Here is a 115,343-nt window from a genome sequence, read left to right as displayed (position 1 = left end):
TATTCGCAAAAATGTTTGATTGTGCAGTAAGCATCATGACACAAAAACATATCCTCAGCAGTTTTAACATAAACGGGGACTCAATAATTAGCTTATTAATACGGCAAAAGCAAGCTATTTGTTTCGTAACAATAAAGCTAAACATTAAACGCGAATATTAATTTATAAAGTATGACTGATTGGTACATTGGATGTTCGGGGTTTTCATACAAACATTGGATAGGTGGATTTTATCCCGAAGGCCTTCCGCAAAGCAAGTGGTTTAATTTTTACGGCGAGCATTTTAAAACGCTCGAACTTAACGTTACATTCTATCGTTTCCCGCTGCTTAAAACATTGCAGGGCTGGTATCAAAAAAGCGATACCGACTTTCGTTTTTCGGTAAAGGCCTATCGTACCATTACGCATTTCAAACAGTTTCATGACGCATACGATCTCGTAAATCAGTTCTACGATGTGGTCAACAATGGTTTACAGGAAAAATTAGGGCCGGTATTATTTCAGATGCCGCCGCGTTTCAGTTACAGCGAAGAACGTTTGGAAAGGATCATCAATAGTTTAAACCCTTCGTTTAAGAATGTGGTAGAAATGCGGCATCCAACCTGGTGGCGGCAGGATGTTTACAAAATACTGGGTGAGCATCATATTACCTTTTGCGGCATGAGCCATCCTACCCTGCCGGATGACATGATCCAAAACACGCCAATTGTTTATTACCGCTTTCATGGCGTGCCCGAACTTTATAAATCACCTTATACAACAGATTTTTTACAAAAGAAAGTTGATGAAGTAAAGCATCATCATAAAACCAAAGAGGCTTGGTTTTACTTTAATAATGATGTAATTGTTGCTGCGATTGATAACGCAAAAGAAACTATTGCAATAGCCAAGCAATAATTACAGCTAATACTTATAAAAACATCTATAAAATGGAATACAGAAAATTAGGAAGAACAGATCTTGAAGTATCAGTGATAACTTTTGGTGCATGGGCAGCCGGTGGCTGGATGTGGGGTGGAAATGATGATAATGATGCCATAGGTGCTATGCATGCGGCCTATGACCTGGGAATTACTTCTATTGACACTGCACCAATTTACGGGCAGGGCAAAAGTGAGGAATTAGTTGGGCAGGCCATTAAAGATTTCCCGCGTGATAAGGTGCAGATCCTTACCAAATATGGTATGCGCTGGGACGATAATAAAGGCCAGCTGGCTTTTAAAAGCAAAGACAACAGCGGAAAACCGATTGACATTTATAAATATGCCGGTCGTGATAGTGTGATCATGGAATGCGAGAACAGCCTTAAACGCCTGGGTACAGACTATATCGACCTTTACCAAATTCACTGGCCTGATGTAACTACGCCAATTGACGAGACCATGGAAGCTGTTCTAATGCTGAAAGAGCAAGGTAAGATCCGCGAAGCAGGTGTATGTAATTATGATGCACAGCAAATGCAGGAGGCTGAAAAAACAATAAGCCTGGCATCAAACCAGGTCCCTTTTAGCATGGTTAACCGCGGTATACAAAATGAACTCATTCCACATTGTATAGAACATAACAAGTCGATATTGGCTTACAGTCCTTTGGAAAGAGGCTTGTTAACCGGCAAAATGAAACCGGGGCAGGAATTTGGTGAAGGCGACCACCGTGCGGGCGTTAAATATTTTAAAGATGAGAACATTAAACGCACCAACGATTTTTTGCAAAAGATCAAACATATTGCCGATGACAAAAATGCCACATTAGGCCAGTTGGTATTGCGCTGGACAGTTGAGCATCCGGGCATTACTATTGCGTTGGTAGGTGCACGCAATGCCGATCAGGCTAAACAAAATGCCAAGGCTATAGAGGTAAAACTTACCGCCGAGGAAATTGATTTTATCAATCAGCAATTAGATCAGCTACAAATAATTGACTAACACCTGTAATAAAAAGGAGAGACACAATATTTGTATCTCTCCTTTTTCGTATCTATATATAATCTGGCCTCTTGCTTCTGATTTCTGGTCTCTGACCTCTCGCCTCTGGGTTACCTTCTATGCCTGTGTTTCTTTTTCTTCTCGGTTTTATGAGAAGTTTTCTTTTTGGAGGATGATGATTTCTTTTCAGATATTTTGGCAGTTTCTTTCTGCTCTACTTTAGGCTGGCTGATTACCACGCCATCCTTAGCGGTATTTACAGTAGAATCTTTACTTACCTGCTTCACAGAAAATTCGTTGCTGTGCAGGCTATATTCCAGTAAACGTTTTTGTCCGTTTGGCTTTGCTGTAGCACCGCTGCCATCATAAACAGGGAATTCGCGCATCAGCTTATCATCTTTAATAAACAAACGGTCGCCGCCGCGATAGCCTTTTCTTTGCGAAACGGTAAGCCTTGGCCAATCTATTTTTTGTGCGCGCTGGTCGCGGTATTCGTACACATAAACGTTGGTATAGCGGTTGGTGTCTATGGAATTAGCCTGGATGATAATTTCAGGGTTACCGTCTGTATCTAAATCGCTGTTAAGCACATCTTTAATTGGCCCGTCTATATCGCCTTCGGTGGTATTGTATTTCTGCTCTGTAGAATCAGACCGCAGTATCAGATATTTGGCACCCACTTTAGTGCCTCTTCCCCAGCTTAACACATCATAATACTGGCCGGGGGAAACCTCTATCATTTTATGAAATTTAAACGGCTCGCCGGGGCCTTGCTGTTTGGGGGCAACTGGTGCTGTAGTAACTGCTTTATTATCCTGCTGACTGCATGATGCTAAACCCACGCAAGCCGATAAAAGCAGCATCAAAGATCTGGAGCTCATTTTATTATGGTTTAATCGATAGTTTTTAGTTAAAAAGGAAATCTGATGTTAAGTCCATTTTTATTTTGCCCGGCTGTGTCCAGTACACCTGCAACGTGCCCGACGAGCCTTTGTCAAAATACCTTACCCGGAAACGATGATAGCCTCTTTGGAGCAACACTTCTCCCCCTTTTTCAAAAAGGCTGTGCTTGCCATCATTATCAACCACCAACTGGTCATCTATCATCAGTACCGATCCGTCGTAAGATTTTGTAGAGAAAATGTACTTACCATCATTATCAATACGTATATAGCCGTCGTATATTATACCGAAACCGTTTCGATTGGCTTTTTTGAAATCCGTAGTATAAAAACCCTTTACCAAGCCTGTGTCAGTTACCGCCGAAAGATTGATCTGATCGGTGTTCTTAAAACTACCCGCCACCAACTGATATTTTAAACCTTGCTTTGTAGGCTGATAGTTAACAGCAGGCAATGCCGCATAATTATAAATGGTACCTTTTGTAGTTACACTGCGGTGCCCGGCAGGTGTTATAACTATGGTTTGCAGCTGGCGGTAATTACCAACCGGTACATTCAGGGTAAAAGGATGCTCATAAAGCAGATCGGTTTCTCGCGGTGTGTAATCGTCAATAGTGTAATAAACTTTTGCGCCTGCAACCGGGCTTTTCATATTAACGTTAAGCGCGGTACCCACCATAATACTATCAGGTGCGCCGATAGCCGTAGGCACCCTGTAATTAGTGCCGCTTTTATCTATCGCCGCCAAATGTTTTGGCAAACGTGTTGCAGAAAAATCAGTAAAGTTTTTGTTTGCCAACGGCGACCACGCAACCTCTGCAAGTGCAAGCATCCTTGGTAGTAACATATATTCCAGCTTACTGTCGGTTGCTATGTATTCGGTCCACATGTTGGCCTGCACACCGATAATATATTTCTGTTCGTCTGCACTTAATGCGGCAGGTGTTGGGTTATAGCTGTAAGTTTTTGATAATGGCGCATAGTTGCCGATACCAACAGGCTCTTTATCAGATTTACCTTGCGCATGATCAAAATATAAGCCACCGCTGCCCGGTGTCATAATTACATTGTGATGCTGCTTTGCGGCCTCTATGCCGCCAGCTTCTCCACGCCAGCTCATCACTGTGGCATTCGGCGCTAAGCCGCCTTCTAAAATCTCATCCCATCCTATAATGTTGCGGCCTTTTGAGTTTACAAACTTTTCTATGCGCTGTATAAAATAGCTTTGCAGGCCATGCTCATTTTTAAGATGCAGGCGTTTAATGAGGCTTTGGCAAAAAGCAGATTTTTGCCATGCATCTTTAGGCACTTCGTCGCCACCTATGTGAATAAATTTTGAAGGAAAAAGCTCCATCACTTCGGTAAGCACATCTTCTAAAAACGCAAACGTTTTATCAGTAGGGCAATAAATATCTTTAAAAACGCCCCAGGTTTGCGCTACCTGGTATTGTTTATCAGGATCACAACTATATTCCGGGTACGCAGCTAATGCGGCTGTAGCATGGCCCGGCATTTCAATTTCAGGTACGATGGTAATATATCTTTCTGCTGCATAACGAACCACATCGCGTACCTCATCCTGCGTATAAAAGCCACCGTGCGGCGTATTGTCATATTGCTGCGGAACACGGTCGTGGAAATTACCGATCACCGTTTGCGCACGCTGACTACCCACCTGCGTAAGTTTAGGATACTTCTTAATCTCGATTCTCCAACCCTGGTCGTCGGTTAAGTGCCAGTGAAAAGTATTCAGCTTGTAAGCAGCCATCAGGTCGATGTACTTCTTCACCATTTCCACAGAGAAAAAATGGCGTGATACATCGAGGTGCATACCACGGTAACCAAAACGCGGATAATCTTCAATTGTTAAACAAGGCAGGTTTACACTGCCAGCCTTCTCAAGTGGAAGCAGTTGCATCAGCGTTTGTATACCATAAAATAAGCCTGCCCCTTTACCTGCTACAATTACCTGTTGCGGGGTAATGGTTAAACGGTAACCTTCTGCTGGTAAGCCCTCGGTACCGGTTGAAGTAAGCACAATGATGTTTGCACCAGTTGTACCCGTATTAAGGCTTAGCTGGTTTTGCAGGTTCCATTTATTTTTAAGCAAATCTGTGAAGAAAACCACCGCTTTGTTATTTAGCGTATCGGCTAAAATTCTGGTTTGCTGGCTAAGCACAAAACTACCCGCACTTTTAGTAAGCTTAACTGGTGCAGGTATAATGCTTGCATATGGATCTGCCTCCTGAGCCATAGACACAGACGTTAAAGTTGTTAAAATAGTAATTACTAAAAGAACGATGTATAAAGGTCTCTTCATTATTTAATCTAAGTATTAACCGGGTGATTAATTTAAAAACCGTGAATTTAACAGATTTTTGCGCGTAATGAGAAATATAGGTGTTGATTTTCAAATTTAAGGGATGTAAATTTATTGTGATATAACGCCACTATTAATCAAATACCATCAATCATGAAACCTGTATTTGCGCCTGTGCTTACCATTCCGGATGGTACAATCAATATTGACTTCTACATAAACGGGCTCGGCGCTACCGAAGTAATGCGAATCACTAATGATGATGGCAGCCTGCATGTGGTAGAGCTTTCGCTTGAGGGTACACTTTTTCATCTGCATCAGGAAGGCAGAGGCAAATTTGATCCGAAAACATTGAAAGGCGTGAGCTGTGAAATAGGCTTATTTGTTGATGATGTACACGCCTTTACAGACAGAGCCATAGCACACGGCGCTACGCTTGTTTCTCCCGTACAGGATTTTGATTACGGCTATCGCCAGGGCGAATTTGATGATCCCTTTGGCCATCGCTGGCAAATACAGAAAAGGATATAAAACACAAAAGCCACTTTATAGGTGGCTTTTGATTATGAATTGAATGCTGATTAAGCTTCCATTGCAGCAGCTTCTTTAGCTGCCAAATAACGTTCGGCATCAAGCGCTGCCATACAACCTGTACCTGCAGCAGTTATAGCCTGGCGATAGATATTGTCCTGAGCATCACCACAGCAGAAAACACCTTCTACGTTAGTCTCTGTACTGCCCGGTTTTGTAATGATATAACCGGTTTCGTCCATATCAATTACCCCTCTGAAAATATCTGTATTTGGGTGGTGACCGATAGCCACAAAGAAACCTGTTACATCAAGTATAGATTCTTCGTTAGTTTTGTTATTATGTACCCTTACACCGGTTACATTTTGGCCATCGCCTACAATCTCTTTTGTTTCGGTGTTATAAATTATTTCAATATTAGGGGTATTCATTACGCGGGTTGCCATAGCTTTTGAAGCACGGAACTCATCGCGGCGAACCAGCATATAAACCTTACGGCAAAGTTTGGCAAGGTAAGTAGCTTCTTCGGCAGCAGTATCACCAGCGCCTACAATGGCTACGTCCTGTCCGCGGAAAAAGAAACCATCGCATACGGCACAGGCAGAAACACCAAAGCCGTTATATTTTTGCTCAGACTCCAGGCCCAACCATTTTGCAGATGCACCTGTAGAAATAATTACGGTATCAGCTAAAATGGTAACAGTTTCGTCAACCACCACTTTATGCGGCAGGCTGCTGAAATCAACAGAACTTACATAGCCAAAACGGATATCAGTACCAAAACGCTCAGCCTGTTTGCGGAAATCTTCCATCATTTCGGGGCCCATAATTCCATTAGGGTAGCCTGGAAAATTTTCTACATCTGTAGTTTGTGTAAGCTGTCCACCGGCAAGCATACCAGTGTATAATACAGGCTTAAGATCAGCGCGGGCGGCATATATGGCAGCAGTGTATCCGGCAGGACCCGATCCGATGATCAGGCATTGTACGTGTTCAAGTTCTTGAGACATGTTATGTGAAATATGATGCGAATTTACGCTTTTAACGTACAATATTCAAGCCGCTTTGGGTCAAAGCAGTGTAGTTTGTTTTGGGTAAGATTTGTGGCTCATAGATCATGGATGATAGGTAAAGATTAATGGTTATTAGTTATTAGGATATATAATTAATGACAAATGACTTCACAATTGACTAATGACCAATGACTATTATATCAATGACTAATGGCACTAATGACTAATGAACCAATAAACTAATGACTAACACCCTTCCTGTTTGCCTGCCATACCCGGATAAAATTATGCCCTAATATTTTGTCTATGTCAGACGGGCTGTAATTCAATTTGGCAAGCTCGTCTGTAATTTTCGGATAATCTGCTACGCTATCCATACCTAAAGGGTATGATTCCGCGCCATCAAAATCAGAACCGATACCTACGTGATCGGCGCCGATGAGCTTCACCATATAATCAATGTGCTTTATCAGCAAGCTAAGCGGTGGCCTTAAGGCATCTGATTCCTGCTTGTGAATTTTATTAAGCCTGATAACTGCCAGGTCGAAATCGTTGTAAACCTTTATCAGCGAATCTAATTCTGCCTGATGTGCTTTTAAGAACACTTGCTGCTTCGGTATGTAAGTGCTGTCTAAGAATCCGCTGTAAAAATTCACAAATACCACTCCCCCATTTTTGGCAATCGCTTTAAGCTGATCATCTTTTAAATTACGCTGGTGCGGGCAAAGTGCATACACACAACTGTGCGAAGCAATTACCGGCTTTGTTGAAGCAGCAATAGCATCATAAAATGTTTGCTCGCCCACATGCGACACATCCACCATTACACCCACTTCATTCAGGCGTTTAACTACCTGCCTGCCAAAACCGGTAAGGCCTTTATGTGGCAGCGAGTCGGCCTTAAAGGTTTCATCCTTAGCAGAAGTCGCCCAACTGGTACTATTGTTCCAGGTAAGCGTAAGATAACACATACCGCGGCTGGCAAGGCTGTCTATATAATCCAGCCGGTCTTCTATCATATGTCCGCCTTCAACACCAATCATGGCACCCAACTGCCCGTTGCGCTGTGCAATTGCAAGGTCAACAGGTTTGTTTATCATTCTTATCTTGCGCGGGTAACGCTTTATCAAAGCGTATAGCGAATCTATTTCGCGGGTAGCAAATCTAAAAGCAGTCCCATTACCATATTGCGAACCACACCAAACAGAGAAAACCTGCACGTCCAGGCCGCCTTCTTTTGCCCTTACCAAATCAAGGTTACCGTCCTGCTGCAATTTGCCTAAATCAACTTTGGTTATCAACTGGTTAGATAAAGCATCATTGTGCGTATCCACTAATACAGCCCTACGGTGAATGGTATTGTTTTGAGCATAAGTTTTAAAGGAACAAAGGAGCAGAACCGATATGAACAGCTTTTTCATGATTGATAAGTGGGCTTTATATTATAAAGAAAGCTGTTGGCAAACCGGAAAAGCGTTTATAACAACTTTTTTACAAAAGTTTAAACCAGGTTAATTAAATTTCGTTTTAATGTGTATCTTGAGAAAAAATATATGCTGATCATCACGTTTATATATTTGTGCAAAAGATTTAAGCTTGCAGAACGCATCCAAAGAAGGATAGTGATTACAAAGGTGCGTGTAGCAGGCGTTATTTAGCCTTTGCTCAGCAATTCAATGATCTTGTTCTTATCTTCTATCTGGCTTTCAAGCAGTTTTATTTGCTTTAGTAATATCTCCCTGTCATTGCCATAAGCCGCCTGTGGTTCTGCCGCTATGTGATAGTTTGATAAATGTTTTTTGGTGTATGAGCGTATACCTTTTGTTGGAAGAATGAATTCCTCAAAAAAACTTTCGATAGGCTGATGTAGTACTTCAGACAACTTTTTTAAAGTTTTAACCTTAATACTTTCAGACGATAACATCTTATAAAAACCTGCTTCAGTCATGCCAATAGCTGATGCAAGCTCAGATAATGTAATTTTCTGATACCGTGCATGCTGCCTGATGTTAGATTCTATAATATTAAATAATTTATCGTGTTGGTTTTCAGCCATGTACAATAAAAACTATAAAAAAGTTGAAAATTATTTTGCCTTTGCTTAACTTTATTATAGTTTAGTGAGGCAAATGTTTGCCTAAACATAGAAAATTTTTACCAAAGCCGATGCACAAAACAGTTTTTAAGTACCGGATAAACGAGCTGCTTAACAAGTTTTCCGTTTCGGAGTACAAAAAAGTTATGCTTTTAATACCCCAACTGCTAAGTGTCAGTCAGAAGACACTTAACAATTATAGAAATATAAAGATCGACGATTTACAGGATATACCCCATGAGAAGGTTGTAATACTTGAGAAATTATTCGGACTTGAACCCGGTGATTTACAAAACTTTATTTATGTAATTGAACCCTTGCATACCATGAATTTTGAAAATCAATTGCAACCTTTAAGAGTAAAAGCCAGTAAAAATAAACATGCACCCAAATGAAAACACCATCCTGCAACTGATGCAGGAGCAACAGCAAGTTAAACAGGAACTTGACTGGCAAATAAGGCTTGACCTGTTAAGTGTAAACATTGGGGAAGAACATTACAATCATATCAAAACCCTTGCTGCAAGGATCATTCAGATTGAAGGTATTGTAAGCGAATGGATTAATCAGATCAACGTTGGCGAACTCTATACAGAGTTATAACATGGATTGTATATAGAAACATCTTAAAAGGCATGATTTTCAGATAGGGAAATGGTTTCGTATATTGTGCCATTCTTTTTCTGCTACCTTTATGAGATTCAAATTTACGCTGCTTTGCTGTGCCACTGCTTTATTATTTACAAATTACGTAAATGCTCAAAGCCGTAAAAATCGCACAAGAGATACAATAACCACTAACTACAACCCTGCTGCTCTTTTTGCTCCGCTTTTTTACCAACAAAGAGGTAACGAATATCATTCGGCCAATGGCAATCCTGGTGCTAAATATTGGCAAAACCGTGCCGATTATGTTTTAAAAGCTACTTTAGATACTACTGCTAAAACCATTACGGCCACTGAAAACATTACATACACTAACAACAGTCCCGACGCTTTGCCGTACCTATGGCTACAGCTTGACCAAAATACATACCGCTCTGGTGCGCGGTCAAACTTTTACACCGGCAATTTGCCAACGCAGCATACAAGCGGTTACAATCTGCAATCTGTTGAGATCAGCCAAAACGGTAAAACCGAAAAAGCCGACTACATTGTAAACGACACCCGCATGCAGATCAGGCTGAATAAAGCTTTGGCTGCCGGTGGCAAAATCAACCTTTTAATTTCATACAAATACACCATACCCGGCGATTTTGGCGGCCGTACAGACTATACAGATACTAAAAACGGCAAAATATATGAAGTAGCGCAATGGTACCCACGCATGTGCGTATATGATGATTCACAAGGCTGGGATACTTTACCATTTTTAGGCAGCGGTGAATTTTATTTAGACTATGGTGATGTGGATTACCAGGTTACTGTGCCGTGGAACGTGATTGTAGCTGGCTCCGGAGAACTTGTTAACCCTACCGAGGTATTGACACCAACCCAGATCAGCCGATTAACGGCAGCGCGTAACAGCGACAAAACAGTGATGATACGTACCGCTGAGGAAGTGACAAAAGCAAGCTCTCGCCCGGTACAAAAAGGTACGCTTACCTGGCATTTTAAAATGCAGAATACACGCGATGTTGCCTTTGGTGCTTCTTCTGCCTATATATGGGATGCGGCGAGGGTTAATCTTCCCGGCGGGAAGAAGTCGCTGGCCATGTCTGTTTACCCTGTTGAAAGTGCAGGTAACGATGCATGGGGACGCGCCACCGAATATCTAAAAGGTTCTATAGAATATTTTTCGCAAAAATGGTTTGTGTATCCTTACCCTGTTGCCATTAACGAGGCAGGCATTGCCGGAGGAATGGAATATCCAGGCATTGTTTTCGATGGTATTAACGATAAAGGAAAAGAACTTTTCTGGGTTACGGCTCATGAAATTGGGCACAACTGGTTCCCGATGATCGTCGGGTCAGACGAGCGCCGTTATGGCTGGATGGATGAAGGGTTTAACACTTTTATAGATGTGTATGCTTCTGATATATTTAACCACGGTGAATATGCCCCTAAACGCGACAGTGAATATGCTCCGGGCGGCGGTAACCCTGCCGATGAAATCATCCCGATAATTGCAGATCCCAATGCGCCGGTTATATTAACAACGGCTGATGCTACGCCGGAGAAATACCGCCACCCTATTACTTACTTTAAGCCTGCATTAGGTTTAATTCTTTTGCGTGAGCAAATATTAGGTAAAGACAGGTTTGATTATGCGTTTAAAAACTACATCCACCAGTGGGCTTATAAACACCCGCAGCCCGAAGATTTTTTCCGCTCAATGGAAAATGGCGCAGGCGAAGACCTTGCCTGGTTTTGGCGCGGCTGGTATCAAAACAACTATCAGTTTGATGTAGCCTTAATAGATGCACATTACACCGAGGTGAACAAAAACAAAATGCTGCAGATTACTATAGCCAATAAAGAAGCAATGGCCTTCCCAGTTACTGTAAAAGTGATTTACAAAGATGGCGGCGAACTGCGCACACAACTACCTGTAGAAACCTGGATACAAAATAAATCTGCAACATTTAACGTACCGGGCAGGCGTGAAGTTTCGCAGGTAATACTCGACCCGGATTCGGCACTGCCTGATATTAACAGGAAAAATAATTCGATCAGAGTAAAATAATTATGGAAGGCGGTTTTGACCGCCTTTTGTTGTAGAAGGTAATTAGGAAATCAGCCTTACCAATTGCTGATAGAGTTTTTCAGTAGGTAAACCTACCACATTGGTATAAGAGCCACTGATCTTTTCAATACCGGTTAAGCCTATCCATTCCTGTATACCGTAAGCACCTGCTTTATCAAAAGGTTTATATAGCTTAACATAGGTTTTAATCTCTTCATCGGTTAGCTTTCTGAAGAAAACCTCTGACACATCAAAAAACTTATTGTATTGAGATTTATATAAAATACAAACACCTGTTACCACGCGGTGTACCCTGCCCGATAACATTTGCAGCATTTCTACAGCATGTTCTGCAGACTCTGGTTTACCTAATATCTTGTCATCAATACAAACAATGGTATCAGCGGTAAGCACTATTTCATTGCCTATGGTATCATCGTAAGCTTTGGCTTTTTTTTCGGCAATGTAAACAGCTACTTCTTCAGGACTTAAGTCATCAGGATATGACTCGTCCACTTCTTTCAGCACAATCTCAAAATCAACATCAAGCAAACGTAACAACTCCTGCCTACGCGGCGATTTTGAAGCAAGAATGATCTTAGGAAGTTTGTGAATGCTTTTCATTTATTGATCACTTGTCATTGGTTCATTGGTCAATAGTTCATTGGTCATTAGTTTATTAAGTATTATACAAATACCTCGCATAAACTATGAACTATCATCTACAAACTAAACGTATCTCTACCAGCTATACGCCTGCTCTCCCATCCATTTTTTCTGGATTTTGAGTACTTTTTCAATTACATCGCGTACGCAACCTTTACCACCTGCAAACGGCGAAATATAGGCGCTTACAGCTTTAATTTCTTCGGCTGCATCTGATGGGCATACGGCCAAACCTACAAGTTTCATTACTTCCAGGTCAGGTATATCATCGCCCATGTACATTACGTTTTGCGGGTTGATACTTTTCTCTTCGATATAGGCTTTGAAGTTAAGCGTTTTAGTATGTGCACCTATATGCACATCCTTAACCCCAAGGCTGTTTAAACGGTGAAGCGCTATTTTGGAGCGGCTGCCAGATATGGCACAAACATTATAACCGCATTTTACGGCAAGCTGTACGGCATAACCATCCTTAATGTTGAATTGACGAAACTGCTCACCATTGTCCATTACGTAAACAGAACCATCGGTTAGTACACCGTCAACATCAAAAATAAAGGTGGTTATATCTTTAAGTTTCTCGAGCATTTTATCGGGCAAATATTATTGGTTATCGCGCCATTCGTAAACCCATGCGCTTTGTATCTGCTCCAGGTGGCCTTCGTTGCTTTCTTCGCGTGTGCCTGCAAAATTAGGAAGTGTTAAAACCCACTCTAAAAGATCGGTAAAGCGGATACGGTAAATCTTTGATTCATCAAAATCATCGCCGAATTTTTCATACAAGCCCATGGCTATGTCTTCGTAATCATTCCAATGAATGGGGAGGGCAAATTTATCGTGCATAATATATCTTACGTTTTACGTATGTAATATACGTTAATTAGTGTCCTAAAAACTGTGACTGATCTGGTATGGTAACTTCAATGTCGCCATCAATAACAACACACTGACAACCCAGGCGTGAGTTGATACGCGGATTAACTGCACGGTCGATAAAGTCTTCTTCCTTATCAGAAATCTCCTGCAGGCTATCCATACCCTTATTTACATAAATGTGGCAGGTACTGCAACCGCACACACCACCGCAATTGTGCTGTAACTCAATTCCGTTTTCGAGGCAAACATCCAATACAGATTCACCTTCGGCTATAGGCAACACAACTGGCTCGTGGCCCTTTTCCTCAAAATTTATTTTAATGTTGTAAACATCCATCGTGGCAAAAGTAACAAAATTACGGTGCCTTAGGTTCAGTTTTTCTCCATTTTCATGATGCCTTCACTCATTAAAAGGTAAAGATTTTGTAAAAAAGGATTGTTGTCCAACAAGTTGATATGCGCCTGCATGGTTTGCTCATCATTCCTGATAGCTGGCCCGGTTTGTACATCAACCGGCAAGGCACTTTGTATTTTATCTGCCGTTTCGTTAATCAATGGCTTCAACAAGTCGAAATCAAGCTGATGCTGTGCCAGCAACTGCTGCGACACATGATACAGATAATTAGGAAAGTTACAGGCAAATACTGCCGCCAGGTGCAATATCTTACGCTGGTCACTACTTACCCTGTAAACATTATTACTGATGGTATGTGCCAGCTCGAAAAGCTGTTGTGTGATTTCCTCTGAAGCACCTTCTATACATAAAGGCACTGACCAAAAACTGACTTTCTTTTGCTTGCTAAAGGTTTGCAGCGGATAAAAAACGCCTGCATTTTGCGTATGTACACTCAAAGTATTTAAAGATGTAGCTCCAGAAGTATGTACAATTAACTTGTTAAAGGCTGACAGGTGCTGCACAACTGTTTCGATGGCATCGTCCTTTACAGAGACGATATACAGGTCTGCCTCAGCATTCATATCCTTCATATCACTTATCGCCTCTGCTCCAACATGGTAAGCCAGCATAGCAGCGTTGTGCATATTAGGGCTGTAAACCTGCAAAATACTGTGACCGGCATTTTTTAACGCAGCTGCCATATGCGTAGCCACGTTGCCCGATCCTATAAATGTGATGCGCATGCTGCAAAATTAATTAAATCACAAGAGAGAGAGATGGCTGTAAACAAAAACTGCCTCATTATGTGAGGCAGTTAATTTGTTATGCTTTTTCAAGTTGCTTTTCGCGTTGGGCTTTCGGTGATTTGTCTGCCCTGGATAATTCGTTATTCCTACGGAAAATTGCCATCAGGAAGCCGATAACCATAATAATAGTACCAGACCAGAAGAAGTTGATGAACGGGAAGTTAATGGCACGCATTACGATGTAAGGCTTTTTGCTTTCTGGTTGTTGAAACACCATCAGCTCCACTTTATCCTGCTGAGGCAAAATCTTAGAGAAACGTACCTTTAAACCTGCATCGTCAACCTTGCGGGCAAAATCAAAAACATTACCATCTTTAATCATGTAGATAGGTTCGGTGCGGTAAGTTTTACCGTGCGATACTACATCAAGCACTGCCCCCACTGCAACATCATTTCCTTTCAGCGGAATGTTTTGTACTTTGGTTTCTTTAGTTAAGCCACGCAATACCATATACCCTTCGCGGAAACGCACCGTATCACCTGTTGAAACCATGTGCGATATCGGCGCGTCATAGTTTTTATTATCCTCTTCTTCCGTGTGGTTATCGTTATCAGGGTTCAGATCATCTTTGATCGGTGCCATGGTAACGTGTGTATACAAATCATGGAAAAGGTAATGTTTAGTATCAGGTGATGATACCAAACCCATTTTTTGATTAGCCTGAGAGTTTGGCTTCAGCGTAAAGTCTTCGGTTACTTTCCCAGCCGCATCATACTTTTTGTAGTTAACCTTAAAGTAGTGGTTAGGCGCAACAATAGAATCGCCGGTATAGGTTACTGTATAATCGCCCATTTTAATAGGCTGATTTTTATACAGCATAATGTTTTCTTTAGGATTACTTGCTTTGGCAAACTCGTCGCCAAAACCAATGCCGCTATTATTTTGAGATACAACTGTGCTGGTACCAGCAGCTATCAAAGCACCTACCAGTATCAAACCAAAACCGATGTGCGCCACAGCCGATCCTGCCAGTTTAAATTTGCCTTTAAATGCATCAGCCAAAACCTTGGCATTAGCCATGATCGAATAAATGGCCCCGATCATTACCAGCGAGAACACAAAATGTAGTTTGTAAACACCGGTGGTGTAAACAATCAGTCCGCCTAAAGCAGCTGAGAACGCCAGGTAAACAAGCGTAGTAATAAAAAAGCGGGTTACATCGGTATTTTTATATTTCAGGAATTGTGTGAAACCTGTAAGCAAGGTAATTACTACAGCAAATGATGCCTGTATTACATTATAATGTTTCACCGGCTCTGCTGGTGGTGCAAGCTTGGTACCAAATATCCAGTTCCAAACCGGTATTGATGTTACCAATACCAAATGGAAGCATGAAAGCGCCAAAAATATGGAACCTACAAACAGCCAAAATTCGCGTGAGTATGTTTCTTCGTCTTTTTTAGATATCGGAAGATCTTTCCAGCGTGCAATGATTAAACCGGCAGACAACCCCAGGAAAAGCAATACATCTATTAATAGATGCCATTTTAAACCGGCATCTGTAAATGAATGTACAGAGGTTTCTCCCAGGATACCGCTACGGCTCAGGAATGAGGCATACAGAACCAATACAAAGCTGATCAGTACCAGGAAAGTAGCAGTAAAGTATGAATGACCTGTATTTTTATAAACTATAAGAACGTGTACTGCAGCTATGAGCGTAACCCACGGAATCATGGAAGCATTCTCTACCGGGTCCCATGCCCAAAAACCACCAAAGTTCAGTGATTCATAAGCCCAGAAAGAACCCATAATAATACCTGTACCCAAGATCATGGTTGCAAAAAGCGAGTAAGGCATAGCAGCCTGTACCCAGTCTTTATATCTTCTTTGCCAAAGGCCTGCAATAGCATAAGCAAACGGAACCACCATTGATGCAAACCCTAAGAACAGAGTTGGCGGGTGAATTACCATCCAGTAGTTTTGCAGCAGCGGGTTAAGCCCGTTACCATCTTTTATGAAAGTCATGTAATCCGGGCGGCTGAATATCGGCCCCTGAATTGCCTCACGCAATAAGATAAATGGCGAGCTACCAACACGTGTACCAAAAATCTCCACCCCCAGTAACATCGTAGCCAGCAATGTTTGCGAAAGGCCGACTATGGTCATTACCGGTTTTTCCCAGCTCTTAGCTTTCCAGATCAGGATGTTACCTAAAACGGCCTGCCAAAAAGCAAACAGCCAGAAGCTGCCTTCCTGTCCTTCCCAAAAACAGGAAATGACGTAATATACAGGTAGTGTGCGCGATGAATGCGCCCATGCATAATGGTATTCAAATAAATGATTGAAGATGATATAGAAAAGGCAGACAGCAATACTTACTACCGCTAAAGTGTTTACATAGAAGCTGTAACGCCCCATCAAAAACCATGATTTGTCCTGCTGGTTTTTATTGGTAGTTGCAAAGTAATAGCTAATGGTTGACAGCAGTGCCGAGCCAAATGCCAATATAACAAAGAACTGGCCTAACTGGCCGGGTAAAAGGTGTTCGCCTTTAAAAGCTGTCTCCATCAAATCCGATTATAAGTTCGCCGATTGGGCTTTAGTTTCTGTGATCTCTACTTTATCCTGAGTGTATTTAGAAGGGCATTTCATCAGGATTTTTGATGCATGAAATTCGTTACCTGCCATTTGGCCGGTTAATACAATTTGCTCAGAACGCTCAAAATCCTGCGGTTTGGTGCCTGTAAAAACCACTTTACATTCCTGGCCTTTATTATCAGTCATGTAGAAAGAGAAATAGTTGGCATCTTTATGCGCATCGTAGTACAGCTCTTTATTCTTTACCAAATGGCCAACAACCTGTAATGATGTCTGCGTTTTTTTTGCATCATTAAAAGTGCCGTAAGTACTTGAGCTTGAATATGTGCTGATGATTACCGCAATAGCAATTGCTATTACAATAATGCCGATAATTGAACTTTTTTTCATGCTTGTATTTTGGTTCCTGCAAACGGATTTGCAAAAATACAAAACGTGGGGCTAATAATGTTTATTACAACACATATATATTATTTAGAATCATTCTTTGCATAGAGATAAGAGTCCAGAAACAAAATACAAGGTTGACTTGCCAACGTTGTTAATGTCGCAATCCATACTTATAACAATTCGTCATTGCGATGAGTGAAACGAAGAAGCAATCCCCCACCTTAAATGATACTTGTATAGTTCGCGATTGCCGCGCTACGCTCGCAATGACAAAAGGAAGAAATGTTTAAAATTCATTACAGTACGTCTTGTAGTTTTAGTAAATGTGTCATTGCGAGCGTAGCGTGGCAATCTCACCTAAACTATTTATACCAGTCTTCACTAAGATCTTTCCAGCAGGGATCTCATTTAATATTAAGTCTATTTTCTTTTGCCTTGGCCCTGCTTTTAATTTCTTTTCACGTTTAATAGCGTCCTGTATCCATTGATAATTCTCAAAATACACAAGCTTATCGCAATTATACTTCAATGTAAAACCTTTAAATACTTTTGTTTTATGTTCCCAGATACGAGTAGTGAGATTGCTTGTTACACCGATATATAAAACAGAATTTGTTTTATTAGTAAGTATGTATAGGTAATATTGATGAATACCAATCATCATGAGCAAGGTTTAATAAAGCAATATATCATTTAATTGAATAGATAGATTGCCACGCTACGCTCGCAATGACACGTTATTAAATTAACCCCTACCCAACCCTCCCGAGGGAGGGAGCTGTAATGGCAATCTATTTATTTTAAGCCCTCTCCTTCGGAGAGGGTTGGGTGAGGCTAAAATAACAAGTCCAGCTTTTAACAAAAAAGCCGCTCTGCAATTGCAAAGCGGCTTTGTCTTGTATCTTGATTCTAAACGATCACGGCCAAACACCAAGGTTTTGGTAAGAAACCGCAATTTTATTGATAGCGCCCACAAATGCAGCAGTACGCAGGGTATCAATTTTAGGGTTGTTCTTATAAGTCTCGCGGATCTCGTGGTATGAGCGGATCATGGTATCTTCTAAACCAGAGTTAACCAATTCCAGCTCTGATGCGCCTTTAACAATGGTAGCACGTTGAACTGGAGTTAAAGAAACGCCTGTGATACCTTCAACCATGTTAACCAGGTTAAGGTTGGTATTTTCTTCAAATCTGCGGTTCATACGGCCAAATGCCACATGCGAAAGGTTTTTCAACCATTCGAAATAAGATACAGTTACGCCACCCGCGTTGGCGTACATATCCGGGATGATGATGCCGCCTGCTTCATAAAAAGCTGCTTCTGCTTCAGGACTGGTTGGACCGTTAGCGCCTTCGGCAATAATTTTCGCCTTGATGCGGCCAACGTTTGCTAAAGTGATCTGGTTTTCCAAAGCTGCCGGTACAAGAATATCGCAAGGCTGCTCTAAACCTTCGCCAGAGTCTTTAAACTCCTGAGTAGCTTTTGCAAAACCTAATATCGAGCCGGTATTTTTACGGTGGTTAAATACCTCATCAATATCTAAACCATCTGCATTATAAATCGCACCTTCAAACTCACAAAGGCCAACAATAATGGCACCGTACTCTACCAAAAACTTAGCAGAATGGTAACCCACGTTACCTAAGCCCTGTACAATAACTTTTTTACCGGTAAGGCCTGCGGTAAGGCCAATTTTCTCCATGTCTTCGGCAACACTAACACACTCGCGCACAGCAATAGCCACACCACGGCCCGTAGCTTCACGGCGGCCTGCAATGCCATGCAAGGCAATAGGTTTACCTGTTACGCAACCCAAGGCATCCAGCTGGCCTGGGTTCATCGTAGCATAAGTATCGGCAATCCAGCTCATTTCGCGCTCGCCCGATCCATAATCCGGAGCAGGTACGTCAATGCTTGGGCCAATAAAGTTTTTCTTAGCTAATTCAACCGTGTAACGGCGGGTGATGTTTTCAAGTTCCTGTACGGTATAATTTTTAGGATTGATCCTGATACCACCTTTGGCACCGCCAAATGGCACGTTCACAATAGCACATTTATAGGTCATCAGTGCGGCAAGCGCCATCACTTCATCCTCGTTTACCATATCACTGTAACGGATACCACCTTTGGTTGGCGACTGGTGATGAGAGTGTTCAACGCGCCATGCATCAATTACCTCGAAACCATTACCCTTACGTATCGGAAAACGAAAACGGTAAACACTATTACATGATTTGATCTGATCTAATAAACCGGCATCATGCGTAGTAAACTGAGCTGCATAATCGAAGTTTTTACATACATCGGCATAAAAGGTTGTATCTCCGTAAACAGCATTTTTGTTAATAGCCATAATTAAAGTATTGAGTATATAATTGGTTCAAACAAGGAATATCACTTATCGTTTTCGAGTTTTCGGAGCCTTCGGTCCATCGAAAACAAATAAATAGCAAGACCTGTAAAAATGATGGCAATAACGGCTATTACCACATATATTTTACCAGAGCTTCTGAATGCATCTGCCATTTCAACCTGGTTGGCAGGCTGGGCAAAAGCGGTTATAAAGCTGAACAGCATTACAAATATGAGGGGTAGTTTTTTCATTATATTAGTCAATAGCGTTTCTTTTGTGTTCAATTAAACGGATACGGTAACGAAGCGTAGCTATCCATAAGCCGATAAAGCTCCAGCCAAGCATGGCCGGATAAAACGCTATTTTCATACCATTGTCCAGATCATATCTGCCAAAGGCCGGGTTACCACCGCTGCCAGGGTGCAGAGAGTCGGTCATACGGGGCAGTACAAATATGAGCACCACCATCACCGGAAAAGCAAAAATATTGTATATGGCAGAAATTTTGGCACGTTTCTGTTCTTCATCTATCGAGTTGCGCAGCACGATATAGGCGCAGTACAGCAGAAAGGCAATAGCCGCACTGTTTTGCTTAGGGTCGCCGCTCCAAAATTCGCCCCAGGTATATTTAGCCCACATCATACCGGTAATTAAACCCAGTACATAAAACATTAGGCCTGTATTTACACACTCCACAGCGGCCAGGTCGTCTTCTTCCCTGCCGTTTCGCAGGTATTTTATACTGAAATAAACAGATACCACAAGTACGGTTAACATACCCATCCACATAGGGACGTGAAAATAAAGGTTCCGTATAGTCTCGTGCAGTACGGGCAGTTTTGGGACTTTAAATAAGAGGCCGGTAAACAGTGTAGAAAACACCAATAATACGGCAATTACTTTCCACCAGGTTTGATAGATAAACTTCATGCGTTTTTAAAACGCAGCAAAGTTAAACTAAATAACATTGTTTTACTATGCTTGCATAGAAGATTTATAATGTTGATACACTAAGGCGGTTAAAAAATGAAGAGTTGATAAATTAAATTATCACAGTTGAAAATTGCTTAACCAGCTAATGGTTTTGATATTTTTTTGTAAACCTCAGTTTCTGCATATTACTACCTACAGACCCGCTTTCTGCTCATACAGCGCAGGCTTTAAGCACAGGCCGTATCCGCTGCAATCAGGTTTATTAATTATTGGCTTTGGCGTCTTCGGGCGAGTAGTCTACCGGTAACAATTCAGCTGCCTTTGAAAGTGTCCATGAACCTTCATATAACGTGCTTCCGTTTGAGATTACGGTACCATTGCTATCAAATAGCGCATAAGGCTTATATAGTGTAATCACGCTGGTTTCAAAGTTTTCCATATCCAGCGGACGGTACAAATCTTTAAAGTCAAATGTTTCATGCCTTTTAGTATAGATCACGTATAAGCATTCGGGGAATGTAAGTGCATAAACACCGCTCACATCTGTACGGCGGGCCACCTGCTCGGCGCGTATGGGTGTGCGTATCAGTTTCTCATCATACTTAGGCAGATTTTCCATATCAGCCCAATACTTTAACGAGTCGCGGTTCATAACCTGGTATTGAAACCTGTCCAGTTTTTTCTGGATCAGTTCTTCAGAGGGGCGGTTTAAGTTTGGCCTGCGTTGCAGGATCATCAGTTTGTAGCCATCATCATCCAACCTGTCGCTCATTAAGGATCGATAAAAGTGCATGCTCGATCCATAATATACCTCCCGGCGGCGATCTTCCCATTTTTTCTTTTGTTCGGCATTACCGTTCATTTCCTGGAAAAGCACTTTACCCTGCCACGAAATAATACGGTTTAGCGCATCGCTTTTAAACTCTTTTAAAAGTATGCGCACCTTATATCCCAGGGCATAATTATCCATATCAATAAAATCATATGAATAGCCCTCGAGGTAACGCTTGGTTTTATGGTTAATCAGGTTGATATCCTTGGGATTAAGGATTTTGCATTTCTTTGCATCGGCAGAAGTGCCTAAAAAATCACGAAGAAAGTTTTCATAGTTCTTTTTCCAGTTGCCGCCGCTGGTAATTATCACCTCGCGCAATTCGGTAACCTTTTGCGACATTTCGGCATTGATCTTTAGCGGTTCTTTGCCCACCATAATGGTTTGCACATAGTCTTCGTACCCTACCATGCTTATTACCAGTTCATATTGCCCTGGCTTCACCCCTCTCAACGTAAATGATCCGTCCTGGGCACTTGCCGTACCAAATGACGAATTGCTTAAAAAGATACTTGCGTTTGATAATGGCGCATGGCTGCTTTTTGATACTACTGTACCTGAAACGGTACCTTGCGCAAAGCTTATAATGGTAAATAAAAGGCCCGCTAAAAAAAGCAGCAGTGCTCGCATATTAATCAGGATATATCTACAAGGATAAAAAATCTTAATGAAGACCTGGTGAAATAAAGATAAAATAAATATTTAATCCTGCCACAGGTACGGGAATAAAATTAGTGAAGCGCCTATCACAATTACATTTATAGCTGCCAAAATCCCAATATTACCATAAGCAGCGCTGCGTTCCAGGCCGTCCATAGCTACTTTGCTGGTACGAATAAGCAATAAAATGACAGGTATTACTACCGGAAAACTAAGAATAGCCATCAAAGTACCGCCATTGCCGGCCTTAGCCGCAATAGCTGATATCATGGTGAATACGGTTGCAAAACTGATGCTGCCCAGTAATACGGTTAAAAAATAATAAAGCGGATCGCCGAGTGTATTATTAAAAAACAGCATATACATCACCAATGCCAGTATGCTTAACAATGACATCAGCAAAGCGTTATAAATAATTTTGGAAAGAATAATAGCTTGCGGACTGGCAATGGAATAGTAATAAAGTAACCGGCTTTTGCTTTCCTGCAAAAAGCTTTTTGACATGGCATTTACTGCGGCAAACAACATAATGATCCAGAACAGCACGTTCCAAACAATTGGATATGATTTGGTTTGCGAAAATCCGGCGCTTAAATTGAATGAGATGTAGCATACAAACACAGTTGATGCAATATAAAGCAGCACACCATTAAAGGCATACTTGGAGCGCCACTCCAGAAGTATCTCTTTTTTTAATAAATCACGTGTTTGGCTCAATACCGACATACCACGGCAAAGGTATTAAATAGATGCAAGACCCCGGCATCTGTAAACACACTTAGCTTTAAACTTTCATACGTAGTAATTTGCTCATTTTATCATGCAGCTGATACGGCTGAAAAGGCTTCGCCAGTACCTCGTTCATACCTGACTGAAGCGCTTCTTCCTGCTCATGGTCAAACGAAGCAGCGGATAGGGATATGATGGGAATGCTGCTTTTAGGCTCGTCAAATTTATGCCTTATTAAACGCGCGGCTGTGTAGCCGTCCATTTCGGGCATGTGGGTATCCATCAGTATAAGGTCGAAGTCCTCTTCTTCCAGTTTATTAAGGGCCTTCTGCCCATTGTCAACCATTTCAATCGTTACATGCCAGTCTTTTAATATTTTAGAAAGCATAAACTGATTAACCAGGTTATCTTCGGCAACCAGTACCCTTACATTTTCAAATGGCGCTAATGATTTCACACTTGGTTTTGGGCGGCTGTCTTTAATTTGTTCGGCTTCTGCATACCAGTTGGTAAAACAGAACAAACTACCTTTACCGGGTTTACTGCTTACTTTAAGTTCTCCGCCCTTTAGTTCAATTAACTTTTTAACAATGGCCAGGCCAAGGCCAGTACCACCATATTTTGCAGCAGTATCATCGTCTGCCTGCTCAAACGAGTCAAATATCCTGTCGATGCGATCCTGTGCAATGCCTATCCCGGTGTCTTCTATACAAAATTCGATCTTTGATTTATCCTGGTGACTTTCCAATACCTTAACGCTTAATTTCACCCACCCTTTTTCTGTGAATTTAATGGCGTTGCTCAGTAGGTTCATCAAAATCTGGTTCAGCCTCAGCGAGTCGACCATAATGTACTCGGGTACACCCTGATCAATATGTAGTTCGAGATTAATGTCCTTTCCGTCTGCTTTATACTTTAAAAGATCAACAACTGATTGTATGATGCTGCGCGTGTTACCGGGCGTACGTACGATCCTGAACTTCCCTTCCTCTATCTTAGATATATCAAGTACATCGTTGATAACGCCTAACAAAGACTGTGAAGTGGTGCCAAGCAGGTTTACCATGTTTTGCTGTTGTGCATTAAGGTCAGATTTGCTCAGCATATCTGTAATACCCATAATACCGTTTACAGGGGTACGTAACTCATGGCTCATATTAGCCAGAAAGCGTTCTTTTACTTTGCGGGCATATTCGGCGATTTCTTTAGAGCGTATTAAGTCTGACTGAAAATTTTTCTGATTGGTAATATCGCTTATGTTAATGAACAGGGTGCCATTACGATAGGCAACGCGGCATTCAATCCATTTAACTTCGTGGCTAAGCGTTTCAAACTTACACTCAAAACAGCCAAATGCAGTACGGTCTGTTACCACGGCACGCAGATGCTTCTCAAATAAATCTGTTTCTTCCTGCTGGGCAAGCATGCTGATACTTTTCCCTAATAAGGATGCGGGCTTATATCCCGTTATTTTTTCTACCGCCGGATTGATTGTAAGTATCCGCAGCGTTTCGGCATTGACAGTACAGATGATATCAGCAGAGTTTTTTACCACAATGGCATAATTCTGCAATTCCTCATTTTTTTGTTTAAGATCCAGTTGCGTACGGGCTAACTGTATAAAAGAGTCGACCTTGGCAGAGGTTACATAGGGATCAAGTGGTTTAAACAGATAATCAACAGCACCTGTACCCAGGCCCTTAACAGCATACTTTGTTTCTTTTGAAATAGCCGTAACAAAAAGCACCAGGATATCGCGCGTACGTGGATTAGATTTCAAAACCTCTACCAGCTCAAAGCCATCCATCTCGGGCATCTGTACATCAACCAATGCGATAGAAATAGAATTGTCCCACGCTATTTTAAGCGCCTCGTTTGGCGAAGTTGTTGTAAACAAGTTAATATCATCGCGATTTAAAAGAGCTTCAAGCGCAATGATGTTTTCTTCGCGGTCATCTACAATTAATATATTGATGGGGGACATTATGATATGGGGTCTGCTGATTTATGGTTGAATGTAAACGCAAGGGAATCTAAATAATTACTCCCTTCTTCTTTATTAAGAGCGTAATTTAATCGGAAATCCCTATTCATATACGAAAGCTTCATTTACATGGTTTCACTAAACGCAAAAAATTAAATTAAACGCCAACTTTTTGATAGATATTTTCCTTTTTATTGATCACCTTGAATTTTTTTGAAAAAGTGTCTGACCTGATGGCTTCTTTACTGCCCAGACACAAAAATCCAAGCGGACAAAGGCTGCGGTAAAATAAGTCGAGTATCCTTTCCTGCAATTGTGATTCAAAGTAAATAAAAACATTACGGCAAGTTATTACCTGAAACTCGTTAAATACCTGGTCTGATATAAGGTTATGTACCGAAAAAAGGGTTTGCTGCTTATATACCTGCTGTATGGTTGCGGCTTCATACATCAGCGTAAAATGATCTGTTAATGAACCGCCCAGGCCCGTTGCCAGATAGTTTTCGGCATATTGCTTAACCTTGCGCAAATTATAAATACCCTTACGGGCATCACTGATCACCTGTGTATTTACATCTGTGCCATAAATAAATGATTTGCTTAACAGGTTATTCATTTGCAGCAGGATGGCCAAAGAGTAAACCTCTTCTCCTGTAGAGCAGCCTGCACTCCATATCTTGATGTTTTGGTAAGAAGATATATAAGGCAACACATGCTCATTCATCGCCTTAAAAAATTGCGGATCACGGAACATCTCCGTTACGTTTACCGTAATTTCCTTCAGAAATTCGTTAAAAAATGCTTCATCATTAATCAGCCGGTGCTTTAAATCATAAAACCGAAGCCTTTTAAGCTGCATTACACGAATAACCCTACGCTTAAACGAAGCCTTTGAATACTGCGAAAAATCAAATCCATGAACCTGTTTTACAAGCTGCACAAGTTCTGCTAACTCATCTGGTTCGATATTATATAAGCTTAAAGCTAACTCATCATCCATAACACGCTCAGTTTTGTAACCAAAGCTGCATTAACGCCACCAGTTGATCCATATCAACTGGTTTGGTAATGTAATCATTTGCACCGGCAGCGATACACTTTTCACGATCATCTTTCATTGCCTTAGCCGTTAATGCAATTACGGGTAGTTTAGCCCATTTGTTTTGCTTTCGGATCTGCCTTGTAGCTTCATAGCCATCCATTTTAGGCATCATAATATCCATCAGCACAATATCAACTCCGGGCGTATTTTCCAGCTTTGTTAATGCCTCTTCACCATCATTTGCTATTTCTACTTCCAGATCAAACGATTGCAATGCGCTGCTTAGTGCAAATATGTTGCGCATATCATCATCTACAAGCAGCACTTTCTTACCTTTTAGTGCACCAACTGAGCCTGCCACTGCTTTTGACTTCGCTTTTGCAGGTGCTGCAGGTGTTACGGGTACTGTATTTAATTTGTGCAGAAACAAGTTCACTTCATCTATCAGCCGGTCTGATGATTTACTTGTTTTAACCACCATGGCATTGGCGTACTGCATTAACCGGGTCACCGAATTTTTGTCGAGTTCCATTGCCGTGTTAATAATTACCGGCAAAGCGCTAAAGCGTTTGTCTCCCTTAATTTTATCTAACAGGTCAAGTCCTGAAATATCGGGCAGGTTCAGATCAAGCACCACACACTGGTACTCGTTATGTTGTAGTTTGTCTAAAGCAGATTGTCCGTTAAAGGCTTGGTCAACCTCAATGTTCTGCTTTTGCATCAACTCTTTTAAAGCATCGCTTTGTGCTTCCTGGTCTTCTATCAGCAAAATATGTTTAAGCGGGGCGCCATGCTGATGGCTTATATCACCGAATAGCTTGTCAAGCGCTTCTGTGTCCACCGGCTTTTTCATAAAGCTGATAGCGCCCTCACGTTTTACGCGATTCTCGGCCGCCTCCCCTGCCGACATCAAATGAACCGGAATATTTTTGGTTTCGGGTCTATCTTTCAGCTCCTTTAAAATCTGCCACCCGTCTTTTCCGGGCAGCATAATATCCAAAATTACAGCATCGGGTTTTTGTCCGGCAATAACATCAACGGCCGTGCTGCCTGTATGCACTAAAACTGCTTTGTAACCATGCTGACCTGCATAATCTTTTAATATGTCCGCAAAATTGCGGTCGTCTTCAACAATAACGACCAACGGTTCATGATCGCTCGCAATGCTTTCTGCAGGAGCCAGGTTGATTTGTTGCGGCGAAATAAAAGTTTCGACATCGGGCACATGGTCTGCCTTTGGTGATTGAACAGCAGGCGTAAGCGGAATAGTAATGCAAAACTCGCTTCCCTGCCCCGGCTCGCTTTTTATCGTAATCTGACCGCCCAAAAGCGTTGCCAGTTCGCGACTGATGGACAAGCCTAAACCTGTACCGCCGTATTTGCGGCTGGTAGAACCATCTGCTTGCTGAAATGCCTCAAAAATAAGCTTCTGTTTATCTGCCGGTATACCAATGCCGGAATCTTTTACACGGAAAGAAACCGTATCCTCAACAGCACCTTTAGTAACATCTAACTCGATATGCCCGCCCACAGGAGTAAACTTAAACGCGTTTGACAACAGGTTTTTAATCACCTGCTCCAGGCGTATGCGGTCTGTAATAAGGCTGCCAAAATCAGCGCTCACATTGGCAGTGAAGTTGATCTGTTTATTTTCAGCAATCTCTGCAAACAGCATTTGCATGTTTTGTACAATCTCATCTGCAGAGGTGGTATCATTTTGTAATTCAACCTTACCCGACTCAATTTTTGCAAGGTCGAGTATATCATTAATCAGCGTCAGTAAATCATTACCAGCATTAAAAATTACGCTGGCATATTTGATCTGCTCGTCAGAAAGGTTTGCGTGTTTATTATCTTTCAGGATACGTGCAAGTACCAGAATACTATTAAGCGGCGTACGCAATTCATGACTCATGTTAGCCAAAAACTCCGATTTATACCTGCCCGTAGTTTCCAGTTCTTCCACCTTTTCGGTAATGGCGGCTCGTGCCCTTTCGATATCATGATTCTTTTCTTCGAGCAGGCTGGCCTTTTCTTCAAGCTCGGCATTTATGGTGCGCAGCTCCTCCTGCTGTACTTTTAGCTCTTCTTCAGATGCCTGCAGTGCCTCTGTTTTCGTCAGCAATTCCTCGTTGGTAACACGCATTTCCTCCTGCTGTGCTTCCAGTTCTTCGGCCTGTTGCTGGGTTTCTTCAAACAGATCCTGCATAATACGGCGCGCCCTTGCCGTGTTAATAGCTACCCCAATGGTATCAGCAACGGCAATGATATAATCCTTGACAGATTTTGCCATAGTTTGCTGAAAGGCAACTTCCATTACGGCGATCAGCTTTTTATCAAAAAATACCGGAACAATAAATATTTCGGCTAACTCCTGGCTGATGATAGATGTTTCCAGCTCGAGTTTCTGGTTAAGGTTGCCTGTAATGGTTGCTGCTTTTTTATCCTTTGCAACCTGCCCCATCCAGCTTTCTGAAAGCTTTATTTTTTGCTTAATTAAGCTAAGATCATGGTAAGCGTACCATGCGTTCAGTTCAAGTACCTCTTCTTTATCATCGTATAAATAAAACGTACCGGTAATAGCGCCGGCATAACGGCAAACCTCTGCCAGTACATTTGAGGTAAGCTCTTTCTCGGTTTGCTGGCCCTGCATTTTACTGTTTAAGTCGCCCGCACCGGTAAGCAGCCAGTTCTTTTCTTCATTCTCTTTCAATACACCCTCAAGCTGGGTATTGGCGTCTTTAATCTGCTCTTCTATCTGCTTTTGCTTTCTGAAAGTGCTTTGGATATAATAAAGCATGAAAACAATGATCACTAAAAAAATACCCGACCCACCGATAATGGTTCTTACAGTAAATACCGTTGCATCATCTGATACGGCCTTTCGGTTAGAAAGTTCAGCGCTTTCAAGCTTATCAATACGGCTGATCACACTGCGAATGCTGTCCATGTTCTGCTTGCCGTTGAGCAGCATGTTATGCGCAACCATTTGTTCAAGGCCTATTTTATCCCGGCTTTCGATATTAACTTTCAGCATCTCCAATTGCCGGGATACCAGATCGCTTAGCAAAAGAATATTAGCCTGTTGTTCTTTGTCTGTTGCGCCAAAACTTTTAAGCTTGGCCAGGTCATCATTTAAACGGGTAAGCGAAGTTTTGTACGGATCTAAAAACACAGGCTTATTGGTAGCTGCATATCCCCTAACGCCTGTTTCTCCATCAGTAAGCAGCTGCAAAACATGATTAGAGACTTCAATGACATCCTGGCTAAACTGTATTTCCTGTTCATCTTCTTGTAGCTGTTTAATACTACGATAAGAGAAAAAACCAACAAGTAGTACTAAAACAATTGAAAACGCAAAGCCAAGCAAAACCTGGTTGCGGAAGGATAATTTAAGCATGTATCAATATTTGATGTGAAGCTGCGATGCAATAAATATAGTAATCTGTTTAAGAAAACGGTTACTGCTCCTCATACGTAATTTTAGCACTTGCGGTTGTAAAAAGCATAAAAAAAGCGAAGCTTTTATAAAGGCTTCGCTTTAAAATAAATTAATGTCGTTTATTTAATCTCTTTACTTTCTTCTGCTTGATATTGCGGCCCCCAAACCTTTTGCTTAGCGCCAAGGGTACTGATCACCGAAATTATAGCACCTGCAAACAATACATACCAGCCCCATTTATATTTAATCATGTGGCTTAAGCCAGCAGATATTTTTTTAAATGGAATAAAACTGAAACTGGTATTTACCTTCATTATGGCAGCTATGTAAAGTAAAATGATAAGTACTAACGATAACAGCGCACTCACCTTAGCCAATTTAACCTGCCCGGCAATAGCGCTTGCCAGGCCAGCTATGGCAACCACAAATACGGCAATGCCATAAGGTTTGTTTAACCCGTAAATATCCCAGCTAAACAACCCGAACGGGCGCAGCAGCGGACAATAAGTGCCTATTATAATCAGTAAAAAACCAATAAAAGCTAAAAGGGTACGCGGTCGCATATGTTATTTAACAATTTCCATTTTTTCTGCAAAGTGTGCGCAGTAGTCGCGCAAATCTTCTACAATGTTTGTTTCGCCTGTAGCACGTAAAAAGCTGTCGCCCATGGTCATTAATGTTTCATAGAAGAAACGTTTCATTTCGTCAACAGGCATATCTTTAGTCCACAGATCAATGCGCAGGGTGTTTTTGTAGTTATTGTCCCACAGTGCCAGCATCATCGATTTAACAGGCAATGCCTCTTTATTTTGCGAGTCGGTTGATTCCCACATAATATTCTCAGGCACGTTGTTATCATCCAGATCTATGGTAAGTTTAATTTCGGCAGTCTTCATGTAAATTATTTGATCAATAAAAATATAATTGCGGTCAAAGTTATAAAGCTTAGCTCCACAATCCATACGTTTTTAAGCTTAGGGAAGAAATTACGGAAGATTAGATCAAGAAATGACACTACAATAGCGAAGAGCACGAAGATCCAGGCAATGGTATTGGTTAAGTGCGTATATATACCACCACCTGTTACCCTTACACCACCGGTGATCCAGATATAAGCCGACAATAACAGGAAACCTGCTGTACAAAAATTTAAAGGAGTAACCTTTAGCTTCATTTTATCTTTTCTTTTTAGGCTTAAAGTATTTGCGTTTAGCGTTATCTTCTAATTGTTTTTTGTAACGCTTTTTGGCTTCTGCGCCCTCTTTGGTATTAGCCAGTTTCTTTTCGTGGAAAGCCCCCTTAAAGTCAGGGTTTTCCTTGCGCTTCTGCATATCAATTTCTCGAGCCTGAGCCTGGCGTTCTTCGTATTCGGGCTTCTCTACAAAAACATCGTCAGGCAGTGGCAGTACATCAATAGTTTGGCGGATAAGCTTCTGTATTTTATTGATGTAATATTCCTCGGCAGGGTTACAAAAGGTAATCGCCTCGCCATGTTGGAAAGCCCGGCCTGTACGACCTATCCTGTGTACATAATCTTCAATAACAACAGGGACATCGAAATTAATTACGTGGCTTACATTGCTTACGTCAATACCACGGGCAGCAACATCTGTAGCCACCAATATACGTACTTCTTCAGTTTTGAAGGAGTTAATAGAGTTGATACGTGTGTTTTGCCCTTTGTTGGCGTGCAATACTTTTACTTCGTTTTCACTAAACTTACGAACCAGGAACTTATATACATCCTCTGCCGCTGTACGGGTTTTGCAGAATACAATAAGTTTGTCGACCTCATTATGATCAAGGATATATTTAAGCAGGTTGATCTTGGTTTTAACTCCCGGCACTTTATATAATACCTGTGTAACGGTTTGCGCAGGTGTTGCCTGTGGCGTAACTTCAATTAGCGTCGGAAATTCAAGAAAGTTACCTGCAAGGTTATGTACCTTATCTGACATGGTAGCCGAAAAAAGCAGGTTCTGCCTTTTGCGCGGCACCACTTCCAATATGCGGTTGATCTGTGGCATAAAGCCCATGTCCATCATCTTATCCGCTTCGTCTAAAACCAAAACTTGTAAAGGCTTGGTTTGGATATGCCCGGCAAGATAAAGGTCCATAAAACGACCGGGAGTTGCCACAATAAGATCGACACCTTTCTTCAAAGTTTCAATTTGCTGTTTAGGGCCAAGGCCACCATAAAGGGTAACCACCCGCAGATCGGTATATGTTGCAAACATACGGATGTGTTCTTCGATCTGCATAGCCAGCTCGCGGGTTGGCGCAATAATCAACGCACGGGCATGTTCGCCCTGTGCATATTTCAGCTTCATGATGAGTGGCAGCACATAGGCGGCAGTTTTACCTGTGCCGGTTTGCGCAATGCCCATTACATCCTGCCCGTTAAGTATCGGCGGAATAGCTTTTTGCTGTATCGGCGTAGCTTCGGTATACCCGGCATCAGCCACTGCATTCAATATCTGCCGGTTAAAATTAAAATCTTCAAAAACTACAGCCATTCGACAAAGATAAGGATTGATTGAGTCAAAAGTAGAAAGTCAAAAGTAGAAAGTCACTTAAGCCTCTCCTTTTGAGTGCTCTCATTACATATTATTAACTTTAAACTTTTCACTGATAACTTTTAACTTAAATTTGCAGTATGTCTTCCATTCTCATTAAATCCGCGACAATAGTTAACGAAAATAAGCAGTTCAACAGTGATGTACTGATTAATAACGGCCATATTGAACGTATTGACAGCCATATTGATACTACTGCTGATAAAGAAATTAATGCTGAAGGGCTATACCTGTTGCCCGGCTTTATTGATGACCAGGTGCATTTCCGTGAGCCGGGATTAACGCATAAAGGTAATATCTATACAGAATCGCGGGCGGCTGTTGCCGGTGGTATAACCAGCTTTATGGAAATGCCTAACACTGTGCCTAACGCATTAACGCAAGAGTTGTTAGAAGACAAATACCGCATTGCATCGCAAAATTCGCTGGCGAACTATTCGTTCTTTATGGGTGCCTCGAATGACAACCTTGATGAGGTATTGAAAACAAACGCTAAAAACGTATGCGGCGTTAAAGTTTTTATGGGTTCATCAACCGGCAATATGCTGGTAGATAATCCGAACACTTTAGACAAATTATTTAGCCAGTCGCCTATGCTGATTGCTACCCATTGCGAGGATGAGGCAACCATTAAAGCCAACATGGCACATTATAAAGAACTGCTTGGCGATAACATTACCATCGAATACCACCCTATTATTCGCAGTGAAGAGGCTTGTTACCTGTCATCGTCAATGGCCGTGGAGCTTGCTAAAAAACACGGTACAAGGCTGCATATCCTGCATATTTCTACCGCAAAAGAAACTTCGTTGTTCGATAATACTATCCCATTAAGCCAGAAAAAGATTACTGCCGAAGCTTGCATACACCACCTTTGGTTTAGCGATGCCGATTACAAAACAAAAGGCAACTACATCAAATGGAATCCTGCCGTAAAAACTGCTGAAGACCGCACCGGAATATTACAGGCGGTACTTGATGGCCATATTGATGTTATTGCTACCGACCATGCACCGCATACTATAGAGGAAAAATCGCAGCCATACTTACAGGCACCATCGGGTGGGCCGCTTGTTCAGCATGCGCTTACCGCCTTACTCGAGCTATACCACCATGGCAAGATGACTTTAGAACAGATTGTAGAAAAAACAGCGCACAATGTGGCTACCTGTTTCCAGATTGAAAAACGTGGTTTTATTCGCGAAGGTTACTGGGCAGACTTAGTATTGGTTGATCTGCACAAACCGTGGACCGTGGACAAAAACAACCTCTTATATAAATGTAAATGGAGCCCGTTCGAGGGGCAAACCTTCGGTTCTGCTGTTACTCATACTATTATATCAGGTACTTTGGCTTACGAAAACGGCAAGCTGATTGAGCAAAAATCAGGCGAGCGCATGACCTTTGATCGTCCGTAAGCATTTTTCATTAAGCATTCGTCTTAAATACGCGATTATGCTTATTTTGGACGCATGTTCAACCGTCGTAAATTCATTAAACTTTCTGCTGCCGGGGCATCGGTAGCCGCTTTATCGCGTACTGGTTTTGCCGCTGCAAAACCTTTGGCCGGGCAATCATCATTACCTGTTGTGATCTCCACCTGGGACTTTGGCGTTCCGGCGAATAAAGCTGCATGGGAAATTTTAAAAAAGGGCGGCCGTGCTATTGATGCTGTTGAAGCCGGCGCACGTATACCAGAGGCAGACCTGAACAACCACAGCGTTGGACGTGCTGGATACCCCGACCGCGACGGGCATGTTACCCTTGATGCCTGCATTATGGACGAATCCGGTAACTGTGGCGCAGTAGCAGCAATGGAAGACATTGACCACCCTATCTCTGTAGCGCGTTTGGTGATGGAAAAAACACCGCATGTTTTATTAGTCGGCGATGGTGCCCGCCAGTTTGCTGTTGAACATGGGTTTAAGGCACAAAAGCTATTAACGCCCGAGTCTGAAAAGGCATGGAAAGAGTGGTTGAAAACTGCTAAATATGAACCGGTGATCAACATTGAAAATAAAAGCTATAAGCGCGGAAGCGAATACAACCATGATACCATAGGTATGCTGGCGCTTGATGCTAAAGGCAATATCAGTGGTGCATGTACTACCAGCGGTATGGCATGGAAACTGCATGGCCGTGTAGGCGACAGCCCGATTATTGGTGCAGGCTTGTATGTAGACAATGAGGTTGGCGGCGCTACTTCTACTGGTGTAGGCGAAGAAGTAATCCGCAACGTGGGCAGCTTTTTGGTGGTTGAGTTAATGCGCCAGGGCCGTTCGCCGCAGGAAGCCTGCGAAGAAGCCGTACACCGCATCATTAAAAAGAAGCCTGAAACTGCCAAACAAATACAGGTAGGCTTTTTAGCCATTAATAAAAAAGGAGAATACGGTGCTTATGCTATCCAAACCGGGTTTACATATGCCGTTTGCGATTCAGAAAAACAAGACAAACTATTTAAGGGCGAAAGCTTTTACAAATAAACATTAGCTTTTAAACCTCCACATGACGAAAACTGTATCGCTCGAAGTTTGTGCTAACTCATTAGCTTCGGCACTTGCTGCACAACAAGGCGGCGCCATCCGTGTAGAGCTTTGCGAAAACCTGAGCGAAGCGGGCACCACCCCGTCATTCGGGCAAATTGCAGTGGCTCGTAAACTGCTTCACATCAAATTATATGTGCTGATCCGTCCGCGTGCGGGGGATTTCCTGTTCAATGAAAATGAAATGGATATCATCCTTACCGACATTGAAAACTGCGGCAAAATTGGCTGCGACGGTGTAGTTATCGGTGCATTGCAACCAGACGGCAGCATAGACAAAGTAAACACCGCAAAAATGGTGGAAGTTGCTCACCGTTACAACATGGGCGTAACCTTTCACCGTGCCTTTGATATTTGTGCCGACTATTCGCAGGCGCTTGAAGATATTATTGAATTGGGATGTGAGAGGATACTAACCTCCGGTGGCAAAACAACGGCTATAGAGGGTGCGGCAACCATAGCTCACTTAGTTGAACAGGCCGCAGGACGTATCGTTATAATGGCCGGCAGCGGTGTAAACGAACAGAATGTAAAAGACCTTGTGCATTTTACGGGGGTTACCGAGGTGCATACATCTGCCAAGGTGCGTAATACCAGCCGCATGCAATATCATAACGATCATATTATGATGGGCAATGCGTTCCATGACCTTTATACTTTTGAAAGTACCGACCCCGAAAAGGTAAAGCTCATAATCGAAAGGGCAAACGCATTAGAATAAAGTAAGCGGCACAACCAGCTCGAAACGGTTGCTGCCGTGCGTTCCCAGATCCTGGTCTAAAAGGCGGGTGTACCTTAAACCAAATGTTAACGGTAATTGGTTAAACCATTGCGTGTCAAAAAACAGCTCCCCGCCTGTTGAACGAAAATTACCGTTAAAGGCTAAGCCGTTGGTATAAAAGTCTTTCGCACGTGTGTAATCAAAAAAGGCATTACCGCGAAGCCGCTTTATGTAAATCAGGTTGGCAAATCCGGCATCGGGATAAGCAATGGGAAAATGATAGTTTAGTGCTACCTTATCCATTTTGTAAAGATTGTAAACGGTATAACCTCTTGAAAAAGGGAAACTGTTAGAGAAATCGATCACCGTGTTTTGGCTTCGCTGCTGATGGGCTAAACCAATTACCAGATTATGGTTAACAAACAAGCCCGGGAAATAAAAATTACCTGTAGCCAGCAACTGATAGTTATACTGGTTAATTATCCCCTTTTTATAGTTAAAATAAATGCTTTGAGCAAAATGCGGATAAATGTTTTGTACGGGCTGTGAAATGCTGTTACTAAAGCTGATATAGTTATTTAAGTACGTATAGTTTTGATCCTGAAATCTGCTGCGATAAGCCTGCTGAAAATTTACCGAATTGTAATAAGCATCGCTACCGAAAGTAAAGAACGTGCTATGCGTGTTACGGCTTAAGTTCAATGGTATTTGCACGCCACCATGAACTGCGGTTTCGTTCCAGTAGATGCTTTCTCCCCTATAATAACCCTGCCTGTCAAAAGTATGGCTTACGCCGGCATCTATGTAAGGAAAAAGCGCTCCGTAAACGGCGTTAAAACCAATTTGCTTGTAACCTTCGTTGCGGTTATAAGTGCCGTATAAGGATGATTGAAAAGTATTCAGTACGTTTTCGCCCGCTATGGATAGCGTATAATCGGGATCTTCAAAGTCGGGCAGTAAGCTGTGAAAATTAAACAGGTTGTGCCACTTGCTGTACCTGCTTACTTTTAAAGGCTGTGTTTGCACACGGTCGAGCAAATCGGCAGATGTATCCTTAGTTAAAGGCGCAATATTGTAGTTATAAAGCCCGCCCGGCGACTGTTTATTTTCAATAGGCTGCCATTTTACATCTTGCAGATCGGAATGGTGTATCTGGTAGCCATAATTAGTAAAACTTACCCATGCTAACTGCTTGCCTGCAACCGATGGTTCATAGTTGCCTATAGCGTTTTGTAAAGTATCGTTTCGTAACTGATACAGCTTTTTGTCGTTAAGCGATAAGGCATACAGGCGGTCGTTTAAACCGGTGGTGGCTGTAAAGTAAACCGTATCTTTCTGCACATTTAAAAATCCAACCGGCACATTATTATAAGCCATTAAAGATGCAGCCTCTCCAGTTTTGGTATCTACGGTGGCAAGGGTCATTTTCCCCCTTTGGTTACGCACACCTGCAACTATTTTATCGCCAGCATAAAAACGCGGATAAGTGTAATACAACTTACCCGGGTTAGGTATCGTGTTTAAAACAATTCCGTTAACTGCATCTATTATTACCAGGTTATTTTTCCCTGACGGTTCGGTTTCTACTGCTATGATCTGCTTACCATCTTCACTAAATGAGGGCGAAAAGTATTTGGTGTGATGCGTTATCCTAGTCTGTTTACCTGTAGCTACATCAACTATAATCAGTTCGTTATAGTTGCGGTAACCCCACCGCAGATCAGGCCGGTATGATGCATAAACTATCTTGCCTTTACGATAGTTAAAGTGCTTATCCAACGATAAATACTGCACTGCTAAAACTCGTTGCTTTGACCCGCTTTTAACCACAAGCATTGGCCGCTTTTTGTAACTGCTTTTTACATAAATAATAGTGCTGTCATTTACAATGGCAGGGTATTCTGCATCGGCAATAAAGTGCTCATTATCTTTAACCTTAGGAACCAAGGCCTTATCCATCGGTAAAGCAATTTGCTGTTTAAAATAATTTAAAGCTTCGGTTCTGAATTTCGGATAGCTGATACCGGCATATTTTTTAACCCCATGCTGAAACGGATAGATCAACGGCTTAAAGGATGCGGCATCATGCGTCACATTTCGCCAAAACATAGGCCCATATTTCTCGCGCCCGTAAGCGGTCATCATATAACCTAAGGGATACCAGTCGGGCACGTAATCCCTGTAAGAACCGTTCCGCAGCTTCATCCAGCTGTAGTTTTTCCCGGCTTCCCAAACCCCTCTAAAGCCATTAAAAAAAAAAGGCAATCGTCCCCTGCCCTGGTCGCTTACCAGTGTTTCGTTAAAAACGGCGTCACCCTCGTAAAACCAATCGGGTATGGCAGCCGAATTACCAAGCAGCTGCCCGCTTTCTCCGAAAAGAATATGAAGCGCCTTTGATAAGCCTACATTAAAATTATTGTATTGCTGTACATGCCTGAACTCGTGAATAGCAAGCTGCTCATCCCAAGGCAAAGTCCCCAGTTCAAAACTATTCTGCGATGGGGTTAAGTAAAACTCACTGCGAAATGGCGCTAACTGCACAAACCCGTTAGAAATAATGGTCTGATTCTGCAAAACGATATTTACCTGCTTCTGCTTTACACCAATAGTTGGCTTTATCCGATTATTCATTTCCTGAATAATACTGGCCACCCGCAAACCAACCGAATCAAGCCCGTAGGGAAATATCACCCTTGCAGCCGGTGTATTGATTTGCTGCCATTTAACAGAGGGCGGGTTTCCGCCAAATTGCTGGCCATAGCTATAGGAACATATGAACAGCAAGGCAACAAGCAGTAACTTTTTAGGGGGCTTCAACATTGGCTATGAAAATAATTACTTGTACGCATTAATACAAGCAAAGGCAATATACACTACCATGACAGACCATACAACAAAACTCCATACATTTGCCACTTGTTAAATACACGTTATGGCTATAGTTTCAATTAACCTGGCAACAGGTTCACTGCAGCAGGAAGATATTATTGTAGGCATCGACCTTGGTACCACAAACTCGCTGGTTGCTTTTATTAACCCGGATAAACAACCGCAGGTTATTAATGATGCAGGCAAAGGTGTACTGGTGCCATCAGTAATACATTTTGGTGCAACAGGTGATATTACTGTGGGCAACGATGCTAAAACCTATTTAACAACCGACCCGCAGAACACCATATTTTCGGTTAAGCGTTTGCTTGGACGGTCATATAAAGACATTGAAAACTATCAAAGCTTTTTCTCATACAAAGTAATTGACGATGATACCGAAAGCCTGGTAAAGATCAAGGTTGGTGATAAGTTTTATACACCTATCGAACTTTCGGGCCTGATATTAAAGGAACTTAAAGAACGTGCCGAACACGCATTAAAAACTCCGGTTAACCGGGCGGTAATCACTGTACCTGCTTATTTTAACGATTCGCAGCGCCAGGCTACCCGCGATGCAGGTAAACTTGCAGGTTTAGATGTATTGCGGATTGTTAACGAACCTACCGCAGCCAGCCTTGCTTATGGCATTGGCTTAAACCCTGAAGAAACAAAGACAGTTGCCGTTTATGACTTAGGCGGTGGTACTTTTGATGTTTCTATCCTGCAGATCCAAAACGGCATTTTCGAAGTATTATCAACCAATGGTAATACATTTTTAGGTGGCGATGATTTTGACCGTGCCATTGCCGATTACTGGATAGAACAGAACAAACTGGATAAAGCAGAACTGGCCAATAATAATGAGCTTACACAGCAGATCCGTTTAAAAGCAGAAGAAGCTAAAAAAGCATTTGCGCATCAAAGCATCTTTAATGAGAAGCTTGGCGATATCTGGCTCACCATTGACCGCAATACCTTTGAGCAACTGATACAGCCTAAAGTAAATGAAACCATTGAAAGCTGTAAAAACGCGTTGAAGGATGCCGGCTTAAAAGTAACCGACATTGACGAAGTGATTATGGTGGGTGGCTCAACCCGTACCGCGTTGGTTAAAAATAAAGTTGCTGAATTCTTCGGCCGCCCGGTACATGATGATGTAAACCCGGACGAGGTAGTTGCCCTTGGTGCTGCTTTACAAGCTGATATTTTGGCCGGTAACCGTAAAGATATTTTATTGCTGGACGTTACCCCGCTTTCTTTAGGTATTGAAACGATGGGTGGCTTAATGGATGTTATTATTCCGCGTAATTCAAAAGTACCTACCAAGGCCGGTCGCCAGTATACCACATCTGTTGACGGGCAGGTAAACATGAAAGTAACCGTTTATCAGGGCGAACGTGATTTGGTAAAAGAAAACCGCAAACTGGCCGAGTTTGATTTAAAAGGTATCCCGGCAATGCCTGCTGGCTTGCCTAAAGTTGATATTAACTTTTTGCTGAATGCCGATGGTATTTTGAAAGTGCAGGCTATTGAACTGCGTTCGGGCGTTAAGCAGGAAGTTGAAGTAAAACCAACTTACGGTATTACTGACGATCAGGTGGAGCAGATGCTGATGGATAGCATTACTCACGCTAAAGACGATGTGACCCAGCGTATGCTGATTGAAGCCCGCACGGAAGGCGAGCAGATGGTTTATACCGCACAGCGCTTCATGGAAAAGAACCGCGAATATCTTTCTATTGAAGAACTTGCACAAACACAGGCCTATGTAAAGGCATTACAAGATGCACTTACCGGTGGCGATAAAGACGCGATACTGAAAAAGATTGATGAACTGAACGAGTATACCCGCCCTTTTGCCGAACGTGTAATGGATATGGCTATCAGCCATGCTATGAAGGGTAAGAGCATTGATGGTGCGGGTGAATAACGAAACTTACGCATCAATTAAAACTCCTGAAATTAAAATGCGTTATTTGTAGCAATCTATAAATAACGCACTTGAAAAACATTCTTAAACTTACCATAGCAATCTGCTTCGCTGCATATTCTTTTAAGTCAACAGCGCAAACAATACAACCCGATAGCACTTTAAAGCCTGCTAACCTCGATACTGCCCGTTATGATTCGTTGATGCTACATCTGGTCCACGGTGACACAACCGGTAAGTGGCCGGTGAAGAATGCACCTTATCCAAAACCGGGTGCAATTCTGCCGTTTTATAGGGTGGTTGCATACTATGGCAATATGTATTCCAAAAACATGGGGGTGCTTGGTCAGTATGAACCATCAGTAATGCGGGAAAAACTTAGGGCTGAAGTAAAAAACTGGGAGGCTGCAGATCCGGAAGTACCGGTTAAACCGGCGCTTCATTATATCTGTGTAACTGCACAAGCCGATGCCGGCGCTAATGGCCTCCACAATCTGCGTATGCCTTTTAGCCAGATTGATAAAGTAATTGAAATGGCTAAACCGATTAATGCCCTGGTATTTTTGGATATACAGGTAGGCTACAGCACTGTTCAAAAAGAACTTCCCCTGTTAGAGAAATACTTGAAAATGCCTAACGTGCATTTCGGTATTGATCCCGAATTTTCGATGAAAGAAGGCAGCGTGCCGGGCAAACGTATAGGAACATTTGATGCAGATGATATAAACTTTGTAATCAAATACCTAAGCTCACTTTGTGATAAATACAATCTGCCGCCTAAAATATTTGTGGTACATCGTTTCACTAAGCGCATGGTGACCAACTATAAAAACATTAAGTTAGACCCTAACATTCAATTTGTGATGGATATGGATGGCTGGGGCGGACCGGAATTAAAAAAACGCACCTATAAATACTTCGTCGCTGGGGAACCTGTTGAATTCACGGGATTTAAGCTTTTTTATAAGAACGATATAAAAAAAGTGCCCAACCGCATGATGACACCCAAGGAAGTGCTGAGTTTAACACCTGCTCCCATTTACATACAGTATCAATAGCATTAAACAATAAAAGCCAGGCAAATGCCTGGCTTTTATTGTTTTTATCTTAAATGAAGAAGATTACCTGTTGCTAATAGCTTCCTGCTCTTTCAAAGCAGAGATATTATTTTTGTTACTGAACTCATTGGTTTGTTCAGCAAAGCTGTCAAGTATTGAGCTTATGTTGTCAAGGTTATCAGCAATACGCTGGTGCATATCAGGAAGATCTTTTTCCAAACGTTTATCACCTAATTCGATATTGTCCACCTCAATTTTAGAAAGCTTTTGAACACATGCCTGCTGGCTGTTTCTTAAATCCTCCAACTCACGGACGATCTTCTCCATCAATTCAAATTTCCTAATCTTATCCATTTGTTTTAAATATTGATTCAATTAGTTAACATCTTTTTTCAAAAAGTGTTTGACATATCAATATCAACTAATAACTTAGTTAAAAATAACAACCTATGAAATTTTGCCTCAGCCTTGTTCTGTTGCTAATGTGTGCGGCAACATTTGCTCAAAACAGTACTACAAAAACCGACTCAACTTTGATTGAACTTTACCAGACACAAAAATTTGGTGAAGCTGCCGATCTGCTTAAAAAGACCTATCCTGAACCCCTAAACAATAAGGTACTTGCGCAGCTGGCCTATGCCTCAAACCAGGCAGGCCGGTTGCCCGATGCCGAAGCTTATTATCAACGCCTGTACAGTATTGATTCCACCAATCTTTCGGTATTGTTCAGCATGGCCAGCATCCAAATGCGGCGGGGTAATAATGCAAAATCACTCGCCTATTACAAACGCATCCTTAAAATCGACAGTACAAACTTTAGCGTTTACAGGCAGTTAGCTACTCTTAGCAAAAACACGGGTGATATCGTTGCTAACTTGGTTTACCTGCAAAAAGCTAACAAAATCAACCCCGAGAATGGTGACGTAGCCTATGATCTTTCTACGGCAATGATCGGTTTTAAACAGTTTGAGCAGGCAGAAAAAATAATTGATGTGGCATTACATGCTGATACATCGAACATTTTACTGTTGACGGGTAAAATGCAGGTAGATTTCAATTTGAAGAAGTATCCGGAAATGATAGACATCTGCACCAGGCTGATCAATAACCAGGCACAATCCACGCAGGTAATCAACTACAAGGGTATAGCAGAGTTCAGGCTTAAAAAATATAAGGAGTGCATTAAAACCCTGCACATGCTCGACAGTACCGATACCCAAACTGAAACTTCTTATTACTATTTAGGCCTAAGCCATAAGGCTTTAAAAGACAACGCTAAAGCGATTTATTATCTGCAAAAAGCCATTAACGAAGGTATATCCCCAGCTACAAACAGCTATTACAGCGAGATCGGCGATTGCTACGATCAAATGCATTTGCCTAAAAAGGCGATAGCGGCTTATCAGCGCGGACTAACATTCGGCGAGAAACCGATGGCACTTTATGCTATGGCTGCTATTTATGATGTCTCACTGAAAGACACTTTAATGGCTGTAAGATATTATAAAAAGTATATCTCGTCTAAACCACCGGCAGATAGCCAGCAATCATTTATCGAATATACCAGTCACCGAATCAACGAATTACATCGTTAACGCTTCATTAGCCTGGCGACATATTTACCAATGATATCAAATTCAAGGTTTACTGTGTCGCCGGCTTTTATATTATGCAAATTGGTATGCTCGTAAGTGTATGGAATAATCGCCACCGAAAAACCGTTATCTGTTGAGTTTACCACCGTAAGGCTAATACCATTTACACAAATAGAACCCTTTTCAACGGTAACGTTACCTATACCGGCATCATACTCGAAAGTATATACCCAGCTGCCGTCCATTTCCTCAACAGATCTACAAACAGCTGTTTGATCTACGTGCCCCTGCACAATATGGCCGTCTAAGCGGGCGTTCATTTGCATGCAACGCTCCAGGTTGATCTCATCCCCCGCTTTAAGATAAGCCAGATTGGTTTTATTTAACGTTTCTTCAATGGCAGTAACCGTGTGCAGGCCATCGGCAAGCGCCACAACTGTTAAACAAACCCCATTGTGGGCTACAGACTGATCAATCCTTAATTCTGATGCGATAGTTGATTCGACAGTGATATGCAGGTTGCCCCCATCTTTATAAAGATCCGTAACACGGCCAAGGGTTTCAATTATTCCGGTAAACATAATGCGGCAAAACTAAGTATATTACAGCTTGTATTTAATAAACCACATCAATTCAATGTCATTTTGACGGCAGGATAAATTTTCTACAAATATCAAGGTGAAGAAGATATTTCGCTGCGCTCAATATGACAACATTATTATATGAAACAAAGCGCAGGCGTTTTGCTATATCGTTATAACAAACAGCAATTAGAGTTTTTCCTGGTGCATCCGGGCGGACCATTCTTTGCAAAAAAAGATGCAGGTGCTTGGTCGATACCCAAAGGCGAGTTCGACGAAAGCGAAGAACCGCTTACCGCCGCGCAACGTGAGTTTCAGGAAGAAACAGGCCAGCCAGTTGAAGGTGACTTTATAATGCTTGAACCCATAAAGCAAAAAGGCGGCAAAGTGGTACACTGCTGGGCCGTTGAAGGCGACATTGACCACGAAAACATTGTAAGCAATGTTTTCACAATGGAATACCCATACAAGTCGGGCAAGTGGGTTTCATATCCCGAAATTGACAAAGCTGCATGGTTGGAAGCAGATATTGCTTTGCAGAAGATTAATCCAGCCCAGGCCAACTTAATACTACAATTAATAGCCATTAAACAACAAGAGGGCTAATAGCCCTCTTGTACAGTTCTTATTTATCTGCTTTCTCCACCAGCTCCATACCGCATTTTGGACATACGCCGGGTTTATCCGAGCATACGTCTTTATCCATAGTACAGGTGTATTTGCAATTTGCCTGTTGCTGTTTCTCTGCCTTTTTATTGGCAGGTGGGTTTTGCGAACACGCGGCTACCATTAAACTGGTAACTGCAATTAAAATGTATCTTTTCATATTATTGATTTTTTAAGAAAGCGGCGAAGCCAAATAACGAAACCACTAAAATACCCAAAGCAGCAAGCATGCTCACAATATCACGGATGTTTTTGCCTGCCCATGACATGCCAAAGTATTTATGTAGAAAAATGAAAGAAAATCCTTCAGCACGGTCAAGCCCGGCTACTTTGGTAGCTAACTTAGCAGTAGCAGTTTCTATATACCAGTTCTCGCTGCCATAACTTACTTTTTCAACCGGCAGGCGTTTATTGATAAATCCATACTCCTCGTTAAACTGTTTAATCAATTCGGTTTTACCCGGCTGAATATTAGTTGTGCTGCCGCTGGTTTTTCGGTAATAATCTGCCAGGTAGCTAGCATAACGAACATCGCCGTCTGGCAGTTCTTTACCATTAGCAGCATCGATGTAAGCCATACTTTTATCCCTTTTGAGTACCTGGTAGTAAACCTTGTTTTCAAACATAGCTACCGAAACCTTTTTGATCAGGGTATCTGCAACGGGTAATTGTAAGTTTGATAATTGTAACTGGTCGCGATTAATTAGCTGACTATATGGTTTGCTCTCCGGCCTAATGTTATGTAACTTAACAATGAGATGAAAAGCTGCGCTGAAAGTAAATGTGAGCATCAGGAAAGACATAATAAGCCCCAACTGCCTATGGAAGCGATGAACAAAGCGCGTATCTTTTTTACCGCTTGCTTTGCGTTTCTCGGATAACTCTTTAAACCTGTTCCACAGAAAGCCATACACAATCAAACCACTCAACATCGACAAGAACATGCAGCCAACCAATACGATCAGTACCCCTATTCTCAATTTTTCGCCGCCTATCGCTGCCAGAAATTGCCAGGTATGAAACTGCTCAAATAAACCCAGCATTGCTTTACGGGTATTATTATTGAACGTTCCCATGCGGCTTTGCCCTGTTTCTATATAAACATCCATACCATCCGGCCGAAGAAAGCTTACCTTCCAAACGGGTAACAAATGATTAATGGGCTGATACTGGGCATCAAACTTAGTCTGTAAAGTGATGCGCTTTATTTTAGAAACAGAATCTTGCGTAAGGTAGCGTGCTAGGTAGGTTGCATATAATTTGTCGCCATCTGGCAGCACTTTACCATCATTAGCCGAATAGTAGCTATAGCTACTATCGGCCTGAAGCACCTGGTAATAAGTTTGCCCTTTAAAATCTACTAAACCAAAATTGCGGATAACAGCAACCTTGTTTTGATCAAGCACCTGCTGTAAAGACATTACAGGTTTCATCTGTGCCTGTGTTAGCGGCTTAAAAGTTTCATTAGGAATAAACGGCCTGAACCAGTTTGACATAAACGGGTGCGATAATCCGCTCAAGGTCCAGCATATGACCGGTACCAGAGCAATTAAACCGATGATACGGTGCCACTTGTAAAAATTACGGCGCAACTTATGATTGTTGTTTTCCATTATCAATATTTTGAAAATGCATAGCTGATACCTAAAGTATAAATGCGCGGAGGCGCTGCATTATAGGTATCGCCATACTGATTGCTGGTTACTGTTGTAGCGTACAGCTTATTGGTTAAGTTAAGCACATTGAACCATATACCGGCTCCTTTAAGCACAGTGGCTTTAAAGTCGTAACCAAGGCGCAGATTATACAAATTGTAACCGCTGTAAGTTTTGGTATTAGCCGGATCTGTATAATAATGGTTGATGTGCTGCCACTCTGGCGCTATGCGGAAGCCCGGTAAAAATGAAGGTTTATAAGTAGCTTCTGCGTTGGCTATCCATGCCGGTGCATTGATCATGCGGTTACCATCATACACTATACTGTAACTGTTGCCGGTGCTGTAATTCTTAGCCACTTCACTATAATCCAGATAGATGTGACGCGCATTTGTACCGCTAAAGCGTAGGGTAACGTCATGCACAGGCGCATAGGTTACTGAATATTCTATACCCTGGTGCCTGGTAGCACCTGCATTTTGGTTTTGAGTGGTGTTATCAGGCAACAGCTGACTGATAATCTCGTTTCTACCTTCCAGATCAAACAAACTAACTTCTGCATAAAGCTTTTTATCCAGGGCAGAGAACCATCCGCCTATTTCATAATTTTCAAAAGTAGCTTGCTTTAACGGGGTTAACTGGCGCGAACTGTATAAATCGCCTGTTTCAGGCGGCTGGAACCCAACGCTGAAGTTACCATAAAAGCCTTTGTTATTACCCAGGTTATAGGTGAACCCTATTTTTGGTGCTACGATGTTAAAGTTATTGGTCTCTTGCTGCTTATACTTCGTGTTTGACGGTGGCAACCCATTCTGAAAATCATAATGTACACGGTCATAACGTAAGCCACCAACAATACGTAAGGCATCAAACGGCCTGATCTCGTATTGTGTATATGCAGCGGTATTAAATAACTTAATGCGGTAATCATCAAGATAAAGGCCCGTATTGGTAAAACCGGTATAGTAATTATTCACCACATCTTTTGTAATGTTTAACTGCTGTGCATAATAAGAGCTTGGGCTGTTATCCAGATAAACACCTGCTATTAATCGCGAATGCAGAAAGTCAAAATCTGTACGGTGCTGCGCCAGCAAACCGAAACTGTGGAACTTCTGATCATTCACCTGCCCGTTCGAGCTTAAATATTTGCCGTTCGCATCCCTTACATCTGAGATATAATAACTCGGCAATTGCGCTGTTGAGTTATCTCTGTAAAAGCCGGTTACAAATGTAGCGCTGCGCTCGTTCCAGGTATGGTCTAAACGCATATTAGCCCTAAATGCCTCTACTTTACGGTAAGTAAAACGCTGGTTACTGCTGTATGTCCTGCTGTAAAAATGTGCGCTGTCTAAAGTACCGGGTGTTTGCGTATTAAGATAATTGTACGCAGCCGCGGCAGTCAGCTTTGTTTGATTATTAAAATCGTAAGTTGTTTTCAGGTTAACCGAATACTTGTCGAAGTTGGTATAATCCTGCCAGCCGTCTTTCATGTGGGCTACGTAGCCACCTGCATACAAACCGAATTTTCCATCGGTAAAACCTCCATTGGCATCAACCCGGCGGTAGTGATAATTATCGCCTTGTAATGATACACCTCCAGCATAACCCGACGGCGGACCCTGTGTAATAAAGTTTACTGCGCCACCAACAGAATTACTGCCATACAGTGACGATGCAGGGCCTTTAACAACTTCGATATCCTTAACACCCGACATGTTGATTTCATATAAAGAATTATGGTTGAAGATACCCGTAGGACGGATAGGTAAACCATCTTCCATATACAAATAAAGTGCATTATAAGTAATCGGCTGACGGATGGCCATGGTGTGCTGTTCGTTTCCAAGATCAACCATATAAACGCCGGGAACTTTATTTAACAGTTGATAAAGTGCAGTTGCCTTAGTGTCTTGTATCTGCACCTGGTTTATTTTGCTGATAGCAATCGGCGCATCCTGACGCGCCTGTTTCTCGCGGCTGGCAGTAACAATTACTGGCTGCAAATCAAGCGATGAAGGCTGCATAGCTACAGATAAAGGATTTTTGCCGGATGCAACCAACTGAGTAACATAACCAACCATACTGAAATGTAGCTGATCAGCATGAGCGATAGAAAAACGGCCGTTACGATCAGTCACGGTTGAATTAGATGTTGTTGTAGTGCTTTCGCCAGCGGTGACGGTAACTCCGGGCAATGGCTCGTGTGTAATGGCATCAGTTACAGTACCAGTGATGCGCTGGCAAAAGGCAGCCTGTATCAGGCCTAAAAATATTAGGGTAAGGTAATAACGTTTCATTGAAATAAATAGTCGCAGGGGCATACTTATGCCATGCAAGTAAAAAAATGACAGATAAGCCAACAGCAACTAACAGGTGCAACCTGCTTGCTTATGGACAAATCATATTAATTAAAGAATGAAGGAAACGTTAAACCTTTGGCGGCTGAAAAATAGAGGTATGGCCTTGTGGCAGCGTGAAAGATGGCTCTTTCACTACAAATGTTCTGCTGATCTGGGCATCAAATACAAATGGCTCTGGCTGAGTGAAAATAGCTACCTGGAAAGCATTCTTTTGATTTTCGCGTTCGGCAGCACGCTCTTTGTCGGCGGCTTGCTTTAGCTTTTTCATCAGGTAACATCGGCCGTTACAGTGCATCCACGGACGGCTTTTGTTTACACACAGCTTTTCTGCAATGTATTTCCGGTTCAGATCAAAACCTGCCACAATAAAGTACTGCGAAAACTGGGCGCAAACAAGCCCCAAAAGCAGTAAAATACAGAGTAACCGGTTTTTCATTAGCAAAAAAGACAGTTTTAATTATCTATAACACAGTTTTTGCAACCGCTGTTCAGATGCCGCAAAGGTAAGTATTGAAAGTTTTAAAGAAGAAGTGTTAATTTGATTTTTTGATTTAATTGTATAAATATTAAGAAGGTTGTGAATGTTACTTTTCTTGTCCGTCAATGAGCCTCACCCCAACCCTCTCTAACCGGAGAAAGATAAATACCGTTGCAATTAAATTAATTAGTTCAGTTCCCTCCCTTGGGAGGGTTAGGGAGGGATTGAAGATTAAAACCGTCTTTGCGAGGAACGAAGCAATCACAAATATGCTAATCTGTTTGCTGATCGGGGATTGCTTCTCCGTCTTGCAACGGATCGCAATGACGCTTAAATTTTTTGTTTGCGAAGAACGAGCCAATCGATTAATAGGCCTCAACCCAGCCCTCTCCAAATGGAGAGGGAGACATATTACAAATTACTAATTTAAATGGTAATAGGTTCAAAACTTTATACACTCTCCCTTGGAGAGGGCAGGGTGAGACTTTTTACAAAGCCGCCGTTTCCGTCACCTGTGCGTTTTTCAGTTGCTGTAATGCCAGCATTAGTTTATCGCAATCAATGGGGTACTTTGTAGAGTATGAGATGGCATGCTCATTCTTATAGTACTCGAGCAGGTGAGCTTTTAGTGCCGGATTTAAATACCTGAAATTAGATTTCTGCAAACTGATCAGTAGCTCGGCATAAGTTTGGTCTGCAAGGCCATATTCACCATTGTTAGTTGGGCGGCCGGTATCAAAGTCGATATCCTTTAGCTGTAGAGTATTACTGCGGATGGATTGTATATCTGTACTGTAACAAACTAAAATAGTATCGAAACTGTGAATAAAAAACTGCTCGCCTTGCTGACCTGGATCTACATATTTTAAGGTTTTAAGCGGTCCGATCTTCGGCATGGCATTAATTACCCAGCTTAAAAAGCTTGCCCAGAAACCCGGTTTAGATTCGCCTTTTCCATATTCCTGGTGAAACTCACGGCCTTTCATTTTGTATTTGAACCGCTTGGCGGTCATCCCCGGCTGGCGTTTCATAATACTGTCATGCTGCGATTTCCAGGTACGACGTATCAGCGTAGGCATCAGATTCTTCACTCCCCATCTGAATGTTTTAACGCTACCCTCAAAGTTGCTGAAAAGCTCATTCAGGTCTTCGCCATAAGTTTTACGGAATGCACGCTCTAATACGGGCTTAGAAACGTTAAAGCCTATAAAATCATGATATGATTGTGTATTGTAATTGCCCCTGGCTATCTGTAGCACATCATAAGAAAACTCGGTACGGCTGTGCGATACATTATCATCGCCATACGTCACAAAGTTGCCATACTTCTGTTGCAGGTTTTTATAAATAGTGGGTACAGTAAGGTTGGTAGCACGCGAATGTCCGTATTCATCAGCCAAATAATGCGATAACGCGCCTAATGCAAAAGCCATTTCATTTACATTCTGCGCTTCCCTTATCAGGTTTTGCACCATTTCGCCACTGCGCACATAATGCAGCAAATCGCTAAAGTAAGCACTACCCATTGGCAGGTAACCCATATCTGCAACCATTGCTCCACCATAAACATAAGAACGGGCAGCACGCATGGCGGAATCTGTAGTAGCAGGGTAACGCTCAAGCAAAAGCGGTTTGATATCCTTAGCCCAACAGGCGTCAACTATGGCCTCGTGAGCAAGTATAGCATAAGCTTTTGCAGAAAAACTGGTGCACAAACAGCAGCAGATAATAATGATGTAACGGAAAAAAGGGCGCAGCATAAATAGTAAACTTTGTACTAAATATACAATGCTGCTAAAATGTTTGTAACATTAATATAATGCGCATAGTTATTCAGCCTAACCTTCTATTGCAGGCAACTTCTTACCTATACTGCGCTGCCAGAAATAATACAGGATAAGCCCCGTAAAAATGATACCGCAGGCCAGTAAAATAAATTCGAGCGGACTGGTGATCAGTATAAACAGCCAAACAACTATGGCAATAATAGCCGGGATGGGAAATAACCACATTTTATAAGGACGTGTATCCTTCGGCTTATTTTTATGCCATAACAGCACACCAAAGGCCTGCCCTAAAAACTGAATAATGATGCGCATGGTGATGATAGCAGTGATCACCTCTTTCATTTTAAACAGCATGCTAAATACAAATGCAAACGCACCTAATACCAGCAGTGATACATGCGGAAACTTTTTGGTTGGATGTATCTTACCAAACATCGGGAAAAAGTTACCATCTGCTGCGGCAGCATAAGGTACCCTTGAATAGCCTAATGTAACAGAAAACAATGAGGACAATGCGATGATCAGCACAAGTCCTGTTGCAATTTTGGCAACGCCGCTGTTATAAATCTGCTCGAAATAAATACTTACAACAAAGTTTGATGCCGCTACCTTTTGCCAGGGCAATACCCCTAAAATCATGATCTGCATGCCCAGGTACAATACGGTAATACCTGCTATGGATATAAAAATGCTCTTAGGGATATTTACTTCAGGCTCTTTGATTTCGGCACCTAAATGACACACATTATAATAGCCTAAAAATGAATAGATCGTTTTTAGCGATGCCTGACCAAGGCCCACAAAGAACAAAGGCGTAAAGTCAAAAGCGTCTTTTGAAAATGTAAAAACTTGTTTACCATTGAAAGAACTAAACCCTGAAAAGATTAGCCACAGAAATGTACCGCCGGTAATAATCCAAAGGATAACGGATATTTTACCAATGGTTTTAATGTTGCGATATAGCAGCAATACCAGTAAAATCACCAAAGCCCCGCTCACCATTTTTTGCTGCATCCCGGTTAAATGTACCAGGTAGGTTAAATATTGTGCAAAACCTATAGCTCCGCTTGCAATCACCAATGGTGCTTGTATGGTAGTTTGCCAGATGAATAAGAACGCAAACATGCGCCCCCATTTACCGTATAAATTTTGCAGAAAAACATAGCTGCCGCCAGCCATAGGCCATTTAGCTCCCATCTCGGCCCAGATAGAACCATCCATAAACGCCAGTAAAGCCCCAACCAGCCAGGCAATGATACATTGCGGCCCCCTCATGGCGCCAACAATAAGCGGTACGGTAACAAACGGACCTATGCCTACCATATCAATCATATTGATAGCTGTAGCCTGTGTAAGTGAGAGGCCGCGTTCGAGCTGATGTTTTTCGTTCATTGATTTTTGCTGACGTGAGATAAAGATAGCGGGGTCAAAATAAATAAGATAATCGGCTTATTTAACAGTGTTAATCTAAAAAAGATGATCAGGTGACAATATGTTATTCATTAGTCATTAGTCATTAGTCATTAGTCATTAGTCATTAGTCAGAATGAATTATATCCTGATTGTTTTAACCATTTCTTATTCTTCAATCAACCCAATATCAAATCAAAATCTCTGCTTCAAAAAAGTTACAATGCATTCGCAGTCAATTCCATAAATTGCTTATCAACTTTAAACTAAAACATGACCCGGAAACTTACCCATTGCCTGGTATGGGGTATGCTGCTTGCTTTTGGCGCATCGGCACAAACCATACCTACTCCTAAAGAACATTTCGGTTTTGAAATTGGCGACGATTATAAACTTGCCAATTACACGCAGACCGAGGCTTATATCAAAAAACTTACTGCTTCTCCCCGTGCCAAATATGTAGATATGGGCTTAACCGAAGAAGGCCGCCACGAGTTTATGCTGGTGATATCATCGCCCGAAAACATTAAAAACCTCGATAAATACAAAGCCATTTCACAAAAATTGGCCCATGCCGAAGGCTTAAAAGACGAGCAGGCGCATGCACTTGCCTTACAGGGTAAAGCTGTTGTATGGATTGATGGCGGACTGCATGCCAGCGAGGTTGTTGGCTCACATCAGTTGATCCAAACGGCCTATGATTTAATCAGCCGCAATGATGCCGAAACTAAGAACATCCTAGACAATTGCATTATCCTGATGGTACATGCCAACCCCGACGGGCAGGAACTGGTAGCCAACTGGTACATGCGCGAAAACGACCTAAAAAAGCGAAACATGAACGTACCGCGTTTATGGGAAAAATACATCGGGCACGATAACAACCGAGATTTTTACATGATGAACATGAAAGAAACGCAGAATATTACCCGTCAGCAGTTTCTGCAATGGTTCCCTCAGATTGTTTATAATCATCACCAAACCGGCCCGGCAGGATCTGTGGTGGCTGGCCCACCTTACCGCGACCCTTTCAATTATGTCTTCGATCCATTGATGGTCACCACGCTTGATGCCGTAGGTGCCGCGATGATCAGTCGACTGAATACTGAGAACAAACCAGGCTATACCAAATTGCAAGGCACAGAATATTCTACCTGGTGGAATGGTGGCTTGCGTACCACTACTTATTTTCATAACATGGTAGGTTTACTTACCGAAATTATCGGCAGCCCTACCCCATCAGAAATTCCGCTGGTGCCAAGCCGGTTGATCCCCAACAGCAGTACGCCTTTCCCGGTAACGCCGCAACCGTGGCATTTTAAGCAGTCTATCGATTATTCAGTATCGCTTAACTACGCCGTATTAAACTATGCTGTACGCCAACGCGACATGCTGCTTTATGATATGTACCGCATGGGAATGAACTCAATTGAACGCGGCAGCCGTGACAACTGGACGCTATCGCCCAAAATGACCGACTCGATCAATAATGCTTACAAAGCCGACATGGGTAACACTACTCCCGCAAATGGCGAGGGTAACCGTGGCGGGGCAAGCGGCGCGGTATCATTAGGCAGAAGCGGATCAATACCTGTAAAATATTACGACAAAGTTTTAAAAGACCCAACCCTGCGCGATGCACGCGGGTATATTATATCTGCCGATCAGAATGATTTCCCGACCGCGGTTAAATTTGTTAATACATTGATACGGGCAGGTATTGTTATCCAAAAAGCAACAGTACCATTCAAAATAAATGGTGTAAACTATCCGGCAGGAAGTTATATCGTAAAAACTAACCAGGCTTTCCGCCCGCATGTGCTGGATATGTTTGAACCGCAGGATCACCCGAATGATTTCTTATATCCAGGCGGCCCTCCTATTCGCCCTTATGATAATGCCGGTTGGACATTGGCTTATCAAATGGGCATCAAGTTCGACCGTTTGCTTGATGATTTCGACGGGCCATTTAAACGCATCCCTTACGGCGAACTGCAATCGCCGTCAACGGTATTGGTTCCTGTAATTGCAAAAGGCGGCTACGTGCTTAGTCCCGATGTAAATAATGCGTTTATCATTGTAAACGATCTGTTAAAAGCCGGTGCTCAGGTATACCGCGCGCCTGCCGGAGTGAAAGGTGTGGCAGATGCTGGTCCGGGCGCATTTTATATCCCTTATTCAGCAGCTGCAAAGACAGCACTTGCCGTTGATGCTAATTTAGGGGTTAAGGTAAGTGCAACCAACAAAACGCCTAAAGGCTTAATCAAACTATCGCAGGCACGCATGGCGCTATGGGATAATTATGGCGGTTCTATCCCTTCAGGCTGGATACGCTGGATGATGGAGCAATACCACTTCCCTTTCCATGTGATTTATCCGCAGGAGATTGACAATGGCGACCTGAAAAGTAAATATGATGTAATTGTATTTGTTGGCGGCGCAATTCCAGACCCTAATGGCCGCAACTTTGGTGGTGGTTTTCGCGGCGGTAACATGGAAAACCTGCCTGATGAATTTAAAACCTGGACCGGCCGCATCACAGCCGAAAAATCTATTCCACAACTAAAAGCCTTTTTGGAAGCAGGCGGAAATATCGTCACTATTGGCAGCAGCGCTAACCTTGCTTACCAATTAAAACTCCCTGTACAAAATGCATTGGTTGACAATAGCGGCAAGCCCTTATCAGGCGATAAATTTTATATACCGGGCAGCGTATTGCAAGCCAGTTTCAATACATCTGTACCAGCAAACTGGGGCATGAAAGCTAAAACAGATATATTATTTGATAGCAGCCCTGTATTTAAACTGGATAACGATGCCGAAAGTAAAGGCGTTACAGCACTTGCTACTTACACTACTGACAAACCATTGCGCAGCGGATGGGCCTGGGGACAGCAATACTTAAAAAATAACGTAGCTGCATTTGAAGCTAAAGTTGGTAATGGTAATTTGTATGTATTCGGGCCTGAGATCACCTTCCGCGGGCAATCACATGGAACATTTAAATTGCTCTTCAACGAACTTTACGAAATGTCGAAAAAGTAAATACTCTACCAAAAACAAAGGCTGCCCAATTGGGCAGCCTTCTCTATCTCCGATCTGATATTGTTAACTACTTAGTATCTCTCTCACATCATCTTATCGGCACAAAACGTTAGTAGCTAACATTTAATGTTATAACATTTATTATGCCAACAGCAGGCTCGCCAGTAAAAATTTATTTTTTAATTAATATCTGTTTAGCAAGCTCGTCCGTTCCGTCAATCTGAGGCGGGTTTTGCAATTGTAATATTTTTTGAACCACAGGATAAACGTCCACATTTGGGAACGGGTGTACAGTAATCCCTTTTTTAATATCCGGCCCCCAAGCCATAAAAACTGCCCGCATTTCTTTCACTGTTATCGGATCATATCCATGTGCGCCCATGTTTAATTCCCCTTTGCCCCAATAAAAAACTTTGGGCCATTTAGGTATCAGCACAATGTCGCCTATACGGTTGTATCTGTCATCTTTAGCACCATAATGTAAATGTGCCGGTACATCCTGCTTCAGGTAAACATCATAATCCTTAGCTTCAGCCTTTAGTTTTTCGTAAGCCGGTTTTATGTAAGCTGGATCTTTTGCATAAAGCTGCATAATAACGCCTTCATCTAAATTGATAAACTTAGTTGTATCGCGTGTTAATGATGGTTCGGGCAATTTATGCTCACGGTCAATTGCCGTCATTCCGTGGTCTGATACTACCACATAATTAACTTTTAATCCCGTTTTCTTAACAGCTTCAGTCAATTGATAAATAGCTGAGTCTACAAAATGAACGGCATCGGCAGTTTCTTTACTATCAGGCCCGAAATGATGGCTTTGATGGTCAACCTCCGGAAAGTAGAAAGTGATCAAGTGTGGACGGCGGTCAGCAGGCTGCTCCAACCAGTTAACAACGCAGGCAATGCGGTTATGTATACTGATCTTCTCGTTATACTTGTAGTAATAAGTGGGTAATGTGTGCTGTATATCAGCTTCTGACCCCACCCAGTAAAAGCTTGCCGTTAGCATTTGTTGTTTTTCGGCCAGCACCCAAAGCGGCTCGCCTCCGTACCACTTGCCCTCTACGGCTGTTTTACCCTTCATGGAATAAGTTGCCTTGAAGTTTCTATCGTAATAGCTGTTGCCTACTAATCCATGATGCGAAGGATAAAGCCCCGTAACCAACGTGTAATGGTTTGGGAAAGTTAACGAAGGATAAGAAGGGATCATGGCTTCGGCACGTGCACCATTATCACTTAATTCTTTCAAATGTGATGCATGGTATTTATTGAGGTAATCATACCTAAAACCATCCATCGATATCATAATCACATAGGGTTTTTCCTCTTGTTGCTTGCTGTTATACCTGGCTGTATTCACTTGCATACTGGTATCAACCTGCGCATTAACAACTTGTAACCAAAACAGGGAAACGATTAAAAGAGCGTAATATTTCATAAAAAATCCGGGTGCCAAATTATATCAAATAAATGGCTTTGTTATGAAGTAAACATTAAGAACAGGCAAACATAAATCCTTGTAGCTGCTCAAGTAGCTTTTTGCTATGAGTTTCTGAGCATTTTGCCCAGCATACGGCTCAGAAACTCGGGAGTTACGCCAATATAGGTAGCAATATCTTTTTTAGGTAAGGTGTGTATCAGCGTGGGGTACCGTTTGCAAAAATTAAGATAACGCTCCTCGGCGGTAAGGCTTAAATTGTCCATCAGCCTTTGCTGGTAGGCCACCAGGGAATTTTCTGTAATGATCCTGAAAAAACGCTCGAACTTTGGCACTTGTTCGTAAAGCTTTTCCTGGTCGGCTTTGGATAAAAGCAATATATCTGTCTTTTCTATGGCTTCTATATTCAATGTTCCGGGCTTTTGACTGATCAGGCTGTACATATCGGCCATCCACCAACCTTGGGGTGCAAAGCTGAGTACATGCTCCAGCCCGTTTTCATCAACGGTGTAGCCACGCAAACATCCGGATAATGTAAATGCAGAATACTTACAGATTTGTCCGTCTTCCAGCAAAAATTCTTTGCGTTTTAAACTACGTGATTGCAGCAGTGATGTGAAATATGCTTTTTCATCAGGGCTTAAGTTTACATAACGGGATATGTTTTGCAGTATCAGATCGGTAGACATGCCGCCAAAATACAAAATCTATTTTGGAAGCCGGAAGATCAGGATAACTCAACTTAATCGGCAAGCAGCCTGTTCCACTCCGGGTGGCGTTTCAGGTAGATCTGCACATATTGGCAAAGCGGAACCAGTTTAAGCTTATGCGCTTCCATGTAAGCAAAGGTTTTGCTTACAATTGCTTCGGCAATACCCCTGCCCTGTAAATTTTCGGGTACTTCTGTATGCACCAGAAATAGCTTATCGCCTTTTGTACGGTAATCAATAAAAGCCCTTTCGCCATCCACAAACAATTCAAAATTGTGAATGGCTTCGTTATTTATCAGTTCTGTATTTTCGTAACTCATAATATCTGCTTTGAAAGCTATTAACCGTTAAAGGATCAATTTGTCTGATCAAAAATTACTTCGTTAGCCAGTTTTATTTCAGGCATGCTGATAGTATGCTGGCGGCCTTTATAAATTTCAAGCCTGATATCGGCATTTAAACCTTTTAAAACTTCCACACTTTCAAGTACCCTTGTTACAGGCACGTGCGCATCAGGATCGCCAGTGGCAATAAGTATAGGTGTGTTGTTGAAATCGCCCTGGTAATTATCCAGTTGCAGCTGTTCGCCAATCAGTCCGCCTGTAAAGGCAACAACACCGGCATATTTTTTTGCGTTACGGGCAACATACTCTAATGTTAGGCAAGCGCCCTGGGAAAATCCTGCAAAATAGATCCTGTCTTCAGGGATACCATCGGTTACTGCTTGTTGTACGGTTTCCTTTATTAACTCCAAAGCCGAGCTTAGTGCAGGTTCATTATCTTTCACCGGTGCCATAAAGCTGTAAGGATACCAACTGTGGTTACTTGCCTGTGGTGCATAAATTGCTAAATCTTTAATATTCAGCACAGAATTAAGGCCGATAATGTTATCGGCCGTGCTTCCACGACCGTGTAACATTATAATTGCGCCTTTTGCATCTTTTGGCTCTGCACCTGCTTTTACAATATTTTTATGATGAGTGTACATAATTAATTGATTTTAGGTAATGTAGTTTCAAGGCTTGCACGGAATGACTCATATTTTGCAGGCAGTTTAAGATTCTGGCCTAATTCTTCCAACGATTCGTCAACAGTAAAGCCCGGGTTATCAGTAGCAATCTCAAACAATACGCCACCTGGTTCGCGGAAGTATAATGAATAGAAATAGTTACGGTCAATTTTTTCTGTAATGTGCAATCCAAGCGCTTCAATTTTATCGCGATAGTGCATTAAAATCTCTTCGTTTTTCACCCTGAATGCTACGTGGTGTACAGAGCCACCTGCTACATGGCCGGCAATTTCGCCCGGAACTTCTACAAGGTCAACAATGTTGGCATTGTCTACATTATCATTGATAAAACGGTACCTGTTTACATGTTGCTCTAACAAACGGTAACCTAAAACACCAGTCAGCACATCGGCAGTAGGCTGCATTTTATTAGTGTTAATAGTAATATTATGAAACCCTTTTAAACCGTTTTCAGCTTTGATCTCATCAGTTTCCCAAGGCAAGCGATTATCCGCAGTTTTAGAAACTGTTAACTCCAGTTTCAAGCCGTCAGGATCAAGCAGGGTTAAATAAGGTTCGCCAAATTTTTCTGCTACTTTATTATAAGTTACGTTATGATCTTCCAGACGTTTTAACCAAAAGTCGAGGCTGTTTTCCGGAACAGAATAACCTATCTCAGTAGCCTGCCTTGCTCCACGGCGTCCGGTCATAATGTTTTCCCATGGGAAAAATGTCAGTATAGTACCGGGTGTACCGTGTTTATCGCCGTAATAAAAGTGATAGGTTTCAGGATCATCAAAATTGACGGTCTTCTTTACTAATCTTAAACCTAATATATTAGTATAAAAATCATAGTTGCGTTTGGCATTTCCTGCGATAGCAGTGATGTGGTGTATGCCTAAAATTTGATCTTCCATAGTTTTAATAATCTGCTTAATTGAATTAACACTACAAAGGTATGGCAGCAAACGTAGGTAACACTTGACCTGGGTCAAGAAAGAAATATCTGTTGACTTAACGGAATATTAGTAAAACGTTTTATCTTGTGCTTTAACTACTTAAAACTCTTAACATGAAAAAGCACATTTCACTTTTATTTGCATTGGTTATTGCCTCAACCCTTTGTTTTGCACAGCAATCAGCATTATTTATGAGCATGGGTAAACCTCTTAAATCAAAAAAATCGGGCAACACCGTTGGTTCACCCTATTTAAATGAGGAATTTCAAAAAGCTGAAATAACAACCAATAATGGCAAAAAATTAACTGATTTACCCATACGGTATGACGAGCTTAATCAGCACATAGAATACAGCATAGATAATAATTTATATGACATCACTGATTCTGTAAGCAAATTCACGGTTCCACCAAGTGAAAACCATACCGGCAACTTTACAAAGATTAAAACCATCGACAGCAAAGCGCCGGTATTTTTAGAACTTGTTGCCCCGGGTAAGCTGAGCATTTATAAATTAACAACTGTGAAAGTAAACTCTGAAGAAGATTTTTACACTAAAAGAGTAACTCAAAAACTTGAACCGATGATCACTTACTACGCATTTGATGGTACTAAGTATCAAAAGATTGGCAACGGTAAAAAGGACTTTCAAAACTTTTTTAAAAGCAATGATAAGGTGAAGGAAATAATAAAAGCTGATGATTTCAATTTTAACAGCGACAATTCTATTGCAACGCTGGCACAGGCTGTAAACTAAACGTCGATTCTATAAACTTGGCCTGTATTGTTTGTAACAATGCGGGCTTTTTTATGTCAAACCGTTTAATTAACCAATTGCTAATCAACTAAAACTGCTCCATGAAATTTACTAATCCCTTTAAACGTAAAAAAAACGAAGCTGATAAGCCAAAGAAAAGTAAAACACGCGAATGGTTAGACGCCATTTTGTTTGCGGTTGTTGCTTCGACTATCATCCGCGGATTGCTGTTTTCAGCTTATGCTATTCCATCGGCTTCCATGGAAGGTTCATTGCTTACCGGCGACTACCTTTTTGTAAGTAAATTTCATTACGGCGCCCGCATGCCAATTACGCCTATTGCCATACCTTTTTTAGAAAGTACAGTAACAGGCGCTAAAATCAAAACCTATTGGGATGGCATCCAATTGCCTTACTACCGCTTACCGGGAATTTCAGAATTAAAGAAAAACGATGTGGTTGTTTTTAACCTGCCATCAGATAGTTTGATCCCTGTGGACATGAGGTCTAACTATATCAAACGATGCCAGGCTACCCCCGGCGATGTGATCAGCATTGTAAACTCACAGCTTTATGTAAACGGTAAGGCAAACCCTAATCCGCCAAAAGGGCAAACATCTTATGAAGTTATAACCGATGGTTCCTCCATAAACCCACAGGTAATCAAAGACCTTAAAATTGAGATATATGCACAGCTTACCGACAAATCATACATCATGATTATGCCTAAAGAAAGCGTTGCAGAGATGAAAAGTTATAGCAATATCACATCAATAAAACCCTTTGTTGAACCTAAAGGCGAATTTGACCCTTCTATATTTCCGCATAACGCCATGTTTAAATGGAACAACGACAATTTCGGCCCGATGTTAGTCCCTAAGAAAGGAGCGACTATCAGGCTAACCGATTCTACGGTGGCGCTGTATGCCCATACTGTTCAGTCTTACGAGCATAACAAGATCACTAAAGCCAATGGCGTATTCTACGTTAACGGCAAACAGGCAAACACTTACACCTTTACTCAAAACTATTACTGGATGATGGGCGACAACCGCCACAATTCTGAAGACTCAAGATTTTGGGGATTTGTTCCGGAAGACCATATTGTTGGTAAGGCCATAATTACCTGGATGAGTATTGACAGTACGGGGACATTTTTTGACAAAATACGCTGGAACCGTATTCTGAGGCCTATTAAATAACTAAATTCTGATAAATAATCTGTAGATCAGCTATTTCGATCTTGCCACTGAGCCTTAATATTTTTGAAATAGAGGTATATTCGAATATTATAACTATATTTGTATCTCAATACAATATTAAATGAATACAGGAACAGTAAAGTTTTTTAATGAGACCAAAGGTTTTGGTTTTATTAAAAGCGACGATGGACAAGAAATTTTCGTCCACGTATCTGGTTTAAAAGAAAACATTCGTGAAAACGATTCAGTAACTTTTGACGTACAAGATGGCAAAAAAGGCCTTAATGCAGTAAATGTAAAACTGGCTTAATCTATTATAGATTTGTCTAAAGCACCTGCCTTGTATAAGGCAGGTGCTTTTTATTTTATTACACTTTTAAAATTTAGAAAAACATGGCGAAATCACAGGCAACCTTTATGAAAAAGCAGCGGGAGAAAAACAAACAGAAGAAAAAGGAAGATAAAGAATTTCGCAAAAAGCAAAGACAGGAAAACTCAACAGGCGGTGATCTTGACAACATGCTAGCTTATGTAAATGAGGATGGCGAGATCACTTCTACCCCACCAGATGCAAAGCCACAAAGTCGTGCTTAATGTACTGCTAAAGTCAAAAATTACTTTGTAACTTTAAACAGCGCACGCAAACGCATATTACTTATAGTTTTGCGGTAAGTACCTTATTCTAATGCTATCAGAACCTACGTATTTGGCTGCCCGTATGGTAGCACCTGATATTGAAGCACACTTTGCAAAACACCTTGCCCTTGCAAGGGAGACAGGATCAACCAACCTGGCTTTGCAACCTGTAGCAGAAATTATTGAAGCTGTTATTGATGTGGCGTTTTGGGCCAGCCTTCGCCGCGAAGAAGGACATGAGCCTAAAATTTCTATAGCGCTTCTGCCGCCGCATCAGGTTAAGCAGCCGCTAAAGTTTGGCAATAAAATAAGGCTTACACCGCATAATCTTAAAAAGCTATCGCCCGCTGTTGAAACACCGGGCATACACCTGGGTGTATGGCTTGAAGGTACAGATCTTTATATTTGGGGCACCACCCATTATGTACCCGGCATTTGCTTTGTGCTTGAAGTAATTGAACCCGGTTTACTTGTAATTAAACATAGCCGCGTAGATGGTTTTGGCAAGTATGTAAACGTTGCCATATTAAAAGGCGACCAGATCAAGCTGGTTGATGAAACCAACGCTAATCTTGTAGATTGCCCTGCCCTGGTCAATTCATTGATGGATATGCCTCAAATGTCATATCTGTCAAATACCGTAAATGTACTGGTTGAGCTTGCTGCTGCTATGCGCAGGCATCAGCGCGGCGGGCTGGTACTTATTGTTCCGCCAAATAGCAATAAATGGCAAGAATCTATTGTGCAGCCGGTTAACTATCCTGTTGAGCCGCCATACAAAGTGATCGATAGCCTGATGAAACAGGATATAGAAGATCGGAAAACACTTGAATGGCAGGATCAGCTTTTGCAGGCAATAGATATTATCGGCGGGTTTACCGCTGTTGACGGCGCTACCGTTATTACCCGCGAAAATGAGTTGCTTGCTTTTGGTGTAAAGGTTGCCCGTTCGGCAATAAGCGGCCCTGTTGACCATTTGATTGTAACAGAGCCCGTTGTTGGTTCTAAACCCTGTAAAACACATCCGGCACGCAATGGCGGTACTCGGCACTTAGCTGCCGCACAATTTGTGCATGATCAGCATGATACGTTGGCTTTAGTAGCCTCACAAGACGGTAACTTTACAGTATTTGCATGGTCAGAACCATTGCAAATGGTACATGCACACCGTATAGATGTTTTATTGTTGTAAAACATAGAAATTGTCATCTCGAACAGCATGTGAGAGATCTTAATACTACATAAGATTTCTCTTAGCTATGCTCATCGAAATGACAGCATGCTTTCTATTCCATGGCTGGCAGCCCCATAAGTGCCCACTCTTCTTTAGATGGACCGAACAAGCCAGGAACAGGTAGACCAAGCACACGCATAATCACGGTCATCTGGCTACGGTGATGAGTTTCATGTCCAACAAATACAGATAGTAATTCTCCTTTTTTCCATTGCTGGCCATACATAGGTATTACATCTTCAAGTGAACTGTCGGTCCATTTGCTGCGTACTGCCTGGCCAAGTAACGCATTGTATTGCTGGTATACCGTGATGATTTCGGAAAATGTAGATGGTACAGCATAATCTGCCAACAAATCGCTTTCAAACAAACCTGCCTGTGCGCCCATTTCTGTAATGGTATGGATAATGTGCCATGCAAGCCTTTCTAAGCTGCGTACATTTTCATTGATCTTTTGCGATTTGGTCTCTTCTGTAATCGAAGAAAAAATCTTTACGGTATTGCTCTCCTGCGTTTTCCAATCGTTTAAGAAATCCTGAATATGACGATACATGAGTTGTTTTTACTGAGTCGCAAATTTTAAAAAAATTAGCGATGTATTTGTACCAAGTTTTAAACATTAGCTAATTTATTTTCTGCTATTAAACTAAATGAACTATGTACTATATAGACTTTCTTTCTTTTACATATATTTGCTTTAGTAATTTAACGGATGCTGTCTAAAAAAACCAAATACGCTATAAAGGCGCTGGTCATATTAGGTAAACATATGGATCAACCGCCGATGCAAATTTCAAGGATCGCGGAGTTGGAACGTATACCTAAAAAATTCCTTGAACAAATATTATTAGAGCTGCGCAACTCTGGCTTTCTGTACAGTAAGAAAGGTGCTGGCGGCGGCTATAGCCTTAACAAAGACCCTAAAGACATTTATCTGGTTAATATCCTTCGCATTACCGATGGTCCTGTTGCCATGGTACCCTGTGCAAGCTTAAATTTCTATCATAAATGCGACGAATGCCACCAGGAAACCACCTGTGGTATAAGAGATGTATTTATACAGGTGCGCGATGCAACACTGAAAATTCTTTCAGAAACCAGCATTGCCGACGTTATTTCTCGCGAGAAAGACCTTTCGTCCATTATCTGATTTCTCTTACCTTTTGAAACCGGAACAATAAATTTTCAAATAATTACTACTATTTCTCTATACTATATATATATTTGGGTGTTTAACAATGATAACGACGTATACAGATATTAGAAATAAAGTGTGTTGCTGTTTTAAAGGGCGATAATACTTGGATGTATACGATAACAAGATATTGAATCGCCCCTTCAGTTAAATACCGAAGGGGCTTTTTTATAAAAAGCAACATGCAAAGCTTTAGAACAGAACTTGAAAACCCGGTAGTAGAAAAAGACATACTTGACCTTGAGCGCAAGATCCGCGCTTTCAGGGAAGGCAAGATACATGATGAGAAATTCCGCAGCCTAAGGCTGGCACGCGGTGTTTATGGCCAGCGCCAGCCCGGTGTACAAATGGTACGTATCAAATTGCCATTTGGCAAAGTAACTTTTAAACAACTGTTGCGCATTGCTGATATCTCTGACGAATATGCCAGCAGTAACCTGCATTTAACTACCCGTCAAGATATACAGGTACATTATGTAAGCCTTGACCGTACGCCGCAATTATGGGCAGAACTGGAACAGGACGATATTACCCTTCGCGAAGCCTGCGGCAATACTGTCAGAAATGTAACCTCATCCCCTACCGCTGGTATCGATCCGCTGGAACCATTTGATGTATCGCCTTACGCACAGGCCACATTCGAATACTTTTTGCGCAACCCGATATGTCAGGAGATGGGGCGTAAATTCAAGATCTCTTTTTCATCCAGCGATACAGATACAGCCTTCAGTTATATTCATGATCTGGGATTTATTCCCAAACTTAAAGACGACAACCAGCGTGGCTTTAAGGTAATGCTTGGCGGCGGCCTTGGTGCGCAGCCTGCTCTGGCGCACATTGTTGAAGAGTTTTTACCCGAAGATGAACTGATCCCTTATATAGAGGCCATTATCCGTGTGTTTGACCGCCATGGCGAGCGCAACAACCGCAATAAGGCCCGTATGAAGTTCCTGGTGCAAAAAATCGGGCTTGATGAATTATTACGCCTGGCAGCTATTGAAAAAACAGCCAACAAGGTTAAATCACTTAAGGTTGACCGCGATGCTGTGCCTCAGCTGGCTATCCCTTCACTCGCAGAAAACCTGCTTAGCGTCGAGCAATTAGCCAACCCATTGCGTTACGAACAGTGGCTGGCAACAAATGTGTTTGAACAAAAGCAGCAAGGTTTTTATGGGGTGTATGTAAAAGTACCTGTTGGCGATATTCATTCAGACACCGCCCGCAAACTGGTAGCGGCAATAAGTCCTTATGTGGCCGACGAGATCAGGGTTACGCAAAATCAAGGATTGCTGTTAAAATTCGCCCGCAAGGAAGCTTTACCATCATTATATACCGAATTAGAAAAAATTGACCTGGCTGCGCCCGGTTTTGATAGCGTCGCCGATGTGACTACCTGTCCCGGTACCGACACCTGCAACCTGGGCATTTCCAATAGCATGACCTTATCAAAAGTGCTGGAAGATGTCATCTATAAAGAATATGAGGAACTGATCTATAACCGCGAAATCAAAATCAAGATCAGTGGCTGCATGAATTCGTGCGGGCAGCATGGGCTGGCGCATATCGGCTTTCATGGCAGTTCGCTTAAAGCAGATAAACGGGTACTGCCATCGGTGCAGGTATTGTTAGGTGGTGGCACAGTTGGTAACGGCATTGGCCGTGCGGCCGATAAGGTAGTCAAGGTACCAGCCAAACGCGCCACCCATGTGCTGCGTGCTGTTTTGGACGACTTTAAAGCAAACTCAATAAAAGATGAGACCTTCCACGGTTATTATGACCGTTTAGGCAAGGATTATTTTTACCAGTTACTTAAGCCGCTTGCTGACCTGACCACACTGACCGATGATGAGTTTGTAGACTGGGGGCACGAAGAAACGTTTGCTACCGCAATCGGCGTGGGTGAATGTGCCGGTGTTATGATTGATTTGGTAGCGACACTCATTTTTGAAGCTGATGAAAAACTGGGCTGGGCTAATGAATCATATAACGCGGGTGCCTGGGCCGATAGTATTTATCATGCTTATGCAGCTATGATAAGCGGCGCCAAGGCATTGCTGTTACAAAAAAACGTTAACAGCAGCACGCAAACAGGCATCATAAAAGAGTTTGACACTAACTATGTAGACACAGGCGACGTCGTGTTAAACTCCTCGTTCAATGATCTTGTACTGCAAATCAATCAGAACGAACCATCTCAACAATTTGCAGCAAAATACCTGTCAGAGGCAACTGCATTTCTGGAAACAATAAAATCAAAAAGAGAGGCATTAGTATAATCATGATAGAGGTTAAAACCAAGCATAACATCAAAGAACCGCGGATAACGCTTGTAGGCGCAGGCCCCGGCGATGCAGAACTGATCACTGTTAAAGGGATAAAGGCACTGCAAACTGCCGATGTTGTATTATATGATGCTTTAGTAAATGAAGAACTATTAGACTTTGCTCCTGCCCATGCACAAAAAGTTTATGTGGGTAAACGCTCTGGCGATCACTCCTACTCGCAGGAGGCAGTTAATAAACTAATGATTGACTATGCCCTTAATTATGGCCATGTGGTACGCTTAAAAGGCGGTGACCCGTTTGTATTTGGGCGTGGTTATGAAGAACTTGACCATGCGGCTTCTTACAGCATCCCTGCGCAGGTGATACCCGGTATATCAAGTTCAATCAGTGTACCCGGATTACAGCAAATACCAGTTACCCACCGAGGTTTAAGCGAAAGCTTTTGGGTGGTAACAGGCACAACTGCCAGCGGCACTGTTTCAAATGACTTATACGAAGCAGCACGCACCAAAGCTACTGTTGTGGTATTGATGGGCTTAAATAAGCTAAAGGAAATTACTAACATATACAAAAAAGAAGGTAAAGGAAAGCTACCTGTAGCTGTGATACAAAGCGGCTCAACCGCCGAAGAAAAGGTGGCGATTGGTGTTGTAGATACCATTGTAGAAGTAGTTGAAGAAATGAAGATCAAAGCACCGGCGCTTATAGTACTGGGCGATGTGGTATCACTGCATCCTAAGTTTCAACCGATCAGGGAATTTTATGACATCATTGCCTCGGAATAACATAGCGCAACAAACAGCAAGCGAAGAAAAAACCGGCGGCAACCAGTTGTTCCCGGTGTTTTTAAAGCTCAATAACTTGCATACGGTTGTAGTTGGTGCAGGCCCTGTTGGTTTTGAAAAACTGACCGCCCTGTTAAACAACAGCCCCGATGCAAGAGTAACTGTTATTGCCCTGTCTGTTTTACCCGAGGTTCAAACGCTTGCAAATCAATTTCCGCAGATCAATATTCTACAAAAATCCTTTTCAGAAGATGACCTTGACAATGCCGACCTGGTAATTGCTGCTACTAATGACAGCATTTTAAATGAATACATCCGCCAGGCTGCACATGAAAGAAAACTGCTGATTAATGTGGCAGACAAACCCGCACTGTGCGATTTTTATTTAAGCTCGATCGTGCAAAAGGGCGATCTTAAAATCGCCATATCAACCAATGGCAAGTCGCCTACCGTCGCCAAACGTCTTAAAGAAGTTTTGAACGATGGCTTACCACCTGAGATAGATGATACACTTCAGCAATTAAACGCGCTGCGTGATACGCTTAAAGGTGACTTCGCTTTCAAAGTAAAAAAGCTAAATGAAGTGACTTCTGTATTGGTTAAGCCGAAATCTGAGTTTAAAAATCTTTTTCGCTGGCTGATCTGGGGCACTATTATTTTATCCATCGGCATAGTGGTTACGGCGCTTTGGTTTAAAGACCCCAACTTTAAAAGCTACGTACAGGATATTAACCCTTTATTCTATTATTTCCTGGCAGCAGGCTTTGTCTTCGCCATGATTGATGGTGCTATTGGTATGTCGTACGGGGTAACATCAACTGCGTTCTCGTTATCTATGGGCATATCCCCGGCATCGGCAAGTATGGGTGTTCATTTATCCGAAATTTTAAGCAACGGTATTGCCGGGTGGATGCATTATCGCATGGGTAATATCAACTGGAAACTATTTAAGCTGCTATTAATTCCCGGGGCAATTGGTGCAGTAACAGGTGCATACCTATTATCATCACTTGAGCATTATAGCATGTACACTAAGCCTTTTGTATCGCTGTACACATTAATATTGGGGATTGTCATTCTGTCCAAATCAATCAATTTAAAGCGCAAACGTAATTCAGCAAAAATTAAACGCATTGGCTTATTAGGCTTAGGCGGTGGCTTTATTGATGCGGTTGGCGGTGGTGGCTGGGGTTCAATCGTATTATCGACACTTATTGCAGGCGGCCGAAATCCACGTTTCTCATTGGGCACAGTAAAGCTGTCACGCTTCTTTATCGCGTTAATGAGTTCGCTCACATTCATCACCATGCTAAATGGTGCTAAATGGTCGGCTGTTTTAGGTTTAATTGTGGGCAGTGCGCTGGCCTCTCCTATTGCAGCACGCATATCAAATAAGATTTCAGCTAAGGCGATCATGATGTCGGTATCTATTATCGTTATCCTCATCAGCATCCGCAGTATTATAAATTTTGTGATTAAGCTATAAATGAGCGAAGTAGTAAAACATATAAAGCACATTACCGAAGGGCATTCACCAGTTAAAGCCTTACGGAAACTTGCTGATTTATTTCCGGGTGAGGTTATATTTTCTACCAGCTTTGGATGGGAAGATCAGGTGATCAGCCACATGATCTTCAATAATGACCTACCCATCAAAGTATTTACGCTGGAAACCGGCAGGCTATTTCCGGAAACCTACTATACCTGGAACCGTACTTTAGAAATGTATGGCAAGCCTATTCATGCTTACTATCCGCAGCATGAGACACTTGAGGCTATGGTGAATACCAAAGGGCCTAACTCGTTTTATGAATCAGTTGAAAACCGTAAAGAATGCTGCAACATCCGCAAGATTGAGCCTTTAAGCCGTGCGCTTGCCGGCAATAAATGCTGGATAACAGGCATAAGGGCCGAGCAATCGCCTAACCGCCAATTTATGGAACCTGTTGAATGGGACGAAAGTAACCAGATGGTTAAGTTCCACCCGATTTATAGCTGGACATTAGAAGAAGTGAAAACATACATAAACGTAAATAACATACCGTACAATCCACTTCACGACCGTGGTTTCCCAAGCATTGGCTGTGCGCCATGTACCCGCGCTGTTCAGCCCGGCGAAGATTTTCGTGCAGGCCGCTGGTGGTGGGAAGACCAATCGAAAAAAGAGTGTGGTTTACATGTTACAAATAATTAATAGAGATGAGTAAGTACAACCTGGATTACCTGGACGAACTTGAGGCAGAAGCAATTTATATTCTGCGTGAAGTGGCAGGACAATTTGAAAAGCCTGCTTTGCTGTTTTCAGGTGGTAAAGATTCTATCACTCTGGTACGGCTGGCCGAAAAAGCTTTCCGTCCCGGTAAATTTCCGTTTCCGCTGGTACATATTGATACCGGCCATAACTTTGCCGAAACCATTAAATACCGCGATGCCATGATTGAGCGTTTAGGCGAAAAGCTGATCATCGGCCACGTGCAAGACGATATTGACAAAGGAAATGTGGTAGAGCAAACCGGGAAAAATGCCAGTCGCAACGCTTTGCAAACCGTTACCTTATTAAATACGATTGCTAAATACCAGTTTGATGCCTGTATTGGTGGTGCCCGTCGCGACGAAGAAAAAGCACGTGCCAAAGAGCGTATCTTTTCAGTCCGTGACGAGTTTGGGCAATGGGATCCGAAACGCCAGCGCCCGGAACTTTGGAGCATTTTCAATGGCAAAATTCATAAAGGCGAGAACGTACGCGTTTTTCCGATCAGCAACTGGACCGAACTTGACGTGTGGAACTATATCCGTCGGGAAAATATCCCGTTGCCATCTATTTATTTTGCTCATCAGCGTGATTGTATAACCCGTAACGGCCAGTTGATGGCGGCTTCACCATTTTTAAATATGGATGATCAGGATGTTGTGGAACGCCGCAATGTGCGCTTCCGCACTGTTGGCGACATGACCTGTACTGCAGCTGTTGAATCTTATGCTTTCGAGATTGACGATATCATCAATGAGATCAGCGAATCAAAGATCAGCGAACGTGGCGCACGCATGGACGATAAAGTATCTGAAGCCGCAATGGAAGACCGTAAGAAAGGAGGCTATTTTTAATGGAAATCTTAAAATTTATAACCGCAGGTAGTGTCGACGATGGCAAAAGTACATTGATAGGCCGCCTGCTATATGATACCGATGCGATTTTAGCCGACCAGTTAGAGGCTTTGCATAGCTCTAACCGTAAAAACGACGATGGCAGTATTGATCTTGCCATATTAACCGACGGCCTTAAAGCTGAGCGTGAGCAGGGTATTACCATAGATGTTGCCTACAAGTACTTTCAAACCGACAAGCGAAAATTTATTATTGCCGACGCGCCGGGCCATATCCAGTATACCCGTAACATGGTTACCGGTGCATCAAATTCAGATTTGGCAATTATTCTTATTGATGCGCGTAAAGGCGTAGTAGAGCAAACGGTAAGGCATTCGTTTCTGGTATCACTATTAGGTATACCTAACGTTGTTGTAGCCGTTAACAAAATGGATATGCTCGATTACGCTGAAGATACCTTTAACAGCATTGTAAACGATTACAGAAAGTTAGCAGCCAAAGTAGACCTGAAACAGGTAACGTTTATACCTGTCAGCGCCTTAAAGGGCGACAATGTGGTTAACCGTTCGGCTAACATGCAATGGTATACTGGCAAAAGCCTATTAGAACACCTGGAAACTGTTGAGATAACTATAGATAACAGCGGCAGCCACGCCTACTTCCCGGTGCAATGGGTAGTACGCCCGCAAACCGATGAATTGCACGATTACCGCGGTTATGCAGGCCGTGTGTTAAGCGGCTCATTAAAAGTAAATGATCATGTAACTGTGCTGCCTTCGGGATTTACTTCAACCGTTGAGCAAATCGAATTGCTTGACCAGCAATACAACGAGGCATCGGCAGGTAAATCGGTAACCGTCTTGCTTAAAGACGACATTGACATCAGCCGGGGCGATATTTTGGTAAGCAGTGCTTTTAAGCCACAGGTATCGCAATTAATAGAAGCTGACCTTTGCTGGATGGATACCCGTCCGCTGGATATTTCGCAAACCTATTTTATTCAGCATAACAGTAAACTTACCCGCTGCAAAATTCAGGAAGTGCTATATAAGGTGGATATTAACACACTTGAAAAAGAATACAGTGAAGAGTTTAAACTGAACGATATTGGCCGCGTAGTAGTTAAATCTGCCGAGCCATTGGTTTTTGACCTGTACCAGAACAACAAAAATACTGGAGGTGCTATTATCATCGATAGCCGCACCAATGTAACTGTTGGTGCTTTAATGTTTCGTGCTAACGCCGATTAAGCATTTAGATAATTCTTTAAAAGCCATCCCTTCAGGATGGCTTTTAAATTTCTATAATTTCCTTTTCATTAAATAGTGGCCTTCATAACCAACATTATTAGGGTTTCTTATAATAAAAGAGTTTACCAAATCCCAACCTTGGTCACCCATATAGTTAAGTGCAGATAATATCGTGTCAAACTTAATTTTCTTACCCAGTGCATCTTTAGGATTGCCGCTCCGTACGGTTGTATCACCATAATCTACATAAACGTTTACTCCTTTACCAAACACCTTACCAGTTTCTATCAGCATGCAATATTTAAACCTGTTATTGGTCCCTGGATTTTCTTTTTGCGCTATGGCAAAGGCAGGCAGAAACATCAATAAAAAAAGTAGTTTTTTCATAATTGGTTTAGTTTAGATAAGCAATGTAAAAAAAAGCTATTAAGACTGCATATGCGTAATTAAATCTTTACTAAACAATAAAGCCCCTGCTTACGCAGAGGCTTCCCAACATGAACAACCCTAATTTTCCCAAATCATGAGAAATATCTTTAATGCATCATCAACGGCATATCGGGGATTGCTTCGCCGCCATCCGGCGTATCGCAATGACGCTTATTGTATTATAAACTACTTACCGCTCAGCAAGCCGTCCAGCGTAACTGAAGCATAGTACAAAGCCCCAATAGTTGGTCCGCCGGCGTATTGGATATATCTTTTGTTAAACAGATCTGTGCCGCCAACCTTTAGCGTTGCATAGTATTTTGGTATACGCAAACTCACCTGCGCATCAACCGTGTTAATGGCAGGAACCGTCCCGGTTACCAGCGGGCTTTCCCACAAGTAAGATTGCTGCCATTTATACACAATGTTGAAGCCGACGTTTTTAACCACCTCACGGTTGCCGAATGACAAATTACCCGACCATTCAGGCGTATTGAAGCCTGTCAGGAAAATATCTGTGGTTTTCTGCTCCTGTAGTTTGTTAAAACTAACATTGCCGGATACCGTATACCTTCTATAAAAATTGTAGGTAACTGCCGCAGATGATCCATAATTGTTATAAATGTTTTTAGCATTGGTATAAACGCGGTAACGGCTTTGCCCCTGGCTGGCAGCATTAGTTGCAGTGGCAGTTGTCGGGTCGCGGTTAATATCCAGCATAGCCAATACAGCCGCATCTGTCCCCACAGTAGTACCATTAGGAACATAAACCTGTATCTGCCCTAAAAATCCATTGTACCTGTTGGCGTAAGCATCAACATCAACAAACACTTTGCTATCTGCAAAAATGCCTTTATAGCCTACCTCAAATGATGTAATTTTCTCAGGGCGAGCTTTTGGCAGATCTGCCACCTGTAGAATATTACGGTTGGCAAGCGCTGTAGCATCAGTACCACTGGCAGTGCCCGGAGCCGCCTTTACAGCTGCGTTAAATGCCGCCACCGAAGCTTGGGTATAGCTATTATCCAGATAACCCAAGCCATCATTTATAAATGGCAAACTGCCTACACGCTTAACGCGGCCATTATTTACATAAGATAATGCTTCAAACAATGATGGAAAGCGGTATCCATTCTGAAAGGTGAATCTGAAATTATGATTTTCGTTAGCGCTATAAACTGCAGCAATACGAGGTGTAAATTTAGGATCGAAGTAAGGGTTATAGTCCCACCTGATAGAGGCAAACAATTTTAAGCGTTCCTGAAAGAAGGTTTTGGTTACCTGCGTAAAAGCTCCGTATTTTTTATAGTAAACATCATCACCAAAACTACCATCAGCTTCAGGCTTGTTACGGTCAGCAATCGGTCGGCTAAAATCAACAAAGTTATTTCCGTCTGGTATGATCTGGTAAACCCGGACATCGCCACCTATCAGCAGATCAATGAATTTCACCTTACTGGTTAAATCCCACTGCGCCTCTGCATTGTAGAAATGGCTTTTCTGCCACAAGGCCGCACCTCCTGTTGCCGGGGCATCAGGTATCTGTGCAGATTTTATATCCCAGTTATTAGTACCGATAATGGTCTTCTTCAATGCATCAAACTCCGGCGTGCCGGGTACTACCCTACCTGCATCAGCAGCAGCACGTGCGTAAGCTACAGCCGCAGCCAGATTTGCCGAGGTTAAGCTACCACCATGCGTAGTGCCATACTGCGTAAGTGCATTTTTAAATGTAGCACCCCATACCGAGTTACTGGCATGGTTAAGATCAAGGTTATCGGCCAAAGGTTTTACGTTATAGGAGTTGCCTGTATTTTCAATCGACTCGTAAGCCCGTACCAAAAAGTCGCTTCCTTTCAATTCTATCTTATGGTTCTGTACACTGGCGCCATTCAAAGCGATTTTATTGCCGCGCTGAAATACTCCATCCAAACTTCCGTAGCGATAGGTGTATGACAATTGCAGATTAGGAGTAAACTTATAAGCCAAAGTAGCATCAGCCTTAATGTTTGATACCTGTGGATCGACAAGGTCAACCTCGTTATAGCCCGTACGCGCCACTGTAAGATTAGGCCTTGCAACACCATTTACGGTAACACCTTTTATAGATACCGTATTACTACCCGCCAAGGCATCATCTCCATATTTATTCCAACCGTCGTAAGCCGCATTGTTAGCGCCTGTCAGTTCAGGATAAGCCGGGTTAGCCGTTAACAGGTTGCCGGGGTTTTGATCTTTGATAGTGTTCGACTGCCAGTCTTTACCCTGCATATAACTAAAGTTCACTTTAAACGCAAACTTATTATTGAATGCTTTGGCATACCTAACGGCATCTTCGGTGAGCACACTTGCACCAAGCGGATCATTGCCCACATGGTTAACCCCTACCCTTTGATAAAAGCTTAATCCCTGATAGGTAAAGGGATCTTTAGTAAACAGGTTCGATAATCCGTTAATCGCATTGGTACCATATAAGGCCGAAGCAGCACCGGGGGTTAATTCCACACTGGCTATATCAAGCTCTGTTGGCCCAATGGCATTACCAAGTGGAACGCCTAAAGTTGCCGACTGCATATCAACCCCGTCAACCAACTGCATGAACCTAAAGTTATTAGGGCTGTTAAAACCACGCGTGTTAGGAACCTTTAAAGTAATACTGGTGGTGGTCATTTGTACGCCTTTAACATTTTCCAGCGCATCATAGAAACTGGCGCCGGGCGACTGCTTTAATGCAGTTATGGTAAGTTTTTCAATGGCTACCGGAGATTTAAGCAGTTTCTCTTCCCGTCGCGATGCAGTTACAACCACCTCATTAGCTAAAATAGTTTGGGTAAGCAGCTTAATGTTAAGTTCGTTAGTCTGTGAATTTTTTACCTCAAATTCTTGTGGCTGGAAACCCACATAACTAAAAACCAATGTATACGGAAATTTCAAGTTAGTAGTGATGGTGAATTTGCCATCCTGGTTACTGGTAGTTGCAATATTGCTGTTCTTGATTTTTACGGTGACACCTGGCAAAGGCTTGCCATTATCGTCGTTCACCTTGCCCGATAATACATAGCTTCCGTTAAGCTGTGCAAATGTTATGGCAGGCAGTAAAAGCATAAATAGCCCTAAGAGTTTCGTTCGGGTAAAAGTTTTCATGAAAAGTTTAAGAAAGTTGTGATTGATTTTTTTATTAGTTACTGACGAATGGGGTTCAACAGCAACAACAGCATGAGCGTAATATGCAGCAAGTAGCAAATGATTGAGACGCTATATTATACATTGTCTATAGAAATAGTAGACAAATATAATTTTAAATAACGACCCTCCAAATATTTCATCAAAAAATTAAATACAAGGCTATTATAAAAAAGAAAAGCGCCGTGGTAACCGGCGCTTTAAGTAATAAGATATGAAGTTTAGAATGCGTATACAGCAGCTATTAAAAATTGTGATGCAGATTGTGTCATGGAGTGATCGCTTGCTATAAACACTTTTTCTTTGTTATGATCCAACCTTACCTCGGGTATAATGGTAAGCGGCCCTGCTTTAACATTGGCGGTTGCAGTTAAACCCAATACAGATCTGCCCGGCGCAGGACCAACAGTAAGATAATCGCCGCTTTTAGTTTTGAAATACTCTCCCCTCAAACCCAAAGTAACTATTGAAGACGCTGCTACCTGCGGATAAAGCGCCACGCCTGTAAAACCACCTTTTGTTCCGCTTGGTGCAGAATAAGTAGCCGCATTTAGCCCTAATTTAAATATACTGGTCATCTGGTAATTGGTAGTCAGATCTACTTCTACACCAGATTCATGCCCGCCTAAGAAATTTAAATAAGCTGTCCAGTTTTTAACGGGTACCAGCATTAGCTGTGCACCAAACGTATTTACCTTTTTAACTGATTGATAAAGGTTCCACTTATCATTAAATATACCTGCCATTAAACTTACCTTGTCAGAAAATGCATAAGTGGCTTTTAAACCTGCATTTTGAAATGGCCCGTTGGTAAATAAATAAGAGGTAGAATAGTTGAAGTTACCTGCCGGCGAAATAACCTCATACCCTAAAAAAGTTGACATATAACCTGCGGTCATGTTAAACTTATCAGTCAGATCATACGATACATACAGGTTTTGAATATGAAAACTGTTATTCTGTTCATCGTATGTACCGGCAGCCGTTGGTATGGACTGTGCCTGCCCTCTTGGCCCAAATGATAATTCGCCAACAAATGCTGCTTTACCTACTTTCTTTTTCAATCCGACATCTATCATGCCTATTGAAACAGAATTTTGCTCATTTGCAAAACTGGTAGGGATATTTGAACCGGCAGGTCCTTTGTAACCAGAGAAGTCATATTTGTAATAGGCATCCACAGAACCATAAATAATCAGCGGCGGATTGGTTACCGCTTTAGTGGTGTCCTGGGCATTTGAGAAAAAAGCGACACTGGTAAATAATGATAACAGTAAAAGTTTAAGTTTCATGTTTAATTGTTTTAGGGTGATTGGTTGAATTTTACTTTAATATTTGAGCATAGAAATGGCTGTCGGTGCCTAAAAGGCCCGTTTAGTTACACAATTAGAATTTTTAGTCAGTTACAGGCCGGTCATTATCTGGTTCGATCAAGGGGCGTGTGCGAACCGGCAGTAAACAGAATTTAGAGAAAGGCGCATGACTAAAAAGCCATGCGCCTTGAATAATTATACAGTAAGCGGGCTTTTTACAGCACCACCTTCAAATAAGCCGTTGATATCGATATCGTCATCATCTTCGGCATAAGCTTCGGCACCATGTTCAAATACATCAAGGCCGCCTTTGCCAAGTTCGCCATGCTCTTCAACACGCAGGTTCCATGGATGAGGTAACTTACGGATGATGAACATCATGGCAAACGCTATAATAAACGTTGCCGCTACAACAGTTCCGCTGCCTATTGCCTGCGCTTTAAGCAGATCAAAACCACCGCCGTAGAATAAGCCTGTAAACGGTTTTGAGTTATCTGCACCTGTTGGGCCTGTTAAACCATATTGCCCTGATGCAAATAAGCCCAGTGACAATGTTCCCCAGATACCACAAAGGCCATGCACCGGCACAGCGCCTACCGGATCGTCAATTCTTAAATATTCCAAAGCATAAGTACCTGCAAATATGACCAGTCCGGCTATAGCGCCTAACAAAATAGACCCAAGCGGACTTACCCAATAACAGGGACAGGTAATGGCAACAAGGCCGCCCAATAAACCATTCACTGTGAAGCCTACATCAAACTTTCCTTTTGTAGGGCCAAACCATAAAGCCAGGTACATTGCGGCAAAACCGCCTGCACATGCTGCTAATGTTGTATTTGCTGCAACACGGCCTATCCCCTGCATATCCATGGCAGATAAGGTACTGCCCGGATTAAAACCATACCAACCGAACCACAGTATAAATGCACCTACCGCAGCAATGGTTAAGTTATGAGCAGGTGGCATACCGCCTTTAATTTTATCGTCGCGGCGGAAGATACGGCCTAAACGCGGACCAAGCACAATAGCACCTGCCAGTGAAGCAATACCGCCAATGGTATGTACTACAGTTGAGCCTGCAAAGTCAAGGAAACCCATGTTAGCCAGGAAACCTCCCGGCCCCCACGCCCAATGGCCAATAATAGGATAGATAAAACCTGTAATACCTATACTATATAATATATCGCCGCGGAAACTGGTACGGCCAATCATAGCGCCTGATACAATGGTTGAGCAGGTATCGGCAAAGGCATACTGGAAAACCCAATGTGCAAGAACCGGAATACCTGTTGCCATATAAGTAGCAGGGGCGCCTGCCAAAAAGAACCAATGATAACCAATAAAACCGTTACCCTCGCTAAACATAAATGCGTAACCTACCGCCCAAAATAACAAGCCGCATAGGCATGTATCAAAAATACATTCCATTAATACGTTGACAGTTTCTTTTTTACGGGCAAATCCGGCCTCGAGCATTACAAACCCTGCCTGCATACCAAATACCAGGAAAGCAGCCACTAATGTCCAAATAGTATTAGCGGTGTTCATCAGTGCTGTTTCGGTTTCTGTTGGCTTATCGGCTGCATGTGCGGGTGTACCCAACAATCCGGGCAAAATGATCATTGCTGCGATCACTATAAATGTACCGATAAGCTTACCTGCAAAAATTGCAGCACCTATGCGCCAGTTTTTTTTGCCTTTTTCAAACATTGAGGCAAACAATTCATGTTGTTTAGACAGGGGTTTCATAATTAATGATTGTTTTGATTGAGTTTTAAAGAAAGTTAGTATGTGATATTTAGTTAGTTTATAATTTTTGTGATATAAGAGTAGATTCATTATCAATATTTAATAAATCATATATCATTATGATGAAATTATAAAATAAATTCATCAATTCATTTATATTTAAATAGAATATTAAATTTTTATTAAATTCTTAAATATTAACGAGTTGTTTATTTGTGATTTTTAATATTTTCAAGAAAACAGATCAAAAAAAACGAGTTATCTAATTATATATTTATTAAATAACTATTTCATATTGAAAAAAAACATTAAAGTTCACCTTTTAAATACTCATAAATGAAAAAATTAAGTAAATTACTGAAGAGAGTATAGAAAATCTATAGGAAATACATATAAAAAAGACCAGCACTCGACTTTTAATGATTGTTCGCCCGAATCACAGCAGATAAACATACTTCTTGCGAAATCATCATTTTTTTATACTATTCATAAAGCTTTTTTACAAAAATTACAATTTTACCCCTAACAACTTTGTTTGAGAAGGAAATAAGTACAGATTTTTATTTTTATTTGAGATTTATTCGCAATATTTCACTAAAACTATATAAATTCACACGTTTTAATTAAAATATATTAATCGCTTAACCCTAATTTTATAATTCTCAAAAAACATGGCAGCTAAACTTGAGTACATTTGGCTTGATGGTTATAAACCTACACAAAGCTTACGCAGCAAAACTAAAATTGAAAAAGATTTCAGTGGTAAATTAGAAGATTGCCCACTTTGGAGCTTCGACGGTTCTTCAACCGAACAGGCACCAGGCGGTTCATCTGATTGTATCCTGAAACCTGTTTTCATTTGCCCTGACCCTCAGCGTAAAGAAGGTTATTTAGTAATGTGCGAAGTTTTAGATTCTCACGGCAACCCGCACGAATCTAACGGACGTGCCCATATCGAGGATGACGATAACGATTTTTGGTTTGGCTTTGAGCAGGAATATTTCCTTTGGGATCCTGAAACTAACAAACCTCTTGGCTTCCCTGCCGGCGGCTATCCTGGTCCGCAAGGCCCATACTATTGCTCGGTAGGCGCTAACAACGCTTTCGGCCGCGAAATTGTTGAAGAACACTTAGACGTTTGTTTAGAGGCTGGCCTTAACGTAGAAGGCATCAATGCAGAGGTTGCTGCAGGCCAATGGGAGTTCCAGATCTTTGCTAAGGGTGCAAAAGAAGCTGGCGACCAGATCTGGGTTGCACGTTACCTGCTGGAAAGAATTGGCGAAAGCTATGGTGTTGCTATTAACTGGCACTGTAAACCACTTGGTACATTAGACTGGAACGGTTCTGGTATGCACGCCAACTTCTCAAATACTACACTGCGTACCGCTGGTAGCGAAGATACTTACAAAAAAATCCTTGAGGCTTTCCGCCCGGTAGTGAAAGAGCACATCGAAGTATACGGTGCTGACAACGAGCAACGCTTAACCGGCAAGCACGAAACTGCTTCTATCCATGATTACAGCTATGGCATATCTGACCGTGGTGCTTCTATCCGTATCCCGCTTTATACGGTACAAAAAGGATGGAACGGTTACCTGGAAGATCGTCGCCCTAACTCAGCTGCCGATCCGTACAAAGTTGCTGCACGTATCATTAAAACTGTAAAATCAGCTATCTAATAAGTTGGATTTATAAATATCCAGGCTACTCTTAAACGGGTAGCCTTTTTTGTGTTATTTAACCGACAAACTAAATCACGCATCAGGATGTTAGCATATAAAATACATCCTTATGAACGACGAACAATTTAATGATGCATTTACATTGCACATTCCGCCAGCTTACAATACAGAAGACACGCAGAAAAATAAAATCATTTTCGCACTGGCCAGCTTAGGCGAAGGTACCGTTAACGAAGTTGTTGCCAAACTGGAAGACCTGGAACCAGGCATCACCTCAGAACAGTTGACAGCAATGGCTAATATCGTTTTAAAAGAACTGTATGATAAAGGCTTAATCAAAGGGAGCGAAACCAATGGTGAAATGCATTATGATACCAGCAAAATGCTTAAACCTAATGAGGGAGCGGTAAACGTTGGCTTGCTTGATCCGGACAAGGACCGTTAAAAGCAATAAAAAAGGGAATGAGTAAACACCCATTCCCTTTTCAGCTCATGCAAAAAAGCTTATTCGTTCATGTGAAGCCAGTCTTTCTTAGCTAACAATTCCTCTTCTGTTTCACGCACGTCTTCATCGTCTACACAACAGTCAACAGGGCAAACGGCCGCACACTGCGGTTCGTCATGAAAACCTACACACTCAGTACATTTATCAGGTACTATATAATAAATATCGTCAGATAGTGCCGCCTGTGATTCTTCAGCATTAAGGGTATTGCCATCGCCAAAGTCAATAACACCTTTTAAACCGGTACCGTCTGAGAAACGCCATGCAGCACCAGCGTCATAAATAGCGTTGTTCGGGCATTCTGGCTCGCACGCTCCGCAGTTTATACATTCGTCGGTGATTTTAATCGCCATATGATTAAATTTCTAATGATCTTAATTTACCTTTGCATTTAATTAAATGCGAACGCAAATATAACAAAAAAGGCTTGTTAGGGTTTAAAAAACCTCAATTTAAAATGGTTATAACTGACAAAAATTACATTATAAACGTCATTGCTACACTTGGTAAGCAGCTATCTGCACCAGATGAGACGCTATCGGCAATAATTAACAACGAGCGTTATCATAATGCATGGTTTACGCCGGAAAGCGTAATGAGTGCGGTAAAGGCCACCGGCCAAATGCTTAACGAAGCCGACATAACCGCATGGGTCAACCGCTACCCGGTCAATAATCACCAACCTAAGCGTATTGGATTAATACTGGCAGGCAATATACCAATGGTTGGGTTTCATGATATATTATGCGTGCTGATCACAGGACATATTGCGCTGATTAAACTTTCTTCGCAGGACTCGCGCCTGATACGCCACGTATTACAAATGCTGATAGAGCTTGCGCCAGAGCTTAAAGAACGAATCGTTTACACGGAACGCCTCGATAACTTTGATGCGGTCATCGCCACCGGCAGCAACAATACCTCGCGTTACTTTGATTATTATTTTGGTAAAGTGCCAAATATCATCCGCAAAAACCGTAACAGTGTAAGTGTATTAAGCGGCTTTGAAACCAAAGAGCAACTACAACAATTAGGGCACGATATATTCGACTATTTTGGATTAGGCTGCCGCAATGTATCTCATTTGTTAGTACCAAAAGATTACAATTTTATACCCTTTTTTGAAGCCATTGAAGAGTTTAATCCCATTGCCGATCATCATAAATATCATAATAACTATGATTATAATAAAGCCATTTTCCTGGTAAACCGCAACGAACATCTGGATAACGGCTTTTTATTATTAAAGGAAGATGAACGCCTCGCCTCGCCTCTTGCTGTTGTTTATTATAGTTTTTATGACACTTACGAAGACGCCGTTAACAAGCTGAACGACCAGCAGGATAATATACAATGCATTGTAAGCAAAATGGAACTCAATACTGGGAACCAAGTCGTAGAGTTTGGCCAAAGCCAGTACCCTAAACTTTGGGATTATGCTGATGGTGTTGATACGATGGCATTTTTGACGGAGCTATAATAGTATTTAATGAGACTGTAGTTAATTTCTTGGCTGCATAGCACAGATTAATTATATGCAATTAAAAATTCTGTTGCTGTTAGTATTAATAACAAAATAAACATACCGCCAAATATAAATGCAGCTCTTTTCAATTTCTCCTTATTCTTGGTGTTCCTCCATGCCTTAAAATTAAAAAAAACATATACCATACAGATAAGTACAGATATTAACTTAACAATGGTTATGATTATGTAGACTGTAGTTTTATTCATAAACTCAAAGTTCTCTACTTGGTGAGATTTGCAACCAAAGTAGTGCTTATGCTGAAAAGCACAAAATGACATAACAGTTTTAAATGTGACCTCGGGCTTGTTGGGGAAAAAACTGGTAGTGCTAACTTACTGAAGGCACAAAGCAACAAGGCCAAAGTCACGACTTTTCTTTGTTACTTTCTTTTGGGGAGAAAAAGAAAATAACATTAAATAGTGCATACTTTTATTCAACATTCACAGCCCTTACTTACATTTTCTCCTTTAACTTAATTCAAAATAACAATACCTTTGAAGGACATGTATATTATTAAAGTAAAAGGCGTAGCCAAAATCCCCGACTATGTGCAACTGCGCGACGACAAGTTTACGCTGCTGGCATATTTCAGGTTAGACAGACCCGAAAAGTCGCTGGATAAAGTGGGGTTGAGCGACAAAGCCGATTACATAATGAATATCGTAAAAGATTTACCCTTTGGGCAGATATTAAAACTGGAACTGTAATAACAATGATTGGAAATTCGATAATAAAACTTCAAAACGTTGATATTTTTCAGCAGAAGCATCTTGTACTCTCAAACGTTAACCTGCATGTAGATAAAGGCGACTTTGTGTGGCTTATCGGTCAAACAGGTTCTGGTAAAAGTAGCTTGCTTAAAGTTATTTATGGCGACCTTAAAATCAGCACAGGCGAAGGCCATGCTGGAGGATACGATCTAAAGAAACTTGCTGATAAAGATATTCCCTACCTGCGCCGTAAGCTGGGCATCGTTTTTCAGGATTTTCAATTACTTACTGACCGTACCGTTGAGCAAAACCTGCACTTTGTAATGAAGGCTACCGGCTGGAAAGACAAAAAATTAATAGACGAACGTACTAAAGACGTTTTGGAAAAGGTGGGCTTACGCTCAAAGATCAAAAAAATGCCGCATGAACTGTCGGGTGGTGAACAGCAACGCGTGGTAATTGCACGTGCACTGATCAATGATCCTGAAATAATCCTGGCAGATGAGCCTACCGGCAACCTTGACCCGGATACTTCAGAGGAAATTGTAATGCTGCTGAAACAGATTAGCCAGTCGGGCACGGCGGTTTTAATCGCTACACACGACTATCATATTATCCGTGCTTTTCCTTCGCGCATTATTAAATGTGAGAACGGCCAGGTAATTGAAGACGCCCAGATCGTTTAATAGTATAAGTTAATACGATTTGTATCTGCAAGCCAGCCATAAAAGCTGACACTTTATACTGCCACAAGTTTCCACTTCTGCCAAATTGAAATGACAGTCTGAGAAAAACTGCCAAGCTGACCGCGAACAGGCAATGGCAGGATACTTGATTTGCATTATATAAATATGATTTTTAAGAAAATGCTGAGAAAGAAGAAATCTAAGGAAGCATCTGAAAATATAAATAACGTGAGTACAGAGAATAAACAACAAGAAGAACAAAATCCGCTTGCGGACGAACTGAATGTAAATGCACAAGGTGAAGAGGCGGTTGCACAACCAGAGGTTGAAGCACAATCTGAACCTGCTTTATCTGCAGAAGAGAGATTGAAAGCGGAACTGGTAAGTGCGAATGATAAATACCTGCGCCTGTATGCCGAGTTTGACAATTTCCGCCGCCGTACCAATAAAGAGCGTGCAGAAGAAAGGTTATCTGCCGGTAAAGATACTATTGCTGCTTTACTACCTGTACTTGATGATTTTGAGCGCGCACTTAAAGCGATGGAAACAGCTACAGACGTTGTTCCGGTTAAAGAAGGTGTAGCTCTGATCCAAAATAAACTGAAACATATTTTAAGCAGCAAAGGCTTAAAAGAAATGAATAGCAAAGGTGAGGTATTTGATGCGGATATACACGAAGCCATTACCAACATACCTGCACCTACAGACGACCTTAAAGGTAAAGTAGTTGATGAACTTGAGAAAGGTTATTTCCTTAATGACAAGGTAATCCGCTTTGCCAAAGTTGTTGTTGGAGCATAAAATTAGGTGATTACGTTATTTGGTTATTGAGTTATTGTAGCTGTATTGCTTATACCTAAATAACGCAGTAACATAATAACAATAGATATTATGGCAAAAAGAGATTATTACGACGTACTTGGTGTTGCTAAAGGCTCCAGCGCGGATGAAATTAAAAAGGCATACCGCAAAATGGCCATTAAATACCACCCGGATAAAAACCCGGGTGATAAGCAGGCTGAAGAAAATTTTAAAGAAGCAGCTGAAGCTTATGAGGTATTAAGCAATGCTGAAAAGCGCCAGCGTTACGATCAGTTCGGCCATGCTGCAAATGCAAGTTCTGCGGCAGGTGGCGGCTATGGTGGTGGCGGTGGTATGAATATGGAAGACATATTCAGCCAGTTTGGCGATATATTTGGCGGCGGCAGTCCGTTCGAAGGATTTTTCGGCGGTGGCGGGCGTCAAAGCAGCGGTGGTGGCCGCAGGGTAGCACGTGGAAGCAACCTGCGTATCAAAGTAAAGCTTACGCTTGAAGAAATTGCCAACGGCGCAGAAAAGAAAATAAAAGTTAATAAACAGGTAGTTTGTAAAACCTGCGATGGTACGGGTGCGAAAGATAAGTCAGCATTTCAAACCTGCCAGACCTGCGGTGGCTCGGGAGCGGTTCGCCGTGTAACCAATACCATCCTGGGCCAGATGCAAACTACAAGCACATGCCCTACCTGTAATGGTGAAGGTTCTGTAATTACTTCTAAATGTAATGTTTGCCACGGCGATGGCGTTGTGCGTGGTGAAGAAACCATCAGCATTAACATCCCGGCAGGTGTGAGCGAAGGCATGCAACTAAGCATGAGCGGCAAAGGTAATGCTGCTCCGCGTGGTGGTGTACCGGGAGACCTGATCATCCTGATAGAAGAAATTCCGCATGAAACCTTAAAACGCGATGGTAACAATGTGATCTATGACCTGCATATCAGCTTTGTAGATGCGGCATTGGGTTCAAGCGTTGAAGTACCTACTATTGATGGCAAGGCCAAAATTAAAATAGAACCAGGTACTCAAGGCGGCAAGATCCTTCGCTTAAAAGGTAAAGGTGTGCCTGAAGTTAATTCATATCATCGCGGCGACCAATTGGTACATATTAATATATGGACACCAAAAGCGCTTAACCGCGAAGAACGCGAACTGTTAGAAAAACTACAGAATTCTCCGAACTTTAAACCTAACCCGGGTAAAAACGAAAAAGGTTTCTTTGAACGGATGAAGGAATATTTTGAGTAAAACTTAGAAACAAGAAAGCCCTGACAATGTCAGGGCTTTCTTGTTTTATATCATCACTAATATTAATTATTCAACTGGAAGGTGATTGGTATATTAAATTGTACGCGTACTGGTTGACCAGCTTGTTTCCCTGGGTTCCATTTAGGTGCCATTTTTAATACGCGGACTGCCTCATTATCTATTTCAGGACTAACGCCTTTTACTACCTTAATGTTAGAAAGACTACCGTCGCGCTCAACAACAAAAGTCAAAAATACACGCCCCTGTACTTCAGTGTCCGGATAGCGCAGGTTTTTCTGTAAGAATTTAGACCATGCAGCCATACCCCCTACAGGCTCTGGTGACACTTCTGCAATAAGCAATGGTGTGTTATCACTTGGAGCTGTACCAGTACCGCCGGGAGTGCCTGTTGTAACGGGTTCAACGTTTACAGCAGTTCCTGTTCCTTTAGAGGTTTCAGAGCCAATGGTTGAAGTTGCGATCTGCGCATGTGTTGGTGGATCTGTATTTACAGGCTCAGAAGTTACATGCGTAGGGATAACCACAGAGGGTGCGCTTGCGGTTGGCTTCAAAGGCTTTACGGAATGTGGCATAGCCGGTTTTGATTCTGGTGGAGGCTTTAGCTGATGAATCTTTGTCAAATTAATTTCTGTTTTATGCTCAATTGGCATTTGCACAGGGGTGTCCGTTTTTGACCTTGAAATAACAGTTGCCAGTACCGCTGCGGCAACCACAGAAAACACAGTAATACCTAATGCCTTTAGCGTGGTTTCGGCATGATGGCTTCTTAATTCGTAAGCGCCATAATTTTTGTTACGATTTTCAAATACAAGTTCGAGCCACTCTGACTTGTACAAATCAAATTTTGAAATAAGCATAGTGATTGAAATTAAATTTCTTATATAACGCATTCGCATATATAATATTTTACTTGTTTAAACTGTTTTATCATATCAATCACTTTTATAATAGTCGCAATAAATCACTATTAAGTTGCATTACTTTGATATGGTTTACTTCATTTTATTGAATTGTTTTTAGCCAATCACCATTCAGATCAAACTGTATTTCTTATTTTTAGCAAATTTTTTACCTGAATAAACCAAATTTTATGTCAAATTTTCGCTTTCAAGCTTTACAGGCTGTGCTAACCCGTACAATACCAGAGGTCAAGACACCGGCAAGCAAAATTTCCGACTACTTCGCAACCAATGTTTTCGATAAAAAGAAAATGCGCGAATATTTGTCGAAAGAAGCTTATCAAAGCATAATAAATTCTATAGAAAACGGTGAACCAATTGCGCGTGATACTGCAGAACAGATTGCTTCTGCTATGAAGGCGTGGTCTATGAGCAAGGGAGCCACCCACTATACGCACTGGTTTCAACCATTAACAGGAACCACTGCCGAAAAACACGATGCCTTTTTTGAACCTGGACCCGATGGTGCCATCGAAAAATTCAGCGGCGATGCCTTGGCGCAGCAAGAGCCTGATGCATCAAGCTTTCCAAACGGCGGTATACGTAATACCTTCGAAGCACGTGGCTATACAGCCTGGGATCCATCATCCCCCGCATTTATTATGGGCCGTACACTTTGTATCCCTACCGTATTTGTAGCTTACACCGGCGAGGCTTTAGATTATAAAGTACCATTATTAAAAGCCTTAAACGCACTTGATAAAGCAGCAGTAGATGTTTGCCATTACTTTGACAAGAGCATTGAAAAAGTAAATGCTTCATTGGGTATAGAGCAGGAATACTTCCTGGTTGATTTGGCCTTATACAATGCCCGCCCGGATATGTACCTTACCGGACGCACACTTTTCGGCCACATGTCGGCTAAAAATCAGCAACTGGAAGATCATTATTTCGGATCTATCCCTGATCGTGTGTATGCCTTCATGCAAGACTTTGAAACCGAAGCATTACAATTAGGCATCCCGCTTAAAACCCGCCATAACGAAGTTGCACCGTCACAGTTTGAATGTGCTCCTATTTACGAGGAAATCAACCTGGCAATTGACCACAATTCGTTGTTAATGGACTTAATGGATAAGGTTGCCAAACGCCATAATTTTAAGGTATTACTGCATGAAAAACCTTATGCTGGTGTAAACGGCTCTGGCAAGCATAACAACTGGTCGATGATTACCAATACCGGTAAAAACCTATTGTCGCCAGGCAAAACGCCTAAAAACAACCTGATGTTCCTTACCTTTTTTGTGAACACCATAAAGGCAGTATCAGAACATGCAGACCTGTTAAGGGCATCTATAGCCTCGGTTAATAACGACCATCGCCTGGGGGCAAATGAGGCTCCCCCGGCTATTATCTCTATTTTCCTGGGAAGCCAGCTTAGTGATGTATTAGACGAGATCGAAACATCACGCATCAGCAAAAAACTTAAGGACGAAGCATCTTTATGGCAAGGTATCCCAAAAATTCCGCAAATCTTAAAAGACAATACCGACCGTAACCGCACCTCTCCTTTTGCATTTACAGGTAACAAGTTTGAATTACGTGCCGTAGGCTCATCTGCAAATTCAGCCAATCCGATGACCATCCTTAACCTGATCGTAGCAGATCAATTAAAGAAGTTTAAGGTTGATGTTGACAAACTGCTGCGCAAAGGCGAAAAGAAAGACGTTGCCCTGCTTACTATAATCAAACGCTATATCAAAGAATCGAAGGCAATCCGCTTTGAGGGTAACGGCTACAGTGCAGAGTGGGAAAAAGAGGCAGAGGGCCGTGGTTTATCAAACATTAAAACAACCCCTAAAGCACTTGATGTACTGGTTGCTGAGAAAACAGAAAAGCTTTTCGAAGATACCGGCGTTTTCACCCGCCGCGAGGCACATGCCCGCCATGATATTTTGTTAGAAGAATTCTACAAGAAACTGCAAATAGAAGCCCGTGTAATTGGCGAACTGGTCAACAGTGTAATTATCCCGGCTGCTATTGAGTATCAGAGCAAACTGGTTGAAAACGTGAAAGGCCTAAAAGAAATAGGCCTTGATAAATCAAGCTATGCTGCTCAGTTAGATATTATAACCAAACTGGCAGAGCACATCAATTTCATTAAAACCAATGCTGATCAAATGCTGGAAGAACGCAAAAAAGCTAATAGCATTGAAGGCACTCGCGAAAAAGCAATAGCTTATGATGAAACGGTAAAGCCATATTTCCAGAGCATACGTTACCATGTAGACAAACTGGAACAACTGGTTGACGATAACCTATGGCCTTTGCCAAAATTCAGAGAGTTATTATTTATTAAATAGCTCTTAAACAAAAAACGCCGTTGATAGATGACGGCGTTTTTTGTTTATCAATGTCCAAAAGGATCCGGCTGGTGATGCTGCCCTATTAAAACCTTGCGGTATTCGGTCAACATGTTTGATTTCGATACAAAGCCAACAAACCTTCCATGATATACTACGGGCAGTTGCCAAACATCCAGCGTATCAAATAAGTCCATTACATCCTCAGCGCTCTGATTATATTCAATAACGGCAGGCGGCTCAATCATCAGGTCTTCTATTGTAGCAGTGGCAGATAAGGTGCCATCTACTATCCGTTTACGTAGTTCGTCTAACAGTACAACGCCTTGCAAATGCTTTTCATCATCCAATACGGCAAAAATGTTTGTGCTGGTTTCAGCCATTAACTTATAAAGTTCTTTGATCGGCCTGTTGCGTTTTACGGCAGTATATTTCCGGTTTACAACTTTCCTGATCTCTATGGCGGTCAGCATTTCATAATCTTTATCCGGGCGCACATTTTTCTCATGTATCAGGTCATGCCAATACATATTGTGTGAGTTTGACAGCCTTGCAATGATGTAAGATATTGCAGAAACAATCATCAGCGGAATGAAAAGAATATAACCGCCGGTGATTTCGGCAATAAGGAAGATTGCTGTTAAAGGCGCATGTAAAACACCACTTAATGCACCTGCCATGCCTACTGCAATAAAGTTACTGGTATTAAGATGTACCCAACCTGTAAGGTTTACGGCATAAGCCACAAAAAGCCCTAAAAATGCACCGGTGAACATAGTAGGTGCAAAAGTACCGCCATTACCACCCGAGCCCAGCGTAATGCCTGCTGCAATTACCTTCATAAATACCAGCGCAGCAATAAATCCTGCCATAATTAATGGGTGTTGCAACCATGTACTAAACAAAGATTCTTCCTGTAGTACATTGATATTTCCATTCAACACTTCCTGGAGATAATGGTATCCCTCACCAAGCAATGGCGGGAAGATCAAAATGATCACACCTAAAATCAAGCCGCCAAGTACGGCCCTTACATAACGATTCTGTTTCTTAAAAATTCCTTTTTCCAGCTTATGTGCAACGTTACTGATATATATCGCTGTCCATCCGCTTAAAAGCCCTAACAATAAATAAAAGGGTAAAGCCTGCAAATGCCAGCCTTCGGTAGCCAAGTGAAACAATTGTCTTGAATAAAGGATCTTAGCCACAACCACCCCCGTTGCAGAAGCAATTAAAAGTGGAATAAATGTAGGGATACTGATCTCTCCTAATAAAATTTCCAGTGAGAAAAGCACACCTGCAATCGGGCTGTTGAAAACAGCAGCGATACCGGCAGAAGCGCCTGCTGCAATAAGCAAAGATTTTTGGTGGGTGGTCAGTTTAAAAAAACGGCCTGTTACAGAGCCAATAGCTGCACCTGTTGAAACAATAGGCGCCTCCAAACCAGATGAGCCACCGAAGCCTACAGTAAGCGAACTGGTTATCAAATGCGAATACACATTATTAAACTTCATATTCGCTTTGTTGCGTTTGATATTAAATATAATAGTGCCTATACCCTTCTGTATCTGGTCGCGGTTAACCAGGTGCTGGTATAAAATAGTAAGTAAAATACCCAATGCAGGCAGGAAGATGTACATGAAGTGAAATGGTACATGAGCACCAATATTCCGGCTCAGATCTTCCATAAAATGGACCAGATATTTAAGCGCTACAGCTGCCAGGCCGCCCATAAGGCCAACGAAAACACTGCAATAAATCAGAAAATTATTCTTACTGATCTTTATTAACCGCCAACGGTTAACGTTTATATAGTGAAGAATGGTTTTTAACATAATAGAACGGGAAGGGCTGCAATTTAATAAATTAACGTATAAAAGTACTGATATGCGTATATTTGAAGCATGATTTCTTCGCAAAGGTATGACCAACGAGGCGTATCCGCATCAAAAGATGATGTACATAATGCCATCAAAAACATTGATAAAGGTATTTTTCCCAAAGCTTTTTGTAAGATCATCCCCGATATTTTAGGCGGCAATGCCGATTGGTGCAATATAATGCACGCTGATGGTGCCGGTACAAAATCTTCATTAGCGTACTTATATTGGAAGCAGACCGGTGACATTTCGGTATGGCGGGGAATTGCACAGGATGCCATTATTATGAATGTGGACGACCTGCTTTGCGTTGGCGCTGTAGATAATATACTATTATCATCAACTATAGGGCGGAACAAAAATTTGATTCCGGGTGAAGTTATTGCTGCGATAATCAACGGCACAGAAGAAATCTTAGCCGAACTGCGCAATGCAGGTATTGGGATATATTCTACAGGCGGCGAAACTGCCGATGTTGGCGACCTGGTACGCACTATTATCGTAGACTCGACTGTTACCTGCCGTATGCAGCGCAGCGATGTAATTGATAATGCAAACATCAAAGCGGGCAATGTTATTGTCGGGCTGGCTTCTTACGGAAAAGCCACTTACGAAAGTGAATACAACGGTGGCATGGGTTCCAACGGATTAACATCTGCCCGTCATGATGTATTTGGCAAGCAATTGGCAACCGATTATCCAGAAAGTTTTGACCCTGCCGTTCCTTTTGATCTGGTATTCTCAGGCAGTAAATCACTTACCGATAAAATTGATATCGGCAATGGTGAAACCGTAGATGCCGGTAAATTAGTACTATCTCCTACCCGCACCTATGCACCGGTAATTAAAGCCATACTTGATAAATACCGTTCACAAATTAATGGTATGGTACATTGCAGCGGCGGTGCGCAAACTAAAGTACTGCACTTTATTGATAACCTGCATGTAATTAAAGATAACCTGTTTGATGTCCCGCCATTGTTTAAACTGATACAACAAGAATCTGGTACCAGCTGGCAGGAAATGTACAAGGTATTTAATATGGGGCACCGTATGGAATTATACGTTCCGCAGGAGATTGCCCAGGATATCATTGCCATTTCCGAAAGCTTTAATATCTCTGCTCAAATAGTAGGTCGTGTAGAAAGCGCAGCTACCAAACAAGTGACTATCCGATCTGAGTTTGGCGAGTTTATTTACCAGTAAGCGCTGATTTATTAGCAGACAAGTATTTTATACTTTTCATTATAAACAACAAAGGCCCCGGATAATATCCAGGGCCTTTGCATGATGTACTTTTTCTAATGATTAGAATGAGTAACGAACACTTAACTGACCTCTCCAACGAGATAAATAGTCGTTGTAAATGTAAGCTTGTTGTTTGCCTTCAACTGTGTTAAGTTTTGTTTTGTCGAAGTTGAAAGTAGGATTAGCACCTTGTGTAACTACTTGAAATAATGATACAGACTGGTTGCTTGCATAATATGAATGTCCCCAATCTTTATTTAATAAGTTACCAACGTTCATGGCATCAAATGTTACAGACAAAGTATGAGTTTTGTAAACTCTGAAGTCTTGTTGTACTTTTAAGTCAAAGTGATTTTCCCAAGGCAACCTGTCGCCATTACGCTGAGTATTTTGGCCAAGGTGTTTTTTCAAATATGGGTTACTGTTAACATAAGCCATATAATCATCAAACTGTTGTTGTGGGCTTATGGTAGTAGTACCAGATTTTAATGGTGCAAACTGAGCCTGAGCCAAGGTAGTTGGCAGATAAACTAAGTCAGCTGAAGAACCTTTGCTTGAAGCGTCATCACCATTGATGTTTTGGTTATACAGGTAAGACAAAGTTTGACCAGACTGACCGATGTAAACTAAACCAACAGTTGTTGACATTCTGTTATTCAGGTATGAGAAACGTTTAGAAACATAACCTACCACACGTGATCCCGGATCATAGTTGGAACGGCTTACGTCCAGGCTATTTAAACCGTTAACATTGTAAGCAAAACGCCAGTTAGAAATAGCGGTTGAGCTTGTACCATCATTAAGTGAGGTTGAATGACCATAGGTATAAGCGATACTTCCTGACCAACCTTTAGAAAATGGTTTCTGAATCTGTGCAGTTAAGTTATATGCGTAACCTTTGCTGGTATTAGTCATGTAAATAACATCAGTATAACTGTTATTTGCACGGGTGAAGTTATAGAACGGACGGGTTGTGTTACCTAAAGTAACATTAGTTACGTTAGTAGTTAAGTTAAGATTCTGATAATTGATATCGTTGATCTTTTTAGTGTAAATACCCTCTAAAGTTCCGATCAATCCCCAGAAAGGCAATTTCTGATCGATTGCAAAGTTAGCACGTACAGTTTGCGTAAACTTAAAGTTTTTATCTGTTAAGTCAATTTCACTTGGAGCATTACTTGCGCCTAATTGAGCACCTAAATGCGGATCATTGGGATCGTAGTGAAACTTGATGTTGGAAATAGATGGGTTAGTACTATTACCAGCTGTGAATTTGGTAATTGTTACACCTGTACCACCATATTGGTTAGAGATCCATACAAAAGGTACACGGCCGGTAAATATACCTGCACCACCACGTAATTGGGTAGTACCATCGCCGTTAACATCATAGTTAAAGCCGACTCTTGGTGCAAACAGCGGCGTAGATTTTGGCGCCTTGTTGGTTTGTACACCGTATTGTTGTGCAATAGCAGTGGCATTAAATGCAACGTTTTCAGCAGGGCTATTTAAAAACACCGGCATATCAATACGTAAACCGTAAGTCAATTTAAATTTGTCGCTTATGCTCCAAACATCCTGGCCATAAACCGCTAATTGAGCTGCTTTTAAAATTTGATTGGCATTATCATTACCACCAGCATTTGAGTAATAAGCACTGTAGTTAGCAGGAGGTTGCTGATTATTCTCAAATTGAGCTATGGAAGTGTATTTATTGTAGTAACCATAATAGTATTGCAGGAATACGTTGTTTGATTTGTACAATAAGTTATCAGTACCAAAAGTAATGGTGTGTTTGTTTTTGTAAATGGTAAAGTTATCAGTCAATGTCCAGCTGTCTTGTGCAAGGCTGTTTCTTACTGATGAACCATCACCACCAAAATTATAATTTAAACCACTTTCCTGAATATACACCTGAGGAAAATCGGCAGTAGAACGCCTGTCACGGGTAGCTGTATAAGTTAAACGCAATACGTTTGATGCGCCGCTGCTAAAGCTTGAGTTCAACTCTGCAACTGCCGAATTATTTTTGGTTTTAAATGTATAACCGTTGCTGGTAAAAAATATGGTTGTAGGGCTACGGCTGATCGAGAAGTTTTCACCATCTGAATAGCTATGGCGTACAGTTAACTTATTTCTATCATTGATATTCCAGTCTAAACGACCGAAAGCATAGTGTGACCCTTGGTTTTTGTTAATGTTACCGTAGCTGTCACCGATATCGAAATTATAAGTCTTTTGTACAAAGTCACGTAACTGTTGTAATACAGCAGGATCAAATTTAGATCCGGAACCAGCCTGAGCAGGATCATTGGCTAACGGCGTAGAGTTGTCTATACGCTCGTAGTTACCGAAGAAGAACAATTTATTTTTAACAATTGGCGCACCCAAAGTAAAGCCATAAGTGTTATTCTTAAAATTCTGATACTTTAAATCGGTACTTGGGCTTTTGCCTACAAAATTTTGATTTTGCAAATAACCATAAGCTGAACCATGAACTTCGTTGGTACCGCTTTTAGTTACTGCGTTGATACCACCACCGGTAAAACCGCCTTGGGTAACATCATAAGGTGCAAGCACAATCTGTAACTCCTGGATAGATTCGATTGGAATAGGGTTTGCACCAGCCTGGCCACCATTGGTACCGCTGTTAGCCAAACCAAAAACGTCATTACTCATGGCACCGTCAACCGTAAATTGGTTAAATTTATTGCTTTGGCCACCAAACTGGATACCAAGCGGGCTACCATCAGAACTGCTATTTACAGAAACAGCCTGTGGCGTTAAACGTGCAAAATCCTGTACGCTCCTGGTAATGGTAGGAAGGCTTTGAATTTCACGTGCAGAAACGTTAGTTGAAGGGCCTTTTCTTTCAGCGCTGATAACGCTGCCTTTTTTAGCTGCTGTAACATTTACTTCTGCAAGGGTTTTACCTTCGTCTAATAAAGTAATGTCCAATTTGGTTGGTGTACCTAAACTTGCGTTAAGGTCTGTAAAAGTACGGGTGGCAAAACCAATAAAGCTGATCTTTACGGTGTAAGGGCCACCTGCTCTTACGTTTGGAATAGTGAAATCACCATTACCACGAGATGTAGTACTATAATTAGTACCGGTTGGCACATGTGTAGCAACAATGGTTGCGCCTGGTAGCGGCAAACCTTTTGAATCTTTAATGGTGCCTGTAAAACTACCTGTAGTAACCTGTGCAAAGGAAACTACCGCAGCAAATAAAAATAATACAGAGAGAAGTATCTGTTTTCTCATGCTTTGTTTGTTTGTTTAACTTATGTTTAAATAACGCGCAAAGATAAGAAATAGAAAAGGGCTAATGTTAAGTTAATGTTAACAATATCAAATCTATATAAACTAAATATTAGTATCGCTAAACAAATTGGCTATTGAATTGTATTGAGGCACTATTTCACGAATTTAAACATTACCTGTAATTAAAAAATTACAATAAAACTACCTTTTAAGTATGTATATATAACACCAGCGTCATGTTAAAGCATGCGTGTTTAATAGGGTTTCGCATGTCAGTGTTTTTGATTAGTTTTGGCACACATTAAAAAAGCATAATCAGTATAACTATGAACTACGATGTAATTGTTATAGGGTCTGGTCCGGGTGGCTATGTTGCTGCAATCCGTGCTTCCCAATTAGGTTTTAAAACCGCAGTAGTTGAAAGAGAATCATTGGGCGGTATCTGCCTTAACTGGGGCTGTATCCCTACTAAAGCTTTATTAAAGAGCGCACAGGTATTTGAATATATTAATCATTCGGCTGATTATGGCATTAAAATAGAAGGCCAGGGTGTTGTTGATTTCGAATCTGTAATTAAACGCAGTCGCGGTGTTGCCGATGGCATGAGCAAGGGCGTTCAGTTCCTGATGAAGAAAAACAAGATCGATGTGATCTATGGTACAGGTAAATTAAAAAGCAAAGGCGTTGTTGAAGTAAAAGGCAACGATGGCGCTACATCTGAGTACCAGGCTAAACATATTATATTGGCTACTGGCGGCCGTAGCCGCGAACTGCCAAATCTTAAACAGGATGGCAAAAAGATCATCGGTTACCGCCAGGCCATGAACCTTCCGCAGCAACCAAAATCAATGGTAGTAGTTGGTTCAGGTGCAATCGGTATCGAGTTTGCTTATTTCTATAATTCAATTGGCACTAAAGTAACAGTTGTTGAGTTTTTAGATAACATTGTTCCGCTTGAAGACGAGGATGTTTCTAAACAACTGGCACGCAGCCTTAAAAAGCAAGGCATCAATATCATGACCAGCTCAACTGTTGAGTCTGTTGATACCAGCGGCGAGCTTTGCAAAGTGAACGTTAAAACTGCAAAAGGCGTGGAAGTATTAGAAGCCGAAGTAGTATTATCTGCTATCGGTATCAGCACCAACCTTGAGGGCTTAGGCCTTGAAGAACTTGGCGTTAAGACTGACAAAGGTAAAGTATTGGTTGACGATTATTACAAAACCAACGTTGACGGCATCTATGCCATCGGTGATATTGTAAAGGGCCAGGCGCTGGCACACGTTGCATCTGCCGAGGCTATTACCTGTATTGAAAAAATTGCAGGCCTGCATGTTGAACCGATCAATTATAACAACATTCCTGGTTGTACTTACTGCTCGCCAGAAGTTGCTTCTGTAGGTTACACCGAAAAAGCTGCCCGCGAAGCAGGTTACGAAATTAAAGTAGGTAAATTCCCATTCTCTGCATCTGGTAAAGCCAGCGCAGCAGGTGCGAAAGACGGCTTTGTTAAAGTAATTTTTGATGCCAAATACGGTGAGTTTTTAGGTGCACACATGGTGGGTTTCAACGTGACCGAGATGATTGCTGAAGTTGTTGCCGCACGTAAACTTGAAACTACCGGCCACGATATTATTAAAACCGTTCACCCTCACCCTACCATGAGCGAGGCATTAATGGAAGCCGCAGCTGATGCTTACGGCGAATGCATACACTTATAATAGTCGAAATAAAAAAGTCCGGAAGACACTTATCTCCCGGACTTTTTTTATAACTCTGAGTAAGAAACGGTACTGCTGTTATCTCATTATTGTAAAACTAATTCCTGATTCAGCTTTACCAACTTCACTACTAAAATGAAGCTATATACCATTGATACAGGCTTGTTTAAGTTAGATGGTGGCGCTATGTTTGGCGTGGTGCCAAAATCTATCTGGCAGAAAACTAACCCGGCAGATGAAAACAACATGTGCACCTGGGCCATGCGCTGCTTGCTGATTGAGGACGGCAACCGCCTTATTCTGATAGATACTGGAATAGGCAATAAACAAAGCGATAAATTTTTCAGTCATTATTATCTGCATGGCGATACTACCCTGAATAAATCTCTGTCTAAACATGGTTTCAGTGCTGATGACATTACGGATGTTTTTTTAACGCACTTACATTTCGACCATGTAGGTGGTGCCGTAATTCGTGATGGAGAAAAGCTTGTACCGGCGTTTAAAAATGCAAAATACTGGAGCAACGCCAAACATTGGGATTGGGCGGTAAATCCTAACGAGCGGGAGAAAGCTTCGTTTCTATCAGAAAATATTTTGCCTATACAGGAAAACGGACAGCTTAATTTTATTGATGTAACGGAGCAAACCAGTTTCATGGATAATTTTGATGTGCGTTTTGCTTCGGGCCATACCGAATCAATGATGCTGCCGCTGATTAGTTATAAAGGGCATAAAATACTTTATATGGCCGATCTGCTGCCTTCTGTTGGGCATTTACCTATTCCTTATGTAATGGCTTATGACATGTTTCCGTTAACCACCATGACAGAGCGTAAACTTTTCTTTAAAGAGGCTGCAGATAACGACTATATACTTTATTTAGAACATGATCCGGTGAATGAATGCTGCACCGTTCAACATACAGAAAAAGGCATCAGAATAAAGGAAATACTACATATTAACGAGCTTTAGGTAAGTATGCTGTAATATTTTGAGCGTTTCAAAATATTATTTACTTTACGGGTAACTTTTCATACCTTTGCACGTTCAATTCTATATCAAAGAATCGAGGTAATAAAAATAGATGAGACAACTCAAGATCACGCAATCCATTACCAACCGTGAGTCCCAGTCACTGGACAAATACTTGCACGAAATTGGTAAGGTTGACCTAATCACTGCCGAAGAAGAAGTAATTTTAGCGCAAAAAATTCGCGAAGGCGACCAGGCCGCGTTAGAACGCTTAACCAAAACCAACTTACGTTTCGTAGTTTCCGTAGCAAAACAGTACCAAAACCAGGGCCTTACACTTGGCGACCTGATCAATGAAGGTAATTTAGGCTTAATTAAAGCAGCTAAACGTTTCGATGAAACCAAGGGTTTTAAGTTTATCTCTTACGCAGTATGGTGGATCCGTCAGTCTATTTTGCAGGCTATTGCCGAACAATCACGTATTGTGCGCCTTCCGCTAAACCAGGTAGGTTCATTAAGCAAAATCAGCAAGGCATTCTCTAAATTAGAGCAGGAGTATGAGCGTGAGCCTTCACCAGAAGAGCTTGCCGATATCCTGGAAACCACTGTTGATAAAATTTCTGATACCCTGAGCAATTCAGGCCGCCATGTTTCAATGGATGCCCCGTTTGTACAAGGTGAAGAAAATACGTTGCTTGACGTACTGGAGAACCAGGAACCAAACACGGACTCTATCTTAATTAACGAGTCGTTGTCAGAAGAGATCAAACGTTCACTGTCAACACTGACAGAGCGCGAGCGCGAAATTATCGTTCTTTTCTTCGGCCTTGGCACCAACCATCCGCTTTCACTTGAAGAAATTGGCGAAAAATTCAATTTAACACGTGAGCGCGTACGTCAGATTAAAGACAAAGCACTGCAAAGACTAAGACACACTTCAAGGAGTAAAATCCTGAAATCATATTTGGGTTAACCTTTATTGAAAAAATTTGTAGGGCCTTTGGTGAACAACCAAAGGCTTTTTTGTTTGTATAAACAAATGATCAATAATATTTCGCCTTCTGATTATCAAAGCCTCACTCCTGCCCAGGCCATTGCTTACCAAAACCAATTGAGGCAGCAAATAAATATTGAGCCGCTTGATAAAGAAATTAAAATCATCGGTGGTGCTGATATCTCTTTTAACAAATACACAGATGTAGTTTATGCAGGAATCATACTACTGAAGTATCCGGAAATGACCTTTATCACAAGTGCATCTGTAAAAACGACTACAACGTTTCCTTATATCTCTGGCTTATTGGCTTTCAGAGAAGTGCCAGCACTGCTTGAAGTATGGAACAAGCTTGAAGTAAAACCAGACTTAATGGTGCTTGACGGGCAAGGTATTGCGCATGAACGCCGTTTAGGTATCGCCACACACTTCGGCTTACTGACAGACATTCCGTCAATAGGCAGCGCCAAAAGCAGGTTAAGCGGCAAATATGCAGAACCGGCAAACGCGGTATTTGCTCAAAGCCTGATGTACGATCGCGATCAGGTTGTCGGTGTAGCGCTTCGCACTAAAAAGAACTGTAACCCTATTTTTATATCACCCGGCCATCGGGTAAGCATGGGGCAAAGCGTTGATATTATAAAGAACTGCATTAAAGGTTACCGAATACCGGAGCCTACCCGCCAGGCACATTTGCTGGTTAATAAAGTGCGTGTTGATGACGGCAGTAATGATAGCCAGCTTTCCATGTTTTAAAACAAATTACATACATTTTCGTTATTGTCTTGTTAATGTAAACTTAGTTGAAGCTTAATACATGTTTAAACATATATTTTTAACTTTGATTATAATTTAAAACAATCATACCATGGCAACAACAAAATGGGTATTAGACCCAATGCACTCAGAGGTACAATTTAAAATTAAACACCTTGTAATTTCAACAGTAACAGGTTCATTCAATAAATTTGAAGGTACTGCTGAAACTGAAGGTGACGAGTTTGAAAATGCAAACATCGAATTTACATTAGACGTTGACAGTATTGACACTAATCAGGAACAACGCGATCAGCACCTGAAAGCAGCTGATTTCTTTGATGCTGAACAATATCCAAAAATTACTTTTAAATCTACATCGTTCACCAAATCAGGCAGCGATTTCAAATTAACCGGCGATCTTACAATTAAAGACGTTACTAAATCAGTAACCCTTGATGTAGAGCACGGTGGTACAGCTACCGACTTCTATGGCAACCACAAAGCAGGTTTTGAAGTAGCCGGTAAAATCAACCGTAAAGAATTTGGTTTAACCTGGCATGGTGTAACCGAAGCAGGTTCTATCGTTTTAGGCGATGATATTAAATTAGATATCAGCGTACAGTTTACAAAACAAGCTTAATCGATATTAAACTTTAAAGAAAGAGGCTGCCAATGGCAGCCTCTTTCTTTTTTAAAACCATTTGTTGCTTAAGTTTGCTATATTATCATGCTAATCAGAATATATCCCGAAAACCCTAACCCGAAGGCAATTGAACAAGTGGTTGATGTACTGCGCAAAGGTGGCGTGATCATCTACCCTACTGATACCGTTTATGGCTTGGGTTGTGATATCACCAACCATCGTGCTATTGAAAAAATTTGTCGGATACGTAATATCAAACCCGACAAGGCGAATTTTTCTTTCATTTGCTATGACCTAAGCCACATAGCCGACTATACCAAGCCAATTGATAATACTACCTTCAGGGTATTAAAAAAATCTTTGCCAGGGCCGTTTACTTTTATTTTTAACGCCAGCCATATGGTGCCAAAAATGTTAAGCTCTAATAAGAAAACGGTTGGTATACGTGTGCCGGATAATAACGTAGCACGGGAGATTGTACGTGTATTGGGCAATCCTATTGTTTCTACCTCTATTCATGATGAGGATGAGATCATTGAATATTCAACTGATCCGGAACTGATCTATGAAAAGTACCGCGACCTTGTCGATATCGTAATTGATGGTGGTTACGGCGGTAATATTGCATCAACAGTGGTCGATTGCACCGGCGGAGAATTCGAAATCATCCGCCAGGGCAAAGGTGAACTGGAAGTTTAATTTGGCTTAATTAAGCATCGGGTTTTCCGGGAAGTTAGCAATGTGCGCATAGCGTTGGCCGAGGCTAATCACTACCTCTTTCCACAGGTTCTGCTCATCATGCGTAAATATAATATCCGGGCTAAACTTATTCGCTACAATCCAGGTGTCTTCCTGCAACTCAGCATCAAGCTGGCCTTGTGTCCAGCCAGAATAACCGGCAAAAAATTTAATCTCATCGTCAGTTAACTGGTAGGTGTTAATCAGTTCTTTAACTACTTCAAAATCACCGGCCCAATACATACCGTCCCAAAGCTCGGTTCCGCCTGGTATTTTATCAGGACAGCGGTGTACAAAGTGCAATGTATTATTAGCAACAGGGCCGCCAACATATACAGGCAACTCAGAATAAGAAATATCCGGCAGCAAATCGCCAATCATATATTCACTCTGATGATTAAGCACAAAACCCATTGCCCCTAAGTCGGAATATTCAGTCAGGAGTATTACTGACCTCTTAAAATTGGGGTCCATCATAAAGGGCTCAGATATTAAAAGCCTGCCCGCGGCTGGTGCAATTGTGCTTAGCATATCAAATCTGTTTATGTAATTATAACACGAACGTTAAATTAATGTTCTTTTTTATAAAAACGCAAGGATAAGGTGACCTTCGTCATGAAATTTTACAGTTACGTATTTGTAGATTTGCAATGATGGATCAAAAGGAATTACAAAACCTGCGACAAGATTATGCCGCAGCCAGGCTTACAGAAAAGGAAGTTAGCCAAGACCCTATAAAGCAGTTTGAAAAATGGTTTAACGATGCAATGAAAGCGGGCATACACGAGCCTAATGCCATGACGTTGGCCACAGCTACTAACGACGGCAGGCCATCGGCACGTATTTTACTCTTAAAAGGCTTTACGCAGGAAGGTTTTATATTTTATACCAACTACCTGAGCCGTAAGGGAAGAGAAATGGCTAAAAATCCTTTAGCATCTATTGTTTTCTTTTGGGGCGAAATGGAGCGACAGGTACGGATTGAAGGCACTATTGAAAAAGTAAGCAAGGAGGAATCAGAAGCTTACTTTCATAGTCGTCCTAAATTGAGCCAGATAGGTGCATTAGCTTCGCCGCAAAGCCAGGAAATTGCCGACAGAACTGTTATTGAGAGCAAAATGCAGCAATTAGAGGCGCAATATGCAGATAGCGAAGTGCCTAAACCATCGCACTGGGGCGGATATATTTTAAAACCGCAATTGGTTGAGTTTTGGCAGGGTCGCCAAAGCCGCCTGCATGACCGTATTGTTTACAAAAAAGCCGACAAAAAAACCTGGAAGATTGTTAGGTTAGCTCCATGAGTATGGAAGAGATCAAAAATTTGCTTACTGCAAAGTTCGGCAGTGATATCATTACAGGCGAAGAGGCTGGTATGTTACAGCCTGCTTTGCTTATTGATCCGGCCAGAATAGCCGAGGTATGCCTCGAGCTTCGTGATAATGAAGCAACTTATTTTGATTTCCTGGCTTGCTTATCAGGGGTAGATTATGGCATCGATGCGGGGAAATTCGGCGTGGTGTATAACCTGTCATCAATCCCTTATAAAACCCAGCTTACCTTAAAAGTAATCAAAGAACATGGCCGTGATATTAATGATCTGCCATCATTCCCGAGCCTGAGCAGTGTTTACCGCACGGCAGAATGGCATGAACGTGAAGCTTTTGACTTAGTGGGCATTTATTTTGAAGGGCATCCCGATCTGCGCCGCATACTTTTACCGGATGATTGGGAAGGTTACCCTTTAAGAAAAGATTATAAAAACGCGGAGTACTATAAAGGGATAAAGATTGATTGATTTCCGCCGTTATGTCATTGCGAGCGGTAGCGTGGCAATCTCCTCAGAATAAATGAGATTGCTTCGTTCCTCGCAATGACAAACCTAAATTGAAATGAATTATAACGAAGCATTAGAACGATACAACAAAAAAATAGCCGAGGCTGCCACTGAGGATATGATCCTCAACATGGGGCCTCAGCACCCGTCTACGCATGGTGTATTAAGGCTTGAACTGATCACCGATGGCGAGATTGTTAAGGAGGTAATCCCACATATGGGTTACCTGCACCGTTGTTTCGAGAAACATGCCGAGTCGCTTACCTATCAGCAGACCATCCCCTTTACCGACCGTATGGATTACCTGGCATCCATGACCAATGCACATGCATGGGTAATGGGTGTTGAGCGTATGATGGGTATTGATAAAGAGATTCCCAAACGGGTGGAATATATACGCGTTCTGGTTAGCGAGTTGAACCGCATTGGTTCGCACCTTATTGCTATTGGCACTTACGGCATTGATATTGGTGCTTTTACGCCGTTTCTATGGTGTTTCCGCGACCGTGAACACATTATGAACATGTTGGAATGGGCTTCAGGTTCGCGCCTGTTATATAATTACATTTGGGTGGGCGGCTTATTTTACGATCTGCCGGTTGGTTTTGAAGAACGTTGCCGCGAGTTTGTAGATTATTTTAAACCTAAACTAAAAGAACTGAACGAACTTTTAACCGACAACCAGATATTTATAAAGCGTACTGCCAGCGTGGGCGTTTTACCACATGATGTAGCCATTCAGTACGGCTGCTCAGGGCCAGTGCTTCGTGGCTCTGGTATTAAATGGGATCTGCGCCGCATAGATAATTATTCTGCCTATCCGGAGATTGACTTTGATATCCCAGTTGGCAAAGGAGAAATGGGGAAACTTGGCGACTGCTGGGACCGTTACAAAGTGCGTGTTGATGAGGTAGCCGAATCTTTAAAGATCATAGAGCAATGCCTTGACCGCCTACAGAAAGAATTAAAACGTACACCAGACTTTGATCCCCGTGCAAAAATGCCGCGCAAGATTACTCCTAAAGCACAAGACTTTTATATGCGTGCCGAAGGTGCAAAAGGTGAGCTTGGCTTTTATTTTATTGCAGACGGCCGTACCGAAGTACCCTTCCGTGCTAAAGCCCGCGGACCAAGCTTTAATAACCTGTCTGTTGTTCCGGCCATTTCAAAAGGCGTGATGATCGCTGATTTGATCGCTATTATCGGCTCAATCGATTTTGTGTTGGGCGAGGTGGATAGATAGCGTTTTAGCTACCAGCCTGCAACACTTTCCTTCTAAACCACAGTGGTATAAGTAGTACTGTCAGCAACAAGCTGGAGCAGATGGTAAATACGCCTATCAGATGAAAGCTTTGATCACTTACTCCGTTATGAAATAGCATTTTAATTTGTGTGCTTGATACAATTGCGCCTAAATAACCAAAGGTACGCATCAACCCAAATGATACCCCTTTTTGTGCAAGCGGCGCTTCCTGATTAAGCAGCGCCTGGTTGGCAATGATATTCACACCTTCGGCAATGCCTAAAATCAACGTAATACCTAAAATATAAATGATACTGCTGCCATGACCAAGCGTGAACCAACCAATGCAGGCTAATAGCATCACGGTTACGCCTGTTAAATTTTGACCGAAAATATTTTTGCTTTTAGCAATCAGGTAGGCAGATAACATGGCCATTGCCGATTCGGGCAGCATCATTAAACCAGTTTTAGCAGGCGATAACAGCTTAACACCTTCCAACCATTGCGGTATGGCGTAAAGCACCTGGTAGAGGATGTAAGTTGTAGCTAATGTACGCAGATAAACCATCAGCAATGCAGGTTTTGAAGCCAGCAAACGCACATCAATAAACGGCGATGGCTGTTTCCTTTCCCACAGTATCAGCATAACAAATAATGCCACTGATATTATCGGCAAAATCCATGTAAACTGGTGATTGATGAGTGTAAACAACAAGGCAAGTAGAAATCCGCTGAATATTGTTATGCCTGCCACATCAAGGCGTTTAAACAGGCTGGTTTCTCTGCTGGCTTTAGCGGGTGGATAATCAGGTATTGCTTGCGATAGTATGATGGCTACAATTACCCACGGTATATTGATCATAAATATCCCACGCCAATTGAACCACTGGGTAAGTAAGCCGCCTAATACCGGACCGAGTACCATACTTACCTGTGCCGATATAGCTATGATACCTAATACCCTACCCGGAACTGCCTTTCCTTCTTCAGCATATTTTCTGTTAATGATAGCCATAGCTGACGGATATGCCGCAGAGGTACCCAATCCTAATAATATTCTGGACACGATCAACCACTCGAAACCCGGCGCCGCAATACCAACAATGGCCGCTGCTAAAGCCAGTACAAAACCGATGGTATTGATTTTCTTGGGACTGTATATATCAGCAAGCCGCCCCATCAGGGGTTGAGCTACTGTGGAAGTAATGTATAATGACGTGATAAGGATAGCACCCTGGCCTATGCTTACTTTAAACGATTGGCATAAATTCATTAATGCCGTAGCCAGCATGGTAGAATTTAGCGGGTTAAGCATAGTACCAAGTATCAGCGGCAGCAAGAAGCGCCACTGGATACTTTCCTTATTCACAGCTTCTGTCATTTAAATTTCGTTTAGTTTGGTGATGATTTCTTCTGTTGTTCCGACCTCTCCAATCCGCGGAAAAATAAGTGAAAGGCTATGCTCATGTGCCGAAGCATGCAGATCTGTCATGGCATCGCTTGCAAAGGTGAGGTTGTAGCCATTCATGTTTGCATCGCGAGCTGTACCTTCTACACCTATGCTTGTAGCAATACCGGCTAATACAATTCCGGTAACTTCCAGTTCCTGAAGCTTTTGATGTATGTCTGTTTTAAAAAAGGCGCTCCAGGTGTGTTTAGTGATATGTACATCCGTTTCACGGGCATCAATTTCAGGCACCAGATCAAAAAATCCGTTTGCCGTCATGGAGGCAATAGTTTGTTTTACAGCTTCCGGATCTTTAGGCATTTTACTTGGCTGATCGGCACGTACCTGTGTCCATTTAGAGCCAACAGGATTAACATTTACATATACTATTGGCAATTCCTTTTCACGAAAAGCTTTTACCAATTCAGCTGCTTTTGCAATTACTTCTGACGAAGGGTGTGCTGTCGGCATACTTGCGATACCCTTTTGCAAGTCTATTAAAACCAAAGCTGTTTTCTTATCAATTGTTGTGATCATTTTATCTGTTTTTATTAGTAGTCTGATAGTTTTTCCAAAACCTTTACTGCTTTTTCCAGGAGCTCAAGTTCCTGTTTATTAAGTGTAGCATTCATAGCTTCTGTTAACCAGCTATCACGCTGCCTGCGCGATTCTTCTACCAGGTGCTTTCCTTTCATCGACAGCGTAAGCGCTATTTTGCGCTTGTCTATATCCGAAGGAGTCCTTACGATTAATCCTTTTTCGTCAAGCAAGGCCACTACCTGCGAAACCGATTGCGCCTTTATCCTCAACACCTCCGCCAACTCAGACGGATAAACTGTTCCGTTAAAATAAAGCAGTGAGAGTGCTGTAATTTCTGATAAAGAAAGCCCTTCACTTAGCTTGGTATGAACACGCAAGGTTTTATGAAGCTTTGATACTTCCAACCTTAAAGCTGATGCCAGATCATGAATTTTCATTCGATATAAATAATAAGGCAAACTTATAAGTTTAACTTACTATTTACAAATATATTTACTACTATTCAGAATTGAACTATAATAGAAATTAATGACAAACGACTGTTGACAAATGACTTAAATGTAGAAACGAAAAAAGCCCCTAAATAGGAGCTTCTTCAATTCTGTTTAAATTATATATAAAAGGGTTGAGTGATTTTAATATACCTTAACCTGGTATACGTAATTTTTCATTTTCTTGATCTTATCCTTGCGGCTTAAGCTGGCAAGTGTATTTTTAGAATTGATGTTGATCTTTTTGGCTACTGAGTCAGCAGGGATGCTGTGAATAGCTTTTAATAAGTATTGAGATTTGATAGCGAAAGCAGCACCTTCAACTTGTCTTTCCTTACCGCTGATGAAACCGATCACGTTACCTTTATTATCTAACAGCGGTGCACCACTATTGCCCGGATTTACAGGGATAGATACCTGGTAAGCAGTTGTATCATCTCGGAAACCGTTTGCAGAAGAAACATAACCTGAGCCAATTACAAGGCTGTTACCCGGATAACCCAATGTCAAAACGTCCTCGCCTAATTCGCTGTCAGCCTTCTTAATTGAATAAGGTAAGGCAGCAGCAGCTTTAAAGGTAGTATCGTCAATTTTTAATAAGGCAACATCATATCGCGGATCAGTATAGATCACACGTGCATGATAAGCTTCACCTGCATCGTTTTGAACATAAACAGAATCGGCGCCATTAACAACGTGCGATGCAGTTACCAGGTAACCATTCGGAGAGATCATGAAACTGGTACCACCAAATTTAGCAGGATCAGTAACGCGACGGCCTTTCTCCAAATCATTTTTCAATGATGTGGTAGCATGGCTTAACCTGTCGGTACGTTGTTTAACGTTATTAAGTTCGGCACGCAGCTGCGTGTAGTTTGAATTGTTGCCCCTGAAATATCCTGTAAAGAACAGCGTACCCAGCATGGCAAAAATAGCAATGGAAGCCGCAACAGAAATTTTTGAGTGGTGATTGCGCCAAAGCTTAACAATAAAATTAGGATGAACCGTAACTTCTTCCTTCAATGCCTGTACATCAATTTCCTGATGTATAGCATTTAAACGCTGTTCAAGTTCGCGGCGCTCATTATATTGCTTAAGCATACCAACAAACTGGCGATGCTCATTTACTTCGCGATCAATCGCTTTATTTTCTTTCCTAAGCGCATCAAAGCTGATCCGTTCCTCACGGCTCATCTCCCCTTTAAGGTAGCGCTCAATGTCTTCGTGTAAATGCCTGTCTTTCATGTTTCCCTCCTACCTGTTAATTCAGCTGAAAAAATAACTTTTTCAACCGTTGCAAACATTTGTATTTCTGCGTTTTGGCATTGTCTGCGTTGGTATAACCAAAACGTTCGCATATATCCTGCATGGAACGGTCATGCATGTAAAAATCTTCAATAATGGTACGGCAAGGTTCGCCAAGTTGTTTCAGAGCGCTTTCCATTTTATTATACTGCTGGTCGCGGTCTGTTTGCTTTTCCACATCATCCTCAACCGGCAGGTAATCCTGAAAATCCCTTATATCACCCTCATACCGGTTCAACTGGCTAAGCCGCTTAAGCCAAAGCCGCCTGCATACCGAGTATATAAATGTTTTAAGCTTACTGGTAAGCTCAAAATCCCCGCTTTTTATCTTATTATAAAGAACAATGATGGCCTCCTGATAAATATCCTTGGCATCGTCTTCATTACCGTTGTTATTGATGATCAGTTGCAGCACCATCGGGAAATAAGCAACGTATAAACGTTCTAAAACCGTGTCTGAATTATTTAGTATACCAAGTATAACTTCGCTATCTGCTGGTGCTGAACCTTTTATCACTTTACTCACTATTAATACTATTTAAGGCAAATAGTAACCCAATGTTTCCAAAAATAATTAATTGAAAAATTTTTAATGCAGCGGGTTACCTTTTGCAATTATAGGTATTAACTAATGGTAACTTAACACAAACTTTTAATTTTACAAACATGAAAAATTTCGCAAAATTAGCTATCGTAGCTTTAGTAGCAGCATCATTTGCAGCTTGTTCAGGTAACTCTTCAACGTCTACCACTGATTCAACTAAAGTTGATTCAACTGCTACAACTACTACTACTGTAGACTCTACTGCTAAAGACAGCACAGCTACTGACACTGCTAAAGTTGATACTACTAAAAAAATGTAATATTTGCTGATCAGCAAGATCTTAATAAAAAGGTAACCCACAACGGGTTACCTTTTTTGTTTTCTGGTATTAAGATTTAAAACAACATAATTGCTATGAAAACTTCACTTAAATCAGCACTTTTTATCTTAGCCGTATCAACTTCACTTGTAGCATGCAAAGGCAACAAATCTGGTAATGGCAGCGACTCTACTAAAACTGATACTGTTGCTAAAGATTCAACTGTAAAAGTAGACTCTACCGTTAAAGTTGATACTGCGAAAAAAGATTCAGCTTCTAAAGTTGATACCATCAAAAAAACTACGGAGAAAACCACAGTAAAAAAATCAGTTACTGAAAAGAAATAATTGATTTTTAACTGATTAAAGGTAATTGTTAAAAATTTTTAAAATTAACGGTTACCTTTTTCAAATACCGGTATTAAAGAGAAACTATTAATCACTTAATATTAAAATTCACAAAAATGAAAAATGCATTCAAATTAGCTATCGTTGCTTTAGTAGCAGTTTCTATGGCTTCTTGCAAAGGTAACAGCTCAACTACTACTACTGATTCAACTAAAGTTGACAGCACTAAAACTGACTCTACTGTTAAAGTTGATTCAGTAAAAAAAGACAGCGTTAAAGCTGATACTTCTAAAATGGCTAAAGACACTACTAAAAAAATGTAATAACCCATTTTTTAATACAAGAAAGGCCCTGCAAATTGCAGGGCCTTTCTTGTTATGTGTAATTTACAAATTTATTTCTTAGGATCAGTTGTAGTAGCCGCTGGAGTTGCTGCTTTTGCTGTACTATCTGCTGGTGCTGCAGTTGCTGCCGGGGCAGGTGTAGATGTTGCAGTTACAGGCACGCTTCTAACCTTCATGTGGGTAGTGTCTTTTTTAATGTGAGCACCACCAGAACCACCGCTTTCTACCATACTCGCCTCGCCCATGGTATTAGTTACTCTGAACGTGTCAAGGTTTGATGGAACATCTGTATGATTCATTACCGAATCTTTGCCACTGTCTGACATATGGTCGCCACTGCATGCGCTGAAAGTACAAGCGCCAACTACTGCTAATAATATAAGTTTGTAGTTTTTCATTGAATGTTATTTTGTCTTTTTCTGTTAATATCGTAAGCTGCTACAATATTACTCCTTTTATACAATAAAAGCACATTGACAATCAATGTGCTTTTAAATATTTGTAAAAAAACTTATTCAGCGTCGCGTAGTGCTTTAATTTGATCATGCGCTGCATTAAGCGCCAGTTGCTGCCTAACTAAAATATCCTTAATAAAAGCAGGAACTTCTTCTACTTCAAGCGCATCTTTGTAAGCTTTTTTAATAGCGTCTTCGCCAAACTCGCACTCTTCAAGTATGCTATGGGTGCTGTGGCCGGTAAAAGCAGCTTTAACCTCTAACCAGGTACGGTGTAATGAACCACTTGTGCTGGTAGTGTTATCAATATCATGGCCAAGTGCCTGAATTTCGGTGCTTAGTTCCATTTTATTTTGGTGGCTCTCACCAATCAGGCTTGTGAAAAGCGTTTTCAAATCCTCGTGGCCTTCGCCCAGATCCTTTGTAGCTTTTTCAAAACCTTCTATACGATCGTTATTGATCTTTACCAGATCATTTAATGTTTCAATTGTTATTGCTTGTGTGTTTTCCATAGTGATTTTAGAACAGGCAGAGATTAGCGTTTGTTTGTCAAATTTGTAATTGTAACTCTTACTTTCTGAATAATGATACCAGCCAGATAATAATAAGAATAACTACAATAACTGCAATAATACCAACAGCTGCTCCGGCTTTGAAAATACCGCCAACAACAGCACAGCTGTTTAAACACATAATTGCTAAAGCGAATAAAAGTACAGGTAAACGTTTCATAGGGTAAATTATTTTAATAGTGATGTGATAATAAATACAATAAGCGTACCTGAATCGCGTTACGAGCCAGAAAGCCTTAACTTTCTCAAGTTTTTTAAAAGAATAAGTGTTTTTACACTTTAAAAGCACCACCATTTAATAATAACATCCTATAACTATAGCCAATAGTTTTGAATAATAAACATATATAGTTATTAACTGTACTATAAAGTAAAAAGTTAAATGAATAGTTTATCATCAACATTACTCAATACTTTTCTCATACTAATCATATTATGGTTCATTATCCTGGTAATTGCCATTATTAGTCTGGCTAAAAGAAAAGATATGCTTATGCCGGTAAAAATATTTTGGTCAGCTGTATTATTTATAGCACCAGTTGTCGGGCTGATATTTTATCTGCTGTATGGTACCAGGCACAATCACGGACTTACAAAGCTTTAACTAAAGGCTTCTCTTTCTTACTGAGTAGTCGCACAACTCCTGCAGCCACGTAGTCGCACAACTCCTGCAGCCACCAAGCCCCCTGTTAGATAATAGAGTACCGACAAGGCTTTAGTTTTCTGTGTACGGTTACTATGCCTAGGATTTAAGCCCATTGGTTTGGGCAAATAAACCGCACCTACACCCGCAGCCAATCCCATTATTGAGCCTTTTAACCATGTTGATTTATTGCCCATACCGACAGCACTGTAATAGATCGTATTTCCAATAATATCGCCTGCAAGTGTAATTGGATAAGCATTCTTTTGAAACTTAGCACCCAGGCCAACTTGACTGGCAATTTTGCTCAGCGTTTCTATACCCAGTAAATCCATACGGGGTGCATCTTTAGGGTCTGTATTTTTGATCAGCTGATGTAATGCTGTTACAGCTAAAGCTCCGGCTAATCCGCCTGTTAAAGCAACAATTGATTTCATAATATATTATTGTGTTGGGCGTTGATATAATTTACGCAACTTGTTTTTAGCTTTCTCTAACGGTTCCTTTTCTTTCTTCGTCAGATTTTTTCCCGCCCGGTTAATGTAAAAATTAAGCATAGACATGGCCGACTGAAAAGGTGATGCTTTTCTGCGGTCGCTTTCCTCAGCTGAATGTTTTAATGACTTAGCAATTTTCTTAGGATCACCCGATTTGAACACATCCTTTTTCAGGTCCATTGCATTGCTGTGGGCGGTTACATTACCCGACCACTTACGTTTTGTATTTCTATGCTTTTGCTTTTTCGCCATTGCCACTCATCTTAACTTAAACGAATAACATTTTACCTTTGCTTTTTGTTGACAGGCTTTTTAATTTGCCACCGTCATGACTCCACTCCTATATCTTGAACACATTAGTGCTTCAATTCAAAATCAGCGCATACTTAATGATATATCATTAACGGTTAATAAAGACCAGCACTGGGCTATCATAGGCAAAAGCGGCTCGGGGAAAAGCGCTTTGCTTAAAGCCATTGCAGGTAAACAAAGCATTTCAGGCGGAGCTATAAATTATTATTTCCAACCATCAGAAAACCACAATCCTGCCGAAACTATTACCTCGCAGCATATTGCATTAATTGAATCGAGGCATCATTTCAAGAATTTTTCTAACACTGCTGACTTTTACTATCAGCAACGCTTTAATTCTTCAGACTCGGAAGATGCCCTGACGGTTGAACAATACCTGGCTGCTATTGAACTTAAAGCTGCGCCTCACCATTACTGGACATTGGAACGCGTAATTGACCGGCTTAATCTTAAATCGCTATTTGACAAAGAGATCATTAAGCTATCAAATGGCGAAACCAAACGTTTACGAATAGCTTCGGCATTAATTAAAAGCCCGTCGGTTTTATTATTAGATCAACCGCTTACCGGGCTCGATGTAAATTCGAGGCAGCATTTTGGCAATCTTTTACAGGAGATCGCCGATTCAGGGATAACAATTATCATGGCTACTTCGCCTTATGAGATTCCATCGGTAATCAATAACATTGTGGTCATTGAAAATGGCAGCATTGAAAATACATTTTCTGCAAAAGGCTTTGATCCTAAAACGCTAAATTGGATCCATCAGGTACAAATTGATGAAAATGAAATAACGGCGCTCCTTAACCAATCGGCTGGAGAAAGCTTTCAGCAGATTATTACCATGCGCAATGTACATGTGCAATATAGCGATGTAGTGATCTTGAACAACATTAACTGGCAGGTGAAACAAGGCGACCGCTGGGCTTTGCTCGGCGCAAACGGTGCCGGGAAGTCTACTTTACTAAGCCTTGCCTATGGCGATAATCCGCAGGCTTATGCAAATGATATAACTCTTTTTGACCGTAAACGCGGCAGCGGCGAAAGTATCTGGGATATCAAAAAACGATGCGGTTTTGTTTCTCCAGAATTATATCAATACTTTCCTTTAGATAATAATTGCCTCCAGGTAATTGAATCTGGTTTTTACGATACTTTAGGCCTTTTCAGGATGAGTGACCCTAAACGCGCCGGATTAGCTTTGCGATGGATGCGTGTATTAGGCATACACCAGTATGCACACAAACTATTAAAAAATATCCCGGCAAGTGCGCAAAGGTTATGTTTGCTGGCAAGGGCCCTGGTTAAAAACCCAACATTGTTGATACTTGACGAGCCATGCCAGGGCATGGACGACCAGCAGCAGCAAAAATTTAAACAGGTAATTGATACTATCTGCCAAGAGAGTAATATTACGCTGATCTATGTAACGCATTACCAGCATGAAATACCAAATGCAGTTAACAAATACATCCGTTTAACCAAAGGCGAACCTGCTATTATAGAAGGATAACGCAACATCTTACTTTAAGCAGACTTTAACTACATTGAATATTAAGGTAAATGCAGTTATCTTTGCTTTATGAATACTGCGGAACTGTTAAAACGTGCGTTAAATTTTGAATTTCTGAGCATTGAAGAAGGTGTTTACTTATACGAGCATGCCTCGACACCTGACCTGATGTACACAGCTAACGAATTGCGCAAAATACAGGTACCGCATGGTAAAGTAACCTGGCAGATAGATCGCAATGTTAATACAACCAACGTTTGTATTGCCAACTGCAAATTCTGCAACTTTTTCCGCCGCCCCGGCCATGAAGACAGTTACATTACCGACATTGAAACGTATAAACGTAAGATTGAGGAGACTTTCCGTTATGGCGGCGACCAGCTTTTATTACAAGGTGGCCACCACCCCGATCTTGGTTTAGCTTTTTATACCCAGTTATTTAAAGATTTAAAAGAGTTATATCCTACGCTAAAGCTACACTCCTTAGGTCCGCCAGAAATTGCACACGTGTCGAAACTGGAGAACATGAGCCACTACGATGTATTAAGCGCCATGAAGGATGCAGGCCTTGACTCATTGCCGGGTGCAGGTGCAGAAATCCTGAACGACCGTGTACGCCGTTTAATTTCAAAAGGTAAATGTGGTGGTAAAGAATGGCTGGATGTAATGCGCGCTGCTCACAAATTGAACCTGCCAACATCTGCCACCATGATGTTTGGCCATGTGGAAACTATTGAAGAGCGTTTTGAGCATTTGGTATGGATACGCCAGGTGCAATCAGAAAAACCTGAAGGCCATTATGGCTTCACGGCGTTTATTCCGTGGCCATTCCAGGACGACGGCACACTATTAAGAAAGGTCCGTGGCATTACCAACAACGTAACCGGTGATGAATATATCCGTATGATTGCATTAAGCCGCATTATGCTGCCTAACATTAAAAACATACAGGCATCATGGTTAACCGTTGGTAAGCAGGTGGCACAAATATGCCTGCATGCCGGTGCAAATGATTTTGGTTCGATCATGATTGAAGAAAACGTAGTTTCTGCAGCAGGTGCCCCTCACCGCTTTACCGCTAAGGGCATACAAACTGCAATAGCCGAAGCAGGTTTTGAATCGCAGTTACGCAACCAAAAATACGAATGGCGCGAACTACCTGTACAACTTGAAGAGCAGGTGATCAATTATTAATTTGGGAATTTAGATTTTCGAATTCATCAAGCTAAATTTCGTCATGCCGAACTTGTTTCGGCATCTCACATGCTTTGTGCTGCTCCACCATTTTTTCAAGTCATAAAAAAAGGTCGGACAAACTCTCGCAGTTTTATTCCGACCCTACATCTACCTATGAAAAACAGCCCTTTTAGTAGGGCATATAAATATAGACAATTGGTGTGCCATTAACAAAAAACTTTTACCATAACGCAATAGAGGGGTTTTATCAATTAATTTTTTAAACCTGTAGAATATCATACACTATAAAAGGATAAAAAATTCCCCAAAACTAAAAAGCGCCCCAAAATGGGACGCTTTTTGTGATTGTATTACGGAGTGATTATTTTTTGATGAACAAAGAAAGAATGGTTACAACCTGATCTTTGGTCAATATTTCATCAAAAGATTCTGTAGCTGCGTTAGCAGAAACAATAGTACTGATATTAACACCTGCCTGTGTGGTATTATCTTCGCCGGCATATACCGCTGCGGCTGCTGCAATTGGGATACCGCTGGTAGTACCGGTTATCCACGGCTTAACAGCAACACCACGTAACTGACGCAGCCTGCGCAGGTACGAAGCATGGCGAGCCTCTACAGAGTGAATATTGAGCGCCGCGGTTAAAACCGTTTGATTACCCAATAAATTTGCAGCCTGGCCTTTATAAGCGCGCACACCGGTATCCTCAAATGCCTGTGCAAGCGCTAAAAAAGTATCATAGCTGGTTTCAACACTTGCAAAAGGGCCTGTACCCGAGCCAGAACCGCCAGAAAAATCAAACGTTGGTGACGCAATGGCTGAACTGCCTAACACCGATTTAAGGAATTTTACGTGATTATTCTCATCTGTAGTAATCAGTTGTAAACCTGGCTTATCGCTTGCAGCAATGTATGATTTATTAATGTAGGTATTATAAAAAGATGACTCAAGGTACTCGGCGGTTAAAGCAAAGTTTAAAACGTCAGTAACGCTTGAAGTTGATGTTTGACCGTAAGCCTTTTTAAATAATGTTGAAAAAGCAAATGGTAATGCTGCTACAGCTACTTTTGAACCAAAACTGGTGATGTTTTTAATAGCAGCACGACGAGGGCTTATCCTGTCTTTAAATTCAGGATCGGCCGTTTGTATATCTTCAATTAAGTTAAGTAAGTTCATGATAATATGTCTTTATAGGATAGATTAATAATAATAACCAACACTTGAGAAAGTGATTTTTTTACCAGAAAGATATTTGTTGGCAACAGTAAGCACTTGTGCAGGTGTTTTAGAAATCTCTAAACTGGTGTTAGCAATATCCACCACGCTCGAATCTATAAACGTGTTTGGTGTAATCAGTTCGCGTATTAACGCAGCATGGCGCGCTTCTACAGAAACTATTTTACCTGCCAGTGTTAAA

Annotated in this window: 111 protein-coding genes (2 of these 111 cut by a window edge); 49 read left to right on the top strand and 62 right to left on the bottom strand. The window is 41.6% G+C overall.

What is annotated here, in order from left to right; genetic code table 11:
- Window positions 1–37, bottom strand: the 5' portion of a protein-coding gene (locus tag PQ461_RS08480) for a tetratricopeptide repeat-containing sensor histidine kinase (RefSeq protein WP_274303277.1). The gene continues 1,859 nt to the left of window position 1, outside the view; only the first 37 of its 1,896 coding nucleotides appear in the window; the start codon lies at window positions 35–37; the stop codon falls past the left edge of the window.
- Between the two features lie 134 nt (window positions 38–171).
- On the opposite strand from PQ461_RS08480, the gene PQ461_RS08475 reads away from it, so the two are divergent.
- Together PQ461_RS08475 and PQ461_RS08470 are read left to right on the top strand one after the other, a co-directional pair.
- Window positions 172–897, top strand: coding sequence for a DUF72 domain-containing protein (locus PQ461_RS08475; protein WP_274303275.1), 726 nt, complete (start codon window positions 172–174; stop codon window positions 895–897).
- A gap of 32 nt (window positions 898–929) precedes the next feature.
- Window positions 930–1,925 (top strand): aldo/keto reductase, encoded by a 996-nt coding sequence (locus PQ461_RS08470; RefSeq protein WP_274303272.1) that lies wholly within the window; start codon window positions 930–932, stop codon window positions 1,923–1,925.
- Between the two features lie 110 nt (window positions 1,926–2,035).
- On the opposite strand, the gene PQ461_RS08465 is transcribed toward PQ461_RS08470, so the two are convergent.
- Together PQ461_RS08465 and PQ461_RS08460 are read right to left on the bottom strand one after the other, a co-directional pair.
- Window positions 2,036–2,806: a hypothetical protein gene (locus PQ461_RS08465; protein ID WP_274303270.1), complete on the bottom strand. Its 771-nt coding sequence runs from the start codon at window positions 2,804–2,806 to the stop codon at window positions 2,036–2,038.
- A gap of 25 nt (window positions 2,807–2,831) precedes the next feature.
- Window positions 2,832–5,081, bottom strand: a complete 2,250-nt coding sequence (locus PQ461_RS08460; protein WP_274303268.1) for a family 20 glycosylhydrolase — start codon at window positions 5,079–5,081, stop codon at window positions 2,832–2,834.
- Between the two features lie 219 nt (window positions 5,082–5,300).
- On the opposite strand from PQ461_RS08460, the gene PQ461_RS08455 reads away from it, so the two are divergent.
- The gene (locus PQ461_RS08455; RefSeq protein WP_274303265.1) at window positions 5,301–5,678 is read left to right on the top strand and encodes a VOC family protein; all 378 of its coding nucleotides are present in this window, start codon (window positions 5,301–5,303) and stop codon (window positions 5,676–5,678) included.
- Window positions 5,679–5,728: 50 nt separating this feature from the next.
- Here the strand turns inward: PQ461_RS08455 and trxB are convergent, their stop codons facing one another.
- From trxB to PQ461_RS08440, 3 genes are all read right to left on the bottom strand, one after another.
- Window positions 5,729–6,688, bottom strand: a complete 960-nt coding sequence (gene trxB / locus PQ461_RS08450) for a thioredoxin-disulfide reductase (protein ID WP_274303262.1) — start codon at window positions 6,686–6,688, stop codon at window positions 5,729–5,731.
- A gap of 242 nt (window positions 6,689–6,930) precedes the next feature.
- Complete coding sequence (locus PQ461_RS08445; RefSeq protein ID WP_274303259.1) at window positions 6,931–8,112, bottom strand: dipeptidase; 1,182 nt, start codon at window positions 8,110–8,112, stop codon at window positions 6,931–6,933.
- Between the two features lie 233 nt (window positions 8,113–8,345).
- Entirely contained in the window at window positions 8,346–8,747 is a 402-nt protein-coding gene (locus tag PQ461_RS08440; protein WP_274303257.1) for a helix-turn-helix domain-containing protein, read from the bottom strand.
- Between the two features lie 110 nt (window positions 8,748–8,857).
- Here PQ461_RS08440 and PQ461_RS08435 point away from each other — a divergent pair, with 110 nt between their 5' ends.
- The 3 genes from PQ461_RS08435 (at window position 8,858) to PQ461_RS08425 (ending at window position 11,472) form a co-directional block, all read left to right on the top strand.
- Window positions 8,858–9,181, top strand: coding sequence for a hypothetical protein (locus PQ461_RS08435; RefSeq protein WP_274303254.1), 324 nt, complete (start codon window positions 8,858–8,860; stop codon window positions 9,179–9,181).
- The gene (locus PQ461_RS08430) at window positions 9,168–9,389 is read left to right on the top strand and encodes a hypothetical protein (RefSeq protein ID WP_274303252.1); all 222 of its coding nucleotides are present in this window, start codon (window positions 9,168–9,170) and stop codon (window positions 9,387–9,389) included. The genes PQ461_RS08435 and PQ461_RS08430 overlap by 14 nt, the downstream gene beginning before the upstream one ends.
- A gap of 91 nt (window positions 9,390–9,480) precedes the next feature.
- Window positions 9,481–11,472: a M1 family metallopeptidase gene (locus PQ461_RS08425; RefSeq protein WP_274303249.1), complete on the top strand. Its 1,992-nt coding sequence runs from the start codon at window positions 9,481–9,483 to the stop codon at window positions 11,470–11,472.
- 42 nt (window positions 11,473–11,514) lie between these two features.
- Here the strand turns inward: PQ461_RS08425 and PQ461_RS08420 are convergent, their stop codons facing one another.
- From PQ461_RS08420 to PQ461_RS08325, 20 genes are all read right to left on the bottom strand, one after another.
- The gene (locus PQ461_RS08420) at window positions 11,515–12,096 is read right to left on the bottom strand and encodes a Maf family nucleotide pyrophosphatase (protein ID WP_274303247.1); all 582 of its coding nucleotides are present in this window, start codon (window positions 12,094–12,096) and stop codon (window positions 11,515–11,517) included.
- 117 nt (window positions 12,097–12,213) lie between these two features.
- The gene (locus PQ461_RS08415) at window positions 12,214–12,726 is read right to left on the bottom strand and encodes a KdsC family phosphatase (protein ID WP_274303244.1); all 513 of its coding nucleotides are present in this window, start codon (window positions 12,724–12,726) and stop codon (window positions 12,214–12,216) included.
- Between the two features lie 15 nt (window positions 12,727–12,741).
- Window positions 12,742–12,981 (bottom strand): Fe-S cluster assembly protein IscX, encoded by a 240-nt coding sequence (gene iscX, locus PQ461_RS08410; protein WP_274303243.1) that lies wholly within the window; start codon window positions 12,979–12,981, stop codon window positions 12,742–12,744.
- Window positions 12,982–13,018: 37 nt separating this feature from the next.
- Window positions 13,019–13,351 carry a 2Fe-2S iron-sulfur cluster-binding protein gene (locus PQ461_RS08405; protein ID WP_274303242.1) on the bottom strand — a complete coding sequence of 111 codons (333 nt, stop codon included), beginning with the start codon at window positions 13,349–13,351 and terminating at the stop codon, window positions 13,019–13,021.
- A 35-nt stretch (window positions 13,352–13,386) separates the two neighbouring features.
- The gene (locus tag PQ461_RS08400) at window positions 13,387–14,154 is read right to left on the bottom strand and encodes a Rossmann-like and DUF2520 domain-containing protein (RefSeq protein ID WP_274303240.1); all 768 of its coding nucleotides are present in this window, start codon (window positions 14,152–14,154) and stop codon (window positions 13,387–13,389) included.
- Window positions 14,155–14,233: 79 nt separating this feature from the next.
- Window positions 14,234–16,729 carry a cytochrome c biogenesis protein CcsA gene (gene ccsA, locus PQ461_RS08395; RefSeq protein WP_274303238.1) on the bottom strand — a complete coding sequence of 832 codons (2,496 nt, stop codon included), beginning with the start codon at window positions 16,727–16,729 and terminating at the stop codon, window positions 14,234–14,236.
- 9 nt (window positions 16,730–16,738) lie between these two features.
- Window positions 16,739–17,149, bottom strand: a complete 411-nt coding sequence (locus PQ461_RS08390; RefSeq protein WP_274303236.1) for a cytochrome c maturation protein CcmE domain-containing protein — start codon at window positions 17,147–17,149, stop codon at window positions 16,739–16,741.
- Window positions 17,150–17,477: 328 nt separating this feature from the next.
- Window positions 17,478–17,813 (bottom strand): GIY-YIG nuclease family protein, encoded by a 336-nt coding sequence (locus tag PQ461_RS08385; RefSeq protein WP_274303235.1) that lies wholly within the window; start codon window positions 17,811–17,813, stop codon window positions 17,478–17,480.
- Window positions 17,814–18,066: 253 nt separating this feature from the next.
- Complete coding sequence (locus PQ461_RS08380) at window positions 18,067–19,503, bottom strand: Glu/Leu/Phe/Val family dehydrogenase (protein WP_274303233.1); 1,437 nt, start codon at window positions 19,501–19,503, stop codon at window positions 18,067–18,069.
- A gap of 41 nt (window positions 19,504–19,544) precedes the next feature.
- On the bottom strand, window positions 19,545–19,754 hold the full coding sequence (locus PQ461_RS08375) for a CcmD family protein (protein WP_274303231.1): 210 nt from the start codon (window positions 19,752–19,754) through the stop codon (window positions 19,545–19,547).
- Window positions 19,755–19,758: 4 nt separating this feature from the next.
- Entirely contained in the window at window positions 19,759–20,433 is a 675-nt protein-coding gene (ccsA, locus tag PQ461_RS08370; protein ID WP_443192784.1) for a cytochrome c biogenesis protein CcsA, read from the bottom strand.
- 265 nt (window positions 20,434–20,698) lie between these two features.
- The gene (locus tag PQ461_RS08365) at window positions 20,699–21,898 is read right to left on the bottom strand and encodes a carboxypeptidase-like regulatory domain-containing protein (RefSeq protein WP_274303230.1); all 1,200 of its coding nucleotides are present in this window, start codon (window positions 21,896–21,898) and stop codon (window positions 20,699–20,701) included.
- Between the two features lie 72 nt (window positions 21,899–21,970).
- On the bottom strand, window positions 21,971–22,654 hold the full coding sequence (locus tag PQ461_RS08360; protein WP_274303229.1) for a heme exporter protein CcmB: 684 nt from the start codon (window positions 22,652–22,654) through the stop codon (window positions 21,971–21,973).
- 58 nt (window positions 22,655–22,712) lie between these two features.
- The gene (locus PQ461_RS08355; protein WP_274303228.1) at window positions 22,713–24,641 is read right to left on the bottom strand and encodes a hybrid sensor histidine kinase/response regulator; all 1,929 of its coding nucleotides are present in this window, start codon (window positions 24,639–24,641) and stop codon (window positions 22,713–22,715) included.
- 157 nt (window positions 24,642–24,798) lie between these two features.
- Window positions 24,799–25,641 (bottom strand): CheR family methyltransferase, encoded by an 843-nt coding sequence (locus tag PQ461_RS08350; RefSeq protein WP_274303227.1) that lies wholly within the window; start codon window positions 25,639–25,641, stop codon window positions 24,799–24,801.
- Between the two features lie 7 nt (window positions 25,642–25,648).
- Complete coding sequence (locus PQ461_RS08345; RefSeq protein WP_274303224.1) at window positions 25,649–29,083, bottom strand: response regulator; 3,435 nt, start codon at window positions 29,081–29,083, stop codon at window positions 25,649–25,651.
- A gap of 161 nt (window positions 29,084–29,244) precedes the next feature.
- The gene (locus PQ461_RS08340; protein WP_274303223.1) at window positions 29,245–29,688 is read right to left on the bottom strand and encodes a hypothetical protein; all 444 of its coding nucleotides are present in this window, start codon (window positions 29,686–29,688) and stop codon (window positions 29,245–29,247) included.
- A gap of 3 nt (window positions 29,689–29,691) precedes the next feature.
- Window positions 29,692–30,021 carry a gliding motility protein GldC gene (gene gldC, locus PQ461_RS08335; protein WP_274303221.1) on the bottom strand — a complete coding sequence of 110 codons (330 nt, stop codon included), beginning with the start codon at window positions 30,019–30,021 and terminating at the stop codon, window positions 29,692–29,694.
- Window positions 30,022–30,026: 5 nt separating this feature from the next.
- On the bottom strand, window positions 30,027–30,299 hold the full coding sequence (locus PQ461_RS08330; protein WP_274303220.1) for a hypothetical protein: 273 nt from the start codon (window positions 30,297–30,299) through the stop codon (window positions 30,027–30,029).
- 1 nt (window position 30,300) lies between these two features.
- Window positions 30,301–31,641, bottom strand: a complete 1,341-nt coding sequence (locus tag PQ461_RS08325) for a DEAD/DEAH box helicase (protein WP_274303218.1) — start codon at window positions 31,639–31,641, stop codon at window positions 30,301–30,303.
- Window positions 31,642–31,781: 140 nt separating this feature from the next.
- Here PQ461_RS08325 and PQ461_RS08320 point away from each other — a divergent pair, with 140 nt between their 5' ends.
- The 3 genes from PQ461_RS08320 to PQ461_RS08310 are packed head-to-tail and all read left to right on the top strand — an operon-like array spanning window position 31,782 to window position 34,965.
- Window positions 31,782–33,119: a dihydroorotase gene (locus PQ461_RS08320; protein WP_274303216.1), complete on the top strand. Its 1,338-nt coding sequence runs from the start codon at window positions 31,782–31,784 to the stop codon at window positions 33,117–33,119.
- Between the two features lie 54 nt (window positions 33,120–33,173).
- Window positions 33,174–34,184, top strand: a complete 1,011-nt coding sequence (locus PQ461_RS08315; protein WP_274303215.1) for a glycosylasparaginase — start codon at window positions 33,174–33,176, stop codon at window positions 34,182–34,184.
- Between the two features lie 22 nt (window positions 34,185–34,206).
- On the top strand, window positions 34,207–34,965 hold the full coding sequence (locus PQ461_RS08310; protein ID WP_274303214.1) for a copper homeostasis protein CutC: 759 nt from the start codon (window positions 34,207–34,209) through the stop codon (window positions 34,963–34,965).
- Here PQ461_RS08310 and PQ461_RS08305 read toward each other — a convergent pair.
- On the bottom strand, window positions 34,957–37,785 hold the full coding sequence (locus tag PQ461_RS08305) for a TolB family protein (RefSeq protein WP_274303212.1): 2,829 nt from the start codon (window positions 37,783–37,785) through the stop codon (window positions 34,957–34,959). The genes PQ461_RS08310 and PQ461_RS08305 overlap by 9 nt on opposite strands.
- A gap of 112 nt (window positions 37,786–37,897) precedes the next feature.
- Here PQ461_RS08305 and hscA point away from each other — a divergent pair, with 112 nt between their 5' ends.
- A complete protein-coding gene (gene hscA / locus PQ461_RS08300; RefSeq protein ID WP_274303209.1) occupies window positions 37,898–39,766 on the top strand; it encodes a Fe-S protein assembly chaperone HscA in 1,869 nt (622 codons plus the stop codon).
- A 71-nt stretch (window positions 39,767–39,837) separates the two neighbouring features.
- A complete protein-coding gene (locus PQ461_RS08295; RefSeq protein WP_274303208.1) occupies window positions 39,838–40,824 on the top strand; it encodes a hypothetical protein in 987 nt (328 codons plus the stop codon).
- A gap of 63 nt (window positions 40,825–40,887) precedes the next feature.
- On the opposite strand, the gene PQ461_RS08290 is transcribed toward PQ461_RS08295, so the two are convergent.
- Window positions 40,888–41,178, bottom strand: a complete 291-nt coding sequence (locus PQ461_RS08290; RefSeq protein ID WP_274303206.1) for a hypothetical protein — start codon at window positions 41,176–41,178, stop codon at window positions 40,888–40,890.
- Between the two features lie 95 nt (window positions 41,179–41,273).
- Between PQ461_RS08290 and PQ461_RS08285 the strand changes: the two genes are divergently transcribed.
- A complete protein-coding gene (locus PQ461_RS08285) occupies window positions 41,274–42,419 on the top strand; it encodes a tetratricopeptide repeat protein (protein WP_274303205.1) in 1,146 nt (381 codons plus the stop codon).
- On the opposite strand, the gene PQ461_RS08280 is transcribed toward PQ461_RS08285, so the two are convergent.
- Complete coding sequence (locus tag PQ461_RS08280; RefSeq protein ID WP_274303204.1) at window positions 42,416–43,000, bottom strand: riboflavin synthase; 585 nt, start codon at window positions 42,998–43,000, stop codon at window positions 42,416–42,418. The two genes, PQ461_RS08285 and PQ461_RS08280, sit on opposite strands and share 4 nt — an antisense overlap.
- Before the next feature lie 141 nt (window positions 43,001–43,141).
- Here PQ461_RS08280 and PQ461_RS08275 point away from each other — a divergent pair, with 141 nt between their 5' ends.
- Entirely contained in the window at window positions 43,142–43,606 is a 465-nt protein-coding gene (locus tag PQ461_RS08275; RefSeq protein WP_274303203.1) for an NUDIX hydrolase, read from the top strand.
- A 19-nt stretch (window positions 43,607–43,625) separates the two neighbouring features.
- Here the strand turns inward: PQ461_RS08275 and PQ461_RS08270 are convergent, their stop codons facing one another.
- The 6 genes from PQ461_RS08270 to PQ461_RS08245 all read right to left on the bottom strand — a co-directional run bounded on the left by PQ461_RS08270 (window position 43,626) and on the right by PQ461_RS08245 (window position 51,341).
- Complete coding sequence (locus PQ461_RS08270; RefSeq protein WP_274303200.1) at window positions 43,626–43,826, bottom strand: heavy metal-binding domain-containing protein; 201 nt, start codon at window positions 43,824–43,826, stop codon at window positions 43,626–43,628.
- 1 nt (window position 43,827) lies between these two features.
- Window positions 43,828–45,279, bottom strand: a complete 1,452-nt coding sequence (locus PQ461_RS08265) for a PepSY domain-containing protein (RefSeq protein ID WP_274303198.1) — start codon at window positions 45,277–45,279, stop codon at window positions 43,828–43,830.
- A 2-nt stretch (window positions 45,280–45,281) separates the two neighbouring features.
- Window positions 45,282–47,621, bottom strand: coding sequence for a TonB-dependent receptor (locus PQ461_RS08260; RefSeq protein ID WP_274303195.1), 2,340 nt, complete (start codon window positions 47,619–47,621; stop codon window positions 45,282–45,284).
- 130 nt (window positions 47,622–47,751) lie between these two features.
- On the bottom strand, window positions 47,752–48,120 hold the full coding sequence (locus PQ461_RS08255; protein ID WP_274303193.1) for a hypothetical protein: 369 nt from the start codon (window positions 48,118–48,120) through the stop codon (window positions 47,752–47,754).
- Between the two features lie 530 nt (window positions 48,121–48,650).
- Entirely contained in the window at window positions 48,651–49,922 is a 1,272-nt protein-coding gene (locus tag PQ461_RS08250) for a zinc dependent phospholipase C family protein (RefSeq protein ID WP_274303192.1), read from the bottom strand.
- Window positions 49,923–50,000: 78 nt separating this feature from the next.
- On the bottom strand, window positions 50,001–51,341 hold the full coding sequence (locus PQ461_RS08245; RefSeq protein WP_274303191.1) for an APC family permease: 1,341 nt from the start codon (window positions 51,339–51,341) through the stop codon (window positions 50,001–50,003).
- A gap of 291 nt (window positions 51,342–51,632) precedes the next feature.
- On the opposite strand from PQ461_RS08245, the gene PQ461_RS08240 reads away from it, so the two are divergent.
- Window positions 51,633–54,404 (top strand): M14 family metallopeptidase, encoded by a 2,772-nt coding sequence (locus PQ461_RS08240; protein ID WP_274303189.1) that lies wholly within the window; start codon window positions 51,633–51,635, stop codon window positions 54,402–54,404.
- A 172-nt stretch (window positions 54,405–54,576) separates the two neighbouring features.
- Here PQ461_RS08240 and PQ461_RS08235 read toward each other — a convergent pair whose 3' ends face one another.
- The 5 genes from PQ461_RS08235 to PQ461_RS08215 form a co-directional block, all read right to left on the bottom strand.
- Window positions 54,577–55,842 carry an alkaline phosphatase family protein gene (locus tag PQ461_RS08235; protein ID WP_274303188.1) on the bottom strand — a complete coding sequence of 422 codons (1,266 nt, stop codon included), beginning with the start codon at window positions 55,840–55,842 and terminating at the stop codon, window positions 54,577–54,579.
- Between the two features lie 104 nt (window positions 55,843–55,946).
- Entirely contained in the window at window positions 55,947–56,531 is a 585-nt protein-coding gene (locus tag PQ461_RS08230) for a Crp/Fnr family transcriptional regulator (protein WP_274303187.1), read from the bottom strand.
- A gap of 53 nt (window positions 56,532–56,584) precedes the next feature.
- The gene (locus PQ461_RS08225) at window positions 56,585–56,872 is read right to left on the bottom strand and encodes a GNAT family N-acetyltransferase (protein ID WP_274303185.1); all 288 of its coding nucleotides are present in this window, start codon (window positions 56,870–56,872) and stop codon (window positions 56,585–56,587) included.
- A 35-nt stretch (window positions 56,873–56,907) separates the two neighbouring features.
- A complete protein-coding gene (locus PQ461_RS08220) occupies window positions 56,908–57,540 on the bottom strand; it encodes an alpha/beta hydrolase (protein WP_274303184.1) in 633 nt (210 codons plus the stop codon).
- A gap of 2 nt (window positions 57,541–57,542) precedes the next feature.
- Window positions 57,543–58,478: a ring-cleaving dioxygenase gene (locus tag PQ461_RS08215; protein WP_274303183.1), complete on the bottom strand. Its 936-nt coding sequence runs from the start codon at window positions 58,476–58,478 to the stop codon at window positions 57,543–57,545.
- A gap of 155 nt (window positions 58,479–58,633) precedes the next feature.
- Between PQ461_RS08215 and PQ461_RS08210 the strand changes: the two genes are divergently transcribed.
- The 5 genes from PQ461_RS08210 (at window position 58,634) to PQ461_RS08190 (ending at window position 62,308) form a co-directional block, all read left to right on the top strand.
- Window positions 58,634–59,278 (top strand): hypothetical protein, encoded by a 645-nt coding sequence (locus PQ461_RS08210; RefSeq protein ID WP_274303182.1) that lies wholly within the window; start codon window positions 58,634–58,636, stop codon window positions 59,276–59,278.
- A gap of 101 nt (window positions 59,279–59,379) precedes the next feature.
- Window positions 59,380–60,480, top strand: coding sequence for a signal peptidase I (lepB, locus tag PQ461_RS08205; protein ID WP_274303180.1), 1,101 nt, complete (start codon window positions 59,380–59,382; stop codon window positions 60,478–60,480).
- 121 nt (window positions 60,481–60,601) lie between these two features.
- Window positions 60,602–60,790 (top strand): cold-shock protein, encoded by a 189-nt coding sequence (locus tag PQ461_RS08200; RefSeq protein ID WP_274303178.1) that lies wholly within the window; start codon window positions 60,602–60,604, stop codon window positions 60,788–60,790.
- Between the two features lie 83 nt (window positions 60,791–60,873).
- A complete protein-coding gene (locus PQ461_RS08195; protein WP_274303176.1) occupies window positions 60,874–61,074 on the top strand; it encodes a hypothetical protein in 201 nt (66 codons plus the stop codon).
- A 91-nt stretch (window positions 61,075–61,165) separates the two neighbouring features.
- A complete protein-coding gene (locus PQ461_RS08190; protein ID WP_274303173.1) occupies window positions 61,166–62,308 on the top strand; it encodes a putative sensor domain DACNV-containing protein in 1,143 nt (380 codons plus the stop codon).
- Between the two features lie 94 nt (window positions 62,309–62,402).
- Here PQ461_RS08190 and PQ461_RS08185 read toward each other — a convergent pair whose 3' ends face one another.
- Window positions 62,403–62,903, bottom strand: coding sequence for a DinB family protein (locus tag PQ461_RS08185; RefSeq protein WP_274303171.1), 501 nt, complete (start codon window positions 62,901–62,903; stop codon window positions 62,403–62,405).
- Between the two features lie 159 nt (window positions 62,904–63,062).
- Here PQ461_RS08185 and PQ461_RS08180 point away from each other — a divergent pair, with 159 nt between their 5' ends.
- From PQ461_RS08180 to PQ461_RS08150, 7 genes are all read left to right on the top strand, one after another.
- The gene (locus PQ461_RS08180) at window positions 63,063–63,500 is read left to right on the top strand and encodes an RrF2 family transcriptional regulator (RefSeq protein ID WP_274303169.1); all 438 of its coding nucleotides are present in this window, start codon (window positions 63,063–63,065) and stop codon (window positions 63,498–63,500) included.
- A gap of 227 nt (window positions 63,501–63,727) precedes the next feature.
- Window positions 63,728–65,821: a ferredoxin-like domain-containing protein gene (locus tag PQ461_RS08175; RefSeq protein WP_274303167.1), complete on the top strand. Its 2,094-nt coding sequence runs from the start codon at window positions 63,728–63,730 to the stop codon at window positions 65,819–65,821.
- Window positions 65,822–65,823: 2 nt separating this feature from the next.
- Window positions 65,824–66,615: a uroporphyrinogen-III C-methyltransferase gene (cobA, locus tag PQ461_RS08170; RefSeq protein ID WP_274303165.1), complete on the top strand. Its 792-nt coding sequence runs from the start codon at window positions 65,824–65,826 to the stop codon at window positions 66,613–66,615.
- Window positions 66,593–68,101 (top strand): TSUP family transporter, encoded by a 1,509-nt coding sequence (locus tag PQ461_RS08165; protein ID WP_274303163.1) that lies wholly within the window; start codon window positions 66,593–66,595, stop codon window positions 68,099–68,101. The genes cobA and PQ461_RS08165 overlap by 23 nt, the downstream gene beginning before the upstream one ends.
- Window positions 68,102–68,809 (top strand): phosphoadenylyl-sulfate reductase, encoded by a 708-nt coding sequence (locus tag PQ461_RS08160; RefSeq protein ID WP_274303162.1) that lies wholly within the window; start codon window positions 68,102–68,104, stop codon window positions 68,807–68,809.
- Window positions 68,810–68,814: 5 nt separating this feature from the next.
- On the top strand, window positions 68,815–69,720 hold the full coding sequence (gene cysD / locus PQ461_RS08155) for a sulfate adenylyltransferase subunit CysD (protein WP_274303160.1): 906 nt from the start codon (window positions 68,815–68,817) through the stop codon (window positions 69,718–69,720).
- Window positions 69,720–70,970: a sulfate adenylyltransferase subunit 1 gene (locus PQ461_RS08150; protein WP_274303159.1), complete on the top strand. Its 1,251-nt coding sequence runs from the start codon at window positions 69,720–69,722 to the stop codon at window positions 70,968–70,970. Before cysD ends, PQ461_RS08150 begins: the two co-directional genes overlap by 1 nt.
- A 51-nt stretch (window positions 70,971–71,021) precedes the next feature.
- Here PQ461_RS08150 and PQ461_RS08145 read toward each other — a convergent pair whose 3' ends face one another.
- The 4 genes from PQ461_RS08145 to PQ461_RS08130 form a co-directional block, all read right to left on the bottom strand.
- Window positions 71,022–71,357 carry a hypothetical protein gene (locus tag PQ461_RS08145; RefSeq protein ID WP_274303158.1) on the bottom strand — a complete coding sequence of 112 codons (336 nt, stop codon included), beginning with the start codon at window positions 71,355–71,357 and terminating at the stop codon, window positions 71,022–71,024.
- Between the two features lie 228 nt (window positions 71,358–71,585).
- Window positions 71,586–74,504: a TonB-dependent receptor gene (locus PQ461_RS08140; RefSeq protein WP_274303156.1), complete on the bottom strand. Its 2,919-nt coding sequence runs from the start codon at window positions 74,502–74,504 to the stop codon at window positions 71,586–71,588.
- A 299-nt stretch (window positions 74,505–74,803) separates the two neighbouring features.
- Window positions 74,804–75,874 (bottom strand): porin, encoded by a 1,071-nt coding sequence (locus PQ461_RS08135; protein ID WP_274303152.1) that lies wholly within the window; start codon window positions 75,872–75,874, stop codon window positions 74,804–74,806.
- Between the two features lie 216 nt (window positions 75,875–76,090).
- Window positions 76,091–77,647 carry an ammonium transporter gene (locus PQ461_RS08130; protein ID WP_274303151.1) on the bottom strand — a complete coding sequence of 519 codons (1,557 nt, stop codon included), beginning with the start codon at window positions 77,645–77,647 and terminating at the stop codon, window positions 76,091–76,093.
- A gap of 671 nt (window positions 77,648–78,318) precedes the next feature.
- Between PQ461_RS08130 and PQ461_RS08125 the strand changes: the two genes are divergently transcribed.
- Together PQ461_RS08125 and PQ461_RS08120 are read left to right on the top strand one after the other, a co-directional pair.
- Complete coding sequence (locus PQ461_RS08125) at window positions 78,319–79,326, top strand: glutamine synthetase beta-grasp domain-containing protein (RefSeq protein ID WP_274303150.1); 1,008 nt, start codon at window positions 78,319–78,321, stop codon at window positions 79,324–79,326.
- A 112-nt stretch (window positions 79,327–79,438) separates the two neighbouring features.
- Window positions 79,439–79,774: a hypothetical protein gene (locus PQ461_RS08120; protein WP_274303149.1), complete on the top strand. Its 336-nt coding sequence runs from the start codon at window positions 79,439–79,441 to the stop codon at window positions 79,772–79,774.
- Window positions 79,775–79,833: 59 nt separating this feature from the next.
- Here PQ461_RS08120 and PQ461_RS08115 read toward each other — a convergent pair whose 3' ends face one another.
- Entirely contained in the window at window positions 79,834–80,187 is a 354-nt protein-coding gene (locus PQ461_RS08115; RefSeq protein ID WP_109607680.1) for a 4Fe-4S dicluster domain-containing protein, read from the bottom strand.
- Window positions 80,188–80,291: 104 nt separating this feature from the next.
- On the opposite strand from PQ461_RS08115, the gene PQ461_RS08110 reads away from it, so the two are divergent.
- From PQ461_RS08110 to dnaJ, 5 genes are all read left to right on the top strand, one after another.
- On the top strand, window positions 80,292–81,314 hold the full coding sequence (locus PQ461_RS08110) for an aldehyde dehydrogenase family protein (protein WP_274303148.1): 1,023 nt from the start codon (window positions 80,292–80,294) through the stop codon (window positions 81,312–81,314).
- A 551-nt stretch (window positions 81,315–81,865) separates the two neighbouring features.
- Window positions 81,866–82,069, top strand: coding sequence for a fructose-6-phosphate aldolase (locus PQ461_RS08105; protein WP_274303147.1), 204 nt, complete (start codon window positions 81,866–81,868; stop codon window positions 82,067–82,069).
- A 5-nt stretch (window positions 82,070–82,074) separates the two neighbouring features.
- Window positions 82,075–82,758 carry a cell division ATP-binding protein FtsE gene (locus PQ461_RS08100; RefSeq protein WP_274303146.1) on the top strand — a complete coding sequence of 228 codons (684 nt, stop codon included), beginning with the start codon at window positions 82,075–82,077 and terminating at the stop codon, window positions 82,756–82,758.
- A 165-nt stretch (window positions 82,759–82,923) separates the two neighbouring features.
- Entirely contained in the window at window positions 82,924–83,559 is a 636-nt protein-coding gene (locus tag PQ461_RS08095) for a nucleotide exchange factor GrpE (protein ID WP_274303145.1), read from the top strand.
- Between the two features lie 90 nt (window positions 83,560–83,649).
- Window positions 83,650–84,819, top strand: a complete 1,170-nt coding sequence (gene dnaJ, locus PQ461_RS08090) for a molecular chaperone DnaJ (RefSeq protein WP_274303142.1) — start codon at window positions 83,650–83,652, stop codon at window positions 84,817–84,819.
- Window positions 84,820–84,881: 62 nt separating this feature from the next.
- On the opposite strand, the gene PQ461_RS08085 is transcribed toward dnaJ, so the two are convergent.
- Window positions 84,882–85,697, bottom strand: a complete 816-nt coding sequence (locus PQ461_RS08085; RefSeq protein WP_274303140.1) for an energy transducer TonB — start codon at window positions 85,695–85,697, stop codon at window positions 84,882–84,884.
- Between the two features lie 233 nt (window positions 85,698–85,930).
- On the opposite strand from PQ461_RS08085, the gene PQ461_RS08080 reads away from it, so the two are divergent.
- On the top strand, window positions 85,931–88,102 hold the full coding sequence (locus PQ461_RS08080; protein WP_274303138.1) for a glutamine synthetase III family protein: 2,172 nt from the start codon (window positions 85,931–85,933) through the stop codon (window positions 88,100–88,102).
- A 47-nt stretch (window positions 88,103–88,149) separates the two neighbouring features.
- Here PQ461_RS08080 and PQ461_RS08075 read toward each other — a convergent pair whose 3' ends face one another.
- Window positions 88,150–89,937, bottom strand: coding sequence for a chloride channel protein (locus PQ461_RS08075; protein ID WP_274303136.1), 1,788 nt, complete (start codon window positions 89,935–89,937; stop codon window positions 88,150–88,152).
- A 69-nt stretch (window positions 89,938–90,006) separates the two neighbouring features.
- Between PQ461_RS08075 and PQ461_RS08070 the strand changes: the two genes are divergently transcribed.
- Window positions 90,007–91,188 carry an AIR synthase related protein gene (locus PQ461_RS08070; protein WP_274303133.1) on the top strand — a complete coding sequence of 394 codons (1,182 nt, stop codon included), beginning with the start codon at window positions 90,007–90,009 and terminating at the stop codon, window positions 91,186–91,188.
- A 102-nt stretch (window positions 91,189–91,290) separates the two neighbouring features.
- Here PQ461_RS08070 and PQ461_RS08065 read toward each other — a convergent pair whose 3' ends face one another.
- Complete coding sequence (locus tag PQ461_RS08065; RefSeq protein ID WP_274303131.1) at window positions 91,291–94,494, bottom strand: TonB-dependent receptor; 3,204 nt, start codon at window positions 94,492–94,494, stop codon at window positions 91,291–91,293.
- 326 nt (window positions 94,495–94,820) lie between these two features.
- On the opposite strand from PQ461_RS08065, the gene lpdA reads away from it, so the two are divergent.
- The 6 genes from lpdA (at window position 94,821) to PQ461_RS08035 (ending at window position 100,282) form a co-directional block, all read left to right on the top strand.
- Window positions 94,821–96,212 carry a dihydrolipoyl dehydrogenase gene (lpdA, locus tag PQ461_RS08060; RefSeq protein ID WP_274303129.1) on the top strand — a complete coding sequence of 464 codons (1,392 nt, stop codon included), beginning with the start codon at window positions 94,821–94,823 and terminating at the stop codon, window positions 96,210–96,212.
- A gap of 135 nt (window positions 96,213–96,347) precedes the next feature.
- A complete protein-coding gene (locus PQ461_RS08055) occupies window positions 96,348–97,187 on the top strand; it encodes an MBL fold metallo-hydrolase (RefSeq protein ID WP_274303126.1) in 840 nt (279 codons plus the stop codon).
- Between the two features lie 112 nt (window positions 97,188–97,299).
- Window positions 97,300–98,160 carry a sigma-70 family RNA polymerase sigma factor gene (locus PQ461_RS08050; RefSeq protein WP_090466905.1) on the top strand — a complete coding sequence of 287 codons (861 nt, stop codon included), beginning with the start codon at window positions 97,300–97,302 and terminating at the stop codon, window positions 98,158–98,160.
- Window positions 98,161–98,226: 66 nt separating this feature from the next.
- Window positions 98,227–98,937 (top strand): deoxyribonuclease V, encoded by a 711-nt coding sequence (gene nfi / locus PQ461_RS08045; RefSeq protein ID WP_274303124.1) that lies wholly within the window; start codon window positions 98,227–98,229, stop codon window positions 98,935–98,937.
- Window positions 98,938–99,049: 112 nt separating this feature from the next.
- Entirely contained in the window at window positions 99,050–99,580 is a 531-nt protein-coding gene (locus PQ461_RS08040) for a YceI family protein (protein WP_274303121.1), read from the top strand.
- Between the two features lie 87 nt (window positions 99,581–99,667).
- The gene (locus PQ461_RS08035) at window positions 99,668–100,282 is read left to right on the top strand and encodes an L-threonylcarbamoyladenylate synthase (RefSeq protein ID WP_274303119.1); all 615 of its coding nucleotides are present in this window, start codon (window positions 99,668–99,670) and stop codon (window positions 100,280–100,282) included.
- A 6-nt stretch (window positions 100,283–100,288) separates the two neighbouring features.
- Here PQ461_RS08035 and PQ461_RS08030 read toward each other — a convergent pair whose 3' ends face one another.
- Window positions 100,289–100,852 (bottom strand): YqgE/AlgH family protein, encoded by a 564-nt coding sequence (locus PQ461_RS08030; protein WP_274303115.1) that lies wholly within the window; start codon window positions 100,850–100,852, stop codon window positions 100,289–100,291.
- A 119-nt stretch (window positions 100,853–100,971) separates the two neighbouring features.
- Here PQ461_RS08030 and pdxH point away from each other — a divergent pair, with 119 nt between their 5' ends.
- The 3 genes from pdxH to PQ461_RS08015 all read left to right on the top strand — a co-directional run bounded on the left by pdxH (window position 100,972) and on the right by PQ461_RS08015 (window position 103,398).
- The gene (pdxH, locus tag PQ461_RS08025; RefSeq protein WP_274303113.1) at window positions 100,972–101,622 is read left to right on the top strand and encodes a pyridoxamine 5'-phosphate oxidase; all 651 of its coding nucleotides are present in this window, start codon (window positions 100,972–100,974) and stop codon (window positions 101,620–101,622) included.
- Between the two features lie 2 nt (window positions 101,623–101,624).
- The gene (locus PQ461_RS08020) at window positions 101,625–102,116 is read left to right on the top strand and encodes an NADH-quinone oxidoreductase subunit C (RefSeq protein WP_443192783.1); all 492 of its coding nucleotides are present in this window, start codon (window positions 101,625–101,627) and stop codon (window positions 102,114–102,116) included.
- 94 nt (window positions 102,117–102,210) lie between these two features.
- On the top strand, window positions 102,211–103,398 hold the full coding sequence (locus PQ461_RS08015; protein WP_274303110.1) for an NADH-quinone oxidoreductase subunit D: 1,188 nt from the start codon (window positions 102,211–102,213) through the stop codon (window positions 103,396–103,398).
- Window positions 103,399–103,402: 4 nt separating this feature from the next.
- On the opposite strand, the gene PQ461_RS08010 is transcribed toward PQ461_RS08015, so the two are convergent.
- The 5 genes from PQ461_RS08010 to PQ461_RS07990 all read right to left on the bottom strand — a co-directional run bounded on the left by PQ461_RS08010 (window position 103,403) and on the right by PQ461_RS07990 (window position 107,707).
- Window positions 103,403–104,779, bottom strand: a complete 1,377-nt coding sequence (locus PQ461_RS08010) for an MFS transporter (protein WP_274303108.1) — start codon at window positions 104,777–104,779, stop codon at window positions 103,403–103,405.
- A complete protein-coding gene (locus PQ461_RS08005) occupies window positions 104,780–105,382 on the bottom strand; it encodes an isochorismatase family protein (RefSeq protein ID WP_274303107.1) in 603 nt (200 codons plus the stop codon).
- A 14-nt stretch (window positions 105,383–105,396) separates the two neighbouring features.
- Window positions 105,397–105,822 carry a MarR family winged helix-turn-helix transcriptional regulator gene (locus PQ461_RS08000; RefSeq protein WP_274303104.1) on the bottom strand — a complete coding sequence of 142 codons (426 nt, stop codon included), beginning with the start codon at window positions 105,820–105,822 and terminating at the stop codon, window positions 105,397–105,399.
- A gap of 198 nt (window positions 105,823–106,020) precedes the next feature.
- A complete protein-coding gene (locus PQ461_RS07995; protein WP_274303102.1) occupies window positions 106,021–107,121 on the bottom strand; it encodes a S1 family peptidase in 1,101 nt (366 codons plus the stop codon).
- 16 nt (window positions 107,122–107,137) lie between these two features.
- Window positions 107,138–107,707: an RNA polymerase sigma factor gene (locus PQ461_RS07990; protein ID WP_274303100.1), complete on the bottom strand. Its 570-nt coding sequence runs from the start codon at window positions 107,705–107,707 to the stop codon at window positions 107,138–107,140.
- Window positions 107,708–107,847: 140 nt separating this feature from the next.
- Between PQ461_RS07990 and PQ461_RS07985 the strand changes: the two genes are divergently transcribed.
- The 3 genes from PQ461_RS07985 (at window position 107,848) to PQ461_RS07975 (ending at window position 108,715) form a co-directional block, all read left to right on the top strand.
- Window positions 107,848–108,045: a hypothetical protein gene (locus PQ461_RS07985; RefSeq protein WP_274303098.1), complete on the top strand. Its 198-nt coding sequence runs from the start codon at window positions 107,848–107,850 to the stop codon at window positions 108,043–108,045.
- 95 nt (window positions 108,046–108,140) lie between these two features.
- Window positions 108,141–108,392 (top strand): hypothetical protein, encoded by a 252-nt coding sequence (locus tag PQ461_RS07980; RefSeq protein WP_274303095.1) that lies wholly within the window; start codon window positions 108,141–108,143, stop codon window positions 108,390–108,392.
- A 116-nt stretch (window positions 108,393–108,508) separates the two neighbouring features.
- On the top strand, window positions 108,509–108,715 hold the full coding sequence (locus PQ461_RS07975; RefSeq protein ID WP_274303093.1) for a hypothetical protein: 207 nt from the start codon (window positions 108,509–108,511) through the stop codon (window positions 108,713–108,715).
- A 71-nt stretch (window positions 108,716–108,786) separates the two neighbouring features.
- Here PQ461_RS07975 and PQ461_RS07970 read toward each other — a convergent pair whose 3' ends face one another.
- The 5 genes from PQ461_RS07970 to PQ461_RS07950 all read right to left on the bottom strand — a co-directional run bounded on the left by PQ461_RS07970 (window position 108,787) and on the right by PQ461_RS07950 (window position 111,155).
- On the bottom strand, window positions 108,787–109,134 hold the full coding sequence (locus tag PQ461_RS07970) for a hypothetical protein (RefSeq protein ID WP_274303090.1): 348 nt from the start codon (window positions 109,132–109,134) through the stop codon (window positions 108,787–108,789).
- 113 nt (window positions 109,135–109,247) lie between these two features.
- Window positions 109,248–109,703 (bottom strand): PA2169 family four-helix-bundle protein, encoded by a 456-nt coding sequence (locus PQ461_RS07965; RefSeq protein ID WP_274303087.1) that lies wholly within the window; start codon window positions 109,701–109,703, stop codon window positions 109,248–109,250.
- 58 nt (window positions 109,704–109,761) lie between these two features.
- Complete coding sequence (locus PQ461_RS07960; RefSeq protein WP_274303084.1) at window positions 109,762–109,923, bottom strand: hypothetical protein; 162 nt, start codon at window positions 109,921–109,923, stop codon at window positions 109,762–109,764.
- A gap of 461 nt (window positions 109,924–110,384) precedes the next feature.
- Window positions 110,385–110,843: a hypothetical protein gene (locus PQ461_RS07955; protein ID WP_274303083.1), complete on the bottom strand. Its 459-nt coding sequence runs from the start codon at window positions 110,841–110,843 to the stop codon at window positions 110,385–110,387.
- A gap of 6 nt (window positions 110,844–110,849) precedes the next feature.
- On the bottom strand, window positions 110,850–111,155 hold the full coding sequence (locus PQ461_RS07950; protein ID WP_274303082.1) for a DUF3175 domain-containing protein: 306 nt from the start codon (window positions 111,153–111,155) through the stop codon (window positions 110,850–110,852).
- A 76-nt stretch (window positions 111,156–111,231) separates the two neighbouring features.
- Between PQ461_RS07950 and PQ461_RS07945 the strand changes: the two genes are divergently transcribed.
- On the top strand, window positions 111,232–112,728 hold the full coding sequence (locus tag PQ461_RS07945; RefSeq protein ID WP_274303080.1) for an ATP-binding cassette domain-containing protein: 1,497 nt from the start codon (window positions 111,232–111,234) through the stop codon (window positions 112,726–112,728).
- A 69-nt stretch (window positions 112,729–112,797) separates the two neighbouring features.
- A complete protein-coding gene (locus tag PQ461_RS07940) occupies window positions 112,798–113,922 on the top strand; it encodes a CofH family radical SAM protein (protein WP_274303079.1) in 1,125 nt (374 codons plus the stop codon).
- Window positions 113,923–114,286: 364 nt separating this feature from the next.
- Here PQ461_RS07940 and PQ461_RS07935 read toward each other — a convergent pair whose 3' ends face one another.
- Complete coding sequence (locus PQ461_RS07935) at window positions 114,287–115,102, bottom strand: ferritin-like domain-containing protein (RefSeq protein ID WP_274303078.1); 816 nt, start codon at window positions 115,100–115,102, stop codon at window positions 114,287–114,289.
- A 24-nt stretch (window positions 115,103–115,126) separates the two neighbouring features.
- Window positions 115,127–115,343 carry the 3' portion of a ferritin-like domain-containing protein gene (locus PQ461_RS07930; protein WP_274303077.1) on the bottom strand. 482 nt of this gene lie beyond the right edge of the window, so the window shows 217 of its 699 coding nt (coding positions 483–699); the start codon falls outside the window, past its right edge; it ends in the stop codon at window positions 115,127–115,129.

It is taken from the genome of Mucilaginibacter sp. KACC 22063 (genome assembly GCF_028736115.1).
Lineage (GTDB): Bacteria > Bacteroidota > Bacteroidia > Sphingobacteriales > Sphingobacteriaceae > Mucilaginibacter.
The sequence above is the reverse complement of the archived record's forward strand: the minus strand, read 5'-3'. Positions and strand labels throughout refer to the sequence as shown.

Coding starts and splice junctions, on each gene's coding strand:
- PQ461_RS08000 (WP_274303104.1), bottom strand. CDS start 105,822: ATGAAAATTCATGATCTGGCATCAGCTTTAAGGTTGGAAGTATCAAAG.
- PQ461_RS08120 (WP_274303149.1), top strand. CDS start 79,439: ATGAACGACGAACAATTTAATGATGCATTTACATTGCACATTCCGCCA.
- PQ461_RS08075 (WP_274303136.1), bottom strand. CDS start 89,937: ATGTTAAAAACCATTCTTCACTATATAAACGTTAACCGTTGGCGGTTA.
- PQ461_RS08105 (WP_274303147.1), top strand. CDS start 81,866: ATGTATATTATTAAAGTAAAAGGCGTAGCCAAAATCCCCGACTATGTG.
- PQ461_RS08445 (WP_274303259.1), bottom strand. CDS start 8,112: ATGAAAAAGCTGTTCATATCGGTTCTGCTCCTTTGTTCCTTTAAAACT.
- PQ461_RS07985 (WP_274303098.1), top strand. CDS start 107,848: ATGAAAAATTTCGCAAAATTAGCTATCGTAGCTTTAGTAGCAGCATCA.
- pdxH (WP_274303113.1), top strand. CDS start 100,972: ATGATGGATCAAAAGGAATTACAAAACCTGCGACAAGATTATGCCGCA.
- PQ461_RS07945 (WP_274303080.1), top strand. CDS start 111,232: ATGACTCCACTCCTATATCTTGAACACATTAGTGCTTCAATTCAAAAT.
- lepB (WP_274303180.1), top strand. CDS start 59,380: ATGAAATTTACTAATCCCTTTAAACGTAAAAAAAACGAAGCTGATAAG.
- ccsA (WP_274303238.1), bottom strand. CDS start 16,729: ATGGAGACAGCTTTTAAAGGCGAACACCTTTTACCCGGCCAGTTAGGC.
- PQ461_RS08150 (WP_274303159.1), top strand. CDS start 69,720: ATGGAAATCTTAAAATTTATAACCGCAGGTAGTGTCGACGATGGCAAA.
- PQ461_RS08055 (WP_274303126.1), top strand. CDS start 96,348: ATGAAGCTATATACCATTGATACAGGCTTGTTTAAGTTAGATGGTGGC.
- PQ461_RS08305 (WP_274303212.1), bottom strand. CDS start 37,785: ATGTTGAAGCCCCCTAAAAAGTTACTGCTTGTTGCCTTGCTGTTCATA.
- ccsA (WP_443192784.1), bottom strand. CDS start 20,433: ATGAAGTTTATCTATCAAACCTGGTGGAAAGTAATTGCCGTATTATTG.
- PQ461_RS08325 (WP_274303218.1), bottom strand. CDS start 31,641: ATGGCTGTAGTTTTTGAAGATTTTAATTTTAACCGGCAGATATTGAAT.
- PQ461_RS08030 (WP_274303115.1), bottom strand. CDS start 100,852: ATGCTAAGCACAATTGCACCAGCCGCGGGCAGGCTTTTAATATCTGAG.
- PQ461_RS08005 (WP_274303107.1), bottom strand. CDS start 105,382: ATGATCACAACAATTGATAAGAAAACAGCTTTGGTTTTAATAGACTTG.
- PQ461_RS08215 (WP_274303183.1), bottom strand. CDS start 58,478: ATGGAAGATCAAATTTTAGGCATACACCACATCACTGCTATCGCAGGA.
- dnaJ (WP_274303142.1), top strand. CDS start 83,650: ATGGCAAAAAGAGATTATTACGACGTACTTGGTGTTGCTAAAGGCTCC.
- PQ461_RS08435 (WP_274303254.1), top strand. CDS start 8,858: ATGCACAAAACAGTTTTTAAGTACCGGATAAACGAGCTGCTTAACAAG.
- PQ461_RS07975 (WP_274303093.1), top strand. CDS start 108,509: ATGAAAAATGCATTCAAATTAGCTATCGTTGCTTTAGTAGCAGTTTCT.
- PQ461_RS07950 (WP_274303082.1), bottom strand. CDS start 111,155: ATGGCGAAAAAGCAAAAGCATAGAAATACAAAACGTAAGTGGTCGGGT.
- PQ461_RS08340 (WP_274303223.1), bottom strand. CDS start 29,688: ATGCGACCGCGTACCCTTTTAGCTTTTATTGGTTTTTTACTGATTATA.
- PQ461_RS07965 (WP_274303087.1), bottom strand. CDS start 109,703: ATGGAAAACACACAAGCAATAACAATTGAAACATTAAATGATCTGGTA.
- PQ461_RS08225 (WP_274303185.1), bottom strand. CDS start 56,872: ATGAGTTACGAAAATACAGAACTGATAAATAACGAAGCCATTCACAAT.
- PQ461_RS08195 (WP_274303176.1), top strand. CDS start 60,874: ATGGCGAAATCACAGGCAACCTTTATGAAAAAGCAGCGGGAGAAAAAC.
- PQ461_RS08020 (WP_443192783.1), top strand. CDS start 101,625: ATGGAAGAGATCAAAAATTTGCTTACTGCAAAGTTCGGCAGTGATATC.
- PQ461_RS08270 (WP_274303200.1), bottom strand. CDS start 43,826: ATGAAAAGATACATTTTAATTGCAGTTACCAGTTTAATGGTAGCCGCG.
- PQ461_RS08385 (WP_274303235.1), bottom strand. CDS start 17,813: ATGATGATTGGTATTCATCAATATTACCTATACATACTTACTAATAAA.
- PQ461_RS08320 (WP_274303216.1), top strand. CDS start 31,782: ATGTCTTCCATTCTCATTAAATCCGCGACAATAGTTAACGAAAATAAG.
- PQ461_RS08330 (WP_274303220.1), bottom strand. CDS start 30,299: ATGAAGCTAAAGGTTACTCCTTTAAATTTTTGTACAGCAGGTTTCCTG.
- PQ461_RS08265 (WP_274303198.1), bottom strand. CDS start 45,279: ATGGAAAACAACAATCATAAGTTGCGCCGTAATTTTTACAAGTGGCAC.
- PQ461_RS08250 (WP_274303192.1), bottom strand. CDS start 49,922: ATGCTGCGCCCTTTTTTCCGTTACATCATTATTATCTGCTGCTGTTTG.
- PQ461_RS08315 (WP_274303215.1), top strand. CDS start 33,174: ATGTTCAACCGTCGTAAATTCATTAAACTTTCTGCTGCCGGGGCATCG.
- PQ461_RS08100 (WP_274303146.1), top strand. CDS start 82,075: ATGATTGGAAATTCGATAATAAAACTTCAAAACGTTGATATTTTTCAG.
- PQ461_RS08160 (WP_274303162.1), top strand. CDS start 68,102: ATGAGCGAAGTAGTAAAACATATAAAGCACATTACCGAAGGGCATTCA.
- PQ461_RS08095 (WP_274303145.1), top strand. CDS start 82,924: ATGATTTTTAAGAAAATGCTGAGAAAGAAGAAATCTAAGGAAGCATCT.
- PQ461_RS08065 (WP_274303131.1), bottom strand. CDS start 94,494: ATGAGAAAACAGATACTTCTCTCTGTATTATTTTTATTTGCTGCGGTA.
- PQ461_RS07960 (WP_274303084.1), bottom strand. CDS start 109,923: ATGAAACGTTTACCTGTACTTTTATTCGCTTTAGCAATTATGTGTTTA.
- PQ461_RS08245 (WP_274303191.1), bottom strand. CDS start 51,341: ATGAACGAAAAACATCAGCTCGAACGCGGCCTCTCACTTACACAGGCT.
- PQ461_RS08380 (WP_274303233.1), bottom strand. CDS start 19,503: ATGGCTATTAACAAAAATGCTGTTTACGGAGATACAACCTTTTATGCC.
- cysD (WP_274303160.1), top strand. CDS start 68,815: ATGAGTAAGTACAACCTGGATTACCTGGACGAACTTGAGGCAGAAGCA.
- PQ461_RS08455 (WP_274303265.1), top strand. CDS start 5,301: ATGAAACCTGTATTTGCGCCTGTGCTTACCATTCCGGATGGTACAATC.
- cobA (WP_274303165.1), top strand. CDS start 65,824: ATGATAGAGGTTAAAACCAAGCATAACATCAAAGAACCGCGGATAACG.
- PQ461_RS08230 (WP_274303187.1), bottom strand. CDS start 56,531: ATGTCTACCGATCTGATACTGCAAAACATATCCCGTTATGTAAACTTA.
- PQ461_RS08345 (WP_274303224.1), bottom strand. CDS start 29,083: ATGCTTAAATTATCCTTCCGCAACCAGGTTTTGCTTGGCTTTGCGTTT.
- PQ461_RS08290 (WP_274303206.1), bottom strand. CDS start 41,178: ATGGATAAGATTAGGAAATTTGAATTGATGGAGAAGATCGTCCGTGAG.
- PQ461_RS08470 (WP_274303272.1), top strand. CDS start 930: ATGGAATACAGAAAATTAGGAAGAACAGATCTTGAAGTATCAGTGATA.
- PQ461_RS08255 (WP_274303193.1), bottom strand. CDS start 48,120: ATGAAAAACCGGTTACTCTGTATTTTACTGCTTTTGGGGCTTGTTTGC.
- PQ461_RS07940 (WP_274303079.1), top strand. CDS start 112,798: ATGAATACTGCGGAACTGTTAAAACGTGCGTTAAATTTTGAATTTCTG.
- PQ461_RS08425 (WP_274303249.1), top strand. CDS start 9,481: ATGAGATTCAAATTTACGCTGCTTTGCTGTGCCACTGCTTTATTATTT.
- hscA (WP_274303209.1), top strand. CDS start 37,898: ATGGCTATAGTTTCAATTAACCTGGCAACAGGTTCACTGCAGCAGGAA.
- trxB (WP_274303262.1), bottom strand. CDS start 6,688: ATGTCTCAAGAACTTGAACACGTACAATGCCTGATCATCGGATCGGGT.
- PQ461_RS08465 (WP_274303270.1), bottom strand. CDS start 2,806: ATGAGCTCCAGATCTTTGATGCTGCTTTTATCGGCTTGCGTGGGTTTA.
- PQ461_RS08285 (WP_274303205.1), top strand. CDS start 41,274: ATGAAATTTTGCCTCAGCCTTGTTCTGTTGCTAATGTGTGCGGCAACA.
- PQ461_RS08185 (WP_274303171.1), bottom strand. CDS start 62,903: ATGTATCGTCATATTCAGGATTTCTTAAACGATTGGAAAACGCAGGAG.
- PQ461_RS08350 (WP_274303227.1), bottom strand. CDS start 25,641: ATGGATGATGAGTTAGCTTTAAGCTTATATAATATCGAACCAGATGAG.
- PQ461_RS08085 (WP_274303140.1), bottom strand. CDS start 85,697: ATGCTTATTTCAAAATTTGATTTGTACAAGTCAGAGTGGCTCGAACTT.
- PQ461_RS08145 (WP_274303158.1), bottom strand. CDS start 71,357: ATGAAAAAACTACTTTTTTTATTGATGTTTCTGCCTGCCTTTGCCATA.
- PQ461_RS08405 (WP_274303242.1), bottom strand. CDS start 13,351: ATGGATGTTTACAACATTAAAATAAATTTTGAGGAAAAGGGCCACGAG.
- PQ461_RS08135 (WP_274303152.1), bottom strand. CDS start 75,874: ATGAAACTTAAACTTTTACTGTTATCATTATTTACCAGTGTCGCTTTT.
- PQ461_RS08275 (WP_274303203.1), top strand. CDS start 43,142: ATGAAACAAAGCGCAGGCGTTTTGCTATATCGTTATAACAAACAGCAA.
- PQ461_RS08390 (WP_274303236.1), bottom strand. CDS start 17,149: ATGAAAAAAAGTTCAATTATCGGCATTATTGTAATAGCAATTGCTATT.
- PQ461_RS08420 (WP_274303247.1), bottom strand. CDS start 12,096: ATGAAAAGCATTCACAAACTTCCTAAGATCATTCTTGCTTCAAAATCG.
- PQ461_RS08175 (WP_274303167.1), top strand. CDS start 63,728: ATGCAAAGCTTTAGAACAGAACTTGAAAACCCGGTAGTAGAAAAAGAC.
- PQ461_RS08140 (WP_274303156.1), bottom strand. CDS start 74,504: ATGCTTTTACTGCCTGCCATAACATTTGCACAGCTTAACGGAAGCTAT.
- PQ461_RS08165 (WP_274303163.1), top strand. CDS start 66,593: ATGACATCATTGCCTCGGAATAACATAGCGCAACAAACAGCAAGCGAA.
- iscX (WP_274303243.1), bottom strand. CDS start 12,981: ATGCACGATAAATTTGCCCTCCCCATTCATTGGAATGATTACGAAGAC.
- PQ461_RS08460 (WP_274303268.1), bottom strand. CDS start 5,081: ATGGCTCAGGAGGCAGATCCATATGCAAGCATTATACCTGCACCAGTT.
- PQ461_RS08130 (WP_274303151.1), bottom strand. CDS start 77,647: ATGAAACCCCTGTCTAAACAACATGAATTGTTTGCCTCAATGTTTGAA.
- gldC (WP_274303221.1), bottom strand. CDS start 30,021: ATGAAGACTGCCGAAATTAAACTTACCATAGATCTGGATGATAACAAC.
- PQ461_RS08355 (WP_274303228.1), bottom strand. CDS start 24,641: ATGTCCCCCATCAATATATTAATTGTAGATGACCGCGAAGAAAACATC.
- PQ461_RS08110 (WP_274303148.1), top strand. CDS start 80,292: ATGGTTATAACTGACAAAAATTACATTATAAACGTCATTGCTACACTT.
- PQ461_RS08125 (WP_274303150.1), top strand. CDS start 78,319: ATGGCAGCTAAACTTGAGTACATTTGGCTTGATGGTTATAAACCTACA.
- PQ461_RS08070 (WP_274303133.1), top strand. CDS start 90,007: ATGATTTCTTCGCAAAGGTATGACCAACGAGGCGTATCCGCATCAAAA.
- PQ461_RS08365 (WP_274303230.1), bottom strand. CDS start 21,898: ATGCGAGCACTGCTGCTTTTTTTAGCGGGCCTTTTATTTACCATTATA.
- PQ461_RS08210 (WP_274303182.1), top strand. CDS start 58,634: ATGAAAAAGCACATTTCACTTTTATTTGCATTGGTTATTGCCTCAACC.
- PQ461_RS08040 (WP_274303121.1), top strand. CDS start 99,050: ATGGCAACAACAAAATGGGTATTAGACCCAATGCACTCAGAGGTACAA.
- PQ461_RS08260 (WP_274303195.1), bottom strand. CDS start 47,621: ATGAAACGTTATTACCTTACCCTAATATTTTTAGGCCTGATACAGGCT.
- nfi (WP_274303124.1), top strand. CDS start 98,227: ATGATCAATAATATTTCGCCTTCTGATTATCAAAGCCTCACTCCTGCC.
- PQ461_RS08415 (WP_274303244.1), bottom strand. CDS start 12,726: ATGCTCGAGAAACTTAAAGATATAACCACCTTTATTTTTGATGTTGAC.
- PQ461_RS08430 (WP_274303252.1), top strand. CDS start 9,168: ATGCACCCAAATGAAAACACCATCCTGCAACTGATGCAGGAGCAACAG.
- PQ461_RS07995 (WP_274303102.1), bottom strand. CDS start 107,121: ATGAAAGACAGGCATTTACACGAAGACATTGAGCGCTACCTTAAAGGG.
- PQ461_RS07980 (WP_274303095.1), top strand. CDS start 108,141: ATGAAAACTTCACTTAAATCAGCACTTTTTATCTTAGCCGTATCAACT.
- PQ461_RS08440 (WP_274303257.1), bottom strand. CDS start 8,747: ATGGCTGAAAACCAACACGATAAATTATTTAATATTATAGAATCTAAC.
- PQ461_RS08190 (WP_274303173.1), top strand. CDS start 61,166: ATGCTATCAGAACCTACGTATTTGGCTGCCCGTATGGTAGCACCTGAT.
- PQ461_RS08220 (WP_274303184.1), bottom strand. CDS start 57,540: ATGTACACTCATCATAAAAATATTGTAAAAGCAGGTGCAGAGCCAAAA.
- PQ461_RS08240 (WP_274303189.1), top strand. CDS start 51,633: ATGACCCGGAAACTTACCCATTGCCTGGTATGGGGTATGCTGCTTGCT.
- PQ461_RS08115 (WP_109607680.1), bottom strand. CDS start 80,187: ATGGCGATTAAAATCACCGACGAATGTATAAACTGCGGAGCGTGCGAG.
- PQ461_RS08180 (WP_274303169.1), top strand. CDS start 63,063: ATGCTGTCTAAAAAAACCAAATACGCTATAAAGGCGCTGGTCATATTA.
- PQ461_RS08010 (WP_274303108.1), bottom strand. CDS start 104,779: ATGACAGAAGCTGTGAATAAGGAAAGTATCCAGTGGCGCTTCTTGCTG.
- PQ461_RS08310 (WP_274303214.1), top strand. CDS start 34,207: ATGACGAAAACTGTATCGCTCGAAGTTTGTGCTAACTCATTAGCTTCG.
- PQ461_RS08050 (WP_090466905.1), top strand. CDS start 97,300: ATGAGACAACTCAAGATCACGCAATCCATTACCAACCGTGAGTCCCAG.
- PQ461_RS07970 (WP_274303090.1), bottom strand. CDS start 109,134: ATGAAAAACTACAAACTTATATTATTAGCAGTAGTTGGCGCTTGTACT.
- PQ461_RS07935 (WP_274303078.1), bottom strand. CDS start 115,102: ATGAACTTACTTAACTTAATTGAAGATATACAAACGGCCGATCCTGAA.
- PQ461_RS08200 (WP_274303178.1), top strand. CDS start 60,602: ATGAATACAGGAACAGTAAAGTTTTTTAATGAGACCAAAGGTTTTGGT.
- PQ461_RS08360 (WP_274303229.1), bottom strand. CDS start 22,654: ATGTCGGTATTGAGCCAAACACGTGATTTATTAAAAAAAGAGATACTT.
- PQ461_RS08475 (WP_274303275.1), top strand. CDS start 172: ATGACTGATTGGTACATTGGATGTTCGGGGTTTTCATACAAACATTGG.
- PQ461_RS07955 (WP_274303083.1), bottom strand. CDS start 110,843: ATGAAATCAATTGTTGCTTTAACAGGCGGATTAGCCGGAGCTTTAGCT.
- PQ461_RS08280 (WP_274303204.1), bottom strand. CDS start 43,000: ATGTTTACCGGAATAATTGAAACCCTTGGCCGTGTTACGGATCTTTAT.
- PQ461_RS08400 (WP_274303240.1), bottom strand. CDS start 14,154: ATGCGCATCACATTTATAGGATCGGGCAACGTGGCTACGCATATGGCA.
- lpdA (WP_274303129.1), top strand. CDS start 94,821: ATGAACTACGATGTAATTGTTATAGGGTCTGGTCCGGGTGGCTATGTT.
- PQ461_RS08080 (WP_274303138.1), top strand. CDS start 85,931: ATGTCAAATTTTCGCTTTCAAGCTTTACAGGCTGTGCTAACCCGTACA.
- PQ461_RS08035 (WP_274303119.1), top strand. CDS start 99,668: ATGCTAATCAGAATATATCCCGAAAACCCTAACCCGAAGGCAATTGAA.
- PQ461_RS08015 (WP_274303110.1), top strand. CDS start 102,211: ATGAATTATAACGAAGCATTAGAACGATACAACAAAAAAATAGCCGAG.
- PQ461_RS08235 (WP_274303188.1), bottom strand. CDS start 55,842: ATGAAATATTACGCTCTTTTAATCGTTTCCCTGTTTTGGTTACAAGTT.
- PQ461_RS08375 (WP_274303231.1), bottom strand. CDS start 19,754: ATGAAAAAACTACCCCTCATATTTGTAATGCTGTTCAGCTTTATAACC.